Genomic DNA, 110,325 nt, shown 5'->3' with positions numbered 1-110,325 from the left:
CAGCGGCACGCCGGTGCCCGGCTCGCCGTAATGCAGGATATTCGGCGGCTCGTGGAAAATCCGGCCCAGTCCATGGCCGCAGAAGTCGCGCACCACCGAGAAGCGCTCCTTCTCGACGAACTGCTGGATGGCATAGCCGATGTCGCCGGTGGTGGCGCCGGGCTTCACCACTTCGATGCCGCGCATCATGGCTTCATAGGTGACGTCGCAGATGCGGCGGCCCTTCACGCCGACATCGCCGAGCAGGAACATGCGGCTGGTATCGCCATGCCAGCCGTCGACGATCACGGTCACGTCGATATTCAAAATGTCACCGTCTTCCATGACCTTGTCGCCGGGGATGCCGTGGCAGACTACATGATTGACCGAAGTGCAGATCGATTTTGGGAAGCCGCGATAGCCGAGCGGCGCCGGTACGGCGCCATGCCCGACGATGAAGTTGTGGCACAGGTCGTCCAGGCGGCCGGTGGTGACGCCGGGCACCACATGGGGTGTGATGAAATCCAGCGTCTCGGCGGCCAGCTTGCCAGCCGCTCGCATGCCGGCGAAATCCTCCGGCCGGTGCAGCCGAATGGCGCCGGGGCGGAAATCATCGTCCTCATCGGTATCGAGAATGCGGGCCTGGTTCTGGTTCACGATGTTCAATTCACTGTTGTGTTTCAATACGTTACGGGAAAATCTCGAGCCGGTCGGCAATGGCGATGCCGGCCTCCGTAACAATGCAAGCATAACATAGCGCCTCGATGCCGGCATTCCTAGCCTCGATGAAAGCGGCGGCATAGCCCGGGTCGCAGTCGGCGGCGATGCTGAAATGGCGGCAATCGCCGCGCTGGACCACGTACAGCATCACGGCACGGTGGCCGGCCGCCACCATGGCCGAGAGTTCGCGCAAATGCCTGGCGCCACGTTCGGTGACGCAGTCGGGGAATTCCGCCAGCGGTGGCCGGCGGCTCAGATGCACAGTCTTGATTTCCAGATAGCAGGGCGGGCGGCCATCTGCGGTGAGCAGAAAGTCGACCCGGCTGTTGGCGCCGTAACGCACTTCGGGACGATGCAGGCTGTAGCCGGCCAGTTCCGGAATGCGCTGCTGCGCCAATGCTTCGGCCACCAGTTTGTTGGGCAGGCCGGTGTCGATGCCGACCAGGCTGCCGTTATCAGCTTCGGCGATCACCCAGCCCCAGTTCAGTCTGCCCCTGCCGGGTTTGAGCCAGGCGCGGCTGCCCGGCCGGTCCAGCCCCAGCATGGCGCCGGGATTGGGGCAGTGCACGGTTTCCAGGCGGCCATCGGCAAGGCGCATGTCGGCCAGGAAGCGCTTGTAGCGGCGGATCAGGGTTGCCGGGGTCAGGGGCTGGGGGAACTGCATCTCTCGCCTATAGCGGCGACTGGCCTACCCGTCCAGCGCGTGCTATGTCCTCTCGCCATGACGGAAACGCCCAAAATCGTGACCGCTGCCATGCTGGTGATCGGCAACGAGATTCTCTCGGGCCGGACGCGCGACGCCAATATGTATTTTCTTGCCGGCAAGCTGACCGAGCTGGGCATCCGCCTGCGCGAGGCCCGTGTGGTGCCCGATATCGAGGCGACCATCATCGCGGCGGTGAACGAGCTGCGTGCGCGTTATGACTATGTCTTCACCTCGGGCGGTATCGGTCCGACCCATGACGACATTACCGCCGACTGCATCGCCAGGGCATTCAATGTCGCCATCGACATCCATCCGGAGGCTCGACGCCGGCTGGAAGCGCATTATGAGGCCGGCATGCTGAATGCGGCTCGCCTGCGCATGGCCCGTATTCCCGATACCGCCACGCTGATCGACAATCCGGTTTCGGCAGCGCCGGGTTTCCGCATCGGCAATGTGATGGTGATGGCCGGCGTGCCGATGATCTTCCAGGCCATGGTGGCCAGCGTGGCACCGACCCTGACTGGCGGCGACCGGCTGTTGTCGCGCACCGTGCTGGCGCTGGTACCGGAGGGCGCGGTGGCGGAGGATCTCGGCAAACTGCAGGCTGACTATCCCGATGTCGATATGGGGTCCTATCCGGCTTTCCGCTCCGGCAAGGCCTCGACCGCCATCGTGCTGCGATCGACCGACAAGGCACGGCTGGATGCCGCCGCGGCTGCGATGTATGCGATTTTCCGCCGCATGGGCGGCGAGCCTTTCGAGAACGAGATCGTCTGATGCGCCTGTTCCTGCTCACGGCGGTCCTGGCCGCCGCATGCCTTGCTCCCGCGGCCATTGCCCAGACACCCGCGAATCCGACCGGCAGCCTGGCGCCGCCGCCGAAATTCCTTGCCCGGGATTTGCAGACCATGTGCGACGGCGCAGAGGGCAGTGCGCGGCTGGCGGGCTGCCTGCGCTACATGCAGGCGGCGGTCGCGATGTATGAACTCGCGGTGACCGAAGCCAGGGACCTGACCTGGTTCTGCGCACCGCGTGAAGCACCGCCGGCGCTGCTGCGCCAGCAGTTCACCGAATGGGCAAAAGAGAATCCCGACCAGCTGGGGCAGGAGGCGATCCTGGCGGTTCGTCTGGCGCTGGTCGATGCCTTTCCCTGCCAGGGTGACTAATCGGGGTGACTAACCCGGGTGACTGAGGCCGGCCCGGCAGGGATGCCGGGCAATCCGCACGAAAAGGTGAAGGGGCGGCCGTATTTCCGCCGCAACTCGGCTGCAGGCTACGATGCTAGATTGGGCTCGCCCCCTGAGGTCGTTTGCCATGGACAGAACAGTCCTGTCTCCCGTCTGCGCGTTGGTTCTGGCTGGCCTGCTGTCAGCCTGCGGTCCGCCGCTCGGCTGGCAGAAGCCCGGAGTCACCCTGGCCGAGGCGCAGACCGACAGCCGGGACTGTGCCAACCTGGCACGAGACCAGGCCTTCCGCGAAAGCTTTTTCGGTTCGCCGTATTTTTACGGCGGCTATGGCACATGGCCGTCGCGCTTCGGGCCGTATCCAGGCCCCTACGGCTACCACGGCTACGATTCCTTCATGTGGCGCAGCCAGCGCGAGAGTGATCTGCAGAATTTCTGCCTGCGCGCCCGGGGCTACCATCTGGCGCCGATCGCGCAGCAATAACCGGGAGGTTCCATGTTGCGCAGCCTTGCCATTCTCTCGCTGTTCGCTGTTGCGGCCTGCGCGCCGACGACCGAATGGGAGCGGGCAGGCACGTCTGTGGTGCAGCGCCAGAGCGATGAGAAGGCCTGCCTCGATCTCGCCAACTGGCAGGCGCTGGACGAAAGCGACAAATCCAGGCCGATCTATCCGCCCTACCGGGATACGCAGTTCATCATCGGCGGCGAGGAGGGCGGCGGCGGCCTGACCTCTTCCTACAGCCGTCGCGGCGCCCGCGCCTATGAGCTGGCGGAATACTGCATGCAGCAGCGCGGCTATCACCTCGTGCCGATCGCGAAACAATGATGCGGCGCCTCGCTCCCCTGCTTCTGGCCCTGCTGGCCGCCTGCGCCACGACGCCGACCGAGTGGGTGCGTGCCGATACCGGCGCTCCGCAGCGCGACCGCGATTACCAGGAGTGCCGCGACATCGCCTGGAAGCAGGCACTGGATGAAAGTTCGTCGTCGCGACCGCTCTACCCGCCGTGGACCGGTACGGGTTTCAATACGTTCGGCGCGCCCTGGCGCGAACCGCAATCGCCGTCGTATTTCTCGCGCGGCCCGCGCGAGGCGGAGTTCACCGATTACTGCATGCGCGGGCGCGGCTATCGCCTGCAGATCCTCGTGTCACCGCGGTAAGGCCTCGGCCATCACGGCTTCAGCCTTGTGGCAGGCGACATAGCGGCCGTCTGCCAGCGCGCGCAAGGCAGGCATCGCGGCACGGCAATGAGCATCGGCATACTGGCAGCGCTCGGCAAGCGTGCAGCCGGGCAGCAACGCCGTCTGGCTCGGCGGATTGCCCTGCAGCAGGCTGCGGCGGCGGGCCTGGCCGAGCGGCGGCGGTGCCGGTTTCGGCAAGGCGGCCAGCAGCGCCCGCGTATAGGGATGTGCCGGCCTGGCGAAGATGGCGGCGGTGCTGCCCTGCTCGACGATGCGGCCGAGATACATCACGGCGACCCGGCTGCACAGATGATCGATCACCGCCAGGTTATGGCTGATGAACAGATACGTGATGCCCTGGCGCTGCTGCAGTTCGGCCATCAGGTTCAGCACCTGGGCCTGTACCGAGACATCGAGGGCGGATACGGCCTCGTCGGCAACGATCAGTTTCGGCCGTGTGATCAGGGCGCGGGCAATCGCGATGCGCTGGCGCTGGCCGCCGGAGAATTCATGCGGATATTTCTCCATGTCGCCCGCACGCAGTCCGACGGTCGTCAGGGCCTCGGCGATACGCTGGTGCCGTTCGGTACGCGGCAGCCGTTCCAGCACATCCAGCGGCTCGGCCACGATACGCTCGACCGTAAGGCGCGGATCGAGCGAACCGTAGGGATCCTGGAACACCATCTGGAAATCGCGCCGTGCGGCCCGCAGCTGCTCCGTTGACAGGGCATGGAGATCGCGCCCGGCAAACTGCATCCGGCCGCGATCGGGCTTTTCCAGCGCCATCACCAGCCGTGCCAGCGTGGACTTGCCGCAGCCGGATTCACCAACGATGCCCAGGCTTTCGCCGGCCTCGATGGTCAGCGATACCCCGTTCACGGCAAACACCTGCTGTGCCGCCGAAAAGGGCGTCGCCCGCCGCAACGTATAGATTTTGTGGATATCGCTGATATCGACCAGGGCGGTCATGGGATGGCCATGGCCTGGTTCAGGGTAACATCGGTGCGCCAGCATTCGGCGCGATGGGCCGGGCCGATGACGGCGGCGGGCGGAAATTCGGCGCGGCAGCGCGGCTCGACCAGGTCGCAACGGTCGGCGAAGGCGCAGGCCTTCGGCAGATCATGCAGATCGGGCACGATGCCGGGAATGGTGGGAAGCTGCGGCCGGGGATGCGGCTGGCCCGCTGCGATGCGCGGCATGGCCGAGAACAGCCCGCGCGCATAGGGATGCGCCATGCGGGCGAAAACCTCGCGCACCGGCCCGGTTTCAACGGCCCGCCCGGCATACATCACCAGCACGCGGTCAACCGTTTCGGCGATCACGCCGAGATCGTGGCTGATCAGCACCAATGCCATGCCGCTGTCATCCACCAGCCGGCGGATCAGGTCGAGGATCTGGCCCTGAATGGTGACATCGAGTGCCGTGGTCGGTTCATCGGCGATCAGGATGTCCGGGTCGCAGGCCAGCGCCATGGCGATCATGACGCGCTGGCGCTGGCCGCCCGACATCTGGTGCGGATAGGCATCCAATCGGCTGCGCGGGTTAGGGATGCCGACGCGGTCGAGCAGGTCGATAACGCGCTCGCGCGCCTGCTGGCGGCTCATACCCAGATGCAGCTGCAGCGGCTCGGCGATCTGGTCTCCGATACGATGCAGGGGATTCAGCGAGGTCATCGGTTCCTGGAAGATCATCGCCAACCGGTTGCCGCGCAGGGTGCAGAGCTCCTGTTCGTCTGCGGCCAGCAGATTGCGGCCGGCATAGCGCACCTGGCCCGCCGTGGCGGCGCCGTCCGGCAGCAGTCCCATCAGGGCCAGCGCGGTCAGCGATTTTCCGCTACCCGATTCACCGACGATGCCAAGCGTTTCGCCCTTGTTCAGCTCGAAGCTGATGCCGCGTACCGCCTCGGCCGGGCCGCGCGCGGTCTGCAGCGCAATGCGAAGATCGGTAACGGAGAGCAGGGGCGTGGTCATCGGGGTTGCTCAGCGCTGCCGCGACAGGCGCGGATCGGTCAGATCGCGCAGGCCGTCACCCAGCAGATTGAGGCCGAGTACCGAGATCGCGATGGCGAAGCCGGGGAAGACGGCGAGGAAGGGGGCGCGGAAGACCATGGCCTGGGCCTCGTTCAGCATGCGGCCCCAGCTCGGCGTCGGCGGCTGCGTGCCAAGGCCGAGATAGGACAGCGCCGCTTCGGCCAGGATCGCCAGGGCAAACTGGATGGTCGCCTGCACCACGATCACCGCCAGGATATTGGGCAGCACATGCTCGATGGTGATCCGGAAGCTGCCCTTGCCGGCACTGCGGGCCGCCAGGATGTAGTCGCGTGCCCAGATCGCGTTGGCCGAGCCGCGCACCACGCGGGCGAAGACCGGGATATTGAAGATCGCGATGGCGACGATGGAATTCATTGTGCTGGGGCCGAAAATGGCAGCCAGCATGATAGCCGAGAGGATCGCGGGAAAGGCGAAGGTAAAGTCGGCAAAGCGCATCACCAGTTCCTCGATCCAGCCGCGCCTGGCGGCCGCCAGCAGGCCGAGCGCGCTGCCCAGCACCAGACCGCCACCGACCGCCAGAACCCCGACGGTCAGCGAATTCTGCGCGCCGGCCAGAATCAGCGACAGCACGTCGCGGCCAAAGGAATCGGTGCCGAGCCAGTAATCGGCCGAGGGCATGGCCATACGGCGGCGGATATTGATGGCGGTCGGCGAATACGGCGTCCAGACCAGCGACAGCAATGCCATGCCCAGCACGAAGGCAGTCAGGGCCGCGCCGACCACGAAACTGCGGTGGCGGAGCGCACGTCTCAGAAAACTAGACATCATGCGCCTTCAGTCGCGGATCGATCACCGCGTAGAGCACATCGACGATGAAGTTCACCACCACCACCGTGAAGGCCAGGAGCACGACGGCAGCCTTGACCACCTCGATGTCGCGGTTGCTGATCGCCTGGAAGATCAGGCGCCCGAGGCCGGGCAGGGCGAAGACCTGCTCCACCACGATGGTACCGGTCAGCAGGTTGCCAAACTGCAGCCCGATCACGGTTATTACCGGAATGAACGCGTTGCGCAGCACATGGCGCCACAACACGGACTGGCGACTCAATCCCTTGGCCCGGGCGGTGCGCACGAAATCCTCGCGCAGCACCTCCAGTACGGATGAGCGGGTGATGCGGGTGAGGATCGCGGCCTGCACGGCGGCCAGCGAGAGACTGGGCAGGATTAAGCTTTTCGCGGCGGCCAGCGCGCCGTCACCCCAGCCGGGGAAGCCGCCAGCGGTGAACCAGCCGAGATTGACGGCGAAAAACAGGATGAGCAGCAGGCCGAACCAGAAATTCGGCAGTGAAATCCCGAGCTGGCTGATGGCCATGATGATGAGGTCGCCCGGCTTGTTGTGCTGGGCAGCGGCATAGACGCCGAGCCCGAGCGCCAGCACCACGGTCAGCAGCATGGCGCTGGCGGCCAGCGGATAGGTCAGCAGCAGACGCTCGGCGATCAGCGGCCAGACCGGCGTTTTATAAGCATAGGAGATGCCGAAATCGCCCGTCAGCAGATTGCCGATCCATAGCAGGTACCGGTCGAGGATCGGTCGGTCGAGGCCATATTCATGGCGAAAGACGGCAAGCTGCTCGTCGGTGGCATCGATGCCGAGCACCAGCAGGGCCGGATCGCCGGGCAGAATCTCCAGCACCAGGAACACGATCACCGACGTCGCCAGCAGGGTGGCGATCAGGGTGGCCAGACGTTTGAGCAGAAAGGTGGTCATTCCCGCGACGCCCCCGCAACGGCCCGCCGTCGCTCCGGCAGCCGGGCCAGCAGGGCGTGCCTGGCTTCCGGACTCATGGCGGGCCAGGCGCCGATCTCCTCGCCGGTGCGATAGCAGCCGCGGCACCAGCCGGTCTGCCGGTCGATGCTGCAGACCTTGGTGCAGGGCGAGGCCGGATCGGCAGTATCGAGGTCGGAAAGACCAAGGCTCGGAGCGTCAATCATGGCGAAAATATGGCGGGTTGCCTGCGGTCAGCGCAACCGGCAGGGCGGCCGAAAGCGCGGCCGGTTGCCGCAAATCTTGGCCGGGGACTTGAACCATGACCGGGGACACCCTTATCTAGCGGTCGCCGAGCGGCGGAGCCGCCCGCGCGCCAGGCAGGGGACGCAAAAAAACGATGATCGACATCAAAAATCTGGTCAAGCAGTTCGGACCCTTCACAGCCGTCGACAACATCAGTTTCACTGTTGCCAGGGGCGAAGTGCTCGGCTTCCTCGGTCCCAACGGTGCCGGAAAATCCACCACCATGAAAATGCTCTGCGGGTTCCTCAACCCGACCTCGGGCAGCATTTCGGTCTGTGGCCATGACGTCGAGGCCGAACCGCTGGCGGCACGCCGTGCCATCGGCTACCTGCCGGAAGGGGCGCCGACCTATGCCGACATGACGGCGCGCGGCTTCCTCGATTTCGTCGCCGATGTGCGCGAACTGGCAGGCAAGGATCGCGAGTGGCGGCTGGACAAGGTGATCGACCAGGTCAACATCAAGGATGTCCTGGACCAGCCGATCGACACGCTGTCCAAGGGCTACAAGCGCCGTGTCGGCCTCGCCCAGGCGATTCTGCACGATCCGCCGGTGCTGGTGCTCGACGAGCCGACCGATGGCCTCGATCCGAACCAGAAGCATGAAGTGCGCGGCCTGATCCAGGCGATGTCGCGCGACAAGGCCATCATCATCTCGACCCATATTCTTGAAGAGGTGGAGGCGGTGTGCAGCCGCGCCATCATCATCGCCCGCGGGCGCATCCTCGCCGAAGGCCGCCCCGAGGGCGCAGCTGGCTGGCGCATCGGCGAAGTTCTCGCCGGCCCCGGCAAACTCGATGCCGCCTTCCGCCAGATTACGCAAGCGCGCGCCGCCTGATCAGGATTGACGACCATGAAATCGATGCTTGCCGTTCTCCGCCGTGAACTCAGCGGTTATTTCTCCACCCCGGTTGCCTATGTCTTCATCGTGGTATTCCTGTTTACCGCGGGGATTTTCACCTTCTATCTCGGTCAGTTCTTCGAACGTGGTCAGGCCGACCTGAAGGCCTTCTTCCTGTTCCATCCCTGGCTCTATCTCTTTTTCCTGCCCGCCATCGCCATGCGGCTGTGGGCAGAGGAGCGCAAGTCCGGCACCATCGAGCTGCTGCTTACCCTGCCGATCCCGCTCTGGGCTGCCGTGCTGGGCAAGTTCCTCGCCGCCTGGGCTTTCACCGGCATTGCCCTGGCGCTGACCTTCCCGCTCTGGCTCACCGTCAACTGGCTCGGCAACCCCGATAACGGCGTAATTCTCGCCGGCTATATCGGCAGCCTGCTGATGGCCGGCGGATACCTGGCGATCGGCAGTTGCCTGTCAGCCGTGACCAAGAACCAGGTGATCGCCTTCGTGGTCGGCGTGCTGGTCTGCTTCATCTTCACGGTTTCCGGCGCGCCAATGGTGCTGGGCTTCTTCCAGGGCTGGGCGCCGCCGCTGATCGTCGACACCATCGCTTCGTTCAGCTTCCTGTCGCATTTCAATGCGATTACCGAAGGCGTGATCGACCTGCGCGACCTTGTGTTCTTCCTCTCGCTTATCGCGGTCTGGCTTTATGCCAATGCCGTCGTCGTCGATTTCAAGAAGGCGGGCTAAGTCACATGAAAACCGGCAGCAAAGCCCTTCTCACCGGCACCGGCCTGATCGCCGCCTTCGCCGTCTTCCTCGGCCTCAATGTCCTGGTCAATAACGGCCTGCGCGATACCCGCATCGATCTGACCGAGGCGCGGCTCTATACGCTGTCCGAGGGCACCCGCAATGTGCTGAAGGCGATCCCCGAGCCGATCACGCTGCGCTTCTTCTTCTCCGACAAGCTGGCGAGCAACGCGCCGCAGCTGAAACAATATGGCACGCGCGTGCGCGAGCTGCTGGAGCGCTATGCCGCGCTGGCCGGCGGCAAAATCCGCCTGGAAGTGATCGATCCCGAGCCGTTCACCGAAGCCGAGGATCGTGCCGTGCAGGCCGGCCTGCAGGGCGCCCAGCTGCCCGGCGGGTCGCTCTATTTCGGCCTGGTCGGCAGCAATGCGCTGGACCAGCAGCAGACGATCCCCTTCTTCCAGGCCGAGAAGGAACAGTTCCTCGAATACGATCTGACCAAGCTGGTCTACGCGCTGAGCAATCCGGCCAAACCGACGGTCGGCATCCTTGGCGCCCTGCCGCTGGAATACGGTCCGGGCGGTATGATGGCGGCGATGCGCGGCCAGGCCCAGCCCTATCTGATCCTCGACCAGATCAAGCAGTTCTTCCAGGTCAAGATGCTGGATGCCTCCAAGCCGGAAGAGATCGACGACAAGATCTCGACGCTGATCCTGGCGCATCCCAAGGACCTCAGCCCGCAGCTGCAGTATGCCATCGACCAGTATGTGCTGAAGGGTGGCCGGCTGATCGTCTTTGCCGATCCCTATTCGGAAACCATGGCGGCGATGCCCAATCCGATGACCGGCCAGCCGATGCCTGGCGGCGACCAGTCCTCGCTGCTGCCCGAGTTGTTCAAGGCCTGGGGCATCGAGATCGCGCCGGGCAAGTTCGTCGCCGACCTCAGCATGGCGCAGCGCGTGCAGACCGGTCGTTCCGGCGCCGCCGCGGTGGCCGATTATATCCCGTGGCTGGCGATTCCGGGCGAGCGGCTCAGCCAGGACGACGTGGTGACCGCGGAGCTGACGCAGATCAACACGGCTTCGATGGGCTCGATTCGCAAGTTAGAGGGCGGCACCACTACATTGACCCCGCTGATCACCTCGTCGAAGCAGGCGATGCTGATGGATGTTGCCGATCTGCAGGGCGATCCCAACCCGCAGGTGCTGGCCGAGAAGTTCAAGGCCACCGGCGAGACCTATGTGCTGGCCGCCCGGATCAGCGGCCCGGCCAAGACAGCCTTCCCTGGCGGTGCGCCGGCTGTGGAAAAGAAGGACGGCGACAAGCCGGCCGATGCCAGGCCGGCTGCAGCGCAGGTGACCGAGAGCGCCAAGCCGATCAACGTGCTGCTGGTGGCCGATGCCGATCTGCTGGACGACCGTTTCTGGGTCCGCACGCAGCAGATGATGGGCCAGAGCATGTATGTGCCGATTGCAGCCAATGCCGACCTGCTGGTCAATGCCATCGACAATATGTCGGGCTCGGGTGACCTGATCGGCCTGCGCAGCCGTGGCCGGTCGCAGCGGCCCTTCGAAATGATCGACAATATGCGCCGCGTGGCCGAGCAGCAGTTCCTGGCCCGCCAGCGTGCGCTGGAGCAGAAGCTGGAGACCACGCAGAAGCAGCTCGCCGACCTGCAGAGCAAAGCACAGGATCAGTCGAACGCCCTGCTCAGCGCGGAACAGGAGGCGGCGATCACCACCTTCCGCGACGACCTGCTGTCGACCCGGCGTGAACTGCGCGGCGTGCAGCGCGAGCTGAATCGCGATATCGAAAGCCTGCAATTTTTCGTCAAGTTCATCAATATCGGCCTGATGCCGCTGCTCGCCGCCCTGGTGGCGGTGGGACTGGCGATCGTGTGGCGCCGCCGCCGCATCCGCCGCGCCATCGAAGGCTGAAGCTTATCGTCGGAGTATGGCCATGAAGATGCGTAACAAGAGCTGGGCAGTCCTCGTGGCGGCTGCCGTGATCCTCGGCGGTGCCGGCTGGTGGGTCGCGGTGTCCCGCGACCAGGCCGCGCAGGCCGATTTCACGCCGAAGCCGCTGTTCCCGGGCCTGACCGCCAAGGTGAACGACGTTATGGGACTGGAGATTTCCACTGCCAAAACGATGTTCCGCATCGAGCGCGGCGCCACGGCCGATCACTGGACCATGCCGAGCCGGCAGGATTATCCGGTGCGCGCCGATCTGGTGCGCAAGAATGTGCTGGGCATTGCCGGCCTGGAGACCATCGAGCCGCGCAGCGACAAACCCGCGCATTACAATCTGCTGCAGGTGTCCGAGCCGGATCAGTACCAGCCGGTCGACGATGCGGCTAAATCCGACCCTGGCCCGATCTTGGTCCGTCTGGCCGACAAGGATGCCAAGGCGATTGCCGCCGTCATTATCGGCAAGACCCGCAGCTATCCCGCGGGTGGCAAGCCCGGTCAGCTGCAGGTGCGCAAACCCGACGAGGCGCGCGCCTGGCTGGCTCAGGGCACGCTCGAACTGCCGGCCGATCCGGTGCAGTGGCTGGTCAAGGACCTGATCAAGATCGACAAGACCCGCGTCGCCCATGCCACGGTAAAACATCCGGATGGCGAAGTGCTGCGGGTCGTGCGCGGACCTGAGAAGGCCGATGGGGCGCCGGTCGATTTCGTGCCGTCCGAGATGCCCAAAGGCATGAAGATCGGTTCGCCCTTCGATGTGAATGCCGTGGCTGGTGGTCTGGCCTATCTGGGTTTCGAGGATGTCGCCAAGGCGGCCGAGCATGACTTTGCCCGGGCGACGGTGACCGAGATCGTCACTCTGGATGGCGTGAAGGCGGTGGTGCGCACGATTCCGGCCGCCGATCACGACAAGAAATTCTGGCTCACCATTTCGGCCAGCTTCGACCCGGCGCTGGTCAAACCGGATGCTGCCAGGGACCTGCTGAAGCCGGAAGAGGCTGAAAAGCAGGTGAAGGAAGCGATGGCCCGCATCGATGGCTGGGCCTATCTGGTCAACGATTATGCCGCACGCGACCTGACCCGCCGGCTGAAAGACCTGATCGAGCCGGAAAAGAAAGACGAGCCCAGGAAGGGCTGATTGACCTCACGTTTGGAGGTGCCGCCATGACTGACCAGACCATGCAATTTCAGTCGGACGTGACCCGGCTGCTGCATATCGTTACCCATGCTCTATACAGCCAGAAGGAGATTTTCCTTCGCGAGCTGATCTCGAATGCTTCGGATGCCTGCGACAAACTGCGCTTTGCTGCGCAGACCGAGGCCGATTTGTGGGCTGGCGACACTGAACTCAAGGTCACGCTCACCCCTGACAAGGCCGCGCGCACGCTCACCATCGCCGATAACGGTATCGGCATGAGTCGCGACGAGCTGGTATCGAATCTAGGCACCATCGCACGCTCGGGCACCGGCGAATTCGCCGCAAAACTGTCTGGCGATGCCGCCAAGGATATGGCGCTGATCGGCCAGTTCGGTGTCGGTTTCTATTCCGCTTTCATGGTGGCATCTAACGTCGAGGTCATCTCGCGCAAGGCCGGCGAAACCCAGGCCTGGCGCTGGACCTCCGACGGCTCGGGTCAGTTCACCATCGGCGAGGCCGAGAAGTCCGGCCGCGGTACTGCGATCGTGCTGCACCTGCGCGAGGGCGAGGATGAGTTCTTCGAACCGGCGCGGCTGAGCCATATCGTCAAGACCTACTCCGACCATATTGCCCTGCCGGTCGTGCTGGAGGCCGAGGGCAAAAGTGAGACGCTCAACAGTGCCAGTGCGCTCTGGGCGCGCCAGAAAAGCGAAATCACCAAAGACCAGTACCAGAATTTCTACCATCATGTGTCGCATGCCTTCGATGATCCCTGGCTGACACTGCATACCCGGGCCGAAGGCAAGCTGGATTATACCCTGCTGCTCTTCATTCCCTCCTCACGACCGCATGACCTGTTCGATCCGGCGCGCAAGGCCATGCTCAGGCTCTATGTGCGCCGCGTCTTCATCACCGACCGTTGCGACGAACTGGTGCCGGCCTGGCTGCGTTTCCTGCGCGGCGTGGTCGATTCTGCAGATCTGCCGCTGAATGTCAGCCGCGAGATGCTGCAGCACAATCCGGTTCTGGCGCGGATCAAACAGGCCATCATTCGTCGCGTGCTGGGCGAACTGGAAAAGAAGGCCGGCAAGGACGCCGAAGCCTATAACGCATTCTGGGAAAGCTTCGGCGCGGTACTGAAGGAAGGCCTCTACGAAGACCCCGAGCATCGTGAAGTCATCCTCAAACTGGCGCGCTTTCGTTCGTCGCAGCGCGATGGCTGGGTCTCGCTGGATGATTACATCGCGGCCATGAAGGACGGCCAGAGCGCCATCTACGTGATCAATGGCGACCAGCTGGAGCAGCTCAAGCGCAGCCCGCAGCTTGAGGGCTTCCGTGCCAAGGGCGTCGAGGTGCTGTTGCTGACCGATCCGGTCGATGATTTCTGGCTGTCGGTGGTGCGCGACTATGCCGGCAAGCCGGTGAAATCGGCCAGCCGCGCCGGCGCTGATCTCGACGCCATTGCCGCATCCGCCGACGAAAAGGCACCGGAAGATAAGCCCAGCGAAGCCGCCATCGGCACGCTGATCGCCGCCCTGAAGCAGATTCTGGGCGAGGCGGTGAAGGATGTGCGGGAATCCAAGCGCCTGACCGACAGCGCGGTCTGCCTGAGTGCCGCCGAAGGGGATATCGACCTGCATCTGGAACGCTTGCTGCGCCAGCACCAGAAGCTTGACGCCGTCAGTGCGCGAATCCTGGAAATCAATACGACCCATCCGCTGATCAGGGCGCTGGCGGCCCGCGCCCAGCAGCCGGGTGCAGTCGATGCGCTGGCGGATGCGGCACAGCTGTTGCTGGACCAAGCCCGCCTGGTGGAAGGCGAGGCGCCTGCCGATCCGCTGCTGTTTGCCCAGCGGCTGGCCCGGTTGATGGAAAAGGCGCTGTAGCGCTGTTACATCCCGACCCGGCTGAGCGGCACCTCGGTGACGCCATAGCCGGCCGCTGCTGGAATGCGCAGATGCGGCTCGGCGAAGGATTCTTTGTCGAGTACCGGCATTACGTCGACGATGGTGTCCTGCTGGGTGATCGCAATTGCTTCGGCCATGCTGCTGGCGCGGGCCAGCTTCACCAGCTGCATGCGGGTGGCGAACACGATGGTGCGGGTTTTGGCTTCCCAGTCGTCCAGCGCGGCCTGCGCCCCGACCCATTCGGATTCGACCGATTCCGAGCCGTCATGCACACCGATCTGGTCCGCCGGCGCGGGTGCGAGGAAGAACCAGGTATCGAAGCGTTTGGGCATCACTTCCGGGGTGATCCAGTGCGCGAACGGGATCAGGGTATCGAGCGCGTAATCGAGGCCTTCGGCTTCCGCCATGTCGCGCAACGTCTTGTCGCCACGGTTGAGCGGCTCGCGCCAGTGGCCGAGTGCTTCGACACGGGATGCCGGCAGCAGGGCACTATCGCCCTTGGCCCGGGCCAGCAGCAAACCGGATTCCTCGAAGGCCTCGCGGATCGCGCCAAAGGCAAAGGGCGTCAGCGCAGGATCGAAACTGCCCGGCCGGGCATGGCGACCCATCAGCACCGGATCACTGTCGCCCTCGGCCAGCTTGCCGCCGGGGAACACCATGGCGCCGGACGCGAAATCGATCGCGTGATTGCGCTTGACCATGAAGACTTCGAGGCCGTCGGCGCCGTCGCGTACCATCAGCACAGTGCTGGAGGGCCGCAGCGCTGATTTGTCGTGGGCGGATTTTCTATCGCTCATCGGTGTTTCCCCGGTTTTCTTTTTTAAACGTTGCGACTGAGATAAACCTTGTTGCCGCCATGCGGATTGCGCACGAAGCCACGCTTGGTAAGCCAGGTGATGCCGGCCGCGTCCTGTTCCGGCCGCTGAATCTCGACGGCGACAAGGTCGAGCCCGCGCGCATGGAAAGTAGCGCAGTCGAGCAGCCAGGCGCCGAGGCCCTGGCCACGGGCTTCCTCCGCCACCACCAGTCGGCTGATCAGCAGGCTGCTTTGCAGTGGCAGCAACACGATGAAGCCATCGATGGCTGTGCGCCATTCGGCCACGAAAAGGTTTTCTTCTTTCTGCAGCGCCGCAAGGTCGAGTGCGACGGCATCGGCAAGCCCATGACGGGCGATCTCGCCCAGCCGCGGCAGGTCGTTGCGATCCGCCGGGCGCAGGCGATGCTCGATCCTGCTGCTTACCGGCATGAAGCGATTCTGGAAGAGGAGAGTTGCATCATATCAAAAGCTTCGGCCGTGAGGCTCAGCCTGTCAACTGCAGGGTTGTAACCATTGCAGGACCTGCGGGGCAGCAGCTATTGGCCGCCGCCCTTAATGTCAACGGCACCGATGATCTGGCCGACGCCGTCGTTGCTGAGCGTCTGCAGCATGACCACGGCCCCCTGGCGACTCCAGTCTATGCCGCCCAGGTCCGGCACGTCATAACTGGCGCTCTGGCCCTTCCAGCGCCCGAGATCGCCCCAGCTGCGGGCCACATTCAGATAGTTCAGCGTGCGGCCGGTATTTTCACCGCGTTCGATCGAGACTTCGTGCATGGCGTCATAGCGGCACAGCACCAGTTTGGCTTCACCCTGCCAGGCGGGCAGGGCCGCCACATGCACCTGCCAGGCGCCGGTTGTCTTGTTGCGGTTGGCCTGCATGGCAACATGCTGCTGCTTGCGCGCCTTGGCCAGCGCAGCGGCCACCGCTTCGCGGTCAGACCCGACTACGGCAAATTTCCCGTCCACCACCACCTGCGGGGTATAGATATCACGCTTGCCGGAATTGCGGGCGTAATCCTGCTGGCGTACGCCATGGCCCTTGCGGCTCAGCGTGTCCTTCCAGCCGAGATAATCCCAGTAATCGACATGCAGCGAGATCGGGATCACACCGGGCTGCTTCAGCCAGTCCTGCATCAGGGCATCGGCCGGCGGGCAAGAGTTGCAGCCCTGGCTGGTGAACAGCTCTAGCACCACAGGTTGCAGCGCGGCGGGTTGCTGCGCGAAAGCGGGTGTCGTAAACCCCAGCATCGTGAGCAGGGCAATCAGCATGCTCCTGTGAAAGGGGTGTGCGCGGTGTGAGGCAAGAAACGTCATGGGGGTCAAGCTAGGCATGCTGCCAGCCTACGACTACTCACGTTGCGGTGAAAGCTGCAAGACGTTGATCCAGCAAGCCATCGGGCAGCGGCATCAGACGCGCTGCATGGGTCCAGATCAGGGCCGCCTGAACGTTACGGCCGGGAAACACCTGTAGCAGCAGGCCGCGATACAGCGCCATCTGGTCCAGATAGGCCGGATCGACATCCGTCACTGCCCGCGGCGGCGGTCGGTTCGTCTTGTAATCGATGACGAGGACGCTTTGGTCGGTCACCAGCAGGCGGTCGACCTGGCCGACCACCAGCCTTTGACCGATCCGGCCGGCCAGCGGGGCTTCGGTGCGGGCGCCGGGCTGGAAGATGGCGGCAAAAGCCGGATCGCGCAGCAGCGCCATCACCTCGGCGTGCAGTGCCGCCTGGCTGGCGGCATCGAGACCATGCCCGGGATGGGCAAGAAACCGCCTGGCGGCGATCTCGCGGGTTTCGTCCGGTACATCGGGCAGGGTCTGCAGCAAACGATGGACCAGGCGCCCGCGCGTCAGCCCGGCGAGGCGATCGGGAGCAGTCGGACTGAGGGGGGCCGGGTCCGGGCGGCTCGGCTGCGACGGGCTGAGCGGACGAGGGGGAACCGGTTCCGGCGGGGCCGGCTGTCGCAGCCAGCCGGGGGTGGCGGCCAGAGGCACCATCACGGCAGTGGGCTTGGCATCGGCCCGGCTGTCCGGATTGGTTTCGAAGCGCCGGCCCTCATCGCCACAGGGTAGGGGGACGGTCTGCTGCGGCGCCAGCCGGTCGAAGCCGGCGGTCACCAGATCGTACCAGCTGCCCGGCGGCGGGCCTTTCTCGGCATTGCGGCTGCCGAGATAGCCGCAGACATAGAGCCGGTCGCGCGCGCGGGTGAGGGCCACATAGAGCAAGCGGCGATATTCCTCCAACTGCTCGGTCTGGCGCTGGCCGCGCAGGCTTGCCGTGATCGCGGTGTCGTTTTCCTTGCGCATGGGCCAGTAAAGCTGCGGCACGGCGCGTGCCGCAGCCGGGCCGGCAGCCTGCCCATGACGATGATTGGTCGGCGACAGAGGCGCCTCGCCCCAGAGCAGACCGCTGCTGCTCTGATCCTGCGGCAGGTCGCAGCTGTCGGGCAGGATCACGATGGGCGCCTCCAGACCCTTGGCGCCATGCACGGTGAGCACGCGCACCTCGTTGCGGCCCTGATCCAGATCGCGCTTCACCTCGCCGGCATGACGCGGGAACCAGCTCAGGAACCCCTGCAGGCTGGGTGCTGCCTCGCGTTCGTAAGACAGCGTGGCAGCCATGAACTCGTCGATCGGCTCGTTGGCCTGTGGTCCCAGCCGTGCTACCAGCCGGCGCCGTCCGCCGCCCGCACCAAGCAGCTCGGCATAGAGTGTGAAGGGCGTCACCAGATCGGCGCGCGACAGCCAGTGATGCAGTTCATCGTTGGCGGCGCGCCAGGCAGGATTTTCGTCGGCGCGGCGCTGCAGCTCATGCCACAGGCGCGGCTGCTGCCGCTGCCAGCACAAGGCGAAGAGGTCGTCTTCACTGAAATTGAACAGCGGGCCCTTCAGTACTGCGGCAAGCGTCAGGTCATCGTCGGGCAGCAGGCAGAAAGAGCCCAGCGCCAGCAGATCAAGCACGGCGATCTGTTCGGCCAGCTTCATGCGATCGGCACCGGCCACCGGCACGCCGGCGGTTTTCAGTGCCTGGACCATCGCCTCGAAGAATACATTGCGGCGGCGCACCAGGATCATCACATCGCCCGGCTGCACGCGGCGGCCGAGGCTGGGCAGATCCTCGCTGTCCATCCAGCGCCGAATCTGCTGGGCGATTTCATCGGCCAGCCGGCGGCGCGGGTCCCTGGCGCCGACATAATCCAGCGGTGCCTCCCAGGGTTCGCTCTGTGACTTCGGATCGGGCTTGAAGGGCGGCCAGAGTTCGATCCGGCCGGCCTCCTCGCGGCGCTTCGCCTTGTGCTGCAGAACCAGCCCGGATTCGACCACGCCGGGTTTGGCGGCGTCGTCGGCAAATACCGCATCCACCAGCTGCAAGACGGCCGGTGCCGAACGGAACGACATTTCCAGCGGGATGCGGGCCAGCCGCTCGCCCACCGCCTCGGCGCGGCGGCGGAATTCGGCATAGGTATCGAGGAAGGCCTGCGGCCGCGCGCCCTGGAAGCTGTAGATCGACTGCTTGACGTCGCCGACGGCAAATATCGTGCGGTGCAGATCGTCGCGCGCACCCGTGCCGCTGAAGAATTCCTCGGCCAGCGCGGCGACCACCGACCACTGGTCCGGGCTGGTATCCTGCGCCTCGTCGACCAGGATATGGTCGATACCGCGATCCAGCTTGAACATCACCCAGGGGACCTGGCTCGGCTCGACCAGCAGGTCGCGCGTGCGCAGGATCAGATCGTCGTAATCCAGCAGTCCTTGAGCGGTTTTCAGTGCGGTGTAGGACTCCAGCAGCTGCTCGCCCAGACGCAGCAGCATGGCGGTTGCTTCGGCAATCGTCAGCGCGTTGAGTTGCTGCTGCAGCGCGATCAGGCGGGATTGTTCTCTGGCCAGAATCTCGATGCAACCCGGCGCAGCCTTTTCGGTGGGCTTGCTCGCCAGCGTGACGCGGGGCTCGCCCTTGTCGGTGAAGAAGGCGGGCAGCCATGAAGCCTCGAAGGTTTCAGCCGTTGCATTCGCCGCCAACCAGTTGGCCAATGACTGGCCGAGTTTCCTGTCGTTCGTGCCTCCGTTGCACAAGGCTGCAACAGCGCGGCGCAGGTCGGCCAGCGGCATGTCGGCGATATGCTGGCGGATGGCCAGGTCGCGTGTCGCATCCGGCGGCAGGTCGAGCTGGGCATACAGGGCGCCGATGGCGCCCGATGCACCGCCATGGGCATCGAGCAGCAGCGCCAGATCGCGGCGACGGGTGAGCAGGGCTTTCAGCAGGTCGGCGAAGCGACTGTCATCGATACGGGCGGCGAAGAAGCCGATCACCGGCGCGAAGCCGGGATCGGTCAGGCTGCTGCCCAGCACCTGGGCCTGTGCGGTGGCGAACAGGTCGGCGGTCACGGCGTCATCAGCCACCTTGAAGCCCGGCGGTACCTGCGCTTCGACCGGGAAACGTTTCAACAGCGCTTCGCAGAAGGCATGCACGGTCTGCAGTCGCAGGCCGCCTGGTGATTCCAATGTGCGTGCAAACAGACGGCGGGCCGCGGCCATGTCGGTGTCTGCCACCGGCCGGCCGAGCAGCTCGAACAGGTCGGCTTTCAGAATCTTATCGGTCAGCGTGGTCCACTTGCCGAGCCGCTCGGTGAGGCGCAACTGCATTTCGGCGGCCGCCGCCTTGGTGAAGGTGAGGCAGAGGATGCCGCTCGGCCGCGTGCCCTGGAGAAGCAGTCGCGTGACACGGTCGACCAGCACGCGCGTCTTGCCCGAACCGGCATTGGCCGCCACCCAGGCCGACAGCGTGGGATCGGCGGCGCTGCGCTGGTTCATCTGATGCGCGCGCATCTCGGTGTCGGGGGCGGCGCTCATCCGTCCTCCCCGGTGCCTTCGGCGCGTTCGGCGACGCGGGCAAGGTGATCGTAGTCGCCCGGGTAATCGACGAATTGTGGCCGCGGTCGCGACAGATATGGAATTTTCTCGTCATCAAATCGCGCCACCCAGCCACTCAGCCGGGCCAGGGCCTCGCGCGCCAGATCGTCGGCCGGCGGAATCGGCGTACGGCTGGTGCCTTCGATGCGGCGCGCCTCGCCGGGTTCGGCCCCGCCGCCGAGACGGATATAGACCAGTTCGGCGATCTCGGCCGGGGCCAGGCCATCGAAGCCGCCGGCCCGCGCGATGGCGGCCTCGAGTGCCAGCTGCGGCGCCAGGCCGCTGTTGACCTGTTTGACCGAAGGCGGCTGCCCGGTCTTGTAATCCAGGATGGCCAGCTTGCAGTCATTCTGCGAGGCATCAATGCGGTCAGCCTTGGCCTTCAGGGTGAAAGCGCCGGCGGGCGCAGCGATTTCCAGCGCACCATCCTTCTCGAGCAGTACGGGGCGAAAACCGTCGTGGCGGCGCTGGCGTTCGTAAGCGAGAAACCAGCGCATGGCGCGTTCGAAGCGCGGCCACCACAGGGCGGCGATCTCCGGTCTTTGTAACCAGACACCGAACTCGGTGCGGCCAAGCTTGAGCAACTCAGCAAGCGCGATGTCATCATCCGGCAAGGTTGCAGGATAATGCTGCAGGAATTTTTCCAAGACAGCGTGAATCACATTGCCGCGCAGACGAGCATCGGGTGGCTGGTCGGGCGGATCGAGGCGGCGCAGATCGAGGATGCGCCGGGCATAGAGCGCATAGGGATCGCGGATCCAGGTCTCGATGGCGGTGACATAGAGTTCACGCGGCCGCGCCGCGACCGGCGGCGCCGGACGCGGCGGCTCGAAACGAAGGCTTTGCGCGGGCGTATCGAGCTGTTCGGCCCAGACGAGATACTGCGGCGCCAGGCTGGCCAGCCAGCCGGCATTCTTTTCCAGCAGGGCTTCCAGCCGCAGCAGCCAGCGCGCCGGTACGGTCGGCGTGCCATCCACCTTGGCGGCACGGGTCAGGATCACATCGTCGCCGCTGGCAGCCTGGACGAAATCATGCGCGGTCTGGCCGAGGCGGAATTCCGGTGAGCTGAGGCCCAGTGCCGCACGCATCGGCCGGCTCAGCCATGGGTCTTCGCGCGCCTGCGGCGGCCAGGTGCCCTCATTCAGGCCGCCGAGGATGATGCGGTCGGCCTGCTGCAGGCGGGCTTCCAGCAACCCCCAGATGGACAGCCGCGCATGGGCCTGCCGGCGCGGGCGGACCACCTGGCCTTCCAGCAATGCATCGAGCAGGCGCGGCCACTCTGCCGGCGTGACGGGGCCGAACTGATCGGCGGCAGCCAGAAGGTCGACGGTGAGCGCGTGCAGTGCCTCGCCGGAATCATGCTGCCAGAGCGGCGAAGGCTGGTCCGGCGCAACGGTCAGTGCCTCGGCGGCAATCACCTGTACCTGCAGCAGAGTCTTCAGGGCTGTGGGCTGCCTGTCTTCGACCAGTGGCTGCGCGATGGCGCTCAGCCGCGCCAGCGGTGGCAGGAGATCGGCGTCGCCGGCGAGATCGACTGCCAGTGCGGCGAGTCCGCTGGATGGCCGGCTTTTGCGCAGCAGTTTGCGTTCTATGCGGCGCGTCCAGCGCAGCAGGTCGGCCCGGTCCATGCCAAGCCGGCAGAAGGGGTGTTTCAGCAGGGCCAGCAGCGGGACGGCTGCGAAATCCTCGGCCACGGCGGCTGCCAGCAGGCGCAGAAATACCGCCGGTGCGGTCTGCAGCAAAGGTTGACCGGCGGAATCATCAACCGTGATGCCGTAGCGGGCCAGTTCAGCGGCGACGCGGCGGGCCAGCATGCGGTCCGGCGTGATCAGGGCGGCGGTCCGTCCAGGCGTTTCCAGCGTTTCGCGCATTGCCACCGCGATGGCCAGCGCCTCTTCGCGCGGTCCCGGCGCCTCGATGCGCTGCAAACCATGGAGCGCATCGCCTGATACCATGCCGCGCAGTTCGCGCCAGCGATGGGTTTCTGCAGGCGGCAGCAGAGCGGCGGTCAGCAGTGCCGCACGATTACTGGTCGGCGCGCCATCGCCGGAGCCGCTTTCCGGCCAGTCGATGACCTCGCCGCGCAAGACGCCCAGTGTATCCAGAAGGCGCGCCAGGGCATGCTGCGGATGGGTGGGTTCGGTATGAACGGCCGTCCAGCTCGCGTCGTCCAGCGTCTGGTCGAGTCCGGGTAGCACCACGCTGCCCTGCGGCAGGGATGCAATCAGTTTGAGCAGCCGTGCCGTGGCCGGAATGGTGCCGGTCGAGCCAGCCGCGATCACCGGATCTGCGGGCGGCGAGGTCTGCCAGTGGTCGATCCAGCGCTGCGTGGCACGTTGACGGTGTTCGGCACTGTCGCTGCGGTCCTGTTCGGCCTTGATCGCCGGCCAGGCCTCGCGGATCACCCTCAGGAAATCCAGTGTCAGTTGCCAGTGGCCGGCAAGCTCCGCCGGTACCAGATCGGGCAGGCGGTCGAGGCCGACTTCCTCGGTTGCGGCAGCATCGAGCAGATGGCCGAGTTCACGTGCCAGCCGCAGCGCGTTGGCGCTGTCGCCGCCGGCCAGCGTCGATGCCTGCACCAGCCGGGCCAGCAGCAGGCTGCGTTCCAGTGTGCCGAAGGGCAAGGCCTCGTCGCCGGCTTCGCCGATACCGCGCAGGTCGAGTTCATCCTCATCCACATCGCCGAGCGGCCGGATGGCCGGCAGCAGCAGGGCCATGCCATCGCTCTGGCGCAGGAAGGCTTCGGTCAGGGCACGGCAGGCACGCCGCGTCGGCAGCAGCACGGTGATGCGAGATACAACCAGGGGATCGGTGGCGTATTGTTGCAGAATGCCCCGCGCCAGCAGGTCGAGAAACGGCCGGCCCTGCGCGATGGTGTAGACCGTGGGTCTAGCCGGCGTGATCATGCAGGGCCGTTTCGGCTTGCTTCAAACCATCATGCGTACCGACATCCATCCATGGTCCGCGATGCACCAGACCATACAGGCGGCTGGCGGCAATGGCGCGATCGTAGAGGATGTTCAGCGAAAAAGCGCCGGCCGGCGCATCGCGGAACAACGTGGGTTGCAGGACCTGTACACCGGTATAGACGTAGGGGGCCATTGCATCGGCATCGCGCCGGACCAGACGGTTGTCCGCATCGAGGAAGAAATCGCCCGGCCCGCCATGACCATCGGCGCGTTCGCGTGGTTGCAGCAGCAGCAGGCCATCCATCTTCGTGGCGTCGAAAGCTGCTGCCAGCCGCTGCAGGGCCACCTCGCTACCTTCGTCGCGCCAGATCAGGTCGGCATTGACGGCGAAAAATGGCGCTTCGCCCAGCAGCGGCAGGGCCTTGGCGATACCACCGCCGGTTTCCAGCAACATGCCGGTTTCATCGGAGATGATGATTTCGATATCGTGGCGGGTGCGCAGATGCTCGCGAATCCTGCTGCCAAGCCAGTGGATGTTGACAATAGCGCGCTGGACCCCGGCTTCGACCAGCCGATCCAGGCAACGGTCCAGCAGCGTGCGGCCGGCCACCGCGATCAGCGGTTTTGGCGTATGGTCGGTGATTGGCCGCAGCCGGGTGCCCAAGCCAGCGGCCAGCACCATCGCTGTTCTTGGGGCGATCTGCGGCATCGGGGTCATGTCAGCCCAGCCCCGGCAACGGGCTGTGACGCTGCTCGGGCGACACCGTCGCATTGAGCCAGCCGCGCAGGTCGGTCAGGGCCGGATGGGCGAGGTCGCGCTCCACCAAGCCCCACATGCGCGACATGAAGGTCTGATATTGCTGTTTGCCGTCGCGCTTCCAGAGCCGGGTGAAGACGCCGAGAATGCGGATGTTGCGTTGCGCGCCGAGAATGGCATAGGCGCGGCGGAATGCGGCATCGTCCACGCCACTGCCGGCGATATAGCGTTGCAGCATGGCTTCGGCCAGGTCTGGCGAGACGTCGCGGCGCGCATCTTCCAGCAGCGACACCAGGTCGTAGGCCGGATGGCCGGCAACGGCATCCTGGAAATCGAGCAGGCCGAGACGCGCGGCGCCCTGGCGTTCTGGCAGCCAGATCAGATTCTCGGCATGGAAATCGCGCAGCACCAGAATGCGCCGGCCGGGTGTCGTTTCCAGTCCAACCTCCGGAGCGAGAATGCTCCAGAGAAAGCGAAAGGCCTGGCGCAATGACGATGGCGTATCACGCCCGGTCAGGGCCGGCAGATACCAGTCGATGAACAGTTCGGTTTCTGCAATCAGCCGGTCTTCGTCATAGAGCACAAGGTCGGCCGGTGCCGGATGACGGTGCAGGTCGAGGAGGAAGTCGATGGCGGCTTCATACAGCTGGGTTTCATCGCTGCCCTGTTCGAGCAGGCGGGCAAACAGATCGTCGCCGAGGTCTTCCAGCAGCAGGAAGCCGCGGTCGGCATCCTCGGCCAGAATGTGCGGCGCACTGTAGCCGAGCGACTGCAGGTGACGGGCGATACGCAGGAAAGGCCGCACATCCTCCTGCGGCGGCGGCGCATCCATCAATACGGCAGGTTTACCGTCGCGGCTGAGCCGCTCGTATTTGCGGAAAGATGCATCGCCGGCAAGTTTGGAACGCGCGGCATCGCCCCAGCCAGCGCGCTGCAGAAAGGCGTTAGAATGGGCGAGGCGATCAGGCATCGGCAGCATGGCTGAACTTAGCAGGCAAGTCGGCGAGGCGTTCCGCCCAGGTGGCGTTGCCCCGCAATTCGGCCATTCGCGGGCCATCCGCGTCGGTCATCAGCGACAGAGCCACGGTCAGCGCCGAAGCCGGCGTGTATGGTCCCAGCCGGTCTGGCCATTCGATCAGGGCGATGCCGTCATGCAAGGCCTCGTCGAGGCCGAGTTCATCCAGTTCGCGGGGATCGTTCACCCGATAAAGATCGAAATGCCACAGCATGGCTTTTGCGGTTTCATAGGTCAGCACCAAGTTGAAGCTCGGGCTCGGCACTTCGGTGCCGGCTTCGTTGCTCAGATGCCGAATCAGGGCGCGGGCGAAACAGGTTTTGCCGGCGCCGAGCGGCCCATCAAGCAATATCGCATCGCCGGACTGCAGCCGGTCGGCCAGCAGCATGGCCAAAGCGGCGGTCGCCGTCTCGTCGGGCAACTGGTAGCGGCGAATCGTCGGCATCGGTCGACTTTACTGACGGGTCAGCAGTGCTGCAATCGGGCCCGGCTCGGGCAGCGGATAGCGTGGCAGCAGGATATCGACGGCCTGCGCGCCATTGGCGCTGTCCAGTTTGAGCCGGGCGCCATGCAGGTCGAACAGGCCGCGCGCCACCACCAGCGAAAGATCGGCATTGATCCGCCGTTGCTCGGGCGCATCGACCAGATCGGCAAACAGCTGGCGCGGCTGTACCGGGCTTAATCCTCCGCTGTGGCATTCGATGCGCAGGCCGAGATGCGACTCGTCATCCGCCGACAGCGACAGGGCCACCCGGCCACCCTGCGGCGTGCCGTCCAGCGCCACCGCCATCACGCTGTCGAGTGCCTGGCGCAGGCGCTGGCTGTCGCCGATGATGGCGCCGCTGCCGTTGCGGGTCGGCAGGTCGAGCAGGATGGCGCGGTGATCGGCCAGTTCGCGCCACAGAGCTGCATCTTCGCGCCATAGCGTATCGAGCGACAGTTCGGCGGGCTCCAGGGCCATCTGGCCGACCTCGATGGTGGCGATGGCGATGATGTCATCCAGCAGGCGCAGCAGATCCCGCGAGGTGATCATGATATCGGCGCAGTATTCCTCCTGCCGGGCATTCATCGGGCCGAGGATGCCCTGTGCCAACACCTCGGTCATGCTGATCAGCGTCCCCAGCGGCGAGCGCAGGTCATGCGTAATGTTGCTGATAAAGGCCGCATTCATGCGGTCGGTACGTTCCAGTGCCTCGTTGCGTTCGCGCAGCGCGCGCTCGATGCGAATATTGGCGCTGACATCCAGATAAGTATAGAGCACGGCGCCATCGGGCAGCGGCACGGATGCATAGTCGATCACCGTGCCGTCGCCGCGTTCCAGCCGGCCACGTGTGCCCTTGCGGCTGGCGAAGCTGTCGATCAGACGTTCACGCAGCTGGGCCCAGTCCGGCCCGCGCTGCATCAGCGGGCGTGCCGCCTCCATCACCTCGGTGATATGCGGTTGGCGGTTCAGCATATCGGCATCGATCTGCCAGAGCTGGGCGAAAGCGCGGTTATACAGCGACAGCCGGCCATCGGAGCCATAGACGACGACAGCCTCGTAAAGGTTGTCCAGCGTGGCACGTTGCACGGCGATCATGGTGTTGGTGGCGCGTTCCAGGGTCAGTTGCCGCGTCACATCGTCATAGGCAAACAGCAGGCCGCCGGAAGGATAGGCGCTGATCACCAGACGGAGCGTCGAACCATCGGGCAGGTGGATCAGCTCCTCCTGCCGTTCGATCACCGTGGTGAATAGCGAAAGCTGGCTGCGTTTGTAGGATTGCCAGTCGATCTGCTCTGGCAGGCGGCGCTCGGCCCGCAACTGTTCGAGCACCTCGCCGAAGGTCGGCCGGGTTTCCAGCCAGGCTTCGTCCAGTTGCCAGAGCCGGGCATAGGCGCGGTTCCAGATCAGCAGTTTCTTGTCAGGCCCGTAGATCGCCGTGGCCGTGGAGATGGTGCGCAGCACCTCCATATGGGCTTCCATGTGGCGGCGAAGCTGGCCGCGCGCATCGGCTTCCGGCGTGATGTCCTGGCCGAAGCCGAGCGTACCTTCACCAATCGGCAGTTCGAAGATGCGGTAGTTGCGGCGGTCGCCCTCGGCCACGAAGCGGCGCTCCTGCGACTTCAGAGTGGCGGCGGCCCGGGCGGCCAGCGCCAGATCGCGCGGCTGGTCCAGATCATGTGCCGAGGCCAGCTCGAGGCCGCGTTCGATAGCATCCTGCGTCGTGGTTTCGGCCATCAGCGCATAGCGTGCATTGACCCAGAGCAGGCGGCCTTCGCCATCGCGGCGCCAGATCGGAAACGGCGCCGCATCGAGCAGGGCACTGGCTTGCGCCTCAGCCCGCCGCAGATGATCTACTTCCGCGGTCAGGCTATCGAGGCGCTGCTGCAGAGCGGCAGCAGCCTTGCGTTCGCCATCGCGCGCAATGACGGTCGCTGCCACCTCGGCCTCGGCGCGGCGCAGCGTCTCGCGCAGGCCGCGGGCGCGCCAGGCCTGCCATCCGGCGAGGCCGGCTGCTGCAGCGGCCAGCGCCGTCAGCCACCAGACCTCGTTCACGCGTTTTTCTCCGGTATTTTAGACATTCATGGCCCCAGACATGGGGCCACTATCGGCCAGCCCGGAGGCTCAAGACAAGGCGTTAAAAACAACAAAGGCCGGCCCGGAAATAGTCCCGGGTCCGGCCTTTGTGCGACAGGGGCGATTCGCCCCGATTCAGTGGCAATTAATAGCGGTAATGGTCCGGCTTGAAGGGGCCCTTCTCGCCGATGCCGAGATACTTCGACTGCACCGGGGTGAGCTTGGTCAGCTTGGCGCCAACCTTTTCCAGATGCAGGCTGGCGACCTTCTCATCGAGATGCTTGGGCAGGGTATAGACCTGCTTTTCGTACTTGCCGGGGTTTGTCCAGAGTTCCATCTGCGCCAGCACCTGGTTGGTGAAAGACGCGCTCATCACGAAGCTCGGATGGCCGGTGGCATTGCCCAGGTTGACCAGGCGGCCTTCCGACAGAACGATGATGCGCTTCTTGTCAGGGAATTCGACCTCGTCCACCTGCGGCTTCACATTGTGCCACTTCAGGTTCTTCAGGGCACCGATCTGAATCTCGGAGTCGAAGTGACCGATGTTGCACACGATGGCGCGATGTTTCATGGCGCGCATGTGTTCGATGGTGATGACATCCAGGTTGCCGGTGGCGGTGACGAAGATGTCGCCCCTCGGCGCGGCATCTTCCATGGTCACGACCTCATAGCCTTCCATCGCCGCCTGCAGCGCGCAGATCGGATCGATTTCGGTGACCATGACGCGGCAGCCGGCATTGCGCAGGCTGGCAGCCGAACCCTTGCCCACGTCGCCGTAGCCGGCGATGACGGCGATCTTGCCGGCCATCATCACATCGGTACCGCGGCGGATGCCGTCGACCAGGCTTTCGCGGCAGCCATAGAGATTGTCGAACTTCGACTTGGTCACGCTGTCGTTCACGTTGATCGCCGGGAACAGCAGGCGGCCTTCCTTGGCCATGACATAAAGGCGATGCACGCCGGTGGTGGTTTCCTCGGTCACGCCCTTGATCGCGGCGCCCATCTTGGAATACCAGCCCGGCGAGGTCTTCAGCTTCTTGGCGATCGCGGCATAGAGGACGGTCTCTTCCTCATTGGTCGGCTTCGAGATCACCGAAGCGTCCTTCTCGGCCTGCATGCCCAGGTGGATCAGCAGCGTGGCGTCGCCGCCATCGTCCAGGATCATGTTCGGGGTGCCGCCATCGGCCCATTCGAAGATCTTGTGGGTGTAATCCCAGTATTCTTCCAGCGTCTCGCCCTTCACGGCGAAGACCGGGATGCCGGCTGCGGCAATGGCGGCGGCGGCATGGTCCTGGGTCGAGTAGATGTTGCATGAGGCCCAGCGGATATCGGCGCCGAGCGCTTTCAGAGTCTCGATCAGCACGCCGGTCTGGATTGTCATGTGCAGCGAGCCGGCGATGCGGGCGCCCTTGAGCGGCTGCGACTTGCCGAATTCGGCACGGGTGGCCATCAGACCGGGCATCTCGGTCTCGGCCATGTCCAGCTCCTTGCGGCCCCAGTCGGCCAGACCGATGTCTTTAACGATATAATCCGCGCTCATTTCGGCAGCTCCAGTTGGTGAGATTTCACACTGGGCGCGGATATAGCAGGGGGCAGGCTGGCCTGTCCAGTTCTATATAAAGAAATCTTTATATAGGTATATAGATTTTAAGGTCTGCTTATTCGGATTCCCCAAATTTGCCCTCCACCAGGGTGATCAGGGCCTCCATGGCGGCCACAGCCTCGGCCCCGGCCGCCGTGATCTCGATGCTGCTGCCCTGGGTTCCGGCCAGCATCATCAGGCCCATGATCGATTCCCCATTAACGGTCTGGCCGTCCTTGGAAACTTGGATCTTGGCCTGCGGGAAACGCGCGACCACCTGGACAAACTTCGCCGCCGCACGGGCATGCAGCCCGCGCTGGTTGGGAATTGTGACGCTGCGCTTGAGCGGCGCGCCATTCGATGTCGCAGCATCCATCAGGCGGATTCCCCCGCCAGGAGCTTGGAGGCGACATTGATGTATTTGCGGCCGGCTTCCTGGCCGGCACTGACCGCGGCCGCCAGGTCCGACTTGGCGCGTACGCTGGCCAGCTTGATCAGCATCGGCAGGTTAACGCCGGCGATCACCTCAACCTTGGCCTGATCCATGATCGAGATGGCCAGGTTGGATGGCGTGCCGCCGAACATGTCGGTCAGCACGATCACGCCCTTGCCGTTTTCAACGGCGGCAACGGCGGCGAGGATGTCCTGCCGGCGCTGTTCCATATCGTCATCAGGGCCGATGCAGACGGCGCGCATGTTCTTCTGCGGTCCAACCACATGCTCGGTAGCGTGAATGAATTCTTCGGCAAGACGGCCGTGAGTGACGACGACAATACCGATCATGGGACGCTGTCGATCTTGTGGCTGGTCATGGGGCTGGGGTTCCTCGTCGGCTGCGGCTCAGGCCAAGGTCAGACTGGGGCCAGATCGCGGTCGCGGTGACGGATATCGACACGTTGGCCAGTGTCGCGCAAGTGTTTGCCAAGTGCCTCGGCAACCACAACGGAACGGTGGCGGCCGCCTGTGCAACCGATTGCAATGGTCAGATAGCGTTTGCCCTCAGCGGCATAACGCGGCACCAGATTATCGATCATGTCGCGCAGCTGTCCAAAAAAGCCGGCATAGGCCGGATCGGCGGAGACGTAATTCGCCACGCCGGGATCGGTGCCGGTCTGCGGGCGCAGGATTTCATCGTAATGGGGGTTGCGCAGGAAGCGCACATCGAACACCAAATCCGCCTCGCGCGGCAGGCCGAGTTTGTAGGAAAACGAGAGTACCATGATACTAAGGCCGGGCAGGGCGTCCAGCGCGAATTGCGCGGCCAGAACCTGCCGGAATTCGGGCAAAGTGACTGTCGAGGTATCGATCACCAGGTCGGCCTCAGCCCGTAACGGCAGCATCAGCCGTCGTTCGGCGACGATGCCGTCAGTGATCGGGCGATCTCCCGCAAGCGGATGCCGCCGGCGGGTCGCGGTGAAACGCTTGAGCAGGACTTCGTCTTCGCAGTCGAAATACAGCAGCTGCACGGCCAGGTCGGAACGCTGCTTCAACTCGCCCAGCAGGGCAATCAGGCGGTCGGGCTGAAAATCGCGGGTGCGACTGTCCACGCCCACAGCGATGGCGCGGCGCGGCCGCAGGCCTGGTTCCGCATCGCCGCCGTCATCCGATACGGCCAGCCGGCGCAGCAATGGCAGCGGCAGGTTATCGACCGCCTCGTAGCCGTAATCCTCAAGCAGCTTGAGCGCGGTGGTTTTGCCGGCGCCGGAGAGGCCACTGACGACGACGAGACGGATCGGATCAGCAGCGGCATCCATGGTCAGGCTTGACGCTTGAGCCGTGTGGCGATGGGGTTTTCCCCAAGACGGATATCTTCCGGGCGGATTTCGTCAGGCCGGAACAGCGTGCCGGCGACGGCACGCGCCAGCGCCCATCTTACCTTCACAGCGACACTGCCCTCAAAGGCATGCAGCGACAGGCAGGGCAGCTCGACATCGAGAACGTTTTCAAAGCGCGGCTCGGGCAGGCGCGGCACATTGTCCGGCGACACGAGGTCGATCAGCAGTGCCAGCGGTGTCGGCGGCGCGGCCGGATGCGAAACCGGCCCCAGGCCGCGAATTTCCAGCAGGCCACGCAAAGCCGGCGGCGCACTGGCGATCAATCGGTCGCCGTCGCGCAGCAGGCATGTCCGGTCGTCGGCGACAAGGCCGGCGCCGGCGTCGAGCAGACGAAGCGTCAGATCGGATTTGCCAGCACCGGAGGGGCCGCGGAGCAGCACCGCTGCGCCGGTAATCGCCACGCAGCTAGCATGAAGGGTCAGCATGGGCGCGCAGCCTGCCGGGGTGCCCTGACAGAGTCAATACATCCTTATGCAGAGTTGCTTTGGTTAACGGCTACAATGGCAACCGGACCGTGAAACAGGCGCCAGTTTGTCCATCGCCGCGATTTTCGGCATGAATGTCGCCGCCGAGCGATTGCACCACCTGGCGGGCAATCGACAGTCCGAGGCCCGAATGCAGACCGAAGGCCTCCGAGGCCGGACGTTCGCTGTAGAAGCGTTCGAAGATCGATTCCAGGTTGTCGACAGGGATGCCCGGGCCTTCATCGGCCACACTGAACATGACATGGCGCGGCTCGCGCTTCACCGTCACGGTGATGGTGCCCCCCTGCGGGCAGAAGGAAATCGCGTTGTCGATCAGGTTCCGCGCCACCTGCCCGATCCGGCTTTCAAAACCCGGCGCCAGATACGGGCCGGGTTCGATCAGCGTCAGCACGATTTTCGGTCCGGTTTCGGACAGCCGAGCAGAATAGGTTTCCACCACCGAGCGCAGCATTTCAGCAATATCCAGCGGCTGCGCTTCGCTGCGCGCGAGTTCGGCATCCAGCCGGGACGCGCCGGAAATATCGGTGATCAGGCGGTCCATGCGGCGGACATCGTCCTGCATGACGGCCAGCAGCCGGTCGCGCAATTCCGGTTTCTCCGTACGCTGGAAAGTTTCCATGGCGCTGCGCAGCGAAGTGAGCGGATTCTTGATTTCATGCGACACGTCGGCGGCGAAGCGCTCGATGGCGTCCAGTCGCTGCGACAGGGCTGCCGTCATCGCGCGCAGAACGCTCGACAGGTCGCCGATCTCATCTTCGCGTCCCGAATAGTCCGGCAGTGACAGGTGTGCAATACGACCCTTGGCGGCGCGGATTCGTTCTGCCGCTTCCGCCAGCCGGTGAATCGGGCGCACGATGGCGCCGGCGAGATAGAGCGAGGCCAGCACGGTGAAGCCGAGGACCGCGGCGAAGACCTTCAGCACTCCCAGTCGTTCCTCACGAACGCGGGCATCCAGTTCGGCGCTGTCGACATTCAGGAGCAATGCGCCGACCACCTTGCGCAGGCCCTGCACCGGCACTGCCACCGACAGCATGATTCGGCCATCAGGCAGGTCGCGCAGCTGCTCGCCGCGGTCGCCGGTCAGCGCACGGCGCGCTTCCGGGTAATCGTTGGCATGGGTGAATGGCAGTTCGACATATTTCGGCAGGTTCAGCGTGGTCATGAACAGGGCGTTGATCTTGTCGTACAGGCCGACCAGCGCCTGCTCCCAGGGCGTGTCGATATTGGGCGGCGGCAGCTGACGGGTGACCACGCCGCGGCCGGCGGCCAGCAGCAGGCGGCTGTCGGCGAGCAGTTCGCCTTCCGTATCGAAGAGCCGGGCCCGTGCGCTTGACTGTGCCGACAGGCGACGCAGCAACTGGCGCGCCAGCTCGGGCTCAAGCGTGGGGGCGAATTCCGACGGGCTGATCGCCGACTCGCCCAGGGCGCCGGCGATCAGGTCTGCCTCGTAGCGCAGGGCCGTCAGCCGTGTGTCGATCAGGCTGAGGCGAAACTGGTCGAGATAGAAAAACGCCAGCACAAGCGCAATCGGCGCTGCCAGATTGATCAGCAGGATGCGACGCGTCAGCGGCGACATCAGCCGCCGTCGCGGAGACTGATCGGTCACCGCCTGCTCTCCATGCTGGGCTTCCCTCCGGCCGTTATGACAGGCTTATGCCGGCTGTTCCTTGAAGCGATAGCCGACGCCATACAGAGTCTCGATCGAGTCGAAGCTGTCATCGACCATCTTGAACTTCTTGCGCAGTCGCTTGATGTGGCTGTCGATCGTGCGGTCATCGACATAGACATTGTCGTCGTAGGCCGCATCCATCAACTGGTCGCGGTTTTTCACATGGCCCGGCCGTTGCGCCAGGGCGTCCAGCAGCAGGAACTCGGTGACTGTGAGCACCACTTCCTCGCCTTTCCAGGTGCAGCGATGCCGCGCCGGATCCAGGCTGAGCGGACCGCGCACCACCATCTTGTCGCTTGCGGTTTCCTCGGCGCCCGGGCGGTTGGCTTCGGCGCGGCGCAGCACCGCCTTGATCCGCTCGATCAGCAGGCGCTGGCTGAAAGGCTTGGTGATATAGTCGTCGGCGCCCATCTTGAGGCCGAGCACTTCGTCGATTTCCTCGTCCTTGGAGGTGAGGAAAATCACCGGCACCTGACTGACGCGACGCAGCCGGCTCAGTGTCTCCATGCCGTCCAGCCGCGGCATCTTGATATCGAGGATGACGAGATCGGGCATCTGCTGGGTCAGATGGCGCAGCGCTTCGGCGCCGTCGTTATAGGTTCGAACCTTATAACCTTCGGCTTCCAGGGCGATGGATACCGAGGTCAGAATGTTGCGGTCGTCATCGACCAGGGCAATCGTGGCGCTCACAGGAGAGAGTCCTTCTGGGAAATCCTTGGATGGTATCGGCCAGGCCGTGTGAAAGTCCCGGAAAACCGGTGATCGTTGTCACACCTATATAGCAAGTCGCTGGCCGGTTTGCAGGGGGCGGGGCAGGGTGGGAGCATGAATTTCACGCCCCTCCTAACGGCTGGACCCGCCGTTCATATCCATCTGGCGGCGACGATTTTGGCGCTGCTGCTCGGAATCATGATGCTGGTCCGTCGCAAGGGTACCGGTTCGCACCGGGCTCTGGGCTGGATCTGGGTCGGTCTGATGCTGACCGCGGCGGTCAGCTCGTTCTGGATCACCGGCATCCGCGGCGGCTACAGCCCGATTCATGCCTTGAGCGTGCTGGTGCTGATTCTGGTGCCGCTGGCTGTGCTGGCGATCCGGCGCGGCAAGATCACCCGGCATCGGATGGCGATGACCGGCCTGTTCTTCGGCGCCCTGGTGATCCCGGGCCTGTTCACCCTGCTGCCCATGCGTCTGCTCGGACGGCTTCTGGGTGACGGCGTGGCCTTACTCACCCTGGCCCAGTAGCAGGCCGCGGCGGCGCGCCGCCTCGAACAGGGCCATGAAGGCCCAGAAGCCGAGCGCCAGATACAGGGCGTTCAGGGCGAAGGCGCCAAACAGCAGATCGCCGCGCAGCACGCCATCCACCAGCAGCGCACGCATGCCCTCGAAGACATAGGCCGGCGGCAGGGCCCAGGCGACAGCCTGCAGCCAGCCGGGCAGCACGCTGACCGGGTAATAGACGGCCGCCACCGGCAGGATCAGGAACATGGCGCCCCAGGCAGCACTTTCGGCGCCCAGGCCATGGCGCATGATCAGGCCGCAGACGGCGATGCCGATGGCCCAGCCGAACATGATCAGGCTGAAGAAGAACGCGGCCAGTGCCAATCCCATGCCGTAGACCGAGAAATCGAAAAAGATCCAGGCCATGAAGCTGACCGGGACCATGCCGAACAATGTCCGGATCAGGCCCATGATCAGGATCGAGGCGGCGAATTCGCCCGGCCGCAGCGGGCTGACGAACAGGTTGCCCAGATTGCGCGACCACATTTCTTCCAGGAAGGAGATCGCCACGCCGAGCTGCACGCGGAACATCGAATCCCACAGCATCATGCCGGCGATGAACACGCCGAAGGCCTGTGCCACATAGGAGGTCTTGCCGGCGAGGAACTGGGTCAGGAAGCCCCACATGATCATCTGCACCGCCGGCCAGTAGATCAGCTCGACGAGTCGGGTCCATGATCCGGACAGCAGATACCAGTGCCGCAGCAGCATGGCGGCCATGCGCTGCAGACTGCAGCTGATGCTGTCGCTGTTCGTGCCTATGCTCATGCCGGGCCTATGCTCATGCGGGGGCGGCCTCCAGCGCTGCCTTGCCCTGGCCGCGGGCGATATCGAGGAACACTTCCTCCAGATTGCGCCGGCCATAACGTTCGATCAGCTCAGGTGCGGTGCCACGGTCAACGATGCGCCCTTCCTTCATCATCAGCACCTGATCGCACAGTCGCTCCACTTCGCTCATGTTATGCGAGGCGAGCAAGATGGTGACACCGAACTCCCGTCGATACTTTTCCAGCAGGCTGCGCACCCAGTCGGCCGTATCGGGATCGAGCGAGGCGGTCGGTTCGTCCAGCAGCAGCAGGTCGGGCTGGTTGATCAGCGCCTTGGCAAGCGCCACGCGGGTCTTCTGCCCGGCTGACAGCGCGCCGGCCGGCCGGTCGAGCAGGGCGGCGAAATTCAGTTCCTCGGCCAGCTGTTCGATGCGTGCGCTGGCCTGCGGCACGGCATACAGTCCGGCAAAGACCTTCAGGTTCTGTCGCACGGTCAGGCGGTGCGGCAGATCGACATAGGGCGAGGAGAAATTCAGCCGTGGCAGGATGTGGTGCCGGTCGCGCAGCATGTCGGTGCCGAGAATGCTGATGCTGCCGGAGGTGGGTTTCAGCAGGCCGAGCAGCATGGCGATCGTGGTGGTCTTGCCGGCGCCGTTACCGCCCAGCAGGGCCGTTACGCTGCCCGGCGTCACCGTGAAGTCGATGCCGGCCACGGCATGCACCGGCTTGTCGGCCGCGCCATAGGTCTTGGCGAGGCCGGCCACAGCAATTGCGGCACTGGTTCCGGGAGCAGGCGGCATGAGCTAAGGTATTTCCACGGCGCGATAAATTTGTTCTGCCCTGATATGGACAGGGCGGACGATTTTGTCTATAACCGCGCGCCGTTGCGGAATAAAGCCCGTAACGCCGGTATCCGGAAGATACCCGTGCCCAGGTAGCTCAGTTGGTAGAGCAGAGGACTGAAAATCCTCGTGTCGGCGGTTCAACTCCGTCCCTGGGCACCATTTTCTCCCCACCCGCATTTGCCCTGGCCTAAAACCGCCGCATCGCCGCTCCGATGCGGTCCAGATGCCGCCGCCGCATATCCGGCGTCGCCACGTTCATGTGGTAACAGGCGAGATAGTCGACCCGTCGCCCGCCGGCCAATGCCCGCAGATAGCGCGTGATCACTTTGCGCGGCGGATCGCCCATGAAAAACGCCATCCAGCGCGGTCGTCCGTATGTGGTCACGGCAGCAATCTTTTTCAGATGCGTCAGGGCCGGCTTCACATCGGCCGGGTCGCTGATGTCGAAAGCGACGCCGGGCATCAGCACGCGGTCGAACCAGCCTTTCAGGATCGCCGGCAACCCGAAGCACCAGACCGGAAAGCACAGGACCAGTGCCTCGGCTGCCAGCAGGCGATCGACATAGGGTTGTACCGGCGCTTGGTTCACCGCGGTGTTGTGGTAATTCAGCCGCTCCTCGCGGCTCAGCACCGGATTGAAGCCTTCGGCATAGAGGTCGCAATCGTCGACATCATGGCCGGCGGCGCGCAGCGCCTCAATCACACGGTGATGCAGCGCGGCATGGAAACTGGTTTCCACCGGATGGGCATAGAGAACCAGAACCCGCATCAGCCGGCTTTGTCCTTGGCGTCATCAGGTGGCAGGCTGTCGCGGATCGCCTTCAGCCTGGCATGCAGCGCATCGTCGCGGATGCGCGGCAGCAGCCGGTCCAGTTCGGTGGCGATTTCCGCCGGCGACAGATAGCCGCGCCAGGCGTCCGGCGCCTCGTCCAGACTGCAGACGGCAGAAGCGGGCGGTTGCGGTTCATCCATGCCGGCAGTTTAGCGCAGGACCGGGCTGCTGTCGTCATCGACCTGTCACTGCGTCGGCATCGCGGTGTCACGGATCGCCGCTACCGACTCTTCTCCCAACCACCAAACAGGGGGAATCGGACATGAAACCGATCGCACTTGCCTTGATTTCAGCCGCGTTTTTTACCGGCACCGCCACGATGGCCCCGGCCTGGGCGCAGGACGCGAGACCGTTCCGCGCCACTGTTACCGGCCATGCATTCCTGCCGGCGGAAAGCTTCGTGCCGGCACCGGCCGATGCGCCGGCCATGCTGAAGACCTCAGGCAAATTCACCGGCCCGGCCCGCAACGACAAGCTGCGCAGCGTCGAAGGCGTTTCGGCGCTGTCCGACAAGGCAGCGCCGCGCAAGATCGGCATCAGTCTGCCCTTCGAGGGCCAGCCGGTGCAGGGGTTCTCCGGCATCAGGTCGCTGGGCAACGGCGAATTTATGGTGGTCACGGACAACGGCTTTGGCAGCAAGGCCAATTCGCCCGATGCCATGCTGATGTTCCATCGCCTGAAGATCGACTTCGTGGGCGGGCAGATTCAGCGGCAGGAAACCCTGTTCCTGCATGACCCGGACAAGAAAGTGCCGTTCCTGATCGTCAACGAAGGCACCGACAAGCGTTATCTCACCGGCGCCGATTTCGACCTGGAATCGATGCAGCCGGTCGGCGATACAATCTGGTTCGGCGAGGAATTCGGCCCCTACCTGATCGCCACCGACCGTCAGGGCAAGGTGAAGCAGATCGTCGAGACCAAGGTGAACGGCAAGCCGGTGCGCTCGCCCGATCATTATGCCGTGCGTACACCGGGCGCGCCGGGTGCGGTCGCTTTCGAATCGCGCCGCAGCAAGGGCTATGAAGGCATGGCCGCCAGCAAGGACGGCAAGTTCCTCTATCCGCTGCTGGAAGGCGCTTTGTGGGATGCGGCGGCCAACGGCACCGAGAAGGGCGCCGATGGCAAGGAATACCTGCGCATCCTCGAATTCGATCTGGCCAAGACCGACTGGACCGGCCGCAGCTGGAAATACCGCCTCGAAGTCAACGGCAACAGCATCGGCGACTTCAACATGATCGACGCCAACAGCGGCATGATCATCGAGCGCGACGATACCGAGGGCAGCCAGGCGCAGGCCTGCAAGGGCGAAGTCAAGCCCGACTGCTTCAACAAGCCCGCGAAATTCAAGCGCGTCTACAAGATCGACCTCAGCCAGGCCGATGCCGATGGCTATGTGAAGAAGGTCGGCTATATCGACCTGATGGATATGGCCGACCCGAACAGGAAGGCCAAGCAGGGCGGCGAAGCGGGTGAGGGCGGCCAACGCCTGACCTTCCCCTTCTTCACCATCGAGAATGTCGATGTTGTCGATGCCACGCATATCATCGTCGGCAACGACAACAACCTGCCTTTCTCCTCGGGCCGCAAGCTCGGTAAAAGCGACGACAACGAGTTCGTCCTTCTGGAAGTGAAGGATTTCCTGGCTGCGAAGTAAGCAGGATTTCCAAAAGCACCCGGCCGGTCCAATTTTCTCGATACCGGCCGGCCGGGTGTCTTTACGGCTGTATGGCGGCCTTGATCCAGGCCAGGGCTTCGGCGGTGCCGACAACGGGCGTGGTCAGATGGGTGGCTGCGACTTCCAGGTACCGGCTTTTGGGATTGGCCGGCAGCTTGCTGAAGGCGTAATCGCGACCGCGGCGGAACATGGGGTCCTTGTCGCCGATCACCCACAGCACGGGGATCTGCGCCGGAATGCGCGCTGCGGTGCGAGACATCTCGGCGTCCGAATTGGGGTCGAAATAGCTCAGGTAATTCCTCGCCGTTGTGCGCACCTTGATCGATGTGCCCTGGTTGCTGTCTTCGAAATCCCTGCGCGTGTCGCCCTGGCCGGCCGCCACCAGGCGGCGGGCTTCGTCGATGCTGTCATGCACGGCCCGCAGCGGCGGGAAATTATAGTAACTGTCGGGGACATGGCCGGGTGCCAGCAGCACCAGGGCATCCACCGTGCCGTATTTGACTGCATAGCCCATCGCTGCCGGGCAGCCCATGCTGTGCCCGGCAATCACGATCCTGGTCGCCCCCTTGTCGCGCAGGCTTTTCACATGGCGGTCGATTTCCGCCATGGCCTGATCCCAGTCGCCGTCGATATAGCGGCGCGCCGACCACGGCATGTCCGGCATCAGGGTGATCATACCGTCATTCGCTAGGGCGGATCTGAACTGCCCCGAATAGGGGTCGTTCTGGCTGCCGGGGCTTTTGCCGTGCAGCACCAGCACGCCGATGCGCTCCTGGGCCTGCCCCGGCAGGGCGGCGAAAGTCAAAAAGGCGGCCAGAAGCGTGGCCAGGCAGCCGAAACGCATGGATTCCCCCGATTTCAGGTGGCCAGTATGCTGCCCTGCCCCGACAGCAGCAAGCCGGTCGCTATGCTTGCCGCCAGAGTCGCCGCCCCGTAGATTGCGGCATCCTGTTCTGTCTGCCTGATTCGCCGGTCCCTGCGTGTCGGGCCCTTACTGTGACCCGCAATGCTCAATCCCCGTATCGACGAACTCAGCGACTACCCCTTCGCCCGCCTGCGCACCCTGCTCGATTCCGAGCCACTGCCGGCCGGCATGGCGCCGATCAATCTTTCGATCGGCGAGCCGTCGCATCCGCTGCCGCCAATGGTGATCGAGCAGATGACGGCGGACCTCAGCATTCTCAATCGCTATCCCACCATCAACGGTACGCCGGAATTTCGCGCCGCCTGCGCCGCCTGGATCACGCGCCGCTACAAGCTGCCGGAAGCCCTGATTGAGCCGGAAACGCAGATCGTCGCGCTGACCGGCACGCGCGAAGGTCTGTACATGATCGCCAATGTGATCGTGCCGCAGAAAAAAGGTCCGAAGGGCGAGCGCCCGCTGGTGCTGATGCCCAATCCGTTCTACCAGACCTATGTCGGCGCCGCTGTGGCGGCCGGCGCCGATCCGTATTTCATGCCGGCAACTGCAGAGAACGGCTTCCTGCCCGATTTCAAATCGCTGGACAGGGAGACGCTGGAACGCACGGCGCTGGTCTATATCTGCTCGCCGGCCAATCCGCAGGGTGCGGTGGCCAGCGTGGACTATCTTGCGCATCTGATCGAACTGGCGCGACAGTATGATTTCGTCGTCGCCTTCGATGAATGCTATGCCGAGATTTACGATCAGGTGCCGCCGCCGGGCGGCCTGGACGCGGCACTGCATCTGGCTGGCAGCAAGGTCGGCCAGGATGCGCTGAAGAATATCGTGGTGTTCCATTCGCTGTCCAAGCGCTCCAGCGCGCCGGGCCTGCGTTCCGGTTTCTGCACCGGCGACCTGGAGATCACCAAGGCCTTCATCAAGCTGCGCAATTACGGCTGCACCGGCATGATGATGCCGGTGGCGGCGGCCTCGGCCGCACTGTGGCGCGACGAGGCCCATGTCGAGCAGAACCGGGCGATGTACCGTCAGAAATTCGACATGGCGCAGAATGTCCTGGGCAACCGCTTCGGCTTTTTCCGGCCGGCCGGCGGGTTCTACCTCTGGCTCGATGTTGGCGACCCCGAGGCCATGGCGCTGCGGCTGTGGCGCGAGGCGGCCATCCGCAGCCTGCCGGGCAATTACCTGACCCGGCCGGAAAACGGCGGAGAACGGGCCGGAAAAACCTATCTGCGGCTCGCCCTGGTGTCGGATATCGAGACCACAAAGGTTGCGCTTCAACGCATTGGTAACGTTCTGGGGGGTTAACTGATCAGGCTAGGGCGAATCGGCCCGGGTCGGCGGCCGTGTCTGCGCGCCGGTATGGTTAATCTGTGAGGAACGGCATGGCTGCCAGGTCCAAGAAGAAGCGGTCTTTCTTCCCCGAGGGATTCGACGATTTTCTGAGCATGCGGGCCCGCGAGGGCGGCGGCATCCTGATCCTCGGTCTGGGCTTCCTGCTGGCGCTGGCGCTGGCGAGCTTCGATCCGGCCGATCCGAATTTCAATCACGCCACGCCGCTGGCGCCCAGGAACTGGCTCGGCCTGCCGGGCGCCTATATCTCCGACGTGCTGCTGCAGACGCTCGGCCTCTCGGCCTGGCTCTTCGTGCTGCTGCTGGCCAGTTGGGGCTTCCGCATCGTGTCGCATCGCGGCCTGCCGCGCTGGTGGTTGAATGTGGCGCTGGTGCCGCTCACCCTGATCCTGTTTGCGGCCTTTGCCGCCGCGCTGCCGGTGCCCACGGTCTGGGCGCTGCGCGCGGGCCTGGGCGGCGTGGTCGGCGATTTCATTCTCTATCACCAGCTGGTGCCATTCGGCGTCATGTTCGGCCTGCCGATTTCCGCGGTGCTGCCGGCGGTACTCTGTTTCGGCTTCGCGGTGCTGTGCTTCTACTTCGCTTCCGGCCTCAGCATGGGAGAATGGCGCAGCATGGGGGCCGGCCTGGGCTTTGGTGCGGCGGCTACCGCTGGTCTGGCGGCGCAGGGTATCTATCATTCCGGTAAAGCGGCCATGCGCGCCGGCCAGGAAACCCAGGGCTTTTTCGGCCGGCTGAAGGCCGCCTTCAGCCGTGACGACGAGGACGACAAGCCGGTGATCCGCAAGGCCGAGCCGAGTTTCGGTAAGGCTAGGAAAGCGGCCGTCGAGGATGACTATGTCGATCCCGATGATCTTGATGAGGCGGAAGACGACGAGAATGATCTGCCGCGCCTGCCCACGGCCAAGCGGGCCGACGAGGGCCGTGTCACCCGCCGTATCGAAAAGCCCAGGACAGGGGTACGCGCTGCCCGCGAAGCGCAGACCACGCTCAATCTGGGCGATGCCGGCGATTTCGAACTGCCGGAACTCTCGCTGCTGAAGCCGCCGCCGGCCGATACCGCGCGCGAAAAGATCAACGAGGATGCGCTGGAGCAGAATGCCCGCATGCTCGAGTCAGTGTTGAACGAATTCGGCGTGCAGGGCGAGATCACCAAGGTGCGCCCCGGCCCGGTCGTCACGCTCTACGAACTCGAACCAGCACCCGGTACCAAGTCCAGCCGCGTGATCGGCCTCAGCGACGATATCGCCCGCTCGATGAGTGCGCTGTCCGCCCGCGTCGCCGTCATTCCCGGTCGCAATGCCATCGGCATCGAACTGCCCAATGCCAGGCGCGAGACGGTCTATCTGCGCGAGCTGCTGGGCTCGGCCGAATTCGAGAGCCCGTCCACCAAGCTGGGCCTGGCGCTGGGCAAGGATATCGGCGGCTCGGCCATCATCGCCGACCTGACCAAGATGCCGCATCTGCTCGTTGCCGGCACCACCGGCTCGGGCAAGTCGGTGGCGATCAACACCATGATCCTGTCGCTGCTCTATAAGCTGACGCCGGATCAGTGCCGTTTCATCATGGTCGATCCGAAGATGCTTGAACTCTCCGTCTATGACGGCATCCCGCATCTGCTGGCCCCGGTGGTCACCGAGCCGGGCAAGGCGGTGGTGGCGCTGAAATGGACCGTGCGCGAGATGGAGGACCGCTATCGCAAGATGTCGGAACTCGGCGTGCGCAATATCGCCAGCTACAACGAGCGTCTGGCCCAGGCGCGCGCCAAGGAAGAAAAGCTTGGCCGGACTGTGCAGACCGGCTTTGACGAGGCCGGCAAGCCGATCTACGAAGAGCGTCCGATCGATCTCAATCCGCTGCCCTTCATCGTCGTCATCGTCGATGAGCTGGCCGACCTCATGCTGGTCGCCGGCAAGGATATCGAGGCCGCCATCCAGCGCCTGGCGCAGATGGCGCGTGCTGCCGGCATCCATCTGATCATGGCTACCCAGCGCCCGTCGGTCGATGTCATCACCGGCACGATCAAGGCCAATTTCCCGACCCGTATCTCTTTCCAGGTAACATCGAAGATCGACAGCCGCACCATCCTGGGCGAGCAGGGCGCCGAGCAGCTGCTGGGCATGGGTGACATGCTGTTCATGCCGGGCGCCGGCCGCATCAGCCGCGTGCACGGCCCGTTCGTTTCGGACGAAGAGGTCGAACGCGTGGTCAAGACGCTGAAGGACCAGGCCGAGCCGATATATGTCGAGGCGGTGACCGCCGATGCCGATGGCGGCAAATACGGTGCGCCGGGCGGGGGCGGCGAGGGCGGCAGCGAGGAAGACACGCTGTACGACCAGGCCGTGGCGCTGGTCTGCCGCGAGCGCAAGGCCAGCACGTCCTTCATCCAGCGTCATCTGCAGATTGGCTACAATCGCGCCGCCCGCATCATGGAGCGCATGGAAAAGGAAGGCGTGGTCGGTGGTGCCAACCATGTAGGCAAGCGCGAAGTGCTCGCCCGCAACATCGAGGCGGCGGAGTAGGCGCTTCCGGATTGGGGATCGAAAAGCCCGGCTTCCATGCCGGGCTTTTTTATTGTGCGAGCGTCAGCGCTGCCGCACGTGCGGTCTTTAATGCACGTTTCGATTCAACCGGATCATGTTGCAGTGCGCGTGCCAGCAAAAGGCCGCCGACCAGTACCGACAGCACGGCCTGCGCGCGGTCTTGTTGTTGCTTGCGGGTTGGCGCCACGATCTGTTCGGCGAACAGCGCCAGCAGCCTCGCGATTCCATCCTCGTAAGCAGCCTGAATCACTCCACCGGCACGCTGGGCCTCCATGCCGACGCTCGCCATCACGCAGCCATGCTGCGGCTGGTCGCGATGCGCCTCCGTCAGATAGGTCTCGATCAGGGCCTCCAGCCCCTTGCCCGGCGGTGCTTTGGCGGTGATCGCCTCCAACCTTGCGCGCATATGGGCGAAAGCCGCTTCGACCGCCGCCGCCGCCAGTTCGTCCTTCGACGCGAAATGCCGGTAGAAACCGCCATGGGTCAGGCCGGCTTCGGCCATCACCTCGGCCACGCCGGTTTCGGCCAGGCCCCTGCCGCGGATCATGCGGCCGGCCGTCCTGACGATCTGGCGGCGGGTTTCCGCCTTTTCTTCGGCCGAACGGCGCATGGCAGCCTTTCCCAGATGCAAAAATAGCGCTTGACGAATAGATGATAGCAATCATCTAAATAGGAGAGCAAGAGAAATTACGGAGAGCCGTCATGTCTACCGATCCCATCGTCATTGCATCCGCCATCCGCACTCCGCTCGGCCGCTTCGGCGGGGCACTGAGTAGCATTGCCGGAAACGAACTCGGTGCGGTCGCCATCAAGGCGGCGCTGGAGCGTGCCGGGGTGAAGGGCGAAGAGATCGACGAAGTGCTGATGGGCTGCGTGCTGCCGGCCGGGCAGGGCCAGGCGCCGGCGCGACAGGCGGCGCGCAAGGCCGGCCTGCCCGACCATGTCGGTGCCGTTACCGTTAACAAGGTTTGCGGTTCGGGCATGCGCGCCACCATGCTGGCACATGACATGCTGCGCGCCGGCTCGGCAAATATCATGGTGGCCGGCGGCATGGAGAGCATGTCGGGTGCGCCATATCTGCTGCCGCAGATGCGCTTCGGCCACAAGGCCGGCCATACGAAAGTGCTCGATCACATGATGCTGGACGGGCTGGAGGATGCCTATGAGCGTGACCGCGCCATGGGCACCTTCGGCGAACAATGCGCCGAGAAATACGGTTTCACCCGCGCAGAACAGGATGCCTATGCCATCGAGACGCTGACCCGCGCGCGCAGGGCGGTGGAGAACGGCTGGTTCGATGCGGAGATTGTCGCCGTCACGCCAACCGCAAAGGGCACCGAGACGGTCAGCCGCGACGAGAATCCGCTGAAGGTGAATCCGGAAAAGATACCGACGCTGAAAGCCGCCTTCAAGGCCAATGGCACGATCACGCCGGCGAGTTCGTCAGCCAATGCCGATGGCGCCGCCGCGCTGGTGCTGGCGCGGGAGTCGACCGCGAAGGAGAAAGGCCTGCCGGTAATCGCGCGTATCATGGGTCATGCCGTGCATGCCCAGGCACCCGACTGGTTCACCACCGCACCGATCCCGGCGATCCGCAAGCTGCTGCAGAAAGTGGACTGGAGTATCGATCAGGTCGACCTGTTCGAGATCAACGAGGCTTTCGCCGCCGTGCCGATGGCGGCGATGCGCGACCTCAATATCGGGCATGATCGCGTCAATATCCTGGGCGGCGCCTGCGCGCTGGGCCATCCGATCGGTGCCACCGGCGCGCGCATCATCGTCACGCTGCTCAATGCGCTTGAACGCAGTGGCGGCAGGCGCGGCATCGCCTCGCTGTGCATCGGCGGCGGTGAAGCCACCGCGATCGCGCTGGAACGCGCCGCGTGAGCAAGGCTGCAATCTCCTACGGCCCGCTGATCGTGCTGCTGACGGCGCTGGCCGCGCTGGGCATGCTGTCGACCAACATCTACCTGCCGGCCCTGCCGGTGATCGGTGCGGCGCTGCATGCCGATGCCGATACGGTGCGGCTGACACTGACCGTCTATCTGGCGGTCTTTGCCGTCTGCCAGCTGGTGGCCGGGCCATTGAGCGACCGGTACGGCCGGCGACCGGTGCTGGTCTTCGGCCTGGCGCTGTTCTTCGGTGCCACGCTGATCTGTGCGATGGCGCAGACTGTCGAGATGCTGATCATCGGTCGCGCCCTGCAGGCGGTCGGGGCCTGTGCCGCCTCCACTGTCGGCCGTGCCATGGCGCGCGACCTGTTCGACGGTGCTGCCCTGAGCAGGGCGCTTGGCCTGATCATGACCGGCGTGGCCGTGGCGCCGGGCTTTGGACCGCTGCTCGGCGGCCTGCTGCAGGAAGGCTTCGGCTGGCGGGCGCCATTCTATGCCGTGGCTGGCTTTGGCATCGTCATTCTTGCCATCGTACTCTGGCGTCTGGGCGAGACGCGGCCAGAGACGACGCATCGCCCGGGCATCGCCGGCGCCTTCACCGCCTATGACAGCCTGCTGTCGCAGGCGCAATTCCTGCGGCCGGCCTTTGCCACCACCTGTGCGCTCGGCGCATTGTTTGCCTTCTTTGCCGGCGCACCGGGACTGTTTATCGCCGCCTATGGCCAGAGCCCGACCGAATTCGGTCTGACCTCCAGCTTCACGGTCTTTGCCGTCTTCGCCGGCGGCTACAGTGCGCCTGGGCTGATGCGCCGCTTCGGTGCCTCCATGGCGACACGATTCGGTTTCCTGGTCCTGAGCATCGGTGGCGCATTGCTGCTTGGCCATCTGGCCGCTGCGCCGGGCCTGTGGCCGGCGATCGGCGCCACGCTGGTCTTTCTCTATGGCATCGGCATCGTCAATCCGCTCACCGTAGCGGCGGCCCTGCAGCCGTTCCCGCAGCGCGCCGGCGCGGCTGCCGCACTGATCGGTGCCCTGCAGATGGCCGGCGCCACGCTCGGTGCCGCCCTGGTCAACCTGCTGCCGCTGCCGGGTCTGCAGCCGATGCCGGCGGCGATGCTGCTGCTCGCTTTGTGTGGTCTGCTCAGTACGCTGCCGCGCACGCAGCCGGCGACACAACCGGCCTGACATAAACGGTCACGGACCAGGGGTTCCAAACGGTCCTCTCGCGCTTTATCCTCCCGGCCATCACACCGGAGAGGATACGCCATGGACGTGCGCGCCGCTGTCGCCTTCGAGGCGAAGAAACCGCTCAGCATCGAAACCGTGAAGCTGGACGGGCCGCGCGCCGGCGAAGTACTGGTCGAGATCAGGGCCACCGGCATCTGCCACACCGACGCCTATACGCTGTCGGGCCTCGACTCTGAGGGCAAGTTCCCCTGCATCCTCGGCCATGAAGGCGCCGGCGTGGTGGTCGATATCGGCCCCGGCGTCACCAGCGTGAAAAAGGGCGATCACGTCATTCCGCTCTACACGCCGGAATGTCGCCAGTGCGATTACTGCCTCAGCCGCAAGACCAATCTCTGCCAGTCGATCCGCATCACGCAAGGGCAGGGCCTGATGCCCGACGGTACCAGCCGCTTTTCCTGCCGCGGCGAAACCGTGTGGCATTACATGGGTACCTCCACCTTTGCCAATTACACCGTGCTGCCCGAGATCGCGGTGGCCAAGATCCGTCCGGACGCCCCGTTCGAGAAGGTTTGCTACATCGGCTGCGGCGTCACCACCGGCATCGGCGCGGTGGTTTATACCGCCAAGGTGCAGGCCGGCGCCAATGTTGTGGTGTTCGGCCTCGGCGGCATCGGGCTGAACGTGATCCAGGGCGCGCGTATGGTGGGTGCCGACCGCATCATCGGCGTCGACATCAATCCGGGCCGCAAGGCGATGGCGGAAAAATTCGGCATGACGCATTTCGTCAACCCGAAAGACATGAAAGACGACGAACTGGTACCGCATCTGGTCGAGCTGACCAAGGGCGGTGCCGATTACAGTTTCGAATGCATCGGCAATACCAAGACCATGCGACAGGCGCTGGAATGCTGTCACAAGGGCTGGGGCGAATCGGTCATCATCGGCGTGGCGCCCTCTGGCGCGGAGATTTCGACGCGGCCGTTCCAGCTGGTCACCGGCCGGGTCTGGAAGGGTTCGGCCTTCGGCGGCGCGCGCGGCCGTTCGGATGTGCCGCAGATCGTCGACTGGTACATGGACGGCAAGATCAACATCGACGACCTGATCACCCATGTGATGCCGCTGGAGCAGATCAACCACGCTTTCGACCTGATGCATGAAGGTACGTCGATCCGTTCGGTCGTGACCTTCTGATGGAGCGCATCAGGAACTGGGCCTGTTTCGGCGGCCAGCAAGAGGTCTGGCGGCACACGTCGACGTCGCTTGGCTGCACGATGGAATTTGCCGTCTATCTGCCGCCGCAGGCGTCGGAGAAGAACGCAAAACTGCCGGTGCTGTATTATCTGTCGGGTCTCACCTGCACCTGGGAAAACATGGTGGCTAAGGCCGGTGCGCAGCGCTATGCCGCCGAGCATGGCCTCATTCTGGTGGTGCCGGATACCAGTCCGCGCGGCGTGAATATTCCGGGCGAGGACGAGTCATATGATTTCGGCTCCGGCGCCGGCTTCTATGTCGATGCCACGCAGGCGCCGTGGGCGCGGCATTACCGGATGTATTCCTACGTGACGCAGGAATTGCCGGCGCTGATCGGTGAGCATTTCCCCATGGCGGAGATGGCGCGCAGCGGCATCTTCGGCCATTCGATGGGCGGGCATGGCGCACTGATTTGTGCCTTCCGCAATCCGCAGCTTTACAGGTCGGTCTCGGCTTTCGCGCCGATCGTGGCGCCGAGCCGCGTGCCCTGGGGCGAAAAGGCCTTCACCGGTTATCTCGGTGCTGACCGTGCGGCATGGGCTGCCTGGGACGCCACGGCGCTGGCGTCGAACACCGATTGGCGCAAGCCGGTGCTGATCGACCAGGGCATGGCGGATGAGTTCCTCGAAAGCCAGCTCAAGCCGCAACTGCTGGCCAATGCCGCGGCGGGGGCCGGCATCCCGCTGACACTCCGCCTGCAGGCCGGCTACGACCACAGCTACTATTTCATCGCCAGTTTCATCGGCGAACATATCGCCCATCACGCCCAGCAGCTGCGGCGCTAGTCTGCCGCGTCGCTTTTCGGGCCATAGGCATCGACGGGAGCCGTGCTGTCGATGAAATGCAGCAACATGCTGTGCACAGCCTCGTCGGTCATCAGGCGGCGATGGCCCAGCCCGTCAAGGATGCGGAATTCTGCGCGTCTCCAGGCAGCGGCATTTTCCTGGCTGTGCTGCAGCGGCACGGTGCGATCCTCGCGGCTGTGCAGGATCAGGCCCGGCACCGCCAACTGACGCAGCTTGGGCGGCAGATAGAGCGAGTCCATCGTGCGGCCGATCAGCCGTTCGATGGCGGTGAACACGGTGGCTGTCTGCTGCCGACTCAGCCCCAGCATCTGCATCATCGCGCCGGCAAACAGGCGCGGGTGATTCGGCGCCGCCAGGATGGCATAGCGTTCAGCGCGCAGGCCAAGTTCGGTGGCGGCGATCAGCGTCGCCGTGCCGCCGAGCGAATGGGCGATCACCGCCTTGAACGGACGGTCAGCGGAAACCGCGCCGATGGTTTCGGCCTCGCGGCCGACAGCCGCTACGCCCGCCGCCAGGATCGGGATGCCAGTGATGTCGGCCGGTGAGCGGCCATGGCCGGGCAGGTCGAGCGCCAGCACGCGATAGCCACGCTGTACCAGCCTGTCGATCAGCGGCGCCCAGCTCAGGTGATCGTCTTCCCAGCCATGCACCAGCAGGATGGCCGGGGCGGTCCGTGCGGTCGGCCCGAAGCTCCAGGCCGCGACCGGGCCTAGGGCGCTTTCGGCCGCGAAGGGAGTTTCACGTGAAACATACCGGGAACGACCTGGGCCGGGGCGACGCCACGGCCGGAGAAACAGTCCTGCCGCCCGGTCGGCCGCCCATCCAGGGGCCAGCCGGAAGCCAGCGCGGATCAGGCTGCGTTGCAGCAGCAATTCTATAATAGAACGAACATTCGTACTTTTATTGACGTGAGAAACGCGGACTGAAGTGATCATTACGGGCCTGTTCCAATAGGGCAGCGACATGAAGTCGCCGGGGAGGAGTCGAAGTCAGGATATAGAACGGCCGTACTATTTCAAGTCGGAAATGGCAGAAGCCCTCCCGCCGTCAGCACTTGCGCTCCAGCCGGATTTCCACCTCGCGGTCGACGTAATCCCATTCCGGGCTCGAGCGCAGGGCAACCAGCAGAGCGTCGAATGCGACTGCATGCTGGGGCGCGAATTCGAACCAGGTGAGGAAATCGAACGGCTCGCCCAAATCCCGGGCATGGAACAGTTTGCGCGCCACGGCTGGCAGATACGTCATGCCGATGGCGATATGGCGCGAACGCTCTTCGATGATGGCGCGGCGTTCATCCTGGGCCAGCAGCCACCAGGCCGCCGTTTTGCGGATCGGAATCAGTACGGCGCACCGCGCTTCCGGACGGTTCAGGGCCGGCTGTATGGCGGCCAGCACTTTGCGCTCGTCTTCATTGGTGTAGCGCAGATGGCTGGCCACACCGCGCAGCTGCCAGGTCACGTCTTCGACCTCGGTCAAGCCGTCGCGCAGATCCAGATGGCTGGCCAGCGCCATGCCGTTGCCACTGACGGCCCGCATCGAAACAATCTTCCACGGCCCCGTCGGCCCGCCGACGAAGCTGGTAAAGCGCGATTCCATTGTCTGATTCCCCCGGTGGACCGGGGCGCAAGACCCAGCCTCAGGCCAACTTTACCGCAGTTCCGCTGGCGGCGACCATCAACATTTGGCGATCCGTGCCGCCGATCTGCTGGTAATCGAGGTCCATGCCCACCACCGCATCGGCGCCCAGCGTCTGGGCTTCCTCGGTCATCGATTCGAGTGCCAGGGCCTTGGCCTTGCGCAGTTCCTTTTCATAAGACCCCGAACGGCCGCCCAGAATGTCGGTGATGCCGGCAAAGAAGTCGCGGAAAATATTGGTGCCCATCACGGCTTCGCCGGCCACAATGCCGAGATAGGCCGTGATTTTGCGGCCATCTACGCTATCGGTCGTTGTCAGGATCATCGCGCGTCCCCCGGGTTGATTTCACCGCAGTTTAAGCATGCCGCCTTGATTTCGCCATCTGCCGGGGCTACCCCTCGGTGCCATGACCGACCGCCGCCGCTTCCTGCTCGCCATGGCCGTCGCCGCAACTGCGGCGAAACTGCCGCTCGCCGCTGCCTATGCCGCCGCTCCGGCCGGCTCAGCCAGGCTGACCGAGACCGACAGGGCCGATCTCAAGCGTATCGCCGATTATTTCAACACCGTGCGCAGCATGCAGGGCCGCTTCCTGCAGGTCGCGCCGGACGGCAGCGCCGCCGAAGGCAAGATCTACATGACGCGGCCGGGACGGTTCCGCTTCGAATTCGATCCGCCGGTGCCGATGCTGATTGTGTCGGATGGTGCCTACATCATCATGGAAGATCGCGAGCTGAAGTCGGTGGAGCGTATCCCGCTCGGCGCCACGCCGCTCGACCTGCTGCTGCGCGAGAAAGTGGTGTTCGACGACAGTGTCGGCATCGCCAGGGTGGAGCGCGGCGCGGCCATCCTGCGGGTGACCCTGTTTGCTCCCGAGCGGCCCAAGGAAGGCGCGCTGACCGTCGTCTTTGGCGACAGGCCGCTCGAATTCGCCGGCTGGACCGTCACCGACGCCCAGGGCAAGGATACCGCGATCACGCTGTCGCAGGTCGACGTCAACCCGCAGATCAACCCCCGCCTTTACACCTATGGCGACCGGCCGGCGGTGGAGCGTGCGCTGCAGCAGCGCCGGTAACCCGGTTACCTGGTCAGCCGTTCGTTAACGGACCTGGCCGGCACAGCCCCATACCGCAGGGGCATCCATCCGGCGACCTGCCTGAATTTCACACTTGTCACGACAGGTGACAGGGGGCGCAAGTCCGTGAACTTTCGTCGTAAAACCTGAATTTCCGCCGGCGCGGCGGTTGCGGCCTTTCCGAAGGCTGCTATAACCTCGGCCCCGAACGGCAATCAGAGAAACCGGGGCTTTTCGTCCTGGTTTTAAAACCCGTAGGTCAGCATGAACATCCATGAATACCAGGCGAAAAGCCTGCTCGCGAAATACGGTGTCGCCGTGCCGCGCGGCGGCGTCGCTTTCTCGCCCGATGAGGCCGTCACCGTCGCCAAGCAGCTCGGTGGCCCAGTCTGGGTTGTGAAGGCCCAGATTCACGCCGGCGGTCGCGGCAAGGGCGGCGGCGTCAAGGTGGTCAAGTCGATCGACGACGTTGCCGCGCAGTCCAAGTCGATCCTCGGCATGACCCTGGTGACGCACCAGACCGGTCCCGAGGGCAAGCTGGTCAAGCGCCTCTATGTCGAGGAAGGCTGCGACATCAAGCGCGAGCTTTACCTGAGCTTCCTGGTTGATCGCGCCACCTCGCGCATCACCGTGATGGCTTCCACCGAGGGCGGCATGGAGATCGAAGAGGTTGCTGCCAAGCATCCGGAAAAGATTCTCAAGGTCGCCATCGATCCGGCGACCGGCATGCAGCCGCATCACGCGCGCCAGATCGCCTTCGGCCTCGGCCTTGAGGGCAAGCAGGTGCAGTCGGCGACCAAGTTCATGCTGGCGATGTACGAGGCCTTCACCGGTCTCGACGCCTCCATTGTTGAAATCAACCCGCTGGTCGTCACCGGCACCGGCGAGATGATCGCACTGGATGCCAAGATGAACTTCGACGACAACGCGCTGTACCGGCACAAGGATGTCGAGGACATGCGCGATCCGGACGAGGAGGATGCCTCCGAACTGGAAGCCGCCAAGTGGTCGCTGAACTACGTCAAGCTCGATGGTGAGATCGGCTGCATGGTCAATGGCGCCGGCCTGGCCATGGCCACCATGGACATCATCAAGCTGTACGGCTCCGAGCCGGCCAACTTCCTTGATGTCGGTGGCGGCGCCACCAAGGAACGCGTCACGGCTGCCTTCAAGATCATTCTTGGCGACAAGAACGTGAAGGGCATTCTGGTCAACATCTTCGGCGGCATCATGCGCTGCGACATCATCGCCGAGGGCGTGGTGGCCGCGGCCCGCGAGGTGAAGCTGGCGGTGCCGCTGGTCGTTCGACTGGAAGGCACCAATGTCGATCTGGGCAAGAAGATCATGGCCGAGAGCGGCCTGCCGATCATCTCCGCCGACAATCTTGCCGACGCTGCCGAAAAGGTGGTGAAGGCCGTGAAGGGAGCCAAGTAAATGGCTGTTCTCGTCAACAAGGACACCAAGGTCATCTGTCAGGGCATCACTGGCAGCCAGGGCACCTTCCACAGTGAACAGGCGATTGCCTACGGCACCAAGATGGTCGGCGGTGTCACCCCGGGCAAGGGCGGCACGCAGCATATCGGTCTGCCGGTGTTCAACACCGTTGTCGATGCCGTGGAAAAGACCGGCGCCAATGCCTCCGTGATCTACGTGCCGCCGCCGTTCGCGGCCGACTCGATCATGGAAGCCATCGAAGCCGAGATTCCGCTGGTGGTCTGCATCACCGAAGGCATCCCGGTGCTCGACATGGTCAAGGTCAAGCGCGCGCTCACCGGCTCCAGAACCCGTCTGATCGGCCCGAACTGCCCCGGTGTCATCACGCCGGGCGAATGCAAGATCGGCATCATGCCGGGCCATATCCATCGTCGCGGCAAGGTCGGCATCGTGTCGCGCTCCGGCACCCTGACCTATGAAGCGGTGGCGCAGACCACTGCGGCCGGCCTCGGCCAGACCACCTGCATCGGCATCGGCGGCGATCCGGTCAACGGTACCAACTTCATCGACGCGCTCGAACTCTTCCTTGGCGACAAGGAAACCGAGTGCATCATCATGATCGGCGAAATCGGCGGCAGCGCCGAGGAAGAAGCCGCCGAATTCCTGATGAAGTCCAAGATCAAGAAGCCGACGGTGGGTTTCATCGCCGGCCGCACTGCGCCTCCGGGGCGCCGCATGGGTCATGCCGGCGCGATCATCTCGGGCGGCAAGGGCGATGCGAATACCAAGCTGGAGGCCATGCGATCGGCCGGCATCCGAGTCTCGGAAAGCCCGGCAGCGCTCGGCACCACCCTGGTTGAACTGTTGAACGGCAAGTAACAGGAAAACAGAGGGCGGCGCCGGCCAACAAGCGGCGCCACGACATCGATGACGGCGCAGCTTGAACGCACGCAATTCCTCTACGGTGGCAACAGCACCTTTGTCGAGGAGCTGTATGCCAAGTACGTAGCCAACCCCGACAGTGTCGATGCTTCCTGGAAGCAGTTCTTCGAGGCACTGGGCGACGACTTCAGCCAGCCCAAGCAGGCGCTGAGTCGTCCGTCCTGGGCGCCGGCCACCGTGCTGGTGCCGATGGAAGACGAGGGGCTGCTCGGTCCGCAGGGCAAGGCGGCGAAAGCCGCCGACCGCGCGGCCAAGGGCGGTGCCACGGCAGCCGATGCCCGTTCCGCTGCACTGGATACCATCCGCGCGGCGATGCTGATCCGCAACTACCGCATCCGCGGCCATCTGATGGCCAATCTGGATCCGCTCGGCATCCAGGCGCCGGGCGCGCATCCGGAGCTGGAGCCGCAATCCTACGGCTTCACCGATGCCGATATGGACCGGTCGATCTTCATCGACAACATGCTGGGTCTGGAAAGCGCCACCCTGCGCGAGATCCTGCAGATTCTGCGCCGCACCTACTGCTCGACCATCGGCGTCGAGTTCATGCACATCTACCATCCGGAACAGAAGGCCTGGATCCAGTCGCGCATCGAAGGTCGCGACAAGGAAGTGCAGTTCACGCCGCAGGGCAAGAAGGCGATCCTGAACAAGCTGGTGGAAGGCGAGATTTTCGAACGCTTTTGCCACATGAAATTCACCGGCACCAAGCGCTTCGGCCTGGAAGGCGGCGAAGCGCTGATTCCGGCAATGGAAGCGATCATCAAGCGCGGCGGCCAGCTCGGCGTGCGCGATATCGAGCTTGGCATGCCGCATCGCGGCCGCCTCAACCTGCTGGCCAATGTGATGGCCAAGCCCTATCGCGCCGTCTTCTCCGAATTCAAGGGCATGGCCTACCACCCGGATGATTTCCAGGGGTCGGGCGATGTGAAATACCATCTCGGCGTCTCGTCGGACCGCGAGTTCGACGGCAACAAGGTGCATCTCTCGCTCGCCGCCAATCCGTCGCATCTGGAAATCATCAATCCGGTCTGCCTCGGCAAATCGCGCGCCAAGCAGACCCAGTGGGGCGACACCGAGCGTGGCTCGGTACTGACCGTGCTGCTGCACGGCGATGCCGCTTTTGCCGGCCAGGGCGTGGTGGCGGAATGTTTCGCGCTCAGCGAGCTGCGCGGCTATCGCACCGGCGGCACGATCCATATCATCGTCAATAACCAGATCGGGTTCACCACCAACCCATCCTATTCGCGCTCTTCGCCCTATCCGTCGGATGGCGCCAAGGTGGTGCAGGCGCCGATCTTCCACGTCAACGGCGACGATCCCGAAGCGGTGACCCACGTGGCCAAGATCGCCATCGAATTCCGTCAGCAGTTCAAGAAGGACGTGGTGATCGATCTGTTCTGTTATCGCCGCCACGGCCATAACGAGACCGACGATCCGTCATTCACCCAGCCGATCATGTATCGCAACATCGCAACGCATCCGACCACGCGGCAGATTTATGCCAAGCGCCTGGTCGACGAAGGTACGCTCACCGAGGCTGATGCCGAAGCGATGGTGACCGAATTCCAGAACAAGCTGGAAGGCGAGCTGGAAGCCTCCAAGTCGTTCAAGCCGAACAAGGCCGACTGGCTGGAAGGCAAGTGGGCCGGTCTGGAGCAGGCTTCGGGCGACGAGCGTCGCGGCACCACCGGTGTCGAGCTCGAGACTCTGAAGAAGGTCGGTATGGCGATCACCGCCGTGCCGGAGGGCTTCAACATCCACAAGACGCTGGTGCGCAACACCCAGAACCGGCGTGCCGCCATCGAGGCGGGCGAGGGCATCGACTGGGCGACGGCGGAAGCGCTCGCTTTCGGCTCGTTGCAGCTCGAGGGCCATGGGGTGCGGCTGTCCGGCCAGGATTGCGGTCGCGGCACCTTCAGCCAGCGGCACAGCGTCTGGCATGACCAGCAGACCGAAGAGCGTTATGTCCCGCTCAATCATATCGCCGAGGGCCAGGCCAATTACGAGGTGATCGACAGTTTGCTGTCGGAAGTCGCCGTGCTTGGCTACGAATACGGCTACAGCCTGGCCGAACCGAATGCGCTGGTGATGTGGGAAGGCCAGTTCGGCGACTTCGCCAATGGCGCCCAGGTGGTGTTCGACCAGTTCATCTCCTCGGGCGAAGCCAAGTGGATGCGCATGTCGGGTCTCACGGTGCTGCTGCCGCACGGCTACGAGGGGCAGGGCCCCGAGCACAGCTCGGCCCGCCTGGAGCGTTATCTGCAGCTCTGCGCCGAAGACAATATGCAGGTGGCGAACTGCAGCACGCCGGCCAATTACTTCCACATCCTGCGCCGGCAGGTGCACCGCAAGTTCCGCAAGCCGCTGATCCTGATGACGCCGAAGTCGCTGCTGCGGCACAAGCTGGCGGTGTCGAAGCTGACCGAAATGGGTTCGGGTTCGACCTTCCATCGCGTGCTGTGGGACGACGCGCCGCATGATGACGCCAAGATCAAGCGTGTCATCCTGTGCAGCGGCAAGGTCTATTACGACCTGTTCGAGGAGCGCCAGAAACGCGAGATGAAGGATACGGTGATCCTGCGCGTCGAGCAGCTCTACCCGTTCCCGCACAAGGCGCTGATGACTGAACTCAGCCGCTACAAGAATGCCAAGACGGTGGTGTGGTGCCAGGAGGAGCCGAAAAACATGGGCGCCTGGTGTTTCGTCGAACCCTACATCGAAGCCGTGCTGACCGAGCTGGGCACCAAGATGAAGCGTCCGATCTATGCCGGCCGCATGGAGGCCGCGTCGCCGGCGACCGGTCTGATGAGCAAGCATAACCAGCAGCAGGCCAAGCTGGTCGATGATGCTTTAACCGCTTAACACCACGAGTTTAAGACGCACGGGAAACCGAGGGGCGTTTTTCAGGACAAGGGAAGTACATCATGGCAGTTGAAATCCGCGTTCCGCAGCTGGCGGAATCGATCTCCGAAGCCACTGTCGGCAAGTGGTCGGCCAAGGCCGGCGATACCGTTGCCCGCGACCAGCTGTTGGTCGAGTTGGAAACCGACAAGGTGACTGTCGAGGTCAACGCGCCGGAAGCCGGCACGCTGAGCGAAGTGCTTGCCGCCGAGGGCGCCACCGTGCAGGTGGGCGATCTGCTGGCCACGCTGGCCGCCGGAGCGGGTTCTGGGGCCGGTGCCAAGCCCGCCGCCAAACCGGCTGCTGCGGCCGCGCCGGCGGCTGCTCCGGCGCCGAAGCCCGCCGCCGCACCTGCCGCAGCGCCCGCTGCCGGTCAGGCCCTGCCGGCCGCCGCCAAGCTGGCCGCCGAGAAGAATGTCGATGTGTCCAAGGTTGCCGGTTCGGGCAGGGATGGCCGTGTCACCAAGGGCGATGTGATGGACCTGCTGGCCGGTGGTGGTGCCGCTCCGGCGGCGCGTCCTTCCGTGCCGGCCGGCCCGCGCGCCAATGGCGACCGCGAGGAACGCCAGCGCATGTCCAAACTGCGTCAGGTGATCGCCCGTCGCCTGAAGGAGGCCCAGAATACCGCAGCCCTGCTCACCACCTTCAACGAGGTGGACATGACGGCGCTGATGGCCGCGCGCAAGCAGTATGTCGATGGCTTCGAGAAGAAGCACGGCGTGCGCCTCGGCTTCATGTCCTTCTTCGTCAAGGCCTGCGTGCAGGCGCTGAAGGAATTCCCGGCAGTTAATGCCGAGATCGAGGGCGATGAGATCGTCTTCAAGAACTATTTCAACATCGGTTGTGCCGTTTCCACGCCGACCGGTCTGGTCGTGCCGGTGATCCGCGATGCCGACCAGATGTCGTTTGCCGGCATCGAAAAGACCATCTCCGATCTGGGCAAGCGTGCCCGCGATGGCAAGCTCGGCATCGACGAGCTGCAGGGTGGCAGCTTCAGCATCACCAATGGCGGTGTGTTCGGTTCGCTGATGTCGACTCCGATCATCAATCCCCCGCAGTCGGCCATTCTGGGCATGCACAAGATCCAGGATCGCCCGATGGCCATCAACGGCCAGGTGGTGATCCGCCCGATGATGTATATCGCCCTGACCTACGATCACCGCATCGTCGACGGCCGCGAGGCGGTCAGCTTCCTCGTGCGTGTCAAGGAATGCCTCGAGGATCCGCAGCGCCTGCTGTTCGAGATGTAAGGGTCAGAAACAGGGGTGTGGCGATGATCGTCCGTATCTGGAGTACGGGTTACACGCCCGGACGGATCGGGGAGTTCATCGCCTTTGCCGAACAGCGCCTGCAGCCGTTCTTCCGTGGCCAGGACGGCTGCCTCGCCTGTTTCTTCACCCATGACGAGCAGGAATGGCGCACCATCACATTTTGGCGTGACACGGCGGCGGTGGAGGCCGTGAAGGACTCCACCATCTACCGCGCCATGCTGGCCGACCTGGTCGACAGCGGACTGCTGCTCGGTGCCCAGCAGGTCAAGAAGCTGAAATTCGCCGGTGGCGGCCTATATGGCCAGCTGCCGCTTTAGTATCCGGAGGATTGCATGAGTGAACAGGCTTTCGACGTCATCATCATCGGCGCTGGTCCCGGTGGTTATACCATGGCGATCCGCTGCGCCCAGCTCGGCATGAATACGGCTGTCGTCGAAAAGGACCCCGGTCTCGGCGGCACCTGCACGAATGTCGGCTGCATCCCCTCCAAGGCGCTGCTGCATTCCTCCGAGCTGTATCATGAGGCGACCCACGGCTTTACTCAGCACGGCATCAAGGTCGGCAAGATCGACATCGACTTGCCGGCGATGATGGCGCAGAAGCAGAGCGTGGTGACCGCCTCGAACAAGGGCATCGAATTCCTGTTCAAGAAGAACAAGATCGCCTGGCTGAAGGGCACCGGAAAACTGCTGGGCGGCGGCAAGGTGGAAGTGACCGGTGAGAGCAAGGGCACCTATTCGGCCAAGCACATTGTGATCGCCACCGGTTCGGAAGTGACACCGCTCCGGGGCATCGAGATCGACGAGAAGCAGGTGGTGTCCTCCACCGGTGCGCTGAAACTTCCGGCCGTGCCGAAGAATCTGGTGGTGATTGGCGGCGGTGTGATCGGCCTGGAGCTCGGTTCGGTCTGGATGCGTCTTGGCGCCGAAGTCACCGTGGTGGAATTCCTCGACCGCATTCTGCCGACCAATGACGGCGAAGTGTCGAAGCAGATGCAGCGCATCCTGGGCAAGCAGGGCATGAAGTTCAAGCTCAGTACCAAGGTTAGCGCGGCCAAGGCTGCCAAGGGCGGCGTGACGCTGACCATGGAACCGGCTGCCGGTGGCGCGGCTGAAGAGATGACAGCCGATATCGTGCTGGTTTCCATTGGTCGCCGGCCCTACACGACCGGCCTTGGCCTGGAAGCCGCCGGCGTGCAACTGGACGAGCGCGGCCGGGTGAAGACCGATGGCCATTTCAACACCACGGCGTCGGGCGTTTATGCCATCGGTGACGCCATCGTCGGCCCGATGCTGGCGCATAAGGCCGATGAAGAGGGCATGGTGCTGGCCGAGATGCTGGCCGGCCAGAAGCCGCATATCAACTACGACGCCATTCCGGGCGTGGTCTACACTTGGCCGGAAGTGGCCAGTGTGGGCAAGACCGAGGAGGAACTGAAGGCCGTGGGCATTGCCTACAAGACCGGCAAGTTCCCCTTCAGCGCCAATGCGCGCGCGCGCGCCATGACCATGACTGATGGTTTCGTGAAGATTCTCGAAGACGAGAAAACCAGGAAGGTCGTGGGTGCCCATATCATCGGTGCCGATGCCGGCCATCTGATCCAGGAACTGGTGATGGCGATCGAGTTTGGCGCTTCGGCGGAAGACATCTATCGCACCGTGCATGCCCATCCGGCGCTGACCGAGGCGGTGAAGGAAGCCGCGCTGGCCGTGGATGGCCACACGATCACGATCTGATTGCCGCTTTGACGGCGGGACAAGGGCGGCCCAGGGGGTAATTCCGGGGGCGCCCTTTTCGTTCATGATATGCCGATGATCTCGCGTCTCGAATCGAAAGCTGTCGCCGCCCTCTGGGTGCTGGGCGCCGCTTTCGCCTTCTCGCTGCTTTACGCGTCGGGCAAGCTGACCGGTGGCCTTGTGCCGGCGATCCAGATCGTTTTCATCCGCTATGTCAGCGGCTTTGCCACGGTTGCCGGCATCGCGGCGGCGCGGCGCCAGTCGCTGAACACCCTGCTGGCCGGCGGGCGGCGTCATCTGCATCTGCTGCGCGCGCTCTGCGGCGTCGGCGGCGGCGCCTGCTCGATCTGGGGTGCCACCCATATGCCGCTGGCCGATGCCTCGGCGCTGGCGTTGCTGCAGGGTGTTTTCACCATGGCACTGGCAGTGCTGCTGCTGCGCGAACGCATCGTGCTGATGCAGGGTGTGGCCGCCGCGCTCTGCGTACTCGGTGCGCTGGTGATCGTGCGTGGCAATACCGGGGCTGCCGTTACGGTCGATCCCGATCCGCTCAACAATGCCTGGGCGCCGCTTGCCATGCTGGCCGGCGCCTTCCTCACCGCCTGCGAGGTGATCCTGATCAAGGTGCTGTCGCGGCATGAAAGCATGCTGTCCATGCTGCTCCATGTGAACGGCTTTGCGTCATTGATACTTGGTTGCGCGATGCTGTTCCTCTGGGTGCCGGTCGAGCCGCTGACGCTGGCCGCGCTTTGCCTGATCGGCCCGATGGCGATCCTCGGCCAGATGTGCAACGTGCGTGCCTATCGCCTGGCCGATGCGGCCTGGCTGGCGCCGTTCACCTACAGCTCTGTGGCATTTGCCGCCCTGATCGGCTGGACCGTGTTCGGCACGCTGCCCGGCCTGATGGCCTGGCTCGGCACGGCGCTGATCGTCGCCGGCGGTCTGCTGCTGATGCACCGGGGCAGATCGACCTAGTAGTGCATCTCCGCGATCACCGCGCGGTCGTCGCTGGCATCCCAGCTCTGCGCCGCGATGGTCTCGTCGTTGCAGCGGCAGATGACGGTGCGCTGGGCCGTGCCGCGCGGCAGAGCCAGCGTCGAGGTCGCCACGGTCGGCACGCCGGCGGGAATGCCGGGCGCCGGCTGGCCGTCGAAGGTAACGATGTCTCGGTCCTGGCCGAAATAGCCGCGCGGCCGGCTCAGGATCACAATCGCCCCGGCCCGGCGGTCGCGGTCGGCCACCACGGCCTGGCGTAGATGGATATGCGCTGATGACCGCGGAAAGGGCGAACGGTAGATATGCGTGGTGGTCTGGCGCGGAATCGTCAGCACGAATTCGTAGGTGGCGGTTGGGCTCGCCTTGAACGGACCCCAGTAGCCATCGGCGCCGGTCACCTTGCGATGCATCGGTTCGCTGCGCAGGCGGGCACCGGTCTGGGCATTGGTCTCGTAAATCTCCACCATGGCGCCCTCGACCGGCAGGTTGGTCGGTACGCCACGCGCCATGCCATTGACCTTCCCGTTCAGCACCGGATCGGTTTCTGGCAGAATCTGGGTCGTGGCCGGCGGTCGGCCGATGATGAACTCCCAGGTCGCGGCAAAGGCCTTTTCGTGGAACGCCACTTCGCGGTGATCGAGGCCCGGCAGCACGATATTCCTGGCGCCGGTGAGGGCCGGGCCTTCGGCCGTCACACCGGTGGGCGTACCGGGCATGCCGATGCCGGCACCATCGGGTTGGGCGAATTTGTCCAGCGCGTCGCTGCGGAGCGTCATCCACTGCACGCCCGGCACGGTCTCCAGCCCTTCGTTGAGCCGGCGCAGGAACGGGCTGGCCCCGTTGAACTCGCTGCCGACCAGTTTGTCGTTCGAGACGATTACGCCATGATTGGGCGTACCGCACAGCACGGCATGGCTGACATAGGCGGGACCGGGGCCGTTCTTCAGGTAGTTGCGAATAGCATTGCCGCCACGCGAGGAGCCGACCAGGGCGACGCGGCCGGCGCCGGTCTGGCGCAAGGCGGCCTGCACGGCTTCAGACAGCTGGTCGAGCTGGTCCTGCGTCGAGGAGCGGCCGGCCTGGTATTCCGCATCATTGCTGCGGGCCAGCGGGTAGGGGAAATCGATGGCGAACAGCCGGCGGTCGGGGAAGCCGGCGCTTTCCCAGCGCCAGATACTGGTATGCCACAGGGCCGCCGTATCGCCGTTGCCATGCACGAAGATCACTGGCGGATAGGTGTCGAACTGCGGGATGGCCACGGCGGCGTCCTGCGGCCGCGGCGTGCAGGCGAGCAGGGGAGTCAAGCCCAGGGCGGCGGTGCCGGCCAGGAAATTGCGGCGGGACGGGCGGAAGCGGGAATTCTGGGACATGACGGTTCCTGGTTCTGAAGGCCAGTTTGGCTGGACAACTCTGCAGACTTATCGCCTGACAATGTGACGATACTCTGGCAGCGGGCGCCAGATCGGTGAATACTGCGTGATCCTCCCGATCTTCACAAACACTAGCCCGGTTCATGTCCTCCCGTAACCTGATTTTCATGCTGGCGGCCCTCGAGGTCCTGGCCATTCTGCCAATTGCCAGCTTTCCCGCCCTGATGCCGGATTTCATCGCCGCCTGGGGCCTGAGCAATACCGAGGCCGGCTGGATCGCGGGTGTCTACTATCTCGGCTACATGCTGGTGGTCACCCATGCGGTGATGCTGACCGACCGTTTCGATGCCAGGCTGATTTTCGCCGGCGGCGCCGTGGTCACCGGACTCAGCACGGTGGCCTTCGCGCTGTTTGCCGACGGTTTCTGGTCGGGTTTTTTACTGCGCGCCATCGGCGGCATCGGTCAGGCCGCCATCTACATGCCCGGGCTACGGGCGCTGACTGACCGGCTGCAGGGCGGCGAGCAGAGCCGCGCCGTCACCTTCTATACCGCTAGCTATTCCATTGCTGTGGCGGCGAGCTTTACGGTCACCGGCCTTGTAGCCGAATCCTTCGGCTGGCGCTGGAGTTTTGCCGTGGTGGGCGGGCTCAGCCTGATCGCCGGTCTGCTGGCCTGGTGGCTGCTGGCGCCGCATGCGCCGCCGGTGCGGGACAAGGCCGCCGGTGGTTTCGCACTGCGCCCGGTGCTGCGCAACCGCGATGCCATGGGCTACATCATCGGCTATGCCGCGCATGGTTTTGAGCTTACCGCCATGCGCGCCTGGATTACCGCCTTCCTGGTTTTCGTGCTGGCCCGCGACCCGGCGGTGGCCGCTGCGCTGCCCAGCGCCACCGTGCTGGCCGCTCTGGTCACGCTGATCGGCCTGCCGGCCAGCCTGCTCGGCAACGAACTGGCCTTGAAAATCGGCCGTCGTCGCGCGCTGGTCGGAATCATGACCATTTCCGCCGTGATGGGACTCGCCTTCGGCTTCACCGCCTGGCTGCCGGTCTGGGCGGTGCTGCTGTTCAGTGCGATTTATTTCGTGTTTATCTGCGGCGATTCCGGCTCGCTCACCTCAGGTATGATGGCGGCTGCCGAGCCCGAACATCGTGCCTCGACAATGGCGCTGCATTCCTCGCTCGGCTTCGGCATTTCGGTGCTCGGGCCGCTGTTTGTCGGCTTCGCCCTGGATGCGGCGCAATATCTGGCCGACGGCCAGAGCGTCCTGACCTGGGGCATCGGCCTCGCCGTCATGGGGCTGGGCGCGTTGATTGGTCCGCTGGCATTGGTTCGTACTGGTCGATCTCTGCAATCACGTTGACGCTTTTGGGCGTATCCGGTCTAATTCGTGTATGTGCGACCGCTGCGAATTGCCGCCGGATGTGGAGCTGATCGGCATGCCTGACGATCAGGCCGCCGCGATCCGCCGTCGTTACCAGCGCCAGCAGCGTATTCTCGACCTGCTCGCCCTTGTAGAAAACCCGGAAGCCTTGCCGCCACAGGATGCCGTGCGCATCGGCCAGGAAATCCTCGTGCTGCTCGGCGAGATCGAAGCCGACCCGGAAGCACCGCGATGCGGCCTGCCGCGCCTGCGCGCCGGCACTGCGCCGCAATTCCAGACTTACGCCTGATCCACCGGACTATTGAAAGACATCATCATGCACGCACCCCGTCATCGTACGCTTTCCCCTGACAAGGCCGCGATCTTCAGCAAGATCGACGCCATGCTGCCCGAGCTGGAAAAAATCTATCTCGATCTGCACCGGCACCCGGAACTCTCGATGCAGGAGGTGCGCACGGCCGGTATCGCCGCAGCCTGGATGAAGCAGTATGGCTTCGAGGTGCATGAAAAAGTCGGCACCACCGGCGTGGTGGCCATTCTGAAGAACGGCGACGGGCCAGTGATCCTGCTGCGCGCCGATATGGATGGGCTGCCGGTCAAGGAGAAAACCGGCCTCGACTATGCCAGCACGCAGACCGGCGTCGATCGTTTCGGGCAGGCAGTCTCGATCATGCATGCCTGCGGCCACGATTTCCATGTCACCTGGCTGATGGCCGTCGGCCGCCTGCTGTCGGAAGCACGCGACACCTGGACGGGCACCGTGATGGCGGTGTTCCAACCGGCCGAGGAAATCGGCGCCGGCGCCCGTGCCATGCTGGCAGACGGCATGGTGAAACGTTTCCCCAAGCCGACGGTCTCGCTCGGCCAGCACGTGATCCCGCTGCCGGCCGGCCGCATCGGCTACAAGGCCGGCGTCGCCATGTCGGCGGCCGACAGCTGGGAAGTGAAGCTGTTCGGCCGTGGCGCGCATGGCTCCAAGCCGCAGAACAGCATCGATCCCGTGGTGATGGCGGCCTCCACGGTGATGCGGCTGCAGACCGTCGTGTCGCGCGAGGTGGCAATGGCCGACAGCGCGGTTGTCACCGTCGGCACGCTGCAGTCCGGATTCAATGAAAATGTCATTCCTGATGAGGCGCTGCTGCGACTGAACATACGCACCTTCAAGGAAAACGTGCGCAGCCGCGTGCTGGCTTCGGTCAAGCGCATTATCGACGCCGAGGCGCAGGCCTCCGGAGCGCCGAAGCCGCCGGAATATTCGGTGATCAGCCAGTTCCCGCTCACCATCAACGACGAAGCGGCCACGGCGCGCACTGTCGAAGGCATGTCGGCTTATTTCGGACCTGAGCGCGTGATGACGGTCGAGCCGGCCTCGGGCAGCGAGGATTTCGGCCTGTTCGGCACCGCCTGGAATGTGCCATCGGTCTTCTGGGTGATCGGCGGCAGCGATCCGGATTTGTATGCGAAGGCGCAGACCGGTGACGATCCGACCATCCTGCCGGTCAATCATTCGCCCTTCTATGCACCGGTGCTGCATCCGACCCTGCGCACCGGCGTCGAGGCGATGCTGGCCGCGGCCTACAGCTGGCTGGACTGATCCGGCTGTGCTGCTGGCGGCCGTTCAAACACGCCGCCATCCAGCATCCAGCTGAAGCTGGCAGGGAAATCGAATGCTTCATGGCTGGTGGCTGCCTGCATGGCGGCATCCAGCGGGACGCCGTTGGCCAGTTCGGCCAGCAGGCGGTCTTCGCCGTGGTTGAGCTTGTGCCAGCAGACCGTGATGCCGCGGCGCCAGACCAGCAGGCGTTCGCTGCTGCCAGCCAACTGGATGCGCTCCACCGCCGGTGATTCCGGCTGGTGCACCTGCCATATTTCGCTGACGGGAAACGGCGTCGACAGCCGCTGTGCCGATGGGTGCAGTGTGAAGGTCATCTCCTCGATGGCATCGGGCAGGTCCTCCGGCCGCAACAGGTCCACATCCTCGGCATGCTCGGCCACGTTCAGCGCCCATTCGAAGGCGGCGATATCGGGCAGATAATGATGCCCACCGAGATCGGGCAATGCTGCAAGGAATGTCGGAAAGCCGCCGCCATACTGATACAGGATCGGCGAACGCGGCGGATCGAAGATCAGGAAAGCGCGCGCGGTCTGGGCGAAAAAGGCTTCGCCGACCAGGGCGCGGGTGACCGGAAAGGTGTTGGCCAGCACTTCGAGCAGGCTGGCGCGGAAACGGTCGGCATAAATCTGCAGTCGGCCTTCGGCCGGAATCGCATCGCCGATCACCTTCTCGGCGATGCCGTAGAGCGAGCCGGTCAGCGCATCGGCAAATTCGTGCTGGCGTTCAAGCAGCGCGCTCATCGCCATCCGTCGGGTTCATGTCGTCTCCGGGCAGTGCGCTCGGCCGCAGGGCTGCGGCACGCTGGCGTTCGGCATGCTGGGCCTCGGCGACCAGATGCGCCAGCGGCGGCAGGTTGCTGTCCCATTCCAGCGATGTGGCGGCATGCGGGAAGCGTTGCACCGCGCTGGCATAGAGGCGCCAGACCGGTTCGGCCACCAGCGCGCCATGGTCGTCGATCAGCATCAGCTTGCCGTCGGCCGTGCATTCGCTGTGGCCGGCGATGCGGATCTGGTGCACCGCCGGGCCGGGCAGGCTGTCGAGATAGGCTTCCGCCACCGCCGGCGCCGCCTCGCGGCCGACATGGTTGACGCTGGAGACATACAGGTTGTTGACGTCACACAGGATGCCGCAGCCGCTTTGCCGGCTCAGGCGACTGAGGAATTCGGCTTCGGCGATCTGGCTTTCGCGGAATCGCAGGTAACTGGCCGGATTGGCCATCAGGATCGGGCGTTTCAGCCGCGTCTGTACGATATCGACATTGCGGCAGCAGCTTTCCAGGCTCTCGGGCGTGTAGGGCAGGGGCAGCAGGTCGTTGTAATAGCGCCCTTCGACACCGACCCAGGCCAGATGTTCCGAGACCAGCTCCGGCTCCAGCCAGGCGGCTAGGCGCGCCAGGCGGTCGAGATGCTCGGGATCGGGCAGTTCCTCACCGCCCAGACCCAGCCCGGTGGCCTGCACCGCCATCGGCCAGAGGGCGCGCGCCTGCTCCAGATAGTGCCGCGCCGCGCCACCGCCCATATAGGTCTCGGCATGGATTTCCAGCCAGCCGATGGCCGGGCGGGTATCCAGCAGGTCCTCATGATGTTGCGGGTGCAGGCCAATGCCGACGCGGTCCGGCGCCAGCCCGGGCATGATCGCCGAGGCGATGGCCGGGGTGCCGGGTGCCGGGTTGTCCCTCGGAAGGGCGGCGGCAATGGGCTTCTGATCCGTCATGGCGACCGGATGCACACTCTTCAGGCTGCTGCGTCGATGCGCAGGCCTGCCAGCCCCGCGCATATTTCCGTACTCTAGCACTGCCTGTGGAAAAATACCTGCCGAGATCAGCCGGCGGTGAAGCTCAACTACTGGTTACTCATGAAGGATTTACCGCTGCCGTGGCACTGTGCGCCGGCAGGCCGATGCGGCCGATGCCGGGCAGTTTCAGGGCCGGTCGCAGGATATCCACGCCGATGGTGAGGCCGAGCAGGTTGAGCTCCAGCCCCTCGCGGGCTGCGGCCGTCACGCCGGCCAGGCCGAACAGGTTGACCTGCCAGCCGGTGCCGCTGGGTGCAGGGGCGAAGACGGTGGTGCTGCCGAGCCAGTCCTTGCCCACCGCGGTGGGCGGCAGTTCCAGGCCAAGCTCCGGGACTTCGCGGGCCAGATAGGCGACGAAGCTGTTCGAATTCGGCCCCGGCCACATCACATAGCCGTCGCGGCCGGGATAGCGCTCGGCGGCAGAGATCAGCAGCGGGATGGCGGCGGCGGCTTCCGGGCCGCGCAGGTCATGCAGCAGCTCCGGCGCGTTGCCGGCCCAGTAGCCGTCGGGGGTGCGCTGACTGATCCGCACCGGTGCGCCGCCCCAGCCGACCACTTCGTACCGGGTATAACCCGGTGCGCCGGCCGGCTTGACCACCACCCAGGTATGCACGGCAAAAGCCCCGCGCCAGCCCCAGACCCGGGCGGCATAGACTTGGACCACGGCGTCTTTCAGGGTGAGCGGATTGGGCGCCAGCCCGGCGCTGTCCCAGCGCGCGGTCGACCAGTGCTTGCGTTCGGCCGTGGCGATGGAGGCGCCGCTGGCCACCAGAGGCAGGGCGATCAGGGCGGCCAGCGCCAGCAGGAGATTGCGGATCAGCGGTCGGGATCGGAATGTCATGTCTGCCTATACGGTCAAACATAGAATGTCCGGCGATTATGGCAAAGCGGAGACAGCCGGCTGTGACCGCCGTCTCAATCAGGCTCGCGCCCCGGATTTCGCTCTGGGATGGGCGGCGTCATAGACCCGCAGCAGGGCCTCGGCATCGACTTCGGTATAGCGCTGGGTGGTGGCCAGCGAGGCATGGCCCAGCAGTTCCTGGATGGTACGCAGATCGCCACCAGCGGCCAGCAGATGCGTGGCGAAAGAATGCCGCAGGGCATGTGGCGTGGCGGTTTCCGGCAGGCTCAGCATACGGCGGGCATTGCGCATGGCTTTCTGCACGATGGCCGGATCGACCCGCTTGCCGCGCGCGCCATAAAACAACGGCGTGCCCGCGCCGATCTCGTAGGGACAGAGTTTCACATAGGCGGCGATGGCCGCGCGCACCACCGGCAGGATCGGCACCAGGCGCTGCTTGTTGCCCTTGCCGGTAACGGTGAGGCTGTCCCCCTGGGGAATCTTGTCACCGTCCAGACCCAGCGCTTCGCCCAGGCGCAGGCCGGCACCCCACAGCAGGGTCAGAATCGCCGCATCGCGCGCCTGCAGCCAGGGGGCGGCATCGGCTTCGTCGACCGCCTCAATCATCTGCTGCGCGGCCTTCACACTCAGCGGCTTTGGCACGCTGTGTGGCCGTTTCGGCGTGCGCACCAGGTTGGCGGCGGCATTGTCGATGCGGCCGTCCTTCTGCAGGCGGCGGAAAAAGCTGCGCACGGCGCTCAGGTTCCGCGCCACCGAGGTGGCGCCGACGCCGGCGGTGCGGCGCTGGCTGAGATAGGCGCGGAAATCGGCCAGTCGCAGCGACTGCAGATCGGCCATGCCGGCCGGTTCGCCCAGATGTTCGCTTAAGAACGACAGATAAACTGACAGGTCCAGGCCATAGGCGCGCAATGTATGGCGCGAGAAACGCTTTTCCTTCGCCAGCCAGCGATACCAGGCCTCGGCGGCCGCCTTCACGTCATCGGCGGCGAGGAAGAACGGCAGGCGTTCTTCGGCGCCGGAAGCCTTTGCCGCCTTATTCAAGCCGGTCGTGGCAGGTCGAGCCATGCACGCACCGAACGGCCGAGTACCCCGGTCAGGAACTGCAGCAGCTCCGTGCCTTGATGCGGCTGGAACTTATCGGCCTCGCGCGAGCCGAGTGCCAGCATGGCATGTGGCGCGTTGGGACCGAAATCGAGCCGCGCCAGCGCATCGGATTTCACCAGCGTTGCAGCCGGACCATACAGCCAGTCAGCGGCATCACATTTGTCGCGTGCGACAGCGGGCAGGGCACCCAGCAGGGTCTCGATGGCGCCGTTGGGCAGTACGAAAACGCCGCCGGTGGCGATTTCCTTCATCTTCTCCGGATCGCCCTCGACGCACAGGCTGATGACATCGACTTCCAGCAGGTCGGTCCAGTCCTGCGTCGCCATATGAATCATATGCTCGAAGCTGCCGGCCTCCAGCAGCATCAGCACGGCGGCATGCACGCGCTGCGTGGCCGACAGGTTCTGCCGGCTGGCATCGAGCAGCTCATTGCCGACATGCGACACGCGATGCAGCTCGCCCTGCAGGCGCTGGACCATGAAACGCTGCAGGTCGACCACATTGTCGCCGCCGCGTGGCGCGGTCGGCGGCAGCAGGATTTCGCACAGGTCGGGATGACGTGTCAGCAGATCGGGATGCTGTTTCAGCCATTCGATCACATCCGCCTCGGCGAGTCCGGCGGCGGTGGCGGCGGAAAGAGGAATGGTGATGCCGTCGGCCATGATGCGCCCGTTACCTGTCGTTGCCCAGGATCGACTGGCCGGTCTTCTTCCAGTCGGCGAGGAAGGCCTCCAGCCCCTTGTCGGTGAGCGGATGCTTGATCAGTCCCTTCAGCACATTCGGCGGCACGGTGGCCACATCGGCACCCAGCTTGGCGGATTCGATCAGATGGATCGGATGGCGGATCGAGGCGACCAGCACCTCGGTCTTGAAATCGGGGTAGTTGTTGTAGATTTGCACGATATCGGCGATCAGCTGCATGCCGTCCTGGCCGATATCGTCAAGCCGGCCGACGAAGGGCGAGATGAAGCTGGCACCGGCCTTCGCCGCCATAATCGCCTGCGCCGGCGAGAAGCACAGCGTGACGTTGACCATGATGCCGTCGTCAGCCAGCGCCTTGCAGGTCTTCAGGCCATCCATGGTCAGCGGCACTTTTACGGCCACGTTGGTGGCCAATGCCGCCAGCTTGCGGCCCTCGGCCAGCATGCCGGCATGATCGGTGGCGGTCACCTCGGCCGAGACCGGGCCTTTCACGATCTTGCAGATTTCCCTGATCGTGGCGACGAAATCCTTGCCGGTCTTGGCCACCAGCGACGGATTGGTGGTCACCCCATCCAGCAGCCCGGTGTCGTTCAGCTCGGCAATCTCGGCGATATCGGCAGTATCGACGAAAAATTTCATTCCTGATCACTCCTTGGGGGCGGCCCGGGTCTGCCCGAATCAGCCGCCGATGCTATAAGCAGGATGGTTAACAATACCCGACCGGGCCTGGTGCTTCCAGCCAAACTCCCGGCACCTATTGACCGGTACAACGTTGACGCCTGCCGACCTGATCCATGTCCTGTTGCCCCTGCCGCTGGCTGAGCCCTTTACCTACCGGGCGGGTAGCGCGGGCCCGCTGGCGCCTGGCGATATCGTCGAGGTGCCGATCGGCAATCGCGTCTCGCTCGGCGTGGTCTGGGACGGTACGCCAGAGCCGTTGCCGGAAAAGGCAAAGCTGAAGGACGTGTTGCGCCGCTGCGATGCACCGCCGATCCCGCAACCCTTGCGCAAACTGGTCGACTGGGTTGCCGCCTATACGCTGAACCCGACCGGCGCGGTGCTGAAAATGTGCCTGCCCGAACCGCGCGCGCTGATCGAGCCGCCGCCGTCGCGGGCGGTACTCAGGCTCGGTGACGCGAGCGGCGTGAAGACGAGCGAGCAGCGGCAGCGTGTGCTGGAGATCGTGCGCGGGCAGCCGGGTCTCAGCGTCGCCGAACTGGCCGAGGCCGCGGCGGTGTCACAGGCCGTGGTGCGCAAGCTGCTGGAACTCGGTGCGCTGGTTGCGGACCAGGTGCCGGCCTTTCGCCCGCCGCCGGCACCGGACTGGCAACGGCCGGGCCGGGCGCTGAATGCGCTGCAGGCCGAGGCGGCCGCAGCCCTGCGTGCGGCCGCCGAGGCGCATGATTTCTCCGTCACGCTGCTGGAAGGCGTCACCGGCGCGGGCAAGACGGAAGTGTATTACGAGGCGGTGGCGGCGGCCCTGGCGCGCGGCCGGCAGGTGCTGGTACTGCTGCCGGAAATCGCGCTGACACAGCAGTCTCTGGACCGGTTCGAGCAGCGTTTCGGTGCGCCGGCCTGGGCCTGGCATTCGGAAATGCCGGAAGGGCGGCGGGCGGCAACATTGCGCGCGATCAGTCGCGGCGAGGCGAAAGTCGTGATCGGCGCGCGCTCGGCGCTGTTCCTGCCCTATGCCGATCTCGGCCTGATTGTGGTCGACGAGGAACACGATGCCTCCTACAAGCAGGAGGAAGGCGTGATCTACAACGCCCGCGACATGGCGGTGGTGCGCGCCAAGCTGGAGGGCATCGCCGTTATTCTGGCTTCGGCCACGCCGTCGCTGGAAAGCCTGAACAATGTGGCGCGTCGGCGTTATGCCCATGCCGTGCTGCCCGAACGGCATAATGCCGCCAGCATGCCGCGCATCGAGATCGTCGACATGCGCAGGGAAAGGCTCCCTGCGCAGCGTTTCATCAGCGCGCCGCTGGTGGCAGCACTGACCGAAACGATCGCGGCCGGCGAGCAGGCCATGCTGTTCCTCAATCGCCGGGGCTATGCGCCGCTGACGCTGTGCGGCGCCTGTGGCCATCGCCTGCAATGCCCGAACTGCGCCGCCTGGCTGGTCGAACACAAACGCCATGGCCGCCTGCAATGCCATCATTGCGGCCACCAGCAACGCCTCCCGCAGCATTGCCCGAGCTGCAATGCCGAGGACAAGTTCAAGGCCTGCGGCCCTGGCGTCGAGCGGCTGGCCGAGGAAGCGGCCATGCTGTTCCCCGATGCGCGGCTGGCGGTGATGGCCTCCGACACGGCCAATACGCCGCGCATGATCGGCGAGATGCTGGAGCGCATGGAGCGGCGTGAAATCGATATCCTGATCGGCACGCAGATCGTGGCGAAAGGCCACCATTTCCCGCTGCTCACTCTGGTAGGTGTGATCGACGCGGATCTTGGTCTTGCCGGCGGCGATCCACGCGCGGCCGAACGTACGCACCAGCTGCTGACCCAGGTGGCAGGGCGAGCCGGTCGCGCCGCCCATCCCGGTCGCGTACTGCTGCAGAGTTTCGATCCGCAGCATCCGGTGATCGCCGCCCTCAGCCGCCACGACACGGTCGGGTTTCTGGCGGCCGAGATGGCGGAGCGGCAGCGCGCCGGCATGCCGCCCTTCGGCCGGCTCGCAGCCGTGATCGTCAGCGGCACTGACCAGGCCGAGGTGGAGCAGGCGGCGCGCGCGCTGGCGCGCGCGGCGCCGCGCGGGAATGGTCTTTCGGTGCTCGGCCCGGCGCCGGCGCCGCTGCATTACCTGCGCGGCCGCTACCGCGAGCGCCTGTTGCTGAAGGCGCAGCGGGAAATCGATGTGCCTGCTGCTTTGCGGGAATGGATGGCCAAGGTAAAACTACCGTCAGGTGTAAAACGCACGGTTGATATCGATCCCTATAGCTTTCTTTAAAGCTTGGCCGTTTAAAGTGGCGGCACGGCCGGGTGGTTGGCCGTTTCTAAGGGGAAGAACACCCATGCGGTATGTACGTCTGCCCGCGCTCGGCGCGGCATTCCTTGCTGTTGGCCTGCTCGCGGGCTGTTTTGAAGCCAAGGAGACGGCGCCCGACAAACGCCATACCAGCCTCAGCAACTTCCAGCAGTTCATCCAGAGGACCGGCGGCCTCAAAAGCCTCAACACCTTCCAGAAGCGGCGGCCCGAGATCAATTCCGAGGAAAGCCTCGGTGTGATCTACGACGGTGCCCGCACCCAGGGCGAGGTGATGCGGTTCAGGGACAAGCAGCTGGCCAAGGAAATGCTGCCGGCGCTCAAGGCGGCGCGCTCGCGGCTGGGCGAGAGCGAAAACTGCACCCTGCGCGGCTATTTCATTGCCTGCGGCGAAGAGAAATTCGTCGAAGTCTTCCGCAAGTGGGAGTGACGGCGGCGGCCGATGCCGGACTGAAGAATTCCGGATATTCCTTTATCCAGAGGCGCTTCCGACAATCCTGAGTGAACGGGGCCGAACACTCCCGATTGACAGGGATCAATGCCATAGCCACGGCACGTCGACAGGATGGGAAACCCGTGCCGAGGCTCGCTCCTGCCGGGCCTGCCACCGGGGGTGTCCATATGTTGCGTAATCTGAACGATTTCCTCAGCGAACTGCGGATGCTGATCCGGGCCCGCTATCCTCTGGTCCACATCGCAACCTATGAAGAGGATCGCGCGCTGGTCGCGCTGGGTGCGATCGCTGCAGAACTGAACAAGAAGCTGATTCTCTGGAGCGCCAGTCGCGGGGTGCATAATCTGGACGGACAGCCGGTCGATCGCCACGATTTGGTTGGCAATGTCGAGGGGCCGTTTCCAGCGGCCGCACAGGCGGCGTTAAGCGATCTGGCATCGGCTCTGGAACTGTTCGACCGCATGGTGGTGCATAAGGACCGGCACAAGGGCGGTTATCTCTTCGTCTTCCTCGATCCCTATCCCTACCTGTCGGGCCGGGGCGTCAATCCGATCTACAGCCGCAAAATGCGCGATCTGGTGATTGCGATCCGCTCGCGCGGCTATCACGCCAATTGCCTGGTGATCTCGCAGAGCCTCGCCATTCCCGAGGAGCTGGAGAAAGAAGTCACCGTGATCGATCTGCCATTGCCGAGCCGGGACGAGATCGAGGCTCATGTTTCCGGATTGATCGAGAAACTGAGGCCCAATCGCGGATTCAAGGTCGATCCGAATCCCGAACTGGTCACCCGCATGGTCGATTCCGCACTCGGATTGACCATGGCCGAGATCGACAACTGCCTGTCAAAGGCGATTGTCGATGATATGAAATTCGACGACCGCGATGTGCAGTCGATTTTCCTGCAGAAGCAGCAGATCGTGCGCAAGAGCGGAATTCTCGAATATATCGATGCGCGCAAGCTTTCTCTTGATGACGTTGGCGGCCTGGATCTGCTGAAGCTGTGGCTGACCCGACGCGACGCGGCTTTCTCCGCGGCCGGCCGCACTTTCGGCATCGCTTCGCCGAAGGGCGTATTGATCACCGGTGTGCCGGGTTGCGGCAAATCTCTGTCGGCCAAGAGCGTGGCAGCGACCTGGAAGCTGCCGCTGATCCATCTCGATATGGGCAAGGTTTTCTCGTCCCTGATCGGATCGTCGGAAAGCCACATGCGTGAGGCTATCCAGGTCTGCGAGGCGGTAGCGCCTTGCGTGCTGTGGATCGATGAAATCGAAAAAGGCTTGCCGCGCACGCATGGCTATGTCGGCGACAGTGGCACGTCACTACGCGTGCTGGCAACTTTTCTGACCTGGCTGCAGGAAAAGGAATCGCCGGTCTTCGTCTTTGCCACGGCAAACGCCATCGAGCATTTGCCGCCCGAAGCCCTGCGCAAGGGCCGGTTTGACGAAATCTTCTTTGTCGACCTGCCCAATCATCAGGAGCGGCTCGAGATCATCGATATCCATATTCGCCATACCGGGCGGGACCCGAAGAATTTCGATCTTGATCGTCTGGCTACGATGGCTGGCCCGGAGCATTTCGGTGCCGATATCGCGCTAACCGGTGCCGAGATCAATTCCTGGGTCAATGAAGCGCTGATCGCGGCATTTCAACGGCGCAGGCATGGCGATTCCGATGTCGACCTGACGATGAGCGATCTGGAAGTGGCCCTCGAACGCCTGGTTCCGCTCGCCAAGATGCGGCAGACTGAAATCGCTGCAATGCGCCGCTGGGCCGACGAGCATGCCACTCGCGCCTCCTCACCGGAGGGCGCGGCAATCGTCACCGACAATCACCTGGAAATCGACGGCCGGCATCTCGATCTGTGAGAGGTCGGCGGTCGGCTGATTAATAGCCCCGGCCGTAATCCACCAGGCGCAACAGCGGCAGGCCCTGTTGCAGCCGGCGGATATTGTCGACGATCTGCGGCGCCACCTGGGCCGGGATGCTGTCAGCGGCGTTATGCGGCGTCACCGTCACCTTCGGATGGGTCCAGAAAGGGTGATTGTCGCGCAGCGGTTCCTCATCGAACACGTCGAGCGTCGCACCCGACAGCCATTCGCTGTCCAGCGCATGCAGAAGGTCGGCCTCCACCACATGGCCGCCGCGGGCGGCGTTGATGACATAGGCGCCACGCGGCAGCAGGGAGAGCGTGCGCCGGTTGATGATGCCGCGCGTCGCCGGCGTCAGGGGCAGCAGGCAGACCAGCACGTTGCACAGGCGCAGGAAGCTGTCGAGATGCTCTTCGCCATGGAAGCTGGTGACGCCGTCCACGGCCTTCAGGCCGCGGCTCCAGCTCACCAGCTGGAAGCCGAATTGGCCCAGCTTCTGCGCCGCCGCCATGCCGAGCGTGCCCATGCCCATGATGCCGACCACACGTTCGGCGGCATCCACCGGCGGCAGCCATTTCCAGGCGCGGTTACGCTGGTTGCTTGCCATGGCATCGACCTGGCGATGGAAGCGCAGCACATGCAGCAGCACATACTCGGTCATTGCCACGGTCAGGCGGTCGTCGATCACGCGGGCCAGCGGCACATGACGCGGCAGCGCGGGGTCGGCCAGGATGGCATCGACGCCGGCGCCGAAAGCATGGATCAGTTTGAGATTCGGAAAACTACGCAGCAGGCTGGGCGGCGGTTTGGCCACCAGGGCGACATCGATCTCGTTCGGATTACCCGTGTCGGGATGCCGGCGGATGTCGAGATCGGGCGCAAGCTTGTTCAATTCGGCAGCCCAGGCTGCCGGATCATGCGCCTTGGTGTATATCAGCAGGGCCACGTCACATCCTGACGGCGGCTGCGTGATGGACTGCGATATCGAAGGCGGCGGCGATCAGCGCGCGGGTGTAGTCGGTCTGTGGCGCGGTGAAGATCTGCTGCGCCGTATTCTCTTCCACCACCTTACCGTCCTTCATCACCATGACGCGGTCGGCCAGCGCCCGCACCACGCGCAGGTCGTGGCTGATGAACAGATAGGCGAGGCCGTGCTTTTCCTGAAGATCGCGCAACAGGTCGACGATCTGCGCCTGCACACTCATATCCAGTGCCGAGGTCGGCTCGTCGAGCACGATGAATTTCGGCTTCAGGGCGATGGCGCGGGCGATGGCAATGCGCTGGCGCTGGCCGCCGGAGAATTCATGCGGGTAGCGGTCCATGGTGGCGGGATCGAGACCGACCTCGGTCAGCGCATCGGCTACCAGGCTGCGGCGACCGGCTTCATTTCCGCCGATACCATGCACGGCCAGGCCTTCGGCAACGATATGGAAAACCGACAGCCGCGGGCTCAGCGAGTCGAACGGGTCCTGGAAAACGATCTGCATGTCCTTGCGCAGCGGCCGCATCTCGCCCCAGCTGCGCCCCTGCAGTTCGCTGTCGCGGAAGCGGATGCTGCCCTCGCTTTTCTGCAGCCGCAGCAGCGCATAGGCCAGGGTCGACTTGCCCGAGCCGCTTTCGCCGACCACGCCGAGTGTCTCGCCGGCGCGCACCTGCAGTGACACGCCGTCCACGGCCTTGATATGGCCGATGGTCCGGCGCAGCAGTCCGGTCGTGATCGGGAACCAGACTTTGACGTCGCGGGCGTCCATCACCACTGGCGCGTCTATGGCGGCCACAGCGGCGATGCCCCTGGGTTCGGCCGCCAGCAACTTTTTCGTATAGGCATGCTGCGGCTGGGCGAAGACCTGGGCGACTGGCCCGTGCTCGACGATCTCGCCATGCGTCATGATGCAGACGCGGTCGACCACCTTGCGCACGATATTCAGGTCATGCGTGATCAGCAGCAGTGCCATGCCGAGTTTCTGCTGCAGGTCTTTCAGCAGTTTCAGAATCTGCGCCTGGATGGTGACATCCAGCGCCGTGGTCGGTTCGTCGGCGATCAGCAGGTCTGGTTCGTTGGCGAGCGCCATGGCGATCATCACGCGCTGGCGCTGGCCACCTGACAGCTGGTGCGGATAGGCGCCGAGCCGTTTCTCGGCATCCGGCAGGCCGACCAGGCGCAGCAGTTCCAGCGTGCGCGCCCGCGCCGCCGCCTTGTCCAGTCGCTTGTGCAGGAACAGCACCTCATTGACCTGCTGCTCGATGGTATGCAGCGGATTGAGCGAGGTCATCGGCTCCTGGAATACCATGGCGATGCGGTTGCCGCGGATGCGCTGCAGCACGTCCGACGATGCCCCCAGCATTTCCTCGCCGCGGAAGCGGACCGAACCGCTGGGATGGCTGGCCAGCGGGTAGGGCAGCAGCTGCAGGATTGACAGCGCCGTTACCGATTTGCCCGAACCGCTCTCGCCGACCAGCGCCAGCGTCTCGCCGCGTGCGATGTCGAAGGAAACATGTTTCAGGGCATCGACAGTCCCCGCCGCATTCGGGGCACCCTGGCCGAAACGCGTGCTGAGATCGCGCACCTGCAGGAGAGGGGTCTGTCTGGCGCTCATTTCGACAGCGCTCATTTGAAAATCTTGCGCGGATCGAAGGCGTCGCGCACGGCTTCGCCAATGAAGATGAGCAGGCTGAGCATGATGGCAAGAACGGCAAAGGCGGTGATGCCGAGCCAGGGCGCCTGGATATTGGTCTTGCCCTGGCTGAGCAGTTCACCGAGCGAGGGCGAGCCCGGCGGCAGGCCGAAGCCCAGGAAATCCAGTGCGGTCAGCGTGGTGATCGAGCCGTTGAGAACGAAAGGCATCATTGTCAGGGTCGCCACCATGGCATTGGGCAGCAGGTGGCGGAACATGATGGAGATATCGGAAACGCCGAGCGCGCGGGCGGCGCGGACGTAGCCGAAATTTCGGGCGCGCAGGAATTCCGCCCGCACCACGCCGACCAGCGCCATCCAGGAAAACAGCAGCATGATGCCGAGCAGCCACCAGAAATTCGGCTGCACGATACTGGCCAGGATGATCAGCAGGTAAAGCGTCGGCAGGCCGGACCAGACCTCGATGAAGCGCTGGAACAGCAGGTCGGTCAGGCCGCCGAAATAGCCCTGCACAGCGCCAGCGACCACGCCGATCACCGAGCTGAGCGCGGTCAGCACCAGGCCGAACAGCACCGAGATGCGAAAGCCGTAGATCAGCCGCGCCAGCACGTCGCGGCCCTGATCGTCGGTGCCGAGCAGGTTCTCTGCCGTCGGCGGCGAGGGCGCCGGGCGGCCGAGATCGTAATTGATGGTGCGGTAGCTGTAGCGGATCGCCGACCAGAGCATCCAGCCGTCTTTTTCCCTGACCAGATCCTGCACGAACTGGTCGCGATATTTCGCCTCGGTTTCGAAATCGCCGCCGAACGTGGTTTCCGGATAGGCCTTCAGCACCGGGAAGTAATAGCCGCCGTCGTATTTCACGACCAGCGGCGAGTCATTGGCGATGAACTCGGCGAACAGGCTGAGCACGAACAGGATCAGGAAGGCCCAGAGCGACCAGAAGCCGCGGCCATTGGCGCGGAAGTTGCGCCAGCGCCGGGCGTTGATCGGGCTGAGTTTGAGCGGAGCCATCTGCATCAGGCGTCGCGGCTCTCGAAATCGATGCGCGGATCGATCAGCACATACATCAGGTCGGATACCAGGTTCACGATCAGGCCGAGCAGGGTGAAGATGAACAGCGAGCCGAACATGATCGGGTAATCGCGTTTCAGCGCTGCCTCGAACCCGAGCAGGCCGAGGCCGTCGAGCGAGAAGATCACCTCGATCAGCAGCGAGGAGGTAAACAGAATCCCGATGAAGGCGCCCGGAAAGCCGGCAATCACGATCAGCATGGCATTGCGGAAGACATGGCCATACAGCACCCGGCCTTCGCTCAGCCCCTTGGCGCGCGCGGTCAGCACATAGAGTTTGTTGATTTCTTCCATGAAGGAATTCTTGGTCAGCATCACCAGGCCGGCGAAACCGCCGATCACCATGGCGGTCACCGGCAGCACCAGATGCCAGAAGTAGTCTGTCACCTTGCCCATCAGGCTGAGTTGCGCCCAGTTGTCGGATGTCAGGCCACGGAGCGGAAACCACTGCACGAAACTGCCGCCGGCGAACAGCACCACCAGCAACACGGCAAACAGGAAGCTCGGGATGGCATAACCGACCACGATGGCGGCCGAAGTCCAGATATCGAAACGGCTGCCATCGCGCACCGCTTTGGCGATGCCGAGCGGAATCGAGATCATGTAGACCAGCAGCGTGGTCCACAGGCCGAGCGAGATCGAGACCGGCAGCTTCTCGATGATGAGCTGCGTCACCGGGCGGTCCTTGAAGTAGCTGACGCCGAAATCGAGCTGGGCATATTGTTTCAGCATGAGCCAGAGGCGCTCATGCGCCGGCTTGTCGAAGCCGAACTGTTTCTCGATCCGCTTGATGAATTCCGGGTCCAGGCCCTGGGCACCGCGATAGCGCGCGCTGGCGCCCTCGGCGGCCTGGGCGAAGGCGCCGGCGCCGGGGCCGGTCTCGCCGCCGGTGGCGCCCGAGATGCGCGCCGTGGCATCGGCTGCTGTGCCAGTGACCTGGGCGATCACCTGCTCCACCGGGCCGCCCGGCGCGAACTGCACGATGGCGAAATTGATCACCATGATGCCGAGCAGGGTCGGCAGGATCAGCAGCAGGCGGCGGAGGATATAGGCGAGCATGGCGGTCAGTGTGTCATCTCTGCCGCGGCAGGTTCAAGGCCTTGTCTTTCGCCGGATCGACCCACCAGGTATCGGTCAGGCCGACATCGTAGACCGGCTTCTGTGCCGGACGGGCGAAACGATCCCAGTAGCCCAGCTTGAAGGTGCCGCTGTACCAGTGCGGCACCACATACCAGCCCCACATCAGCACGCGGTCGAGCGCGCGGGTGGCGGCGCGCAGCTCATCACGATTGCGTGCTTTCACGATATGCTCGATCAGGTCGTCCGCCGCCGGGTCGTTCACGCCGGAGAAGTTGAAACTGCCCACCGTGGTGGCCGAGCGAGAGGCCCAGTAGTTCCGTTGCTCGATGCCCGGTGTCAGCGGCTGCACGAAGCGGCGCGACATCACGTCGTAATCGAAGCTGCGCATGCGGTTCTCGAAACTGGCGATATCCACCACGCGGATTGAGATGGTGATGCCGATGCGCTCCAGGTTGCGGGCGAAGGGATTGATGATGCGCTGGAAACTCGGCTCGTAAAGCATGAATTCCAGTTCGAAGGGCTTGCCCCTGGCATCCACCAATTTGCCGTCCCTGATCACCCAGCCGGCTGCCAGCAGCAGGGCCTGGGCCTGTTTGAGGTTGGCGCGGTTGTTGCCCGAGCCGTCGGTGCGCGGCGGCTGGAATTCCTGCGTGAAAATCTCGGGCGGGATGCGGTCGCGAAAGGGTCCGAGCAGCTCAAGCTCGGCCGCACTCGGCAGGCCGGTGGCGGCCAGGTCGGAATTCTCGAACATCGAGCGTGTGCGCTTGTAGAGGCCGTAGAACAGCGTCTTGTTGGCCCATTCGTAATCGTAGGCCAGGTTGATCGCCTGGCGCACGCGCGGATCGCTCAGATGCGGTTTGCGGCTGTTGAGGAACCAGGCCTGCACACCCGAGGGTGTCTCGTCTTTCAGCACCTCGCGCTTGATCCTGCCGGCATCGAAGGCCGGCTTGCCTTGGTAGCCGGTGGCCCAGACGCGCGCGATCACCTCTTCGCGGAAATCGTATTCGCCGGCAAAAAAGGCCTCCACCGCGATGTCGCGGTCGCGGTAGTAGTCGTCACGGAACCAGTCGAAATTATGCCGTCCGCGATTGACCGGCAGATCCCTGGCCCACCAGTCCTTCACCCGTTCGAAGACGACGCTGCGTCCGGCATCGATACGGCTGATCTTGTACGGGCCGGAACCCGGGATCGGCTCCATCGTCGGGCTGGCGAAGTCGCGCGTCGCGAACCAGGCCTTTGGCAGGATGGGCAGCAGGGCGACGGTCAGCGGCAGGTCGCGACGGCTCTCGGTTTCGGCAAAGCGGAACACCACACGCAGCCGGCTTTCGGTGGTGATGCTGTCCACATCGCGCAGCACCAGCTGATAGACTGGATGTCCGTCCCTCTTGGCGGCCTCGAAGGTGAAAACGACATCCTCGGCCGTCACCGGGGAGCCATCGCTGAAGCGGGCGCGTGGATTGATGTTGAAGGCTACCCAGCTACGGTCCGCGGCCAGCTCGGCGCTTTCGGCCAGATCGGCATAGACTGCATCCGGCTCGTCCATGCCGCGCGCCATCAGGCTCTGGAAGGCCAGGCTGAGATTGCGGGCCATCACGCCCTTGAGGATCAGCGGATTGAGATTGTCGAAGGACTCGAGCTGCCAGCTGCGCAGCTCGCCGCCCTTGGGGGCGTTGGGGTTGACGTAATCGAAATGCGTGAAGCCGGCCAGGTGCTTGAGGTCGCCGAAGGCGGACAGGCCGTGACGCGGCTGCGCCCAGGCATCAACAGGGATTGTAGCGCTGGCCAGCAGCAGGGCGGCGGTCAGGATTGCCGCAAGCTTCACGCGTCTTGCCCCTCGGTCAGATGCAGGCGATGGCGCAGATGCGCTTTCACGGTCGGCCATTCAGGCGGCAGGATGCTGAACACCACGGTGTCGCGCAACGTGCCGTTACCGGCGATCTGGTGGTTGCGCAGAATGCCATCCTGCTTGGCGCCCAGCCGCAGGATCGCCTCGCGGCTCTGGTGGTTGAAGAAATGCGTGCGGAATTCGACGGCGATGCAGTCGAGTTGCTCAAACGCATAGGTCAGCAGCATCAGCTTGCAGCGCGTGTTCAGTGCCGTGCGCTGCACACTTTTGCGATACCAGGTCGAACCGATCTCGACGCGCCGGTTGGCTGCATCCACATTCATGTAGGTGGTCATGCCCACCGGTTTGTCCTGTGCCTTGTCGATCACCGTGAAGGGCAGCATGGCGCCTTTGTCCTGCAGCCCGAGCCGCCGGTCGATCTCGGCGGTCATGCCGTCCGGCGTCGGGATCAGTGTGTACCAAAGTTTCCACAGCTCGCCGTCCTGCACGGCTTCGGCCAGCGCCGCGCGATGGTCGTGGCTCAGCGGCACCAGGGCAACGGCGCTGTCCTGCAGGGTGACGGGTTTCAGCCAGGTCATGGGATCTCTTTACTGCGGCTTGCTGGCATTGAGTTTCGCCACCTTGGCGGGATCGACCCACCAGGCCATGAAATCGACGCCATTCTTGGGGTATCTCTCCGGCTTACCGAATTTATCCCAATATGCGATGCGATCGGCATTCAGGCCGAAACTCGGCACGATGTAATGGCCCCAGGTCAGCACGCGGTCGAGTGCTCGCGTGGCGACGATCAGATCGGCGCGGCTTTGTGCCTGCACCACGGCCTCGATCAGGGCATCCACCGCCGGATCCTTGATGCCGGGCCAGTTTCGTCCGCCGGGATTGTCGGCAGCCGCGGAAGAGAAGTAACTGCGCTGCTCGTTGCCGGGGGAACTGGACTGCCCCCAGCCGGAGTAAACCACATCGTAGTCGAAGCTACGCAGCAGACGGATATACTGAGCGCTGTCGATGGCACGCATGTTGAGTTGGATGCCAAGGCGCTGCAGGCTCTGGACCCAGGGGGCGGCCATGCGCTCATAGCTGGGGTCCTGCATCAGGAACTCAAGGGTGAAGACGATACCTTTGGCATCGACCAGCTTGCCGTCCTTGATTTCCCAGCCGGCGCTCTTCAGTAATTGCGCGGCTTCGCGCAGGTTCTTGCGATCCTGGCCACTGCCATCGGATATCGGCGCCTGCCAGGCCGGACCGAAGACTTCTTTTGGCAGCTTGCTGCGAAGCGGTTCCAGTAGTTTCAGTTCTTCGGGCGATGGAGTGCCGGTGGCGGCAAATTCCGAATTGTCGAAATAACTGCTTGGCCGATAATAGGCGCTGTGGGCGAGGTTCTTGTTCACCCATTCAAAATCCCAGGCCAGCATCAGGGCGCGGCGCACCCGCACATCCTGGAATTTCTCGCGGCGGGTATTGAAGATGAAACCCAGCATGTTGCCTGGCCGGTCATGCTTGACCATCTCCTTCTTCACTAACCCCTGCTGGACGGCTGGGAAGTCGTAGAAGGTGGCCCATTCGCGCCCGCTATTCTCGCCACGGAAATCGTATTGTCCAGATTTGAAGGCCTCGCGCGCCACGGTCTGGTCACGATAGACGTCGTAGCGGATGCGATCAAAATTGTAGCGGCCCTTGTTGATCGGCAGGTCCTTGGCCCACCAGTTGTCGCGCCTCGCATAGACGACGCTGCGATTCGACTCGACGCTTTCGATGCGGTAAGGGCCCGATCCCTCCCATTTGTCCTGCGTCACCTTGTCGAAGCCGCGTTTTTCCCATTGCGCTTTCTGCAGCACCGGTAACTGGCCCATGATCTGCGGCAGTTCGCGGTTCTTCGGGCCTGAGAAATGGAATTTCACCTTGCGCGGGCCCAGCACCTCGGCCTTCTGCACATTGGCATAGTAAAGCTGGAGCATCGGCTCGCCGGCCGTCTTGATCTGCTCGAAACTCCAGGCCACATCCTCCGCCATGATCGGTTTGCCGTCGGCCCACTTGGCTTCGGCTCGCAGATTGAACACGATCCAGCTTAGATTCCCGGGTACTTCGACGGTTTCAGCGATCAAGCCGTATTCCGACAGGTCGTCGTCCGGTGTCTGCGCCATCAGCGTCTCGTAAATCATGCCGAGTCCCGGCGCCGAGTCGCCTTTCGGGATGAAGGGGTTGAGACTGTCGAAGCCGCTTGGCGTGGACAGTCGCAATTCGCCGCCCTTGGGTGCATCGGCGTTCACGTAATCGAGTTGCTTGAAGCCGGCGGCGTATTTCGGCGCATCGCCGAGCGTAAGCGCGTGACTGGTCTTGGTGTCGGAAGACTGAGTCTGGGCCCAGGACGGCTGAAAAGTGGCGGGTGTTGCAAGGGCGAGGGCGAGGAGGGCAGGCAGCAGCACAGATCGCATCAAATCGCTCCTGTAAAATCAGGCTCCGGACAGGTACTCCAGGGCAGCCCGGTGCAGCGCCGGATTTGCTGCAGCCAGAACGCGGGATCGGCCGCGCATGTCCAGCGGCCTGCCTTCCCAGTCGGTGATCACGCCGCCGGCCCCGGCCACTACCGGCCCCAGCGCGGCATAGTCATAGGGCTGCATGCGGCCATCGAGCGCCAGATCGGCGAAACCCGATGCCAGCATACCATAGCAAATGCAGTCGCCGGACATGCGATTGATGCGGCAGGCCTTTCGCAATGTCGTGAACGCCGCCAGTTCAGACTCGGTGAAGCTGTCGACATAGGTGGTCATCACCACCGCGTCCTTCAGCCCGCGATCGGCGTTGGTACGGGCGGGCTTGCCGTTGAATTCGGTCGGCCGGCCCATGGCGCCGATCCAGCGGTCGGCCATGATCGGCTGGTCGATCACGCCCAACACCGGCCGGTTCTCGAAGGTCAGGGCGATCAGGGTGCCGAAGATCGGCAGACCGGAGACGAAGCTCTTGGTGCCGTCGATGGGGTCGAGAATCCATTGCCAGGCGGCATCGGTGCGAACCGGGCCGTATTCCTCGCCGAAGATGCCATGATCGGGATAGCGCGCCTCGATCGCCTTGCGCATCGCCGCTTCGGCATTGCGGTCGGCAATCGTCACCGGCGAGGCATCGGCCTTGCTGACGACATCGATGGGCTGGCGGAAATGCGGCCGGATCTCGGCGCGGGCCAGTTCGGCCAGGTCATGCGCGAAGGCAACCAGTGCATCGGCCTGGGCAGCAAAAAGGGCCGGGGTGTCGGTCATGACAACGCTCCCGGCCCTGATTGGAAAACGCTCGGGCTCAGTTCGGCAGCGGCTTCGGGCTGTCCGACAGGCTGCGCAGATAGGCGATCAGGTCGGCGCGCTCCTTCGAGCTCTTGGCGCCGGCGAAGGCCATCTTGGTGCCGGGGGCATAGGCCTTCGGGTTCTTCAGGAAGGTGTAGAGATTCTCGTAGGTCCAGGCGCCTTCGGTCTTCTTGATCGCATCCGAATAGGCGAAGCCGGCCATATGGCCCTTCGGCGATTGCACGATGTCAAACAGGTTCGGGCCGACCTTGGCGGGGCCGCCCTTGTCCACACTGTGGCAGGCGGCGCATTTGCCGAAGGCCTTCTTGCCGGCATCGGCGCTGGCAGCGGCCAGCAGGCCGGCAACCGGCGGGTCCTGCTCTTCGGCCGCGGCCGGCGCGCCGCCCTTCGGGGCCTCCTCGGCCACCTCGATCTTGAAGGCCGGCTCGGCCAGCGTCTTCGGATGGATCAGCATGTTGCCGAACTGATTGACGCCCATGATGATCAGCAGGCAGAACAGCACCGCGCCGGCGATCTTGTTGAGCTCGAAACTATTCATTGCGTCAGACTCCCGGGACGGCATAGCTGGTCTTTAAACGGCCGGCGGGCCGCAAAGCGGCCGAAACGGCTGGAAAATCGCCGCGACATTAGCGGCTTCCCCGACCCGTTCGCAACCCGTATATATCCCGCCGGGAAGGGCCTGCGGCGGCTCGGGCTGCGGCGAAGTGCCGCACCGGGGCGGCGTGCGGCCCGGTTCCGGTCCTGCCGCCGATCTCGCTGCTATTTCAAGGCCTAAACAATGACCGCCGCGACTCCGAAAAACCCCATCGTGCTGATCCCGTCGCGGCTGGCCTCGACCCGCCTGCCGGACAAGCCGCTGGCCGACATCCATGGCCTGCCGATGATCGTGCATTGCCTGCGCCGCGCCCAGGAGGCCGGCTTCGCCCGTGTCGCCGTGGCCTGCGGCGATGCTGCCATCGCCGAAGCCGTGCGGGTCGCCGGCGGTGAGGCGGTGCTGACCGACCCGGCGCATCCCTCGGGTTCCGACCGCATCTTCGAGGCGCTGCAGAAACTCGACCCCGACGGCCGCCATGACGCCGTGATCAACCTGCAGGGCGACCTGCCCGCCATCGATCCGAAGGTAATCGCGGCCGCGCTGATCCCGCTGGCAGATGCTGCCATCGACATTGCTACGCTGGCGACGCCCATCATCGAGAGCCATGAGATCGACGACCGCAATGTGGTGAAAGCGGTACTGAGCCTGGCGCCGGGCCAGACGGTAGGCCGTGCGCTGTATTTCAGCCGCAGGCCGGTGCCGGGCGGTGAGGGGCCGCTGTGGCATCACATCGGTATCTACGCTTATCGTCGTGCCGCGCTGGAGCGCTTCGTTTCGCTCAAACCCTCGCCGCTGGAAAAGCGCGAGAGTCTCGAACAGCTGCGTGCGCTGGAAAACGGCATGAGCATCGCGGCGGCTGTCGTTGACACGCTTCCGCTCGGTGTCGATACTCCGGCCGATCTTGAGCGCATCCGCGCCGTCATGCAGCCGAAATAAACTCCAAAGAAATCGAGTCCGCCATGTCGCCTGTCGCCAGCATTGCCACGGAAGCCACCGATCCGGCGCGGATCGTGGCCTTTCAGGGTGCGCCGGGCGCCTATTCGCATCTGGCCTGCCGCGAGGCCTTGCCCGATCTGGTGCCGCTGCCCTGTGCCAGTTTCGAGGATGCCTTCGCAGCCGTGCGCGAGGGCCGTGCGGCCTGCGGCCTGATCCCGATCGAGAACTCCACCGCCGGCCGCGTCGCCGACATTCATCAGCTGCTGCCCGAGGGCGGCCTGTTCATCACGGCAGAGCACTTTCTGCGCGTGCGGCACCAGCTGCTGGCGCCCAGGGCCGCCGCGCTGAAGACAGTGAAGCGCGTATACAGTCATGTGCAGGGCCTGTCGCAGTGCCGCAAGGTGATCAAGGAACTGGGACTTGACGCGATCGTCGCCAGCGACACCGCCGGCTCGGCCAAGGATGTGTCCGAACGAAACAGCCCCGAGGAAGCCGCCATCGCCTCCTCGATTGCCGGCGAACTCTATGGCCTGCAGGTGCTGCGCGCCGACATCGAGGACAATCCCACCAACACCACGCGCTTCATCAAGCTGGAACGCCAGCGCCGCGATCCCGATCCCAAGGCAGCCAATACCCTGACCGCCATCATGTTCCGCGTGCGCAGCGTGCCGGCCGCGCTGTACAAGGCGCTGGGCGGCTTTGCCACCAACGGCGTCAACGTGGTGAAGCTGGAAAGCTATCTGTCCGACGGGTTCCAGGTGGCCGAATTCTACGCCGAGATCGAAGGCCATCCGGCGCATAAGAGCGTCGACCTGGCGCTGCAGGAACTGGAATATTTCAGCTCCTCGCTGAAGATCATCGGCGTGTTCGGCGCGCATCCCTTCCGCGCGCAGAGCTGATCGACGCTGCACAAATCTTCCAGACCGCCGCCGCCGCCGATGCTGCACTGGCGGCATGACTCCGGAACAGTTTGTCGGGCAGACCGCCGCCTTCTTCGTCTTTTCGCTGGTGGCCGCCATCACGCCGGGACCGAGCAACGTGCTGCTGGTCGCCACCGGCGCACAGGCCGGCTTCCTGCGCGGCCTGCCCTGCCTGTTCGGCGTGTCGGCCGGCATGGGGTCGATGATGTTCCTGGCCGCCTACGGCTTCGGCAGCATCGTGCTGGCGCAGCCGCAGATCCTGCTCGGTATCCGCCTCCTTGGCGCCGGCTTCCTGCTCTGGCTCGCCTGGAAGATCGCCAGCGCCCCGGTCGGTGACGGCGGCAATGCCGCCACACCGCGTCCGGCCGGTTTCCTCGGCGCCGCAGCGCTGCAATGGGTGAACCCGAAAGCCTGGCTGGTCAGCGCCGGCGCGGTCGCCACCTATCTGCCGGGTGGTGACAGCGATGCCGTTCTGCAGGCGGCGGGTTTCGCGCTGGTTTTCGTGGCGGCCGCTTTGCCGAGCGGACTGGTCTGGCTGGTCTTCGGTGCGGCGGCGCAACGCCTGCTGCGCAGCCCCGGGCGCCAGCGCGCCTTCAACATCGTGACGGGCCTGATGCTGGCCGCGTCGGTGGTCATGATTCTGCGCTAGCTGCGCGCTGCGATGAAGGCGTTGAGCGTATCGCGCAGCGTCTCGACCTCGCGCTTCAGCGCCAGCAGCTCGTCAGGGCTGCGCTGCAGCGCCTGCAGCGTCGTGGCCGGGCAGGCCGTTGCCGGCAGCTTCAGGGCCCGGCCGGCCTCGGTCAGGAAGATCTGCACCTGGCGCTCGTCGTCGGGATTGCGCACGCGCCGCACATAGCCGTTGCCCTCCAGCCGCTTCAGCAGCGGCGTCAGCGTGCTCGATTCCAGATACAGCTTCTCGCCCAGGCCGCCCACGGTCTGCCCGTCCTGCTCCCATAGCGCCAGCATCACCAGATACTGCGGATAGGTCAGGTCGAGCTGGTCCAGCAGCGGCTTGTACAGGCGATTGAAGGCGAGGCCGGCGGAATAGACGGCGAAACACAGCATGTCGCCGAGCTGCGTTTCGGCCGGTTCGGCGGCCTGGGGACGTGACGGGGCGGGCATGGGGAGTCTCCTCACCAGCTGGGAGCTGGCCTGCTCATATTATATATCACGATAGAATTTATCATACGATTTATGCATGGCTCTTATGCCAAACAAACAGTTATCATAAGAATGCTTATCGCGATAAATAATAACTGTCCGCCAGACGGACCCGGCGCCCGGACGGTGGGCCCGGTCACCCGACACACAGGAGCACGTATCATGAGCATCATTCAGCATACCCGCCAGATTCTGGCTTCCACGGCCCTGGCCGTCACCCTGTCCGGTGCGGCCGGCATCGCCCAGCCTGCCAATGCCCAGTCGGCCAATCTGGACGCGGTTACCCGCAACTTCGTCGATGCCGTCACCGCTGCCGGTGGCCCGCCGATTTACACCCTGTCGCCCGAGGCTGCCCGCAAGGTGCTGTCCGGCGCCCAGGCTGGCCCGGTGGCCAGGCAGCCCGCCGCGATCCAGGACCTCAGCCTGCCGACCGGCCCGCTCGGCAGTGTCAATGTCCGCATCGTCCGCCCTGAAGGCGTCAGCGCGCCTCTGCCGGTGGTGATGTACTTCCATGGCGGCGGCTGGATGCTCGGCGGCAAGGACACCCATGACCGCCTGATCCGCGAGATCGCCGTCGGCGCCAATGCCGCCGTTGTCTTTGTCGACTACCGCAACACGCCCGAAGTGAAGTATCCGGTGCCGAACGAGGAGGCTTATGCGGCCACCAAATATGTGGCCGAGAATGCCAGGGCGCTCAATGTCGATGCCAGCCGGCTGGCGGTAGCGGGCGACTCGGCGGGCGGCAACATGGCGGCGGCGGTGACTCTGCTGGCCAAGCAGCGCGGCGGTCCGCAGATCGGCCATCAGGTCCTGTTCTACCCGGTGACCGACGACATCTCGCAGAATGCCTCGTATACCGCTTACGGCAACGGCCCCTGGCTGACCACCAATGCGATGCATTTCTTCCTCGATGCGCATTATCCGGCCGCTGTCCGCAACGATGCGCTGGCTTTCCCGCTGAAGGCATCGGTCGAACAGCTCAAGGGTCTGCCGTCTGCCACCGTGATCGTGGCCGAGAATGACCTGCTGCGCGACGAGGGCGAAGCCTATGCCCGCAAGCTGGGTCAGGCCGGTGTCAGCGTTACCTCGACGCGCTACAACGGCGCCATTCACGACTTCGTCATGCTGAATGGTCTCGCCGACAGCCCGGCCACCCGCAGTGCCATCGCGCAGGCCAATGCGGCCCTGCGGCAGGCGTTCCGGAAGTAAGTCCGGTCGACGCTGACTGTATCGACACTGACCAAGCCGGGCCGCCTCGCGGCCCGGCTTTACTTTTGCGCCAGGCGTGACGGCACGGCATAATGCCGGCCCATGACAACGGCGACGCGCAGACAGGTTTTAGGGCAGGCAGTGGCGATGACGGCGGCGGGTCTGCTGCCGGCTTTCGGCAGCCGTGCCGTCACGCTGCCGGGCGAAACCGAGATCGTCATCGTCGGCGCCGGCCTGGCCGGGCTGACCGCGGCGCGCATGTTGCAGGAGCGCGGCCGCAGCGTGGTGGTGCTGGAAGCGCGCGACCGCATCGGCGGCCGCATCTGGACCGACACATCCTCGCTCGGCTTTGCCGTCGATCTCGGCGCCTCGCTGCTGCGCTCGGCCGACATCAATCCGCTCGCCACCGAACTGCGCAATCGCGAGGTGCGGCTGCAGCCCGACGAAGGCGATTTCTGGTTATTCGACCAGGAGCGCAGTGGCGATCCGGTGCGCGATGCCGAGATGCACGATTATGACGCGCTCGGCTTTGCCTATGACAAGCTGGATGATGCGCTGCTCGATGCCCGCGCGCTGCGCACCGATGTATCGCTGGCCAGCCGTATCAAGCTGGAGGCAGGCGGCCCTGCCGGCCGCTGGATCGATCTGGCCAAGGCGCTGGCCGGGCCGCTGCATGTCGGGGTCGAATTCTCCGCCCTGTCGGCGCTGGATGCGCCGCGGCTCGCCGGCACCGGCAACGATGCCTGGCTGCCGGGTGGTTTCGGTACCTGGCTGGCGCAATCGGCCACCGGCCTGCCGGTATTTCTCAACCGCCCGGTGGTGCGGATCGACTGGGCCGACGGCAACGGCGTTACGGTTGCCACCGCCGAAGGGCAGGTGAAGGCGGAAGCCTGTATCGTCACAGTGCCGCTCGGCCTGCTGGCGGCGAAGGATGGCATCGTCTTCCAGCCCGGGCTGCCCGAGCCGCAGCGCGAGGCCGTCGGCCGCATGACCATGGGACTGATCGACCGCATCGCGCTGCAGTATGAAGCCGGCACCTTCGATGCTCCGGCCAATACCCAGGCGCTGCTGCGTGTCAGCGGCACGCGTGCCATGAGCCTGCGGCTGAATGCGCAGGCGCTGCCCCTGGTCGTCGCCCAGGTCGGCGGCGACTATGCGCGCGATCTCGAAGGGCGCGGCGATGCGGCGATGATCGCCGCCGCGCGCAGCCAGCTGCGCGCCATGCTGGGCGAGGCGGTGGATCGCCGCTTCGTGAAGGGCGTCGCCACCCAGTGGGGCCGCGATCCCTGGAGTCGCGGTGCGGTTGCTGCCGCGAAGCCGGGCTTTGCCACCGCGCGGCGCAATGCCGGCCGCGCACTCACCAGCTTAGCCGGCCGCGCCCGCGTGCTGTTCGCCGGCGAGGCTTTCGCCCCGGTCGACTGGATCGGCTCGGCGGCCGGCGCCTGGCTCTCGGGGCGGATCGCGGCGACGGAAGCGCTGAGGGTGCTGGGCTAAAATAGCCGAACCAATTTGGTTCGCGCTTGCCGGTATCCATGTGGGAGTCCGATACTGCGCCCGGCTTTTCCCTGACAGAGAGTTCCTCCCGTGAAATTCCGCAATCTCGGTACCTCCGGCCTTCTGGTTTCCGAAGTCGGCCTCGGCTGCAACAATTTCGAAATGCGCCTCGACCTCGAAGCCTCGCGCAAGGTGATCCACAAGGCACTCGATCTCGGCATCACGCTGTTCGACACTGCCGATGTCTACGGCAACAAGGGCGGTTCAGAGACCCAGATGGGCAAGATCCTGGGCGCGCGGCGCAAGGACATCGTGCTGGCGACCAAATTCGCCATGCCGATGGACGACAGCGGCAAAAAGGTCGGCGCCTCGCGGGCCTATATCATGAAGGCGGTGGAAGACAGCCTGACCCGGCTGCAGACCGACTGGATCGATCTCTACCAGCAGCACCAGCCCGATCCGCGCACACCGATCGACGAGACGCTGCGCGCGCTGGATGACCTGATCACCCAGGGCAAGGTGCGCTATATCGGCAATTCCAATTTCACATCCTGGCAGCTCGCCGATGCCGACTGGACGGCGAAGCAGCTCGGCACGCACCGTTTCGTCTCGGCGCAGGACGAGCTCAGCCTGGTGTTCCGCAAGGCCGAGATGGAGCAGCTGCCGGCCTGCGCCCGCTTCGGTCTCGGCTTCCTGCCGTTCTTCCCGCTCGCCAGCGGGCTGCTCACGGGCAAGCACAGGGCAGGTGCGGCGGCCGAAGGCTCGCGGCTTGCCAATACCCAGCGGCTCGCCGACCGCTACATGACGCCGGCCAATCTCGCCACGCTGGAACGCCTGCGCGCCTGGTGCGACAAGCGTGGCATCGGCATGACCGAACTGGCCTTCGCCTGGCTGCTGGCCAGGCCGCAGGTCTCCAGCGTGATTGCCGGCGCCACGAAGCCTGAGCAGTTGGAGCAGAATGTGCAGGCGGGCGAAACGGTGCTGTCGGCCACGGACCTGGCCGAGGTCAATGCGCTGCTCGATCCGCTGCCCTACGCCGCCTAGTTCCGGCCCTAATAGCCACCTCGGCCGCTTTCCATGTCGGTGCGCAGGTTGCGAGCGTAGTCGCGGTAATCGACCTCCAGCGTATAGCGCGCGCTGTCCACATAGCGCCGCTTGACGCCGCGCCAGTGCTCGCGCACTTCCGACTGCATCGCCTCCTGCGTCGGCAGCGCGATTTCGCCGGTCAGCACGCCGGCCAGCCAGCGCGACTGGATTTCCACCAGCGGGATGGTGGCGCCGATCGGCTGCACCAGGCCGACGAAATACAGGCCCGGCTGGTTGAGCGCGCGCATGCGGCGATAGAGTTGCGGCGCCTCGTTGTCTTTCACCTGGAACAGCGCCGGATCGAGAAAGGGAAAGCTGGTCTTGTAGCCGGTGGCATAGATGATGGCGTCGAAATCCTCGGCGCTGCCATCGGCGAAGTGGACGCGCGCGCCATCAAGCCTGGCCACATTCGGTTTCACCCTGATCCAGCCATGGCCGATATAGGGCAGCAGTTCCTGGCTGATGGTGGCATGCTCGCGCCACATCGGATGCTTTGGCGTCGGCATCCCGTAGCGCCGCTGGTCGCCCACGGTCAGGTACATCAGTCTGTTGACGATCATGCGAGCCAGCACGGTCGGCAGTTTCAGCTTGCGTGACAGGAAGGCGCCCCAGCGGTCGGTCGGGATGCCGAGGATGTATTTCGGCATGATCCAGGCGCCACGCCGCGTGGAGAGATGCACGCTGCGCGCCCGGCGGCACAGGTCGACGGCGATATCGACCGCCGAATTGCCGATGCCGACCACCAGCACGCGCTGGTCATCGAACGGCGCGGCCGTCTTGTAGGCATGGGAATGGATCTGCATGCCGCCGAAGCTGCCGGGGAAATCCGGCAGCCGCGTGTCCCACAGATGGCCATTGGCGACGATCACGGCGCGGTAGGTCAGCGTCTCGCCGTTCTCCAGCGTCACTGTCCATTGCCCATCGGCTGCCGGTTCGACTTTCGTCACGCTGGTGCGGAAGCGGATATGCGGCCGGATGCCGAAATGGTTTGCGTATTCCTCAAGATATTGCATCACCTGCCAGTGCGAGGGGAAATCCGGCAGGTCGTCAGGCGTCGGGAAATCGGGGTATTGCAGGTTCTTGCGGCTGGTATCGATATGCAGGCTGCGATAGGCCGCCGACACGCCGTTATCGTTGTTGTAACGCCAGTTGCCGCCGATATCCGAACCCTTCTCGAAACAGTCGAAGTCCAGGCCCTTCTGCTTCAGCGCCTTGGCGGCGGCGATGCCCGAGGATCCGGCACCGATGATGCAGATTTTTCCCTCGCTCATGCCGCGTCCTTCAGATAGGCGTCGATGATGTCCGTGATGCTGCCGGTACCGGTCGAGGGCGCGTCGAAATCGACGTGATCGGCCAGCAGCAGTTCGGAAATCGGAGCAGGAGCTTCACCGGCTCCCATGAGTTGGCCCTGCCGGATCAGGACGGCAGTCAGCTTGCGGCCGGTGAATCCGGCGGCGCCGGTGATGACAACGCGCATGGTTTCTCCCCCAACGGCTCATTTAATCCGTATCGGGAGATGGCATGCAATGATGCCGTTGCGGAAAGACCCTCACCCCAACCCTCCCCCACTTGTGGGAGAGGGAGGGCCCCGCGAAGCGGGAGGGTGAGGGTGTCAATGGCGCAAAGAAAAAAAGGCCGGTCATCGCTGACCGGCCTTCATCACGCGGGAATGCCCGCGTCTTATTCCGGCTCGATGCCGGCGGCTTTCACCGCCTTGGCCCATTTCTCGGTTTCCGAGGCGACGAAATCGGCGAGCTGCTTGCGGCTGCTCGACTGCGGCTCGACGCCGGCGGCCAGCAGCTTGGCCTGCACCTCCTTATCGGCCACCGCCGCCGCCATGGACTTCTGCAGTTTGTCGGCAATCGCGGTATCGGTCCTGGCCGGCAGCCAGGCGGCGAACCAGGCGGTGATCTCATAGCCCGGCACGCCCTGGCTGGCGATGGTGGGCAGGCCCGGCGCCACCGGCGACGGCCCCCTGGTGGAAACGCCGAGCGCCTTCACCTTGCCGGCCGCGGCCTGCGGCAGCGTGGTGGAGACATCGGCGATCATCAGCGACAGCTGGCCGCCGATCAGGTCGGTCACCGCCTGCGGATTGCTCTTGTAGGGCACATGCAGGATGTCGGTGCCGGTCATGGTCTTGAACATCTCGACGCTGATACGCGAGGAACTGGAGCCGGCGCCGAAACTCAGCTTGTTCGGGTTCGCCTTGGCATAGGCGATCAGCTCGGCCACGCTGTTGACCGGGAGTGACGGGTTGACCACCAGCGCCATCGGGATGGTGCCCAGCATGCTCACGGTCTCGAAATCCTTCACCGCGTCATAGGGCAGCTTTTTCAGCATGCTCTGGTTGGCGGCATGCGTCGTGTTGGTCGAGATCAGCAGCGTGTAGCCATCGGGTGCGGCCTGCGCCACCTTCTGCGCCGCGATCACGCCGTTGCCGCCGGCGGCATTCTCCACCACCACACTCTGCTTGAGATCTTTGCCGACATAATCGCCGACCACGCGGGCCACCGTGTCGGTGGCGCTGCCGGCGGCAAACGGCACGATGAATTTGATCGGCTTGCTGGGGTAGCTCTGTGCCCATGACGATGAAGTCAGGGCAGGCAGGGCGATGGCCGTGGCGGCCAGCAGGACAAGCGATGACAGGATGCGCATGGTTTCCTCCGTTTTTTATGCAGGATGTTGAACAAGGGACAAAAGGGCTGCCGGCAGTTCGACCGGCAGGGTCAGCAGCCGGAAGGACAGCGTCTTGCCATGGCCGTCGAGGCCGAGGCTGGCATTGACGCCGCCATCCAGCGCGTGATCGAGCACGAAGTTGAAGGCCCGGAGTTTCGGCAGCTCGTAGCGCTGCACGGCGCCGACCGCGCGGCTGGCAAACAGCTGCGCGACGCTGTCGGGCGTCACCTGGGCGGCGACGGTGTCGAAAAACTCCGGCCGGTAACAGATCAGTGCGATGTTCAGCCGGTTGCCCTTGTCGCCGGAACGGGCATGGGCAATACGATGCAGAAGCAGCTCGCTCATGGCAGCAGCTCCATAACGGGCTGCGCCAGATCGCGTTCGATCAGGCACGACGCGCTGGCCAGCTGCGGCACCAGATGCTTGCGCACGCCGCCGCCGCCGGCCGGTCCGGCGACATACAGGGCCTCCACTTCGGCCAGCAGCTGCTGCACCGGGGCGGCATCCGCATGGCGCGCGGCAAACCGCACCCGCACATCGTCGCTTTCGGCCGTTGCGGCGGCCAGATCGCGGCCGGCGCTGTCGCCGAAGCTGCTGACCACGCCGATGATGTCGGCGCGAATGACAAGGCCGGGCTGCAGTTGCGCCATGCGCGCGTGGATGATCTCGATGGCGAGCCGGGCGCGCGCCGTGGCATTCGGTCCGGCATAGGAAATCTCTGCTTCGCCGAACCAGCCACTCTCGAAACACACCGTGGCCTTCAGCGTGGCCGGCCGGACATGCCCGCGCGCGCCGCGAACGGCCACGCGATCCGGGCCGGCCTGCTCCACCTCGGCCTGGGTGATATCCAGCACCACATCGGGCGTCAGATAGGCGGCCGGATCGTGGATCTCGTAGAGCATCTGCTCTTTCACCGTGCGCAGGCTCACCACGCCGCCGGTGCCGGCCGGCTTGGTGATGACGGCGCTGCCATCGGCGCTCACCTCGGCGATCGGATAGCCGATGTCGGTAAAGTCGGCGGCGTCCTTGAAACCGGGATCGGCGAAATAGCCACCGCTCACCTGCGGTCCGCATTCCAGCAGGTGGCCGACCAGCGTGCCGGCGGCAAGCCGGTCCCAGTCATCCCAGCGCCAGCCGAAGGCATGCACCAGCGGGCCCAGCACCAGGGCGGGATCGGCGACGCGGCCGGTCACCACGATCTCGGCGCCGGCATCCAGCGCCTCGCCAATCGGTTGCGCGCCCAGATAGGCATTGGCGGCCACCACGCTGTCGCGGCCCTGCAAAAGCGTGCCGTCGGTCTCGCGTGCCGCCAGTTCGGAAGTGGTGAGGCGCGCGCTCAGGTCATCGCCGCTCACCACGGCGATCTTCGCCTGCGGGAAGCCGGCTGTGGTGGCCATGGCACGGATGCGCTGGGCGGCCGCCTGCGGATTCGCAGCGCCGAAATTACTGACGATGCGGATGTTGTGCTGCAGGCAGAGCGCCAGCACCGGCTGCAGCAGGGCGACCAGGCTGGGGCTGTAGCCCGCCTGCGGATCGCGCTGCCGGTCCAGCTGGGCGAGCGCCAGCGTGCGCTCGGCGAGCGTTTCGAAAATCAGGAAGGACGGCACACCGCTGGCGGCCAGTGCCTGCACCACCGGCAGCGCCGCACCCGCGCGGTCGCCGGCAAAGCCGGCCCCGGCACCGATATGAACTCTTGTGACTGGCATTGCGCCCGACTCTGGTTTCCTCGGGCGACAGACTGCCGGCAACGATATATAACGTCCAATATATAAGACATATGGACTTATAATTCATGTCTATCAATCTCACCCTGCGCCAGCTCGAGATCTTCGCCACCACCTTGCGCGCGCCCAGCTTCACCGAAGCCGCCGGCACGCTGCGCATCTCGCAGCCGGCGCTCAGCGTGGCGATCCGCAAGATCGAGGCCGAGCTGGGGCTCACGCTGTTCGACCGCACCACGCGCAAGGTGACGCCGACCGCCGATGGCCGCCATCTCGGCGCTGTGGCGGAAGACCTGCTGCGCGATTTCAAGGTGGCGATGCAGGGCGTGGCTTCGCGCAGCGACGGGCTGCATGGCCGGCTCACCATCGCGGTGCTGCCTTCGATTGCCGCCTCGATCCTGCCGCGCGCGCTGAAGGTGATGCAGGAAAAATACCCGGGCATCGACGTGGCGATCCGCGACGTGATGCATGAGCGCGCCGTGGCGATGGTGGCCGATGGCCTGGCCGATTTCGCCGTCACCACGCGCATCGCCGAGACCGCGGCGCTGGCCTATGACGAAATCGGCGCCGACCGCATCCATTTGGTCTGCCGCAACGATCATGTGCTGGCGAAAGGCAAGGGTGCGCTGCCCTGGAGCGCGCTGGAGGGCCATCCCTACGTGGCGATGGCGGGCTCCACTTCGGTGCGTCGGCTCGCCGATGCGGTGCTGCTGCAGGCCGATTTCGCGCTGCAGCCGCGCTTCGAGGTCGAGCAGATCGCCTCGGCCATCGCGCTGGTCTCGGCGGGCCTGGGCGTCACGGCATTGCCGGCGCTGACGTTTTCGATGTTTTCCAGCGACCGGCTGACCATGCGGCCGCTCAGCGGTCCGGCACTGAGCCGCCAGATCGGTTTTTTGCAGCTGAAAGGCCGGCAGCTGTCCGCCCCGGCGCAGGCGCTGGTCGGCGAAATCCGCGCCGCTTATGCCGGGATGCGATCCAGGAAGTGACGCTTAGGCGATAATATCCGGGATCAGCAGGTTTTCGATGCGCGTGATCTGATCCTTCAGCGCCAGCTTGCGCTTTTTCATGCGCTGGATCTGGATCAGGTTCAGGCTCGGCTGTTCGGCCAGGGCGGCAATCGCGTCGTCGAGATCGCGATGCTCGGCGCGCAGGTCGACCAGCTTGCGCTGCAATTCCTCGGTATCGATCGGACCGGGAAAATTCATGCTCTCACTCAAACCTACCCTGGACGCCAAAAAGCCCGTTACCATAGCACGGATGACCGAGTCTGACAGCGGGCCGAAAACAGCCATTTCCACCGAGAATCCGGGCCAAAACCCGGAACAGCCGGCGGCCGGCTTCTGGGCGTTTTCCCTCAGCCTGTACGACCGGCCCGGGGCCGCCGAGGCCTGCTTGGCGCTGCAGGACGGCTTCAGGGCCGATGTGAACCTGCTGCTGCTCGGCTTCTGGCGTGCCCGGCGCGGCTACGCGGGCTGGGCCGAGACCGAGCTGGACCGGGTCGAGGCCGCCGCCGCGCCGGTCAATGCCGTGCTCGGACCGCTGCGGGACGCGAGGCGCGCCCTGAAAGCCCTGCGCGAAAGCGAGCCGACCGCGGATGCTCTCTATGTCGAGATCAAGGCGCTGGAACTGAAGCTCGAGCAGGTGGCGCAGGCCTGGCTGGCCGCCGCGAGCCGGATCGGGCCGGCCCAGCGCCGGAGCGGCACGCCGCATCGCGACGACGAGATCGACGCCGCCGCCGCGCATCTGGCGGCCTATCTGGAAAGAATCGCGCCCGATAACCCGCAGGCGCTGCAATTCGGCGCCGATCTGCTGCGCATCGCTTTTACTTGAGCGGCTTGCCGCCCCAGCGTTTCACCAGTCCGCTGTCGAGGCCGAAAAGATCGAGCACGCGCCCCACCGTGTGATCGATCAGGTCGTCCAGCGTCTGCGGCATGGCGTAGAAGCCCGGCATCGGCGGTGCCACGATGGCGCCCATCTCGGTGACGGCGGTCATGTTGCGCAGGTGGCCCAGATGCAGCGGCGTCTCGCGCGGCACCAGCACTAGGCGGCGGCGCTCTTTCAGCGTCACGTCGGCGGCACGCGACAGCAGCGTGGTGGTGACGCCGGTGGCGATCTCGGCCAGCGTCTTCATCGAGCAGGGCACGATCGCCATGCCCAGCGTCTGGAACGAGCCCGATGAAATCGCCGCGCCGATATCGGCCACCGGATACACCGTATGCGCCAGCGCCTTCACATCCTTGATGCTGCGCTGCGTCTCGTAGGCGATCGTCATCTCGGCGGCGCGGCTCAGCACCAGGTGCGACTCGATACCGCTTTGTTGCAATGCTTCCAATAAGCGGATGCCGTAGATCACACCCGACGCGCCGGTAATGCCGACCACGAGACGGCGCTGCGATGGCGGCACGATGGCGGATTTCCCCGCTACTCCCACGGCTTGGCTGCGTTTCCTGACGCGCCCGGAAGGAAGCGCGGCCTTGCCCGTTACCCGCTTAGGGGCATTTTTTCCGGCAGATTTTTGTATGCGGCGCATACGGTGCTCGCTGTTTGAAGAATTTATGTCTTTGGGGCTGACAAAACGAAAGGGCAGTGCTTAACTTGAGAAAGGCGCGCACCGGTGCGGTCGCGCCTTCGCAGGGCGACCGCAGTCGAACTGGTTGACGCGCTCCAAACCGGAAGGAGGAGCATGCGATGAATCATACGGCGCATCTCGACACTCTCATCGAAAAACATCATGCCCTGCAAGCGGCGATCGATGACGAGAGCCACCGCCCGATGCCCGACACCACCCGTGTCACCCAGCTCAAGCGCGAAAAGCTGAAGCTGAAAGAAGAAATCTCCCGACAATCCTAGCAGCTTGACTGCGCCGGCCAGGGCTTGGGTCACCCCAGGGCCTTGGCCCGTTCGCGCAGTTCGAATTTCTGAATCTTGCCCGTCGAGGTTTTCGGCAACTCGCTGAACACCACGGTCTTCGGCACCTTGAATCGCGCCAGCCGCTCCTTGCAGAAGGCGATGATCTCGTCACTTGTCGCCGTCGCGCCATTGCGCAGGGTGACGAAGGCGCAGGGCGTTTCTCCCCAATGCGCGTCAGGCCGCGCGACAACCGCGGCCTCGACGATATCGGGGTGCATGTAGAGCACGCCCTCCACCTCGATGGTCGAGATATTCTCACCGCCGGAAATGATGATGTCCTTCGAGCGGTCCTTGATCTGCATGTAGCCGCCGGGATGCAGCACGCCCAGATCGCCGGAATGGAACCAGCCGCCGGCAAAGGCCTCCTGCGTCGCCTTCGGGTTCTTCAGATAGCCCTTCATCACGATGTTGCCGCGGAACATGATCTCGCCCATGGTCTCGCCGTCAGTCGGCACGGGTTCGAGCGTTTCCGGATTCAGAACCGTGACGTCTTCTTCCACATGGTAGCGCACGCCCTGGCGCGCTTTCACCGCCGCCTTCTCGGGCAGCGGCAGCGCATCCCATTCTGCGTGCCAGTCGCAGACCACGGCCGGGCCGTAGACTTCGGTCAGGCCATACACATGCGTGACGTCGAAGCCCATTTTTTCCATCGCCGCCAGCACGGCGGCCGGCGGCGCGGCGCCGGCAGTCATGCATTTCACGCCTGGCTGAAGCTTGGCCTGGACCTCGTCGGGCGCATTGATCAGCATGGTCAGCACGGTGGGCGCGCCGCAGAAATGCGTCACGCCGTGGTTCAGGAAGCTGTCGAACACCAGCGCCGGGTCCACCTTGCGCAGACAGACATGCACGCCGGCCAGCATGGTGATGGTCCAGGGGAAGCACCAGCCGTCGCAATGGAACATCGGCAGTGTCCACAGGTAGCGCGGATGTTTGGGCAGGTTCCAGGTCACGGCATTGCCCACGGCATTCAGATAGGCGCCGCGATGATGCGTCACCACGCCCTTGGGATTGCCGGTGGTGCCCGAGGTATAGCCCAGCGAAATGGCGTCCCATTCGTCATTCACGCCGCGCCAGGTCCAGTCGGGATCGCCGGTCTTCAGGAAATCTTCGTATTCCATCGCGCCGAACAGTTCGCCGCTGCTGCACAGGTGATCGTCGATATCGATTACCAGCGGCTTGTTGCCCGACATATGCACGGCCTGCTTCACCACCGCGCTGTATTCGCGGTCGGTGAACAGGATCTTGGCCTCGCCATGCTCCAGGATGAAGGCGATGGCGGCGGCATCCAGCCGGGTGTTGATCGCGTTGATCACCGCGCCGGTGGCGGGGATGCCGAAATGCGCTTCCAGATGCGCCGGCGTGTTCGGCGCGACGATCGCCACGGTATCGCCGCGCCCGATGCCGCGCTTTTCCAGCGCCGAGGCCAGCCGGCGGCAGCGTTCATACAGCGTGGCGTAATTGTAGCGCAGCTTGCCGTGGATCACCGCCAGATGGTCGGGAAACACATCGGCGGTGCGGCGCAGGAAGCTGAGCGGCGAAAGCGGCTCGTAATTGGCGCGGGTCTTGTCGAGGTCGCGGTCGTAGATCGAGGTCATCTGGCGTTTTCCCCTGCAGGCGCGCCAAGCTAGAGCATATTGCGCACCGGCGGCAACAGGCCGGAATCGTTGGACATCCTGTTGTTGGGAATTAACGGCTTTACAGCAGTTCCAGCCCGAAGCCGTCGTACAGCAGCTTCAGCCCGCACAGGAAGACGAAGATGTAGACGACGCGGTAGAACAGGGCGTCGCTCAGCTTGTGATGCAGATACATGCCGAGATAGACGCCGCCGACCGCCACCGGGATCAGCACGGCGCCGGTGGCGAGGTTGCCGGGCGTGAACTGGCCCAGCCACCAATAGGGGATCAGTTTCACGTAGTTGACCACGGCGAAGAACACCACGGTGGTGCCGACGAAGATGGTTTTGTCGAGCCGCTGCGGCAACATGTAAACATAGAGCGGCGGACCGCCGGCATGGGCGATGAAACTGGTGAAGCCGGAACAGGCGCTCCAGAACAGGCCCTTGCCGATATGGGGTTCGGCAGCCTCGACGGGGGTCCGCTTCAGCCACTTCTGCAGGGCGAAGATCACCGCAATGCTGCCAACGATCACTTCCACGCCGGCATTGCTCACGTAACCGGCGGTCAGGGCGCCGACGCCGATGCCGACCAGCGCCCCGGGCAGGATGATCTTCATGTTGCGACGGTCCCATTTGCCGCGGAAGCCCCACAGTCCGGCCAGGTCCATGGCGCAGAGCACCGGCAGCATGATGGCGGCAGCCTGCAGCGGCGGCAGCACCAGGGCCAGCAGCGGCAGGGCGATCAGGCTGCTGCCGGGGCCGAATCCGCCCTTGCTGAGGCCGACGATCAGCACGGCGGGAAAGGCCGCGGCATAAAACCACGGATCGGCAATCATCGGGAACGAATCGGGCATCGCCAAGTCTGGGGCTGGAACCGGGGTTCGGTTGCGTGGGGCAGGCGCGAAGTTTATCTTCCATATCAAGTTCGCTTGCCAACCCCAATCACCAGATAGGCGCTATTCTGACGGGCACCATGCAAACCGGAATTGCCGCAGCCGTTGCCGCCATGGATCAGGCGGTTCGCCGCCTGGATACCGCTTTGGCCCAGCGTGCCGGCGTTTTCCGCCGCCTGGCCGAACAGCATGGTCTGATGGCCGCCGAGGTGAAAAGCCTGCGCGACGAGTTGCAGGCCAGCCGCGACGAGGCGGCAAACCTGCGCGAGCGTGCCGCCCTGGTCGATGCCCTGCGGGCCGAACTGGGGCAGATCCAGCAGGACAGTCTTCAGTCGGGCGGCCCCCAGGCGGGCGAGGACCAGTCTGTCGCCCATGCTGCGGCCCTGGCGGCGCGCGATGCCGAGATTGCCGCGCTGAAGGCTGAACGCGAGGCGCTCCAGGGCCAACTCGCCGCCGTGCGGGACAGCCAGAAACCGGCACCTGCCTTCATTCCGCCGCCTTCCGATAGTACTGGCGATGTGGCGGCCCTGAAGGCCGAACTGGCGGCGGCGCGGGCCGCTCAGACCGAGATGCAGGCTTTCCAGTCCGGCATCGCGGCGCGGCTGGAGGCGACCATGGCGCGGCTGCGCCAGGCGCTCGACAGCCAGGTGAAGGTATGAGGCGGAGGCTGCAATGGCTATGGTAAAAGTCACCGTCAACAGCCGGCTCTACGAGATCGGTTGCGACGACGGCGAGGAAGAGCAGGTTCGCCGCCTGTCGCAGAGTCTGGATGGCCGGGTGCGCGAACTGGCTGCCCTGGTCGGCCAGGTCGGCGAGGCACGGCTGATGCTGATGACCGCGCTGACCCTGGCTGACGATCTGGAGCAGGCCCAGAGCGACGTGGCCGAGATGCGCCAGGCGGTTGCAGCCTTCCAGGCAGAGCAGAAAACCGCCACGGACGGCGCCGATGCGCTGGTTGGGCTGGCAAAACGGCTGGAAGACATTGCCGCGAAGCTGGAGACCACCTAAATATAGCCGTGGACGGGTGCTGCCCGGTGCGTGGGTTTACGTAACCCTGGGGCCAATGCTCATCTCTACGGGAGCTGTCTCTGCCGGAACCCTGGTTCCGATCATATGGCGCCCACCTGGTACGCCAGGCCACAGAGGTTAGTTCATACTTACGGCCATGGTGGGCCCGTCCACTCTAATTTCCCGCCAGCCACAGACCCTTCTTGACCCCAGCCGATCCCGACCTCGAGGCCCGCAAGGCGGCTTTGCGCAGCCGCCTGAAAGCCCGCCGCGCGGAAGCCTCTGCCGCCAACGGCGCTGCCATCGCTGCGCTGGCAGCCGAACGGTTTCTCGCCGCGATTCCGGTGCAGGCCGGCCAGACGATCGCGGGCTACTGGCCGATGGGCGACGAACTCGATCCGCTGCCCTTGTTGCTCGCCCTGCAGCGTCGGGGTCTGCGGATCGCGCTGCCGGCGGTGCAGAAGGGCTCGCGCCTGCTGCAGTTCCGCCGGTGCGACGATCTTGCCGATCCGCCGCCGGGCGGCGCCTACGGCATCCCGGCCCCGGGCGAGGGTGCACCGGTTCTGCGGCCCGATATCCTGCTGGTGCCGCTGGTCGGCTTCGATGCCACCGGCCACCGGCTCGGCATGGGTGGCGGTTATTACGACGCCACGCTGGCGGCCTTGCGCGAAAAGGGCGAAAAGAATGTGGCCGTCGGCTATGCCTTCGCGGTACAGCAGGTAGCCGAGCTGCCGCGCGGCGACCATGATGCGATGCTGGACTGGGCGGTCACCGAGCGTGGCGCCATCAAGTTTGAAAGATAGCAACCGATGAAGCTTCTCTATTGCGGCGATATTGTCGGCCGGTCCGGCCGCGATGCGGTGGTGTCGCGGATTCCCGAGCTGCGCAAAAGCCTCGGCCTCGATTTCGTGCTGGTCAATGGCGAGAATGCCGCGGCCGGCTTCGGCATCACCGGCAAGATCTGTGAGGAATTCTATGGCGCCGGCGTCGATGTCATCGTGCTTGGCAACCATGCCTGGGACCAGCGCGAGACGCTCGGCTACATCAATTCCGATCCGAAGCTGCTGCGCCCGCTGAATTACCCGAAGGGCACGCCGGGCAAGGGCGCGGCGGTGTACACGCTGCAGACCGGCAGGAAGGTGCTGGTGATCCAGGTGATGGGTCGCATCTTCATGGACCCGCTCGACGATCCCTTTGCCGCCGTCGATGGCGAGCTGGCGAAATACCGCCTCGGCGCCGGCGTCGATGCGGTCATCGTCGACATCCATGGCGAAGCCACCTCGGAGAAAATGGCGATGGGCCATTTCTGCGACGGGCGCGCCTCGCTGGTCTGCGGCACCCACAGCCATGTTCCCACGGCGGATGCGCAGATTCTGCCCGGCGGCACGGCCTACCAGACCGATGCCGGCATGTGCGGCGACTACAATTCGGTGATCGGCATGGACAAGGCCGAACCGCTCAACCGTTTCACCCGCAGGATTCCCGGCGGCCGCTTCGAACCGGCCAGCGGCGAGGGCACGCTCTGCGCCGTCTATGTCGAAACCGACGACCGCACCGGACTGGCCACGCGGATCGCGCCGCTGCGTCTGGGCGGGCGGCTGCAGCAGGCCACGCTTTGACCGGATGGGCAGCCGTTTCGACGCGCTGCTGAACGACGTCCGCGGCTGCACTTTCTGCGCCGCCCATCTGCCGCTCGGCCCGCGCCCGGTGGTGCGCATGCAGCATGGTGCGCGATTGCTGATCATCGGTCAGGCGCCGGGCACGAAAGTGCATGCGAGCGGCCTGCCCTGGAACGACCGCAGCGGCGATGTGCTGCGCGGCTGGCTCGATATGGGGCGCGATGATTTCTACGAGGCCAGCCGCATCGCCATCATGCCGATGGGCTTCTGCTATCCCGGCGTCAATCTGAAGGGTGGCGACAATCCGCCGCGGCCGGAATGCGCGCCATTGTGGCATCAGCGCCTGCTGGGAATGCTGCCGAAGATTCAGCTCACTCTGCTGGTCGGGCAGTATTCGCATGCACATTATCTTGGGCCGCGCCGTCACAAGACCATGACCGACACCGTGCGGCATTTCAGCGACTATCTGCCCGATGGCTATTTTCCGCTGCCGCATCCGAGCTGGCGCAATATCGGCTGGCAGAAGCGGCAGCCATGGTTCGCCGAGGATGTGATCCCGGTGCTGCGCCGGAGGGTGGCGGAAGCCCTCGCCTAGATGCGGTTCGCGCGCAGGACGAAGTCGACGATGCAGAACAGCATGTTGACCTCGCCGCCGTCGTTCGACAGTGGCATCACCATATCGACCACCGAGATGAAATCTTTGTGGGGTCCGACATAGGGCACGCGGTTGATATGCGGCTGCCGCGTGGCGGTCACGCGCTCCAGGCTGCTCCAGATTCGGCTGCCGGGCTGCTGATGCGGCATCTCGCTCATGCACAGGCCGGTATAGCGGCCGTTCATCATCGCATCGACATTGGTGCCAACCAGCCGGTAACGGAAATTCAGCGGCCAGCCCGGCTTGGCATCGCGCAGCACGTCCATCAGGATCAGGTTGGACAGCAGCGGCTTGATCTCGGCGGGATCGAGATCGGCGCGCGCCGGCATCGGCCGGGTTCCGCATTTGGCGGTCCAGTAATCGTAGGCCCGCCGCAGCAGCGGTGTCGCCCTATCCAAATCCAATGCGGTCATGTGCCGCTGGCTGTCCTGATGATGCATGGGGAGGGTAACGGCGGCAGCGTGGCATGAAAATGCCGTCAGCGCACGGCCTAATTGTGCGGCAAAGGTTACAACCCGCGCGGCGGATTGATCTCGCGCGGGATGAAATCGACGATCGAGATCAGCATGCTGACGCTGTGGCCGTCATTCGACAGCGGCATCACCAGATCGATCACCGACAGGAAATCCTTGTGCGGGCCGATATAGGGCACGCGGTGGAACTGCGGTTGCCGGTCGCGCACCACGGTTTCGAAATTCTGCCACATCTGGCTGTCCGGCTGCTGCTGCGGCAGGTCGCTCATATACAGGCCGGTGAAACGCCGCGACATATGCTGGTCGAGGGTCGATCCCATCAGGCGGTAGCGGAAATCCAGCGGCCAGCCCGGCTTGTGGTCGCGCAGCACATCCATCAGCACCACATGGGGCAGAAAGGCCTTCATCTCGATCGGATCGAGATCGGCGCGTGCCGGCATGGCCCGGGGGCCGCGCTTGGTCTCCCAGTAGTCGTAGCCCTGCAGCAGCACCGAAGTCGCCTGCCGCCGCAGCAGCAGGTCACGCATAGTCGACACGCCGTCTCCCCAGCCGTTCTGCGCCAGTGTCTCAGGGTTTTCCGCGGGGCCAAAGCGGTTTTGCGCGCACCGGACGGCGCAGGGCGGGCGGCTAGCCGAGCTGGGTGAAGGGATGCGTCCCGTCCTGCAGGCGCACCACCGGGGCAAGGTCGACGCAAACCAGCAGATGATCGACCGTCTCGCCATCCTCGGCCAGCGGCAGCACGATATGGAAAATGCTGCTGATATTCCGGCTGCGGCCGACATAGGGCAGCACGCCGCGCACCGGGGCGCGGGCATCCACCGCGGCGGCGAGATGGTCCCAGACCAGGCTGGGCGGCCGCTGGTGCGGCACCTCGCTCAGGCGCTTGCCGGTATAGTCGTCGTTGCTCAGCGTCATCATGCGGCTGCCGATCTCAAGATAGCGGAAGTCGAACGGCGCGTGCTCGACGGCGAAGAGCAGGATCTGCGGCCGCAACGGCTCCAGGGCGGCGTCGGTGATCTGCCGCCGGGCCGGCATCTCCGCCGTGCCGCGGGCGGCAAGCCAGAGCAGATGAGCGCGGGTCAGCAGCTCCGACTGCGGATAGCCGGGCAGGCCGCTGCCCGGCTTGGAGGCTATGGCCGCGACGGTCGCCAATTGCATGAGGTCCATCATGCGAGTCTGTCCGACTTCCCCGCTAATTTATTGAAATATATGATGTTTTATTCAAAGATGCCACGCGCGCCGGCACCCGGATTAACGTTGCGATAGTATCGCCGCCGGCCCGGCGGCGCAATCGGAGCTTGGTCACGCCTGCCGGATCCCTTCTGGCAGGGGCGCCGCGGCGCGCCGGCGGCTTGCTTTTGCCCGGGCGCGGCAGTATCCGGGCGCCAGCCGTTTTCGCCGCCGGTCCGCCCTGCCCTGGTCATCTGCACAGCCCGCCTGCGGGTCCGGCAGATAAACCGGCTGAAATATGCTAAACATGCCCGATTCGCTCGCTTTTTCACGCATTACCCCAGGTTCGCCATGGCCGGCCATTCCCAGTTTAAGAACATCATGCACCGCAAGGGCGCGCAGGATGCCAAGCGCGCCAAGATCTTCACCAAGCTGATCCGCGAACTGACCACCGCGGCCCGCAGCGGCCAGCCCGATCCGGCCGCCAATCCGCGCCTGCGCGCCGCCATCCAGGCCGCCCGCGTCGCCAACATGTCGAAGGACACGCTGGAGCGCGCCATCAAGCGCGGCGCCGGCGGTGATGCGGCCGACAATTACGAAGAGGTGCGCTACGAGGGTTATGGCCCCGGCGGCGTCGCCGTGATAGTCGAGGCGCTGACCGACAACCGCAACCGCACCGCCGGCGAAGTGCGCGCCGCCTTTTCCAAGAACGGCGGGGCGCTGGGCGAGACCAACTCGGTCGCCTTCATGTTCGACCGCGTCGGCGAGATCGTCTTCCCGGCTGCCGCTGCCACGGCCGAGGCGCTGTTCGAGGGCGCGCTGGAAGCCGGCGCCGAGGATGTGCAGTCCGACGAAGAAGGCCACAGCGTCACCTGCGCGCAGGACGATTTCGCCGCGGTGCGCGAGGCGCTGGAAAAGAAGTTCGGCGAGCCGAAATCGGCCAAGCTGGTGTGGAAGCCCAGGACCACCACGCCGGTCGAGGGCGAGAAGGCCGAGACGCTGTTCAGGATGATCGAGGTTCTCGAGGATTCCGACGACGTGCAGACGGTCTATGCCAATTTCGACATTTCCGAGGACGAACTGAGCAAGCTCGCCGGCTGACCGCCGCGGCTTGAGGAGCGGATTTGGGCTTATCCATGCGCATCATCGGACTCGATCCGGGCCTGCGTGCCACCGGCTGGGGCATCATCCTCGCCGAGGGCAACCGGTTGAGCCATGTGGCGCACGGCACCATCCGTACCAATCCGGACGACGAACTGGCCTATCGTCTGCGCACCGTGCATGACGCGCTGGCCGCGCTGCTGGCCGAATGGCAGCCCGCGGCGGCGGCCGTCGAAGAGACCTTCGTCAACAAGAATCCCTCGTCGACGCTGAAGCTCGGCCAGGTGCGTGGCGTCGTGCTGCTGGCGCCGGCGCAGCTCGGTCTGCCGGTGGCGGAATACGCGCCCACCGTGATCAAGAAGGCGGTGGTCGGCACGGGTGCTGCCGACAAGGACCAGGTGCATGCCATGGTCAAACGCCTGCTGCCCGGCTGCAACGTCACCGGTGCCGATGCCGCCGATGCGCTGGCAGTGGCGATCTGCCATGCCCATAACGCCGCCACCGCGCGCGTCATTCGCGGCGCCGAAGCGGCCATGGCGAGGGCGGCACGATGATCGCCAGGCTCAGCGGGCTGCTCGACAGCGTGTCCGAGACCGCCTGCATCCTCGATGTCGGCGGCGTCGGCTACCAGGTCTTCTGCTCGGCCCGCACGCTGCGCAACCTGCCCCGGCCGGGCGAAGCGGTGCGGCTCCATATCGAGACCCATGTGCGCGAAGATCACATTCATTTGTTCGGGTTCCTGTCGGAAGCCGAGCGCGGCTGGTTCAACCTGCTTCAGACCGTGCAGGGCGTCGGTGCCAAGGTGGCGCTCGGCATCCTTTCGGCGCTGGCGCCCGATGAACTGTTCCGCGCCATCGCCTCGGCCGACAAGACCACGCTGAACCGCTGCGATGGCGTCGGGCCCAAGCTGGCCGTGCGGCTGATCACCGAACTGAAGGACAAGGTCGGCGGCATTGCGCTCGGTACGGCAGCGCAGGCCTCGGTCGGCGAGGCGGGGGCTGTCGCCGTGGCCGAAACCGGCGCCGTGGCCGATGCGCTCTCCGCCCTGGTCAATCTGGGCTACAAGCGCGCCGATGCCTTCGGCGCCGTCACGGCGGCGGCCCGCAACCTGGGTGAAAAACCCAATGTGCAGGAGCTGATCCGCGCCGGCCTCAAGGAGCTGGCCCGATGAATTCCACCCCGCGCAATGACGAGGGACGGCTGGTGTCGGCCGGCAGGGCCGAGGGCGACGAGCTGGAGCGCCATCTGCGGCCGCAGCAGCTCAGCGATTTCGTCGGCCAGGCGCGCGCCCGCGAAAATCTCAACATCTTCATCCAGGCCGCCAGGGCGCGCGGCGAGGCGCTGGATCATGTGCTGTTCCACGGTCCGCCAGGCCTGGGCAAAACCACGCTGGCGCAGATCGTCTCGCGCGAACTCGGCGTCAATTTCAAGGCCACCTCGGGGCCTGTCATCGCCAAGGCCGGGGACCTTGCCGCGCTGCTCACCAATCTGGAAGCGCGCGACGTGCTGTTCATCGACGAGATCCACCGGCTCAATCCGGCGGTCGAGGAAATCCTCTATCCGGCGATGGAAGACTTCCAGCTCGACCTCATCATCGGCGAGGGCCCCTCGGCGCGCAGCGTGCGCATCGACCTGCCGCCCTTCACCCTGGTCGGCGCCACCACGCGTTCAGGCCTGCTGACCACGCCGCTGCGCGAGCGTTTCGGCATTCCGCTGCGGCTGAATTTCTACGACGTCGAGGAACTCGAACTGATCGTGCGGCGCGGCGCCCGCATCCTGGATCTCGAGCTGGACCCCAGCGGCGCGCGTGAAATCGCCCGCCGGGCGCGCGGCACGCCGCGTGTCGCCGGCCGCCTGCTGCGCCGGGTGCGCGATTTCGCCGTTTATGCCGGAGCGAAAGTCGTCGATGCCGCCACCGCCGATGCCGCCCTGCTGCGGCTGGAAGTGGACGCCCGTGGTCTCGATGCCATGGACCGCCGGTATCTGGCCACGATTGCGCGCGATTTTTCCGGCGGTCCGGTCGGCGTCGAGACCATCGCCGCCTCGCTGTCGGAGCCGCGCGATGCGCTGGAAGACATCATCGAGCCCTATCTGATCCAGCAGGGTTTCCTGCAGCGCACGCCGCGCGGCCGCCTGCTGACGCCGGCCGCCTTCGCCCATATCGGCCTGACCCCGCCTGCCGGGCTGGGGGCGAACCAGCTCGACCTGCTGGGAGATGACGATGCCTAGGCAGGAGGACGCCGTGCATCGCTATCCGCCCCATCGCTATCCGCTCCGGGTGCAGTGGGAAGACACCGATGCGGCCGGCATCGTCTATTATGCCAATTACCTGCGCTTCATCGAACGCGGCCGGTCCGACCTGCTGCTCAGCCACGGCATCGACCAGCGCGGCCTGATCGACTCGGAAAACGGGGTCGCCTTCGCGGTGCGGGCCTGCAATGTCGAATATCTCAAACCGGCCCGGCTGCACGAAGAATTAACCGTTACCACCGCAATAACCGAGCTGCGCGGCGCCAGCCTGACCGCCCGCCAGGATGTCTGGCGGGGCGAGGAGCTGCTGGTCCGGGCTGAGGTTAAGCTGGCCTGTATCGACGCCAAAGGCCGGGCCCGGCGGGTGCCGCCGGCGGTTGCGGCACTTTTCGCCACACTTTCACCAAATTTATCGCATTGATCTGTTAACTCTTAACCAAAGGATTCGAACGTATGGACAGGACCGTC

Annotated in this window: 112 protein-coding genes and 1 tRNA gene (1 of these 113 only partly in view); 52 read left to right on the top strand and 61 right to left on the bottom strand. The window is 64.7% G+C overall.

The window, feature by feature from the left end:
* Positions 1–615, bottom strand: the 5' portion of a protein-coding gene (gene map, locus OJJ21_RS21830) for a type I methionyl aminopeptidase (protein ID WP_297689859.1). It extends 201 nt beyond the left edge of the window; only the first 615 of its 816 coding nucleotides appear in the window; it begins with the start codon at positions 613–615; the stop codon falls past the left edge of the window.
* 52 nt (positions 616–667) lie between these two features.
* On the bottom strand, positions 668–1,363 hold the full coding sequence (gene sfsA, locus OJJ21_RS21825) for a DNA/RNA nuclease SfsA (RefSeq protein ID WP_297689831.1): 696 nt from the start codon (positions 1,361–1,363) through the stop codon (positions 668–670).
* 78 nt (positions 1,364–1,441) lie between these two features.
* Here sfsA and OJJ21_RS21820 point away from each other — a divergent pair, with 78 nt between their 5' ends.
* From OJJ21_RS21820 to OJJ21_RS21800, 5 genes are all read left to right on the top strand, one after another.
* On the top strand, positions 1,442–2,182 hold the full coding sequence (locus OJJ21_RS21820; RefSeq protein ID WP_366093547.1) for a molybdopterin-binding protein: 741 nt from the start codon (positions 1,442–1,444) through the stop codon (positions 2,180–2,182).
* Positions 2,182–2,571: a Rap1a/Tai family immunity protein gene (locus OJJ21_RS21815; RefSeq protein WP_297689828.1), complete on the top strand. Its 390-nt coding sequence runs from the start codon at positions 2,182–2,184 to the stop codon at positions 2,569–2,571. The genes OJJ21_RS21820 and OJJ21_RS21815 overlap by 1 nt, the downstream gene beginning before the upstream one ends.
* Positions 2,572–2,719: 148 nt before the next feature.
* Positions 2,720–3,073: a hypothetical protein gene (locus tag OJJ21_RS21810; RefSeq protein WP_297689826.1), complete on the top strand. Its 354-nt coding sequence runs from the start codon at positions 2,720–2,722 to the stop codon at positions 3,071–3,073.
* A gap of 12 nt (positions 3,074–3,085) precedes the next feature.
* Positions 3,086–3,415 (top strand): hypothetical protein, encoded by a 330-nt coding sequence (locus OJJ21_RS21805; RefSeq protein WP_297689825.1) that lies wholly within the window; start codon positions 3,086–3,088, stop codon positions 3,413–3,415.
* Positions 3,412–3,747, top strand: coding sequence for a hypothetical protein (locus tag OJJ21_RS21800; RefSeq protein ID WP_297689823.1), 336 nt, complete (start codon positions 3,412–3,414; stop codon positions 3,745–3,747). The genes OJJ21_RS21805 and OJJ21_RS21800 overlap by 4 nt, the downstream gene beginning before the upstream one ends.
* On the opposite strand, the gene OJJ21_RS21795 is transcribed toward OJJ21_RS21800, so the two are convergent.
* From OJJ21_RS21795 to OJJ21_RS21775, 5 genes are read right to left on the bottom strand one after another with little or no spacing between them, the layout of a single operon-like run.
* Positions 3,736–4,737, bottom strand: coding sequence for an oligopeptide/dipeptide ABC transporter ATP-binding protein (locus OJJ21_RS21795; protein WP_297689821.1), 1,002 nt, complete (start codon positions 4,735–4,737; stop codon positions 3,736–3,738). The two genes, OJJ21_RS21800 and OJJ21_RS21795, sit on opposite strands and share 12 nt — an antisense overlap.
* Entirely contained in the window at positions 4,734–5,738 is a 1,005-nt protein-coding gene (locus OJJ21_RS21790; protein WP_297689819.1) for an ABC transporter ATP-binding protein, read from the bottom strand. The genes OJJ21_RS21795 and OJJ21_RS21790 overlap by 4 nt, the downstream gene beginning before the upstream one ends.
* Before the next feature lie 9 nt (positions 5,739–5,747).
* Positions 5,748–6,587, bottom strand: coding sequence for an ABC transporter permease (locus OJJ21_RS21785; protein WP_297689817.1), 840 nt, complete (start codon positions 6,585–6,587; stop codon positions 5,748–5,750).
* Positions 6,577–7,527 carry an ABC transporter permease gene (locus OJJ21_RS21780; RefSeq protein WP_297689815.1) on the bottom strand — a complete coding sequence of 317 codons (951 nt, stop codon included), beginning with the start codon at positions 7,525–7,527 and terminating at the stop codon, positions 6,577–6,579. Before OJJ21_RS21780 ends, OJJ21_RS21785 begins: the two co-directional genes overlap by 11 nt.
* The gene (locus tag OJJ21_RS21775) at positions 7,524–7,751 is read right to left on the bottom strand and encodes a DUF1289 domain-containing protein (protein ID WP_297689813.1); all 228 of its coding nucleotides are present in this window, start codon (positions 7,749–7,751) and stop codon (positions 7,524–7,526) included. The genes OJJ21_RS21780 and OJJ21_RS21775 overlap by 4 nt, the downstream gene beginning before the upstream one ends.
* A 173-nt stretch (positions 7,752–7,924) precedes the next feature.
* Here OJJ21_RS21775 and OJJ21_RS21770 point away from each other — a divergent pair, with 173 nt between their 5' ends.
* From OJJ21_RS21770 to htpG, 5 genes are read left to right on the top strand one after another with little or no spacing between them, the layout of a single operon-like run.
* Entirely contained in the window at positions 7,925–8,665 is a 741-nt protein-coding gene (locus OJJ21_RS21770; RefSeq protein WP_297689811.1) for an ABC transporter ATP-binding protein, read from the top strand.
* A gap of 15 nt (positions 8,666–8,680) precedes the next feature.
* On the top strand, positions 8,681–9,415 hold the full coding sequence (locus tag OJJ21_RS21765) for an ABC transporter permease subunit (protein WP_297689809.1): 735 nt from the start codon (positions 8,681–8,683) through the stop codon (positions 9,413–9,415).
* 5 nt (positions 9,416–9,420) lie between these two features.
* Positions 9,421–11,352: a Gldg family protein gene (locus OJJ21_RS21760; protein ID WP_297689807.1), complete on the top strand. Its 1,932-nt coding sequence runs from the start codon at positions 9,421–9,423 to the stop codon at positions 11,350–11,352.
* A 22-nt stretch (positions 11,353–11,374) separates the two neighbouring features.
* Positions 11,375–12,520: a DUF4340 domain-containing protein gene (locus tag OJJ21_RS21755; protein ID WP_297689805.1), complete on the top strand. Its 1,146-nt coding sequence runs from the start codon at positions 11,375–11,377 to the stop codon at positions 12,518–12,520.
* Between the two features lie 26 nt (positions 12,521–12,546).
* On the top strand, positions 12,547–14,406 hold the full coding sequence (htpG, locus tag OJJ21_RS21750) for a molecular chaperone HtpG (RefSeq protein ID WP_297689803.1): 1,860 nt from the start codon (positions 12,547–12,549) through the stop codon (positions 14,404–14,406).
* Between the two features lie 5 nt (positions 14,407–14,411).
* Here htpG and OJJ21_RS21745 read toward each other — a convergent pair whose 3' ends face one another.
* The 16 genes from OJJ21_RS21745 to OJJ21_RS21670 form a co-directional block, all read right to left on the bottom strand.
* Positions 14,412–15,224: a hypothetical protein gene (locus OJJ21_RS21745; RefSeq protein WP_297689802.1), complete on the bottom strand. Its 813-nt coding sequence runs from the start codon at positions 15,222–15,224 to the stop codon at positions 14,412–14,414.
* Positions 15,225–15,247: 23 nt separating this feature from the next.
* Positions 15,248–15,673: a GNAT family N-acetyltransferase gene (locus tag OJJ21_RS21740; protein ID WP_297689800.1), complete on the bottom strand. Its 426-nt coding sequence runs from the start codon at positions 15,671–15,673 to the stop codon at positions 15,248–15,250.
* Positions 15,674–15,780: 107 nt separating this feature from the next.
* Positions 15,781–16,515 (bottom strand): DUF1223 domain-containing protein, encoded by a 735-nt coding sequence (locus OJJ21_RS21735; RefSeq protein WP_297689798.1) that lies wholly within the window; start codon positions 16,513–16,515, stop codon positions 15,781–15,783.
* Between the two features lie 82 nt (positions 16,516–16,597).
* Entirely contained in the window at positions 16,598–20,098 is a 3,501-nt protein-coding gene (addA, locus tag OJJ21_RS21730) for a double-strand break repair helicase AddA (RefSeq protein ID WP_297689796.1), read from the bottom strand.
* Positions 20,095–23,064: a double-strand break repair protein AddB gene (gene addB / locus OJJ21_RS21725; RefSeq protein WP_297689794.1), complete on the bottom strand. Its 2,970-nt coding sequence runs from the start codon at positions 23,062–23,064 to the stop codon at positions 20,095–20,097. Before addB ends, addA begins: the two co-directional genes overlap by 4 nt.
* Positions 23,048–23,785, bottom strand: a complete 738-nt coding sequence (locus OJJ21_RS21720) for a nucleotidyltransferase family protein (protein ID WP_297689792.1) — start codon at positions 23,783–23,785, stop codon at positions 23,048–23,050. The genes addB and OJJ21_RS21720 overlap by 17 nt, the downstream gene beginning before the upstream one ends.
* A 1-nt stretch (position 23,786) precedes the next feature.
* Entirely contained in the window at positions 23,787–24,803 is a 1,017-nt protein-coding gene (locus OJJ21_RS21715; RefSeq protein ID WP_297689790.1) for a phosphotransferase, read from the bottom strand.
* Complete coding sequence (gene tsaE / locus OJJ21_RS21710; protein WP_297689788.1) at positions 24,787–25,284, bottom strand: tRNA (adenosine(37)-N6)-threonylcarbamoyltransferase complex ATPase subunit type 1 TsaE; 498 nt, start codon at positions 25,282–25,284, stop codon at positions 24,787–24,789. Before tsaE ends, OJJ21_RS21715 begins: the two co-directional genes overlap by 17 nt.
* A 9-nt stretch (positions 25,285–25,293) precedes the next feature.
* A complete protein-coding gene (locus OJJ21_RS21705; protein ID WP_297689786.1) occupies positions 25,294–27,375 on the bottom strand; it encodes a PAS domain-containing sensor histidine kinase in 2,082 nt (693 codons plus the stop codon).
* Between the two features lie 166 nt (positions 27,376–27,541).
* Complete coding sequence (ahcY, locus tag OJJ21_RS21700) at positions 27,542–28,936, bottom strand: adenosylhomocysteinase (protein ID WP_297689784.1); 1,395 nt, start codon at positions 28,934–28,936, stop codon at positions 27,542–27,544.
* Positions 28,937–29,054: 118 nt separating this feature from the next.
* Positions 29,055–29,354 (bottom strand): HPr family phosphocarrier protein, encoded by a 300-nt coding sequence (locus OJJ21_RS21695; protein ID WP_297689782.1) that lies wholly within the window; start codon positions 29,352–29,354, stop codon positions 29,055–29,057.
* A complete protein-coding gene (locus tag OJJ21_RS21690) occupies positions 29,354–29,761 on the bottom strand; it encodes a PTS sugar transporter subunit IIA (RefSeq protein ID WP_297689780.1) in 408 nt (135 codons plus the stop codon). The genes OJJ21_RS21695 and OJJ21_RS21690 overlap by 1 nt, the downstream gene beginning before the upstream one ends.
* A 68-nt stretch (positions 29,762–29,829) precedes the next feature.
* A complete protein-coding gene (gene rapZ / locus OJJ21_RS21685; protein ID WP_297689779.1) occupies positions 29,830–30,732 on the bottom strand; it encodes an RNase adapter RapZ in 903 nt (300 codons plus the stop codon).
* A 2-nt stretch (positions 30,733–30,734) separates the two neighbouring features.
* Positions 30,735–31,238: an HPr kinase/phosphatase C-terminal domain-containing protein gene (locus OJJ21_RS21680; protein WP_297689777.1), complete on the bottom strand. Its 504-nt coding sequence runs from the start codon at positions 31,236–31,238 to the stop codon at positions 30,735–30,737.
* Between the two features lie 70 nt (positions 31,239–31,308).
* Positions 31,309–32,904, bottom strand: coding sequence for a stimulus-sensing domain-containing protein (locus OJJ21_RS21675; protein ID WP_297689775.1), 1,596 nt, complete (start codon positions 32,902–32,904; stop codon positions 31,309–31,311).
* Between the two features lie 45 nt (positions 32,905–32,949).
* Positions 32,950–33,657: a response regulator transcription factor gene (locus tag OJJ21_RS21670; RefSeq protein ID WP_297689773.1), complete on the bottom strand. Its 708-nt coding sequence runs from the start codon at positions 33,655–33,657 to the stop codon at positions 32,950–32,952.
* 135 nt (positions 33,658–33,792) lie between these two features.
* Here OJJ21_RS21670 and OJJ21_RS21665 point away from each other — a divergent pair, with 135 nt between their 5' ends.
* The gene (locus OJJ21_RS21665) at positions 33,793–34,209 is read left to right on the top strand and encodes a DUF2306 domain-containing protein (RefSeq protein WP_297689772.1); all 417 of its coding nucleotides are present in this window, start codon (positions 33,793–33,795) and stop codon (positions 34,207–34,209) included.
* Here OJJ21_RS21665 and OJJ21_RS21660 read toward each other — a convergent pair.
* Both OJJ21_RS21660 and OJJ21_RS21655 read right to left on the bottom strand, forming a co-directional pair.
* Positions 34,189–35,013 carry an ABC transporter permease gene (locus tag OJJ21_RS21660; RefSeq protein WP_297689770.1) on the bottom strand — a complete coding sequence of 275 codons (825 nt, stop codon included), beginning with the start codon at positions 35,011–35,013 and terminating at the stop codon, positions 34,189–34,191. The two genes, OJJ21_RS21665 and OJJ21_RS21660, sit on opposite strands and share 21 nt — an antisense overlap.
* 13 nt (positions 35,014–35,026) lie before the next feature.
* The gene (locus OJJ21_RS21655; RefSeq protein ID WP_297689769.1) at positions 35,027–35,812 is read right to left on the bottom strand and encodes an ABC transporter ATP-binding protein; all 786 of its coding nucleotides are present in this window, start codon (positions 35,810–35,812) and stop codon (positions 35,027–35,029) included.
* A 128-nt stretch (positions 35,813–35,940) separates the two neighbouring features.
* Here OJJ21_RS21655 and OJJ21_RS21650 point away from each other — a divergent pair.
* Positions 35,941–36,016: transfer RNA gene (locus tag OJJ21_RS21650), tRNA-Phe, on the top strand.
* Between the two features lie 28 nt (positions 36,017–36,044).
* Here OJJ21_RS21650 and OJJ21_RS21645 read toward each other — a convergent pair.
* Together OJJ21_RS21645 and OJJ21_RS21640 are read right to left on the bottom strand one after the other, a co-directional pair.
* A complete protein-coding gene (locus OJJ21_RS21645; protein ID WP_297689767.1) occupies positions 36,045–36,626 on the bottom strand; it encodes an NAD(P)H-dependent oxidoreductase in 582 nt (193 codons plus the stop codon).
* Entirely contained in the window at positions 36,626–36,829 is a 204-nt protein-coding gene (locus tag OJJ21_RS21640) for a hypothetical protein (RefSeq protein WP_297689765.1), read from the bottom strand. The genes OJJ21_RS21645 and OJJ21_RS21640 overlap by 1 nt, the downstream gene beginning before the upstream one ends.
* A 122-nt stretch (positions 36,830–36,951) precedes the next feature.
* Here OJJ21_RS21640 and OJJ21_RS21635 point away from each other — a divergent pair, with 122 nt between their 5' ends.
* Complete coding sequence (locus OJJ21_RS21635) at positions 36,952–38,343, top strand: esterase-like activity of phytase family protein (protein ID WP_297689763.1); 1,392 nt, start codon at positions 36,952–36,954, stop codon at positions 38,341–38,343.
* 61 nt (positions 38,344–38,404) lie between these two features.
* On the opposite strand, the gene OJJ21_RS21630 is transcribed toward OJJ21_RS21635, so the two are convergent.
* Entirely contained in the window at positions 38,405–39,208 is an 804-nt protein-coding gene (locus OJJ21_RS21630) for an alpha/beta hydrolase (protein WP_297689761.1), read from the bottom strand.
* 162 nt (positions 39,209–39,370) lie between these two features.
* On the opposite strand from OJJ21_RS21630, the gene OJJ21_RS21625 reads away from it, so the two are divergent.
* The gene (locus OJJ21_RS21625; RefSeq protein ID WP_297689759.1) at positions 39,371–40,591 is read left to right on the top strand and encodes an aminotransferase class I/II-fold pyridoxal phosphate-dependent enzyme; all 1,221 of its coding nucleotides are present in this window, start codon (positions 39,371–39,373) and stop codon (positions 40,589–40,591) included.
* A 77-nt stretch (positions 40,592–40,668) separates the two neighbouring features.
* The gene (locus tag OJJ21_RS21620; protein ID WP_297689756.1) at positions 40,669–43,158 is read left to right on the top strand and encodes a DNA translocase FtsK; all 2,490 of its coding nucleotides are present in this window, start codon (positions 40,669–40,671) and stop codon (positions 43,156–43,158) included.
* Between the two features lie 49 nt (positions 43,159–43,207).
* On the opposite strand, the gene OJJ21_RS21615 is transcribed toward OJJ21_RS21620, so the two are convergent.
* The gene (locus OJJ21_RS21615; protein ID WP_297689754.1) at positions 43,208–43,789 is read right to left on the bottom strand and encodes a TetR/AcrR family transcriptional regulator; all 582 of its coding nucleotides are present in this window, start codon (positions 43,787–43,789) and stop codon (positions 43,208–43,210) included.
* Positions 43,790–43,881: 92 nt separating this feature from the next.
* On the opposite strand from OJJ21_RS21615, the gene OJJ21_RS21610 reads away from it, so the two are divergent.
* The 4 genes from OJJ21_RS21610 to fghA all read left to right on the top strand — a co-directional run bounded on the left by OJJ21_RS21610 (position 43,882) and on the right by fghA (position 48,295).
* On the top strand, positions 43,882–45,066 hold the full coding sequence (locus tag OJJ21_RS21610) for an acetyl-CoA C-acyltransferase (RefSeq protein WP_297689752.1): 1,185 nt from the start codon (positions 43,882–43,884) through the stop codon (positions 45,064–45,066).
* Positions 45,063–46,256, top strand: coding sequence for a multidrug effflux MFS transporter (locus tag OJJ21_RS21605; RefSeq protein ID WP_297689750.1), 1,194 nt, complete (start codon positions 45,063–45,065; stop codon positions 46,254–46,256). Before OJJ21_RS21610 ends, OJJ21_RS21605 begins: the two co-directional genes overlap by 4 nt.
* An 81-nt stretch (positions 46,257–46,337) precedes the next feature.
* Positions 46,338–47,450 carry an S-(hydroxymethyl)glutathione dehydrogenase/class III alcohol dehydrogenase gene (locus OJJ21_RS21600; RefSeq protein WP_297689748.1) on the top strand — a complete coding sequence of 371 codons (1,113 nt, stop codon included), beginning with the start codon at positions 46,338–46,340 and terminating at the stop codon, positions 47,448–47,450.
* On the top strand, positions 47,450–48,295 hold the full coding sequence (gene fghA / locus OJJ21_RS21595) for an S-formylglutathione hydrolase (RefSeq protein WP_297689746.1): 846 nt from the start codon (positions 47,450–47,452) through the stop codon (positions 48,293–48,295). Before OJJ21_RS21600 ends, fghA begins: the two co-directional genes overlap by 1 nt.
* Here fghA and OJJ21_RS21590 read toward each other — a convergent pair.
* The 3 genes from OJJ21_RS21590 to OJJ21_RS21580 all read right to left on the bottom strand — a co-directional run bounded on the left by OJJ21_RS21590 (position 48,292) and on the right by OJJ21_RS21580 (position 50,276).
* Complete coding sequence (locus OJJ21_RS21590; protein WP_297689744.1) at positions 48,292–49,251, bottom strand: alpha/beta fold hydrolase; 960 nt, start codon at positions 49,249–49,251, stop codon at positions 48,292–48,294. The genes fghA and OJJ21_RS21590 overlap by 4 nt on opposite strands.
* A 112-nt stretch (positions 49,252–49,363) precedes the next feature.
* Positions 49,364–49,912 (bottom strand): chlorite dismutase family protein, encoded by a 549-nt coding sequence (locus OJJ21_RS21585; RefSeq protein WP_297689742.1) that lies wholly within the window; start codon positions 49,910–49,912, stop codon positions 49,364–49,366.
* 40 nt (positions 49,913–49,952) lie between these two features.
* Entirely contained in the window at positions 49,953–50,276 is a 324-nt protein-coding gene (locus tag OJJ21_RS21580) for a heavy metal-binding domain-containing protein (RefSeq protein WP_297689740.1), read from the bottom strand.
* Positions 50,277–50,358: 82 nt separating this feature from the next.
* Between OJJ21_RS21580 and OJJ21_RS21575 the strand changes: the two genes are divergently transcribed.
* The 8 genes from OJJ21_RS21575 (at position 50,359) to OJJ21_RS21540 (ending at position 60,286) form a co-directional block, all read left to right on the top strand.
* Positions 50,359–51,024, top strand: a complete 666-nt coding sequence (locus tag OJJ21_RS21575; RefSeq protein ID WP_297689738.1) for an outer membrane lipoprotein carrier protein LolA — start codon at positions 50,359–50,361, stop codon at positions 51,022–51,024.
* Positions 51,025–51,288: 264 nt separating this feature from the next.
* Complete coding sequence (gene sucC / locus OJJ21_RS21570) at positions 51,289–52,458, top strand: ADP-forming succinate--CoA ligase subunit beta (RefSeq protein WP_297689736.1); 1,170 nt, start codon at positions 51,289–51,291, stop codon at positions 52,456–52,458.
* Entirely contained in the window at positions 52,459–53,337 is an 879-nt protein-coding gene (gene sucD / locus OJJ21_RS21565; protein WP_297689734.1) for a succinate--CoA ligase subunit alpha, read from the top strand.
* 48 nt (positions 53,338–53,385) lie between these two features.
* Positions 53,386–56,265, top strand: coding sequence for a 2-oxoglutarate dehydrogenase E1 component (locus OJJ21_RS21560; RefSeq protein ID WP_297689732.1), 2,880 nt, complete (start codon positions 53,386–53,388; stop codon positions 56,263–56,265).
* Between the two features lie 62 nt (positions 56,266–56,327).
* On the top strand, positions 56,328–57,554 hold the full coding sequence (gene odhB, locus OJJ21_RS21555; protein ID WP_297689730.1) for a 2-oxoglutarate dehydrogenase complex dihydrolipoyllysine-residue succinyltransferase: 1,227 nt from the start codon (positions 56,328–56,330) through the stop codon (positions 57,552–57,554).
* 23 nt (positions 57,555–57,577) lie between these two features.
* Entirely contained in the window at positions 57,578–57,892 is a 315-nt protein-coding gene (locus OJJ21_RS21550; protein ID WP_297689728.1) for an antibiotic biosynthesis monooxygenase, read from the top strand.
* A 15-nt stretch (positions 57,893–57,907) separates the two neighbouring features.
* Positions 57,908–59,311: a dihydrolipoyl dehydrogenase gene (gene lpdA / locus OJJ21_RS21545; protein ID WP_297689727.1), complete on the top strand. Its 1,404-nt coding sequence runs from the start codon at positions 57,908–57,910 to the stop codon at positions 59,309–59,311.
* 75 nt (positions 59,312–59,386) lie between these two features.
* Positions 59,387–60,286: a DMT family transporter gene (locus OJJ21_RS21540; RefSeq protein WP_297689725.1), complete on the top strand. Its 900-nt coding sequence runs from the start codon at positions 59,387–59,389 to the stop codon at positions 60,284–60,286.
* Here OJJ21_RS21540 and OJJ21_RS21535 read toward each other — a convergent pair.
* A complete protein-coding gene (locus OJJ21_RS21535) occupies positions 60,283–61,677 on the bottom strand; it encodes an alpha/beta fold hydrolase (RefSeq protein WP_297689723.1) in 1,395 nt (464 codons plus the stop codon). The two genes, OJJ21_RS21540 and OJJ21_RS21535, sit on opposite strands and share 4 nt — an antisense overlap.
* Before the next feature lie 143 nt (positions 61,678–61,820).
* Here OJJ21_RS21535 and OJJ21_RS21530 point away from each other — a divergent pair, with 143 nt between their 5' ends.
* The 3 genes from OJJ21_RS21530 (at position 61,821) to OJJ21_RS21520 (ending at position 64,653) form a co-directional block, all read left to right on the top strand.
* On the top strand, positions 61,821–63,038 hold the full coding sequence (locus OJJ21_RS21530) for an MFS transporter (RefSeq protein WP_297689721.1): 1,218 nt from the start codon (positions 61,821–61,823) through the stop codon (positions 63,036–63,038).
* 76 nt (positions 63,039–63,114) lie between these two features.
* Positions 63,115–63,348 carry a hypothetical protein gene (locus OJJ21_RS21525; protein ID WP_297689719.1) on the top strand — a complete coding sequence of 78 codons (234 nt, stop codon included), beginning with the start codon at positions 63,115–63,117 and terminating at the stop codon, positions 63,346–63,348.
* A gap of 27 nt (positions 63,349–63,375) precedes the next feature.
* A complete protein-coding gene (locus OJJ21_RS21520) occupies positions 63,376–64,653 on the top strand; it encodes an amidohydrolase (RefSeq protein WP_297689717.1) in 1,278 nt (425 codons plus the stop codon).
* On the opposite strand, the gene OJJ21_RS21515 is transcribed toward OJJ21_RS21520, so the two are convergent.
* The 6 genes from OJJ21_RS21515 to fsa all read right to left on the bottom strand — a co-directional run bounded on the left by OJJ21_RS21515 (position 64,635) and on the right by fsa (position 69,775).
* Positions 64,635–65,414, bottom strand: a complete 780-nt coding sequence (locus tag OJJ21_RS21515) for a DNA-binding domain-containing protein (protein WP_297689715.1) — start codon at positions 65,412–65,414, stop codon at positions 64,635–64,637. The genes OJJ21_RS21520 and OJJ21_RS21515 overlap by 19 nt on opposite strands.
* Positions 65,398–66,387 carry a DUF692 domain-containing protein gene (locus OJJ21_RS21510; protein WP_297689713.1) on the bottom strand — a complete coding sequence of 330 codons (990 nt, stop codon included), beginning with the start codon at positions 66,385–66,387 and terminating at the stop codon, positions 65,398–65,400. The genes OJJ21_RS21515 and OJJ21_RS21510 overlap by 17 nt, the downstream gene beginning before the upstream one ends.
* A 139-nt stretch (positions 66,388–66,526) precedes the next feature.
* Positions 66,527–67,309 (bottom strand): DUF3750 domain-containing protein, encoded by a 783-nt coding sequence (locus tag OJJ21_RS21505; protein WP_297689711.1) that lies wholly within the window; start codon positions 67,307–67,309, stop codon positions 66,527–66,529.
* A gap of 78 nt (positions 67,310–67,387) precedes the next feature.
* Positions 67,388–68,395: a tyrosine recombinase XerC gene (locus OJJ21_RS21500; RefSeq protein ID WP_297689709.1), complete on the bottom strand. Its 1,008-nt coding sequence runs from the start codon at positions 68,393–68,395 to the stop codon at positions 67,388–67,390.
* Positions 68,368–69,096 carry a DUF484 family protein gene (locus OJJ21_RS21495; RefSeq protein ID WP_297689707.1) on the bottom strand — a complete coding sequence of 243 codons (729 nt, stop codon included), beginning with the start codon at positions 69,094–69,096 and terminating at the stop codon, positions 68,368–68,370. Before OJJ21_RS21495 ends, OJJ21_RS21500 begins: the two co-directional genes overlap by 28 nt.
* Positions 69,097–69,106: 10 nt before the next feature.
* Positions 69,107–69,775 (bottom strand): fructose-6-phosphate aldolase, encoded by a 669-nt coding sequence (gene fsa / locus OJJ21_RS21490; protein ID WP_297689705.1) that lies wholly within the window; start codon positions 69,773–69,775, stop codon positions 69,107–69,109.
* 133 nt (positions 69,776–69,908) lie between these two features.
* Between fsa and OJJ21_RS21485 the strand changes: the two genes are divergently transcribed.
* The 3 genes from OJJ21_RS21485 to OJJ21_RS21475 all read left to right on the top strand — a co-directional run bounded on the left by OJJ21_RS21485 (position 69,909) and on the right by OJJ21_RS21475 (position 74,438).
* Positions 69,909–72,083 (top strand): primosomal protein N', encoded by a 2,175-nt coding sequence (locus OJJ21_RS21485; protein ID WP_297689704.1) that lies wholly within the window; start codon positions 69,909–69,911, stop codon positions 72,081–72,083.
* 64 nt (positions 72,084–72,147) lie between these two features.
* Entirely contained in the window at positions 72,148–72,549 is a 402-nt protein-coding gene (locus OJJ21_RS21480; protein WP_297689702.1) for a hypothetical protein, read from the top strand.
* 191 nt (positions 72,550–72,740) lie between these two features.
* On the top strand, positions 72,741–74,438 hold the full coding sequence (locus OJJ21_RS21475; protein WP_297689701.1) for an AAA family ATPase: 1,698 nt from the start codon (positions 72,741–72,743) through the stop codon (positions 74,436–74,438).
* Between the two features lie 19 nt (positions 74,439–74,457).
* Here OJJ21_RS21475 and OJJ21_RS21470 read toward each other — a convergent pair whose 3' ends face one another.
* Genes OJJ21_RS21470 through OJJ21_RS21430 form a run of 9 tightly spaced genes read right to left on the bottom strand, consistent with a single transcriptional unit; the run spans position 74,458 to position 84,903 of the window.
* The gene (locus OJJ21_RS21470) at positions 74,458–75,387 is read right to left on the bottom strand and encodes a glyoxylate/hydroxypyruvate reductase A (RefSeq protein ID WP_297689699.1); all 930 of its coding nucleotides are present in this window, start codon (positions 75,385–75,387) and stop codon (positions 74,458–74,460) included.
* 1 nt (position 75,388) lies between these two features.
* A complete protein-coding gene (locus OJJ21_RS21465; protein ID WP_297689698.1) occupies positions 75,389–77,053 on the bottom strand; it encodes an ABC transporter ATP-binding protein in 1,665 nt (554 codons plus the stop codon).
* Positions 77,050–78,087 carry an ABC transporter permease gene (locus tag OJJ21_RS21460; RefSeq protein ID WP_297689857.1) on the bottom strand — a complete coding sequence of 346 codons (1,038 nt, stop codon included), beginning with the start codon at positions 78,085–78,087 and terminating at the stop codon, positions 77,050–77,052. Before OJJ21_RS21460 ends, OJJ21_RS21465 begins: the two co-directional genes overlap by 4 nt.
* 5 nt (positions 78,088–78,092) lie before the next feature.
* Positions 78,093–79,205 carry a microcin C ABC transporter permease YejB gene (locus OJJ21_RS21455; protein WP_297689696.1) on the bottom strand — a complete coding sequence of 371 codons (1,113 nt, stop codon included), beginning with the start codon at positions 79,203–79,205 and terminating at the stop codon, positions 78,093–78,095.
* Between the two features lie 13 nt (positions 79,206–79,218).
* Positions 79,219–81,048, bottom strand: a complete 1,830-nt coding sequence (locus OJJ21_RS21450) for an extracellular solute-binding protein (RefSeq protein ID WP_297689694.1) — start codon at positions 81,046–81,048, stop codon at positions 79,219–79,221.
* Complete coding sequence (locus OJJ21_RS21445; RefSeq protein WP_297689692.1) at positions 81,045–81,650, bottom strand: GNAT family protein; 606 nt, start codon at positions 81,648–81,650, stop codon at positions 81,045–81,047. Before OJJ21_RS21445 ends, OJJ21_RS21450 begins: the two co-directional genes overlap by 4 nt.
* A gap of 9 nt (positions 81,651–81,659) precedes the next feature.
* Complete coding sequence (locus OJJ21_RS21440; protein ID WP_297689690.1) at positions 81,660–83,504, bottom strand: extracellular solute-binding protein; 1,845 nt, start codon at positions 83,502–83,504, stop codon at positions 81,660–81,662.
* An 18-nt stretch (positions 83,505–83,522) separates the two neighbouring features.
* Entirely contained in the window at positions 83,523–84,323 is an 801-nt protein-coding gene (gene hisN, locus OJJ21_RS21435; RefSeq protein WP_297689688.1) for a histidinol-phosphatase, read from the bottom strand.
* A gap of 37 nt (positions 84,324–84,360) precedes the next feature.
* Positions 84,361–84,903, bottom strand: a complete 543-nt coding sequence (locus OJJ21_RS21430; protein ID WP_297689686.1) for a cytochrome c family protein — start codon at positions 84,901–84,903, stop codon at positions 84,361–84,363.
* A 240-nt stretch (positions 84,904–85,143) separates the two neighbouring features.
* Between OJJ21_RS21430 and OJJ21_RS21425 the strand changes: the two genes are divergently transcribed.
* The 3 genes from OJJ21_RS21425 to OJJ21_RS21415 are packed head-to-tail and all read left to right on the top strand — an operon-like array spanning position 85,144 to position 87,465.
* Positions 85,144–85,896 (top strand): 3-deoxy-manno-octulosonate cytidylyltransferase, encoded by a 753-nt coding sequence (locus tag OJJ21_RS21425; protein ID WP_297689684.1) that lies wholly within the window; start codon positions 85,144–85,146, stop codon positions 85,894–85,896.
* Positions 85,897–85,919: 23 nt separating this feature from the next.
* Positions 85,920–86,795 (top strand): prephenate dehydratase, encoded by an 876-nt coding sequence (locus OJJ21_RS21420; protein ID WP_297689682.1) that lies wholly within the window; start codon positions 85,920–85,922, stop codon positions 86,793–86,795.
* A gap of 55 nt (positions 86,796–86,850) precedes the next feature.
* Positions 86,851–87,465 (top strand): LysE family translocator, encoded by a 615-nt coding sequence (locus OJJ21_RS21415; RefSeq protein WP_297689680.1) that lies wholly within the window; start codon positions 86,851–86,853, stop codon positions 87,463–87,465.
* Here the strand turns inward: OJJ21_RS21415 and OJJ21_RS21410 are convergent.
* Positions 87,462–87,938, bottom strand: coding sequence for a MarR family transcriptional regulator (locus OJJ21_RS21410; protein ID WP_297689679.1), 477 nt, complete (start codon positions 87,936–87,938; stop codon positions 87,462–87,464). The genes OJJ21_RS21415 and OJJ21_RS21410 overlap by 4 nt on opposite strands.
* 201 nt (positions 87,939–88,139) lie before the next feature.
* Here OJJ21_RS21410 and OJJ21_RS21405 point away from each other — a divergent pair, with 201 nt between their 5' ends.
* The 3 genes from OJJ21_RS21405 (at position 88,140) to OJJ21_RS21395 (ending at position 91,724) form a co-directional block, all read left to right on the top strand.
* Positions 88,140–89,186 (top strand): alpha/beta hydrolase, encoded by a 1,047-nt coding sequence (locus OJJ21_RS21405; RefSeq protein WP_297689678.1) that lies wholly within the window; start codon positions 88,140–88,142, stop codon positions 89,184–89,186.
* 147 nt (positions 89,187–89,333) lie between these two features.
* Positions 89,334–90,680 (top strand): NAD(P)/FAD-dependent oxidoreductase, encoded by a 1,347-nt coding sequence (locus OJJ21_RS21400; RefSeq protein WP_297689676.1) that lies wholly within the window; start codon positions 89,334–89,336, stop codon positions 90,678–90,680.
* A gap of 90 nt (positions 90,681–90,770) precedes the next feature.
* Positions 90,771–91,724 (top strand): aldo/keto reductase, encoded by a 954-nt coding sequence (locus tag OJJ21_RS21395; RefSeq protein WP_297689674.1) that lies wholly within the window; start codon positions 90,771–90,773, stop codon positions 91,722–91,724.
* 8 nt (positions 91,725–91,732) lie between these two features.
* On the opposite strand, the gene OJJ21_RS21390 is transcribed toward OJJ21_RS21395, so the two are convergent.
* From OJJ21_RS21390 to OJJ21_RS21370, 5 genes are all read right to left on the bottom strand, one after another.
* Entirely contained in the window at positions 91,733–93,037 is a 1,305-nt protein-coding gene (locus OJJ21_RS21390) for an NAD(P)-binding domain-containing protein (RefSeq protein WP_297689672.1), read from the bottom strand.
* Positions 93,034–93,243, bottom strand: coding sequence for a hypothetical protein (locus OJJ21_RS21385; RefSeq protein ID WP_297689670.1), 210 nt, complete (start codon positions 93,241–93,243; stop codon positions 93,034–93,036). The genes OJJ21_RS21390 and OJJ21_RS21385 overlap by 4 nt, the downstream gene beginning before the upstream one ends.
* A gap of 203 nt (positions 93,244–93,446) precedes the next feature.
* The gene (locus OJJ21_RS21380; protein ID WP_297689668.1) at positions 93,447–94,421 is read right to left on the bottom strand and encodes a tripartite tricarboxylate transporter substrate binding protein; all 975 of its coding nucleotides are present in this window, start codon (positions 94,419–94,421) and stop codon (positions 93,447–93,449) included.
* 15 nt (positions 94,422–94,436) lie between these two features.
* Positions 94,437–94,787, bottom strand: a complete 351-nt coding sequence (locus OJJ21_RS21375; RefSeq protein WP_297689666.1) for a hypothetical protein — start codon at positions 94,785–94,787, stop codon at positions 94,437–94,439.
* On the bottom strand, positions 94,784–96,148 hold the full coding sequence (locus tag OJJ21_RS21370; protein ID WP_297689665.1) for an acyclic terpene utilization AtuA family protein: 1,365 nt from the start codon (positions 96,146–96,148) through the stop codon (positions 94,784–94,786). Before OJJ21_RS21370 ends, OJJ21_RS21375 begins: the two co-directional genes overlap by 4 nt.
* An 86-nt stretch (positions 96,149–96,234) precedes the next feature.
* On the opposite strand from OJJ21_RS21370, the gene OJJ21_RS21365 reads away from it, so the two are divergent.
* On the top strand, positions 96,235–97,149 hold the full coding sequence (locus OJJ21_RS21365) for a LysR family transcriptional regulator (protein WP_297689662.1): 915 nt from the start codon (positions 96,235–96,237) through the stop codon (positions 97,147–97,149).
* A gap of 3 nt (positions 97,150–97,152) precedes the next feature.
* Here the strand turns inward: OJJ21_RS21365 and OJJ21_RS21360 are convergent, their stop codons facing one another.
* Positions 97,153–97,368, bottom strand: a complete 216-nt coding sequence (locus tag OJJ21_RS21360; RefSeq protein ID WP_297689660.1) for a DUF465 domain-containing protein — start codon at positions 97,366–97,368, stop codon at positions 97,153–97,155.
* 52 nt (positions 97,369–97,420) lie between these two features.
* On the opposite strand from OJJ21_RS21360, the gene OJJ21_RS21355 reads away from it, so the two are divergent.
* Positions 97,421–97,993 (top strand): TIGR02444 family protein, encoded by a 573-nt coding sequence (locus tag OJJ21_RS21355; protein WP_297689658.1) that lies wholly within the window; start codon positions 97,421–97,423, stop codon positions 97,991–97,993.
* Here OJJ21_RS21355 and OJJ21_RS21350 read toward each other — a convergent pair.
* Complete coding sequence (locus OJJ21_RS21350) at positions 97,986–98,594, bottom strand: UbiX family flavin prenyltransferase (RefSeq protein ID WP_297689656.1); 609 nt, start codon at positions 98,592–98,594, stop codon at positions 97,986–97,988. The two genes, OJJ21_RS21355 and OJJ21_RS21350, sit on opposite strands and share 8 nt — an antisense overlap.
* 257 nt (positions 98,595–98,851) lie before the next feature.
* Between OJJ21_RS21350 and OJJ21_RS21345 the strand changes: the two genes are divergently transcribed.
* Complete coding sequence (locus OJJ21_RS21345; protein ID WP_297689654.1) at positions 98,852–99,013, top strand: YdcH family protein; 162 nt, start codon at positions 98,852–98,854, stop codon at positions 99,011–99,013.
* A 29-nt stretch (positions 99,014–99,042) separates the two neighbouring features.
* Here OJJ21_RS21345 and OJJ21_RS21340 read toward each other — a convergent pair whose 3' ends face one another.
* Entirely contained in the window at positions 99,043–100,668 is a 1,626-nt protein-coding gene (locus OJJ21_RS21340) for an acyl-CoA synthetase (RefSeq protein ID WP_297689652.1), read from the bottom strand.
* 100 nt (positions 100,669–100,768) lie between these two features.
* Positions 100,769–101,542 carry a sulfite exporter TauE/SafE family protein gene (locus OJJ21_RS21335; RefSeq protein WP_297689651.1) on the bottom strand — a complete coding sequence of 258 codons (774 nt, stop codon included), beginning with the start codon at positions 101,540–101,542 and terminating at the stop codon, positions 100,769–100,771.
* 119 nt (positions 101,543–101,661) lie between these two features.
* On the opposite strand from OJJ21_RS21335, the gene OJJ21_RS21330 reads away from it, so the two are divergent.
* The 5 genes from OJJ21_RS21330 to OJJ21_RS21310 all read left to right on the top strand — a co-directional run bounded on the left by OJJ21_RS21330 (position 101,662) and on the right by OJJ21_RS21310 (position 104,803).
* Complete coding sequence (locus OJJ21_RS21330; protein WP_297689650.1) at positions 101,662–102,240, top strand: hypothetical protein; 579 nt, start codon at positions 101,662–101,664, stop codon at positions 102,238–102,240.
* A gap of 13 nt (positions 102,241–102,253) precedes the next feature.
* Positions 102,254–102,589 carry a cell division protein ZapA gene (locus OJJ21_RS21325; protein WP_297689649.1) on the top strand — a complete coding sequence of 112 codons (336 nt, stop codon included), beginning with the start codon at positions 102,254–102,256 and terminating at the stop codon, positions 102,587–102,589.
* Positions 102,590–102,792: 203 nt separating this feature from the next.
* Entirely contained in the window at positions 102,793–103,392 is a 600-nt protein-coding gene (locus OJJ21_RS21320; protein WP_297689648.1) for a 5-formyltetrahydrofolate cyclo-ligase, read from the top strand.
* Between the two features lie 6 nt (positions 103,393–103,398).
* Complete coding sequence (locus OJJ21_RS21315; protein WP_297689647.1) at positions 103,399–104,208, top strand: TIGR00282 family metallophosphoesterase; 810 nt, start codon at positions 103,399–103,401, stop codon at positions 104,206–104,208.
* 4 nt (positions 104,209–104,212) lie between these two features.
* Complete coding sequence (locus tag OJJ21_RS21310) at positions 104,213–104,803, top strand: uracil-DNA glycosylase family protein (protein ID WP_297689646.1); 591 nt, start codon at positions 104,213–104,215, stop codon at positions 104,801–104,803.
* On the opposite strand, the gene OJJ21_RS21305 is transcribed toward OJJ21_RS21310, so the two are convergent.
* From OJJ21_RS21305 to OJJ21_RS21295, 3 genes are all read right to left on the bottom strand, one after another.
* Positions 104,800–105,276, bottom strand: a complete 477-nt coding sequence (locus tag OJJ21_RS21305) for a PAS domain-containing protein (protein WP_297689645.1) — start codon at positions 105,274–105,276, stop codon at positions 104,800–104,802. The genes OJJ21_RS21310 and OJJ21_RS21305 overlap by 4 nt on opposite strands.
* 95 nt (positions 105,277–105,371) lie before the next feature.
* Positions 105,372–105,863 (bottom strand): PAS domain-containing protein, encoded by a 492-nt coding sequence (locus OJJ21_RS21300; protein ID WP_297689855.1) that lies wholly within the window; start codon positions 105,861–105,863, stop codon positions 105,372–105,374.
* A gap of 100 nt (positions 105,864–105,963) precedes the next feature.
* On the bottom strand, positions 105,964–106,494 hold the full coding sequence (locus tag OJJ21_RS21295) for a hypothetical protein (protein WP_297689644.1): 531 nt from the start codon (positions 106,492–106,494) through the stop codon (positions 105,964–105,966).
* Positions 106,495–106,857: 363 nt separating this feature from the next.
* Between OJJ21_RS21295 and OJJ21_RS21290 the strand changes: the two genes are divergently transcribed.
* The 5 genes from OJJ21_RS21290 to ybgC are packed head-to-tail and all read left to right on the top strand — an operon-like array spanning position 106,858 to position 110,278.
* Positions 106,858–107,607, top strand: coding sequence for a YebC/PmpR family DNA-binding transcriptional regulator (locus tag OJJ21_RS21290; RefSeq protein WP_297689643.1), 750 nt, complete (start codon positions 106,858–106,860; stop codon positions 107,605–107,607).
* 35 nt (positions 107,608–107,642) lie between these two features.
* Positions 107,643–108,161 carry a crossover junction endodeoxyribonuclease RuvC gene (ruvC, locus tag OJJ21_RS21285; protein ID WP_297689642.1) on the top strand — a complete coding sequence of 173 codons (519 nt, stop codon included), beginning with the start codon at positions 107,643–107,645 and terminating at the stop codon, positions 108,159–108,161.
* Entirely contained in the window at positions 108,158–108,778 is a 621-nt protein-coding gene (gene ruvA / locus OJJ21_RS21280) for a Holliday junction branch migration protein RuvA (RefSeq protein ID WP_297689641.1), read from the top strand. The genes ruvC and ruvA overlap by 4 nt, the downstream gene beginning before the upstream one ends.
* Complete coding sequence (gene ruvB, locus OJJ21_RS21275; protein ID WP_297689640.1) at positions 108,775–109,836, top strand: Holliday junction branch migration DNA helicase RuvB; 1,062 nt, start codon at positions 108,775–108,777, stop codon at positions 109,834–109,836. The genes ruvA and ruvB overlap by 4 nt, the downstream gene beginning before the upstream one ends.
* Positions 109,829–110,278 (top strand): tol-pal system-associated acyl-CoA thioesterase, encoded by a 450-nt coding sequence (gene ybgC, locus OJJ21_RS21270; protein WP_297689639.1) that lies wholly within the window; start codon positions 109,829–109,831, stop codon positions 110,276–110,278. Before ruvB ends, ybgC begins: the two co-directional genes overlap by 8 nt.
* The last annotated feature ends 47 nt before the right edge of the window (positions 110,279–110,325 follow it).

The organism is Ferrovibrio sp., from assembly GCF_025869515.1.
Classification (GTDB): domain Bacteria; phylum Pseudomonadota; class Alphaproteobacteria; order Ferrovibrionales; family Ferrovibrionaceae; genus Ferrovibrio.
The sequence above is the reverse complement of the archived record's forward strand: the minus strand, read 5'-3'. Positions and strand labels throughout refer to the sequence as shown.

Excerpts from the sequence above, each read along its gene's own strand:
- OJJ21_RS21625 (WP_297689759.1), top strand. The coding sequence starts at position 39,371 with ATGCTCAATCCCCGTATCGACGAACTCAGCGACTACCCCTTCGCCCGC.
- OJJ21_RS21310 (WP_297689646.1), top strand. The coding sequence starts at position 104,213 with ATGGGCAGCCGTTTCGACGCGCTGCTGAACGACGTCCGCGGCTGCACT.
- OJJ21_RS21315 (WP_297689647.1), top strand. The coding sequence starts at position 103,399 with ATGAAGCTTCTCTATTGCGGCGATATTGTCGGCCGGTCCGGCCGCGAT.
- OJJ21_RS21540 (WP_297689725.1), top strand. The coding sequence starts at position 59,387 with ATGATCTCGCGTCTCGAATCGAAAGCTGTCGCCGCCCTCTGGGTGCTG.
- OJJ21_RS21615 (WP_297689754.1), bottom strand. The coding sequence starts at position 43,789 with ATGCGCCGTTCGGCCGAAGAAAAGGCGGAAACCCGCCGCCAGATCGTC.
- OJJ21_RS21815 (WP_297689828.1), top strand. The coding sequence starts at position 2,182 with ATGCGCCTGTTCCTGCTCACGGCGGTCCTGGCCGCCGCATGCCTTGCT.
- OJJ21_RS21335 (WP_297689651.1), bottom strand. The coding sequence starts at position 101,542 with ATGCCCGATTCGTTCCCGATGATTGCCGATCCGTGGTTTTATGCCGCG.
- OJJ21_RS21405 (WP_297689678.1), top strand. The coding sequence starts at position 88,140 with ATGAGCATCATTCAGCATACCCGCCAGATTCTGGCTTCCACGGCCCTG.
- OJJ21_RS21780 (WP_297689815.1), bottom strand. The coding sequence starts at position 7,527 with ATGACCACCTTTCTGCTCAAACGTCTGGCCACCCTGATCGCCACCCTG.
- OJJ21_RS21500 (WP_297689709.1), bottom strand. The coding sequence starts at position 68,395 with ATGGCTCGACCTGCCACGACCGGCTTGAATAAGGCGGCAAAGGCTTCC.
- OJJ21_RS21460 (WP_297689857.1), bottom strand. The coding sequence starts at position 78,087 with ATGGCTCCGCTCAAACTCAGCCCGATCAACGCCCGGCGCTGGCGCAAC.
- OJJ21_RS21300 (WP_297689855.1), bottom strand. The coding sequence starts at position 105,863 with ATGCGTGACCTGCTGCTGCGGCGGCAGGCGACTTCGGTGCTGCTGCAG.
- OJJ21_RS21345 (WP_297689654.1), top strand. The coding sequence starts at position 98,852 with ATGAATCATACGGCGCATCTCGACACTCTCATCGAAAAACATCATGCC.
- ruvA (WP_297689641.1), top strand. The coding sequence starts at position 108,158 with ATGATCGCCAGGCTCAGCGGGCTGCTCGACAGCGTGTCCGAGACCGCC.
- OJJ21_RS21465 (WP_297689698.1), bottom strand. The coding sequence starts at position 77,053 with ATGAGCGCTGTCGAAATGAGCGCCAGACAGACCCCTCTCCTGCAGGTG.
- OJJ21_RS21630 (WP_297689761.1), bottom strand. The coding sequence starts at position 39,208 with ATGCGTTTCGGCTGCCTGGCCACGCTTCTGGCCGCCTTTTTGACTTTC.
- OJJ21_RS21480 (WP_297689702.1), top strand. The coding sequence starts at position 72,148 with ATGCGGTATGTACGTCTGCCCGCGCTCGGCGCGGCATTCCTTGCTGTT.
- OJJ21_RS21355 (WP_297689658.1), top strand. The coding sequence starts at position 97,421 with ATGACCGAGTCTGACAGCGGGCCGAAAACAGCCATTTCCACCGAGAAT.
- OJJ21_RS21635 (WP_297689763.1), top strand. The coding sequence starts at position 36,952 with ATGAAACCGATCGCACTTGCCTTGATTTCAGCCGCGTTTTTTACCGGC.
- OJJ21_RS21620 (WP_297689756.1), top strand. The coding sequence starts at position 40,669 with ATGGCTGCCAGGTCCAAGAAGAAGCGGTCTTTCTTCCCCGAGGGATTC.
- OJJ21_RS21665 (WP_297689772.1), top strand. The coding sequence starts at position 33,793 with ATGAATTTCACGCCCCTCCTAACGGCTGGACCCGCCGTTCATATCCAT.
- OJJ21_RS21695 (WP_297689782.1), bottom strand. The coding sequence starts at position 29,354 with ATGGATGCTGCGACATCGAATGGCGCGCCGCTCAAGCGCAGCGTCACA.
- OJJ21_RS21370 (WP_297689665.1), bottom strand. The coding sequence starts at position 96,148 with ATGCCAGTCACAAGAGTTCATATCGGTGCCGGGGCCGGCTTTGCCGGC.
- OJJ21_RS21765 (WP_297689809.1), top strand. The coding sequence starts at position 8,681 with ATGAAATCGATGCTTGCCGTTCTCCGCCGTGAACTCAGCGGTTATTTC.
- OJJ21_RS21785 (WP_297689817.1), bottom strand. The coding sequence starts at position 6,587 with ATGATGTCTAGTTTTCTGAGACGTGCGCTCCGCCACCGCAGTTTCGTG.
- OJJ21_RS21580 (WP_297689740.1), bottom strand. The coding sequence starts at position 50,276 with ATGATCCTGACAACGACCGATAGCGTAGATGGCCGCAAAATCACGGCC.
- OJJ21_RS21515 (WP_297689715.1), bottom strand. The coding sequence starts at position 65,414 with ATGAGCGCGCTGCTTGAACGCCAGCACGAATTTGCCGATGCGCTGACC.
- OJJ21_RS21720 (WP_297689792.1), bottom strand. The coding sequence starts at position 23,785 with ATGACCCCGATGCCGCAGATCGCCCCAAGAACAGCGATGGTGCTGGCC.
- OJJ21_RS21640 (WP_297689765.1), bottom strand. The coding sequence starts at position 36,829 with ATGGATGAACCGCAACCGCCCGCTTCTGCCGTCTGCAGTCTGGACGAG.
- OJJ21_RS21290 (WP_297689643.1), top strand. The coding sequence starts at position 106,858 with ATGGCCGGCCATTCCCAGTTTAAGAACATCATGCACCGCAAGGGCGCG.
- sucD (WP_297689734.1), top strand. The coding sequence starts at position 52,459 with ATGGCTGTTCTCGTCAACAAGGACACCAAGGTCATCTGTCAGGGCATC.
- OJJ21_RS21805 (WP_297689825.1), top strand. The coding sequence starts at position 3,086 with ATGTTGCGCAGCCTTGCCATTCTCTCGCTGTTCGCTGTTGCGGCCTGC.
- OJJ21_RS21385 (WP_297689670.1), bottom strand. The coding sequence starts at position 93,243 with ATGCGCGTTGTCATCACCGGCGCCGCCGGATTCACCGGCCGCAAGCTG.
- OJJ21_RS21530 (WP_297689721.1), top strand. The coding sequence starts at position 61,821 with ATGTCCTCCCGTAACCTGATTTTCATGCTGGCGGCCCTCGAGGTCCTG.
- OJJ21_RS21415 (WP_297689680.1), top strand. The coding sequence starts at position 86,851 with ATGACTCCGGAACAGTTTGTCGGGCAGACCGCCGCCTTCTTCGTCTTT.
- OJJ21_RS21495 (WP_297689707.1), bottom strand. The coding sequence starts at position 69,096 with ATGGCCGACGGCATCACCATTCCTCTTTCCGCCGCCACCGCCGCCGGA.
- rapZ (WP_297689779.1), bottom strand. The coding sequence starts at position 30,732 with ATGGATGCCGCTGCTGATCCGATCCGTCTCGTCGTCGTCAGTGGCCTC.
- sfsA (WP_297689831.1), bottom strand. The coding sequence starts at position 1,363 with ATGCAGTTCCCCCAGCCCCTGACCCCGGCAACCCTGATCCGCCGCTAC.
- odhB (WP_297689730.1), top strand. The coding sequence starts at position 56,328 with ATGGCAGTTGAAATCCGCGTTCCGCAGCTGGCGGAATCGATCTCCGAA.
- OJJ21_RS21645 (WP_297689767.1), bottom strand. The coding sequence starts at position 36,626 with ATGCGGGTTCTGGTTCTCTATGCCCATCCGGTGGAAACCAGTTTCCAT.
- hisN (WP_297689688.1), bottom strand. The coding sequence starts at position 84,323 with ATGACCGACACCCCGGCCCTTTTTGCTGCCCAGGCCGATGCACTGGTT.
- OJJ21_RS21340 (WP_297689652.1), bottom strand. The coding sequence starts at position 100,668 with ATGACCTCGATCTACGACCGCGACCTCGACAAGACCCGCGCCAATTAC.
- OJJ21_RS21810 (WP_297689826.1), top strand. The coding sequence starts at position 2,720 with ATGGACAGAACAGTCCTGTCTCCCGTCTGCGCGTTGGTTCTGGCTGGC.
- OJJ21_RS21715 (WP_297689790.1), bottom strand. The coding sequence starts at position 24,803 with ATGCTGCCGATGCCTGATCGCCTCGCCCATTCTAACGCCTTTCTGCAG.
- OJJ21_RS21600 (WP_297689748.1), top strand. The coding sequence starts at position 46,338 with ATGGACGTGCGCGCCGCTGTCGCCTTCGAGGCGAAGAAACCGCTCAGC.
- OJJ21_RS21440 (WP_297689690.1), bottom strand. The coding sequence starts at position 83,504 with ATGCGATCTGTGCTGCTGCCTGCCCTCCTCGCCCTCGCCCTTGCAACA.
- OJJ21_RS21325 (WP_297689649.1), top strand. The coding sequence starts at position 102,254 with ATGGCTATGGTAAAAGTCACCGTCAACAGCCGGCTCTACGAGATCGGT.
- OJJ21_RS21400 (WP_297689676.1), top strand. The coding sequence starts at position 89,334 with ATGACGGCGGCGGGTCTGCTGCCGGCTTTCGGCAGCCGTGCCGTCACG.
- fghA (WP_297689746.1), top strand. The coding sequence starts at position 47,450 with ATGGAGCGCATCAGGAACTGGGCCTGTTTCGGCGGCCAGCAAGAGGTC.
- OJJ21_RS21445 (WP_297689692.1), bottom strand. The coding sequence starts at position 81,650 with ATGACCTGGCTGAAACCCGTCACCCTGCAGGACAGCGCCGTTGCCCTG.
- OJJ21_RS21795 (WP_297689821.1), bottom strand. The coding sequence starts at position 4,737 with ATGACCGCCCTGGTCGATATCAGCGATATCCACAAAATCTATACGTTG.
- OJJ21_RS21690 (WP_297689780.1), bottom strand. The coding sequence starts at position 29,761 with ATGATCGGTATTGTCGTCGTCACTCACGGCCGTCTTGCCGAAGAATTC.
- OJJ21_RS21295 (WP_297689644.1), bottom strand. The coding sequence starts at position 106,494 with ATGCAATTGGCGACCGTCGCGGCCATAGCCTCCAAGCCGGGCAGCGGC.
- OJJ21_RS21655 (WP_297689769.1), bottom strand. The coding sequence starts at position 35,812 with ATGCCGCCTGCTCCCGGAACCAGTGCCGCAATTGCTGTGGCCGGCCTC.
- OJJ21_RS21475 (WP_297689701.1), top strand. The coding sequence starts at position 72,741 with ATGTTGCGTAATCTGAACGATTTCCTCAGCGAACTGCGGATGCTGATC.
- ruvC (WP_297689642.1), top strand. The coding sequence starts at position 107,643 with ATGCGCATCATCGGACTCGATCCGGGCCTGCGTGCCACCGGCTGGGGC.
- OJJ21_RS21410 (WP_297689679.1), bottom strand. The coding sequence starts at position 87,938 with ATGCCCGCCCCGTCACGTCCCCAGGCCGCCGAACCGGCCGAAACGCAG.
- OJJ21_RS21380 (WP_297689668.1), bottom strand. The coding sequence starts at position 94,421 with ATGCGCATCCTGTCATCGCTTGTCCTGCTGGCCGCCACGGCCATCGCC.
- OJJ21_RS21525 (WP_297689719.1), top strand. The coding sequence starts at position 63,115 with ATGCCTGACGATCAGGCCGCCGCGATCCGCCGTCGTTACCAGCGCCAG.
- lpdA (WP_297689727.1), top strand. The coding sequence starts at position 57,908 with ATGAGTGAACAGGCTTTCGACGTCATCATCATCGGCGCTGGTCCCGGT.
- OJJ21_RS21510 (WP_297689713.1), bottom strand. The coding sequence starts at position 66,387 with ATGACGGATCAGAAGCCCATTGCCGCCGCCCTTCCGAGGGACAACCCG.
- OJJ21_RS21560 (WP_297689732.1), top strand. The coding sequence starts at position 53,386 with ATGACGGCGCAGCTTGAACGCACGCAATTCCTCTACGGTGGCAACAGC.
- OJJ21_RS21305 (WP_297689645.1), bottom strand. The coding sequence starts at position 105,276 with ATGACCGCATTGGATTTGGATAGGGCGACACCGCTGCTGCGGCGGGCC.
- OJJ21_RS21575 (WP_297689738.1), top strand. The coding sequence starts at position 50,359 with ATGACCGACCGCCGCCGCTTCCTGCTCGCCATGGCCGTCGCCGCAACT.
- fsa (WP_297689705.1), bottom strand. The coding sequence starts at position 69,775 with ATGAAATTTTTCGTCGATACTGCCGATATCGCCGAGATTGCCGAGCTG.
- addA (WP_297689796.1), bottom strand. The coding sequence starts at position 20,098 with ATGAGCGCCGCCCCCGACACCGAGATGCGCGCGCATCAGATGAACCAG.
- OJJ21_RS21740 (WP_297689800.1), bottom strand. The coding sequence starts at position 15,673 with ATGCCGGTAAGCAGCAGGATCGAGCATCGCCTGCGCCCGGCGGATCGC.
- OJJ21_RS21360 (WP_297689660.1), bottom strand. The coding sequence starts at position 97,368 with ATGAATTTTCCCGGTCCGATCGATACCGAGGAATTGCAGCGCAAGCTG.
- OJJ21_RS21590 (WP_297689744.1), bottom strand. The coding sequence starts at position 49,251 with ATGATCACTTCAGTCCGCGTTTCTCACGTCAATAAAAGTACGAATGTT.
- OJJ21_RS21375 (WP_297689666.1), bottom strand. The coding sequence starts at position 94,787 with ATGAGCGAGCTGCTTCTGCATCGTATTGCCCATGCCCGTTCCGGCGAC.
- OJJ21_RS21365 (WP_297689662.1), top strand. The coding sequence starts at position 96,235 with ATGTCTATCAATCTCACCCTGCGCCAGCTCGAGATCTTCGCCACCACC.
- OJJ21_RS21585 (WP_297689742.1), bottom strand. The coding sequence starts at position 49,912 with ATGGAATCGCGCTTTACCAGCTTCGTCGGCGGGCCGACGGGGCCGTGG.
- OJJ21_RS21660 (WP_297689770.1), bottom strand. The coding sequence starts at position 35,013 with ATGAGCATAGGCACGAACAGCGACAGCATCAGCTGCAGTCTGCAGCGC.
- OJJ21_RS21800 (WP_297689823.1), top strand. The coding sequence starts at position 3,412 with ATGATGCGGCGCCTCGCTCCCCTGCTTCTGGCCCTGCTGGCCGCCTGC.
- tsaE (WP_297689788.1), bottom strand. The coding sequence starts at position 25,284 with ATGCCGACGATTCGCCGCTACCAGTTGCCCGACGAGACGGCGACCGCC.
- addB (WP_297689794.1), bottom strand. The coding sequence starts at position 23,064 with ATGATCACGCCGGCTAGACCCACGGTCTACACCATCGCGCAGGGCCGG.
- OJJ21_RS21745 (WP_297689802.1), bottom strand. The coding sequence starts at position 15,224 with ATGAGCGATAGAAAATCCGCCCACGACAAATCAGCGCTGCGGCCCTCC.
- ahcY (WP_297689784.1), bottom strand. The coding sequence starts at position 28,936 with ATGAGCGCGGATTATATCGTTAAAGACATCGGTCTGGCCGACTGGGGC.
- OJJ21_RS21520 (WP_297689717.1), top strand. The coding sequence starts at position 63,376 with ATGCACGCACCCCGTCATCGTACGCTTTCCCCTGACAAGGCCGCGATC.
- OJJ21_RS21390 (WP_297689672.1), bottom strand. The coding sequence starts at position 93,037 with ATGAGCGAGGGAAAAATCTGCATCATCGGTGCCGGATCCTCGGGCATC.
- sucC (WP_297689736.1), top strand. The coding sequence starts at position 51,289 with ATGAACATCCATGAATACCAGGCGAAAAGCCTGCTCGCGAAATACGGT.
- OJJ21_RS21505 (WP_297689711.1), bottom strand. The coding sequence starts at position 67,309 with ATGACATTCCGATCCCGACCGCTGATCCGCAATCTCCTGCTGGCGCTG.
- OJJ21_RS21680 (WP_297689777.1), bottom strand. The coding sequence starts at position 31,238 with ATGCTGACCCTTCATGCTAGCTGCGTGGCGATTACCGGCGCAGCGGTG.
- OJJ21_RS21790 (WP_297689819.1), bottom strand. The coding sequence starts at position 5,738 with ATGACCACGCCCCTGCTCTCCGTTACCGATCTTCGCATTGCGCTGCAG.
- ruvB (WP_297689640.1), top strand. The coding sequence starts at position 108,775 with ATGAATTCCACCCCGCGCAATGACGAGGGACGGCTGGTGTCGGCCGGC.
- ybgC (WP_297689639.1), top strand. The coding sequence starts at position 109,829 with ATGCCTAGGCAGGAGGACGCCGTGCATCGCTATCCGCCCCATCGCTAT.
- OJJ21_RS21535 (WP_297689723.1), bottom strand. The coding sequence starts at position 61,677 with ATGTCCCAGAATTCCCGCTTCCGCCCGTCCCGCCGCAATTTCCTGGCC.
- OJJ21_RS21425 (WP_297689684.1), top strand. The coding sequence starts at position 85,144 with ATGACCGCCGCGACTCCGAAAAACCCCATCGTGCTGATCCCGTCGCGG.
- OJJ21_RS21430 (WP_297689686.1), bottom strand. The coding sequence starts at position 84,903 with ATGAATAGTTTCGAGCTCAACAAGATCGCCGGCGCGGTGCTGTTCTGC.
- OJJ21_RS21735 (WP_297689798.1), bottom strand. The coding sequence starts at position 16,515 with ATGCTGATTGCCCTGCTCACGATGCTGGGGTTTACGACACCCGCTTTC.
- OJJ21_RS21610 (WP_297689752.1), top strand. The coding sequence starts at position 43,882 with ATGTCTACCGATCCCATCGTCATTGCATCCGCCATCCGCACTCCGCTC.
- OJJ21_RS21760 (WP_297689807.1), top strand. The coding sequence starts at position 9,421 with ATGAAAACCGGCAGCAAAGCCCTTCTCACCGGCACCGGCCTGATCGCC.
- OJJ21_RS21775 (WP_297689813.1), bottom strand. The coding sequence starts at position 7,751 with ATGATTGACGCTCCGAGCCTTGGTCTTTCCGACCTCGATACTGCCGAT.
- OJJ21_RS21455 (WP_297689696.1), bottom strand. The coding sequence starts at position 79,205 with ATGCTCGCCTATATCCTCCGCCGCCTGCTGCTGATCCTGCCGACCCTG.
- OJJ21_RS21550 (WP_297689728.1), top strand. The coding sequence starts at position 57,578 with ATGATCGTCCGTATCTGGAGTACGGGTTACACGCCCGGACGGATCGGG.
- OJJ21_RS21420 (WP_297689682.1), top strand. The coding sequence starts at position 85,920 with ATGTCGCCTGTCGCCAGCATTGCCACGGAAGCCACCGATCCGGCGCGG.
- htpG (WP_297689803.1), top strand. The coding sequence starts at position 12,547 with ATGACTGACCAGACCATGCAATTTCAGTCGGACGTGACCCGGCTGCTG.
- OJJ21_RS21770 (WP_297689811.1), top strand. The coding sequence starts at position 7,925 with ATGATCGACATCAAAAATCTGGTCAAGCAGTTCGGACCCTTCACAGCC.
- OJJ21_RS21330 (WP_297689650.1), top strand. The coding sequence starts at position 101,662 with ATGCAAACCGGAATTGCCGCAGCCGTTGCCGCCATGGATCAGGCGGTT.
- OJJ21_RS21755 (WP_297689805.1), top strand. The coding sequence starts at position 11,375 with ATGAAGATGCGTAACAAGAGCTGGGCAGTCCTCGTGGCGGCTGCCGTG.